A 115,343-nucleotide genomic window follows, 5' to 3' on the forward strand; every position below is an offset into this window, starting at 1 on the left:
CGCAGCTTGTAGCAAGGGCAATTTATTTGGTGCATCCATGGAACCCGAGGCATCGATAAGGAAAACCAGGTTACTCGGCGGCAGACTGTCCATCGCGATGGCGGTAGCTCTGATCACGATTTGGAGGAGGCGATGCATAGGTTCCCAGGGGCAGGTGGTATATTGCCCCATCAGTCCTATTGTTTTACCAGCGCCGGGTAACGGGTAAGTATATTGGAAATAATTCACCATTTCCTCAATCCTTACGGCATCTGTGGGCACTTTCTCTTTAAGGCGGAGGAATCTCCTGATATTACTATAAGAAGCTCTGTCCACATCCACGGCGAAGTTGGAAGCAGGAACCAAACGGGCATGCTGGAATTTATTTTCGAAGGTAGCGCCGTAGGTTTCATTGTAAAAAGTATGGATTCCCATCCCGGAATTGCTGTAGTTAGGGTTGCTATTACGGGAAAGTTTAGCCCTGGCTTTCGCCATGGCAACAGGGTCCATAGCTTTTCGTACAGGCAGCAACGCTATGAGCACACGGTCATCTTGTTTTACAAATATTGTTTTAGGGAGATATCCGGGGAGTTCGAAACGGAGTTGTACAAGAGATTTTGGGAGCTGGATACGAAATAATCCAAAGTTGTTCGTTACCACGCAGGTGGTATCGTTCATAACGCAGACGGATACACCAGCAATGGGTTTGTGGGTAAGACTATCTTCCACAGCGCCGCTGGTCCAGTTAGTTTGGGCGTTAGCAGAACTACAGTACAATATCAGCAGCAAAAGCAACTTTCGCATGAAACAAATTAATCATTTAAACTGATATATCCATGCTTGTTAGGTCTTTGAGCCATTGATAATTTCAAAAATCAAGCAAAAAAGCCTGATTTCATGCAATTCGTCTGCATAAAATCAGGCTTTTCAATTATATACTGTGATTATTCTTGTCCTACCAGCTGATAAATTTCCGGCAGGTTACGTCCAAGACCATCATAGTCCAGGCCGTAGCCGAGGAGAAATTTATTAGGAACGGAGAATCCGAGGTAGTCGATTTTAATCGGGTGTACCATGGCATCAGGTTTGGTGAGCAGTGAGGCTACCAGTAACTTTTTAGGTTGCTGATGTTCCAGCTGCGGAAGGAACTGGCTGAGCGTTTTGCCGGTATCCACAATATCTTCCAGGATAACGACGGTACGGTCGAAGAGGTCTTCATCCAGACCAATTGCCTGTATTACGTTTCCTGTTGATTTGGTTCCTTTATAGGAAGCCAATTTAATAAAAGAGATCTCTGCGTCGATGTTGATATATTTAAACATATCAGCAGCGAACATAAAAGAACCATTGAGGATAGCAATAAACAAAGGGCGTTCGCCTTTAAGATCTTCATTGATTTTAGCAGCCATTTCCCTTATACGTTGTTGCAGTTCATCTGCACCAATATAGGGTTGAAACTGTTTGTCATGCACTGTGATTACCGACATAAATACTACTTCATTTCCAGTTTTAACAATTAAAAGCTCAAAAAGATGTGAGCTTTATTTTCCCACAAGCAGGCGCTGGCCGATTTTTATATCGAAGCCCTGCAAATTATTCCATTCCTGTAACTGGGTTACAGATTTGTTGTACATCTTAGCGATACCATACAGCGTTTCTTTGGGCTGTACATCGTGGTATTGAGTGCTGCCAGTGGTTTTCACCGGTGCTGGCGCAGGCGTTGTTACCACAGGCGCGGGAGCCGGTTTTGATGGCGCAGGCGCAGGCATTGTTGCCTTGGCTGGTGGTGGCGGTGTTGCTGCTGGTGTATTAGCAGGCGTAGAGGTATTGCCGTTAGAAACGGTTACATCGCCGTTCTTTTTCAGATCTTCTATCATGGCAACAGGTATACCACCTGTTTGTGAATTATTTTGTTGTGTAGCTGGTGTTTTTGCTGGAGGAGCTGTCGTTTTTGCCGGAGGCAGATAGGCGACTTCCTCTTCATCCTCTTCCTCTTCTTCGCGGCTGTTTCTGGCCAGGGAAGGCGTATTGGAGGAGAAGCCTGTCAGGGCCAGTCGCTGACCGGTAGCAGGTTGGTCGCCTTCATGCAGTTTATTACGACGGCGCAGCCATTTAAGCTGGATACCTTCTGCCTGTGCTACGTCCAGTAATGATTCTCCTTTAGCAACAGTATGGAATTCGGTACCACCTTTTTTAGCTTTCTTTTGTAAGAAGATGACCATATCTTTTTTCAATGGAGCATCATTGGGAAGATCATTGAAGCGTACCAGTTTACTGAGGCGGATATCGCGTTGATCAGCGAGTGCAATCAGGCTGGTACCAGCTTTTGCGAAGATGGCCCGGCGACCATTGATTTCGAAAACACCTTTAGGATAGTTACCAGCAACCGGTTTGCTGGAGTGACTTGGTTTGCTGGAATTACCACCAGTAACAGGTTTAGGCTTAGGATTCACCACGCTGCCGTTATTAGCCATTGACTCGCCAATAGAGTTAGCTTCGGTGGCTTCCGGCGACATTTTACCTAATGCGATCAAAGAAAAACGTTGAAGGTTGTTGTCTTCAATAACTTTAATCAGCTGTTGTGGATAAGTTTTATTGGTAGCATATCCGGCTTGTTTAAGGCCGAAAGCCCAGGATTTATAGTCTTCCCCATCGAATTGAAAGAGGAAGGCATATCGAGGGTTGCTTCGGAGGAAATCGGAGTGATCTTTATACGATTCCTTAGCGGTTTCGTATACACGAAAACATTCCTGGGCGGCGTCATCGTCGTATTTGACGGTTTTTCCGGTCCAGTTGTTTTTACATTTAATACCGAAGTGGTTATTGGATTGCTGGCAGAGTGCACCGTTGCCAGACTGTGTTTCCACTACACCCTGCGCGAGGGTGATGGCTGCGGGAACGCCTGTACGGCGTTGCTCTTCGATGGCCAGTTGTTTATAAGCTTCAATATACTGCTGCGTTGTGATCTTCTGTGCGTATAACTGCACAGTGGCGCCAATAAGAAAACTGACCACCAACAAGAATTTTCTTACTTGCATGTATTTAAAATTTAATGGGCGTTGTTCATGGAGATGGTTATTTCTTCCTGATCAGGAGAACACCATCGCGGATAGTTAGCAGTACTTGTTCAGCACGATCATCTGCCAGCACTTTCTCACAAAATCTCACCATGGCTTTAGCCTGGCTTCCACGTTCATTTTCCGGCAGCAGTACCTGACCATGATATAGCACATTATCGGCGAGGATAAAACCTCCTGGCCTTAATTTTTCCCATACCTGATCGTAGTAATGTTCGTAACCTGCTTTGTCTGCATCAATAAAGACAAGGTCGAAAACTTCATCCAGTGAATCGATCACGGAGGCGGCCTTGCCTATATGCATTTTAATTTTATCGGCAGTTCCGGTAGCTTCCCAATATTTCTGACAGAGGGTTTCCAGCTCTTCATTGATATCTACGGTATGTAACATACCGCCGGGTTGCAGGCCTTGTGCCAGGCAGATGGCGGAGTAGCCAGTATAAGTACCTAACTCCAATATCCGCAAAGGGCGTACCATATGGCTTACCATACTCAGAAACTGGCCTTGTACATGGCCACTGAGCATGTGTGGCAATTCTACTTTCAGATAGGTTTCCCGATGTAGTTTGTATAACTGCTCACCCTCTGGTGTAGTATACTTCTCTGAAAATTGCTCCACTGCTTCCGGTATCAGCTCCATATATAAAATTTCTGCAAAGCTAAAGAAAAGAGCTTATAAATAGTAAACGCCACAGGATCGGTTTTTATGCGTACCTGTGGCGTTGATGAAATATCGATGATATTAGAAATTCGGTCTGAGTTTGTTGGTAGTATAGAAAACCCTGAAATATTCCACCACTTCATCTGCTGTATCGAAGAGTTTTAGCAGGTCGAGGTCTGGCAGATTGATGTTATGTTCTTTATCGAGCATAACAGCCTTGATCCAGTCCAGCAGGCCGCTCCAGTATTCTTTCCCTACGAGTACCATGGGAGTTTCTTCCATTTTTTTCGTTTGGATAAGGGTAGCCACTTCAAAGAATTCATCCATGGTACCAAAGCCACCAGGCATCATTACAAAGCCTTGTGAGTATTTGGTAAACATCACCTTTCTTACAAAGAAGTAATCAAAGTTCAGGCGTTTATCATTATCGATATAAGGGTTAGGATACTGCTCATGTGGGAGTGTGATATTAGCGCCTACGGATTTACCACGAGCGCGCTGAGCACCTTTGTTGGCAGCTTCCATGATGCCTGGGCCACCACCAGTGATGATACCGAAGCCTTCTTCCGCCAGTCGTGCTGCTATTTCTTCAGCAAGGTCGTAATAACGATTACCCGGTTGGGTACGGGCAGATCCAAATATTGATATGCAGGGACCAATCTTAGCCAGGGATTCAAAACCATCCACAAATTCTGCCATGATTTTGAAGATTTGCCAACTTGAATGAGCTCTCGTTTCCGTCCAATCTCTTTCTTTTAAATTCTTTAAACTATCATTCATGTAATATGCATTTATGCTTTTGTCCAATTTAGGATTTTTTTGGTTTCTCGCAAAGTATCAGAGACTGGTGCTTGGTCAGTTTTTCAGGAAAAGGACTTACGCCTGTGGTGTTTATGTTTTTCTCGCAAAGCAGCATAAGCAGCAAAAGATTATGTTATGTTGTTTAAGACCATTAACTGATAATAAAACAAAATGCAGGCCTTTGCTGCTTTGCGAGAAAAAAAAAGCAGGTAACTCAAAAGAAACCTGCTTTCCATTTAACACGTTATGAACGTGCAGCACCGTATATTATACAATGCTGCAGAAACGTTAACTAAAGCTGGCTCTTGTGAATGACGAATTAAGCAGATATGCTATCGTTGCGTCAGGCGACTTTCATAACGGTTAATTGCCATTAAATTATTGCATATTTATGCAATAACCTAATTTATGTTTTTCGTATATACACTAAGTATAGTCTAAAGAAAAATGTCCTGTAATGCGCAGACAGCACGCACTACAAGACATTTTACATTAATGGCGGTAAATGTTTGTAAACAGATTATTTATAAGTTCCGCTTACAATTTCTTCTGCCAATCCAAAAGATAAAGTCATACCTGCACCACCTAAACCATTCACGATCATCACATCTTTTTCAGGAGATAAAACCAGGTCGGTATTACCATTCTTCAGTTTAGGATAGATTCCATGCCATTGCTCCTTGATAGTAACATCAGGGGCCTGCAGGAAAGTATGCATATATTTCAGGATGAGGTCATTGATAAATGCTTTATCGAACGGATCGAAGTCAGGACCATATTCATGAGAATCGCCTATGGTCAGCTCTCCATCACCGTTTTGAGAGATCAGCAGGTGCACGCCCCACTTCACATATTCCGGCATTTCCTTTTCCACTCTGCGTTTCAGGGCGTCCAATGTTTTACAACTATTGAATGATGCATAGTGTAATAATGTGAGACCTGCACAGAGTGCTGGTCCCAGCTGCCAGTTGCCTGGTTGTGGAACGGTACGCATCATCTGCAGTTTGCACTTAGTAAGATAAGTATCCGCAAATATAGCAGGGTACAATGTTTCGAAGTCAGCACCACTACAAACATATACCTGATCTACTTTCCATTTTTCATCTTTCGTTTCGATGAAAGGCATATTGATTGCATTCACAGCAGTACCAAAACGAGTGGTTACATTCATTTGTTCCTGGAGATATGCAGCGATGGTAGCACTTGCCTGGCGTGGGTTTACCGTCATTTCAGTTTTGCTGTACATGGCCCCGAGCAAGCCGTTGGTTTTTATTGCCTGCGTATATTTACCAATGTTAGCTGGTGAAATCAGTTCGCAGTCATAACCATTGTGAGCAGCAGCACCGGTAAATTCTTCCAGCACGGCCAGTTCATCTTGTTCGTATACCAGGTGCAGTGAGCCGGTTTCCTGGCATTGCAGCCCGGTGGCGGCGGCCAGTTCTTTCCATACACTTCTGCTGTGCATAGCTCTGTTATACATTTTTCCGGCAGTTTGCCCGATAGGCCATACCAGTCCGAAATTGCGTATAGAAGCGCTGATAGCCCTGCTATTACGTTCAAATAACACTACTTTTTTTCCCTGCTTTGCCAGTTTGTATGACATGGCAAGTCCTACGATGCCTGCGCCTATTACCGCTACATCCGCCTGTTGTTGTTGCATGGATTATATATAAGGAGGTCAGATAATTGAAAGAAATTCATCCAGAGATGCGATCAGGTGCGTATGTGGTCCTTTCTCCAGGTCAGCTTTGGAATAAGCGCCAGTGGTAATGCCGGCAACTATTTTACAACCTGCATTGGTACCTTCTTCGAGGTCGGAGATGGTATCACCTACTTTCGCTACATTGGCTACAGCGGCTATTTCCAGCTTCTCCATGATACGATAGATCATATATGGATAAGGACGACCGTGCGGTACGAGGTCGCTGGTCATGACAGCATCAATTAAACCATTGTTTAGCCAGCCTGTACGTTCCAGGATAACATCGGTGATATCTTTATCAAAACCTGTGTCCAGCGCCACTTTTATACCTTTTTTACGCAAGGCTTCAAATACTTTGGATACGCCGTCTTTTTCGCGTACACCTGGGCTGGTGGCATAATATTTTTTCATGCCAGTCACAAAATATTGATGGAGCTCATCTACCAATGCATCATCTTCTGCTTTAGGATGACCTTTCTGTTTTAGGAGATAGCGGATAGCAAAGGGTTTCGCATATCCCATCACTTCATTAATTTCATCTATCGTAACATCTACTCCGGCGGTTTTTACCGCTTCCTGTAATACCAGTGCTACATTAGATTCGTCGTGCAGGGTAGTTCCTGCAATATCGAAAACGGCTAACTGAATGCTCATCTGTTCACTAATTTATGGAACAAAGGTAATACTATAGGTAAAATAAAGTTTAGCCTTTATAAACATTTAACATGAGGATAATATGGGAGATGAACGTTTAGTTTTTAATTTTTAGCCAGAAGAAGGTGTATTTGCTCTTTCACCTTCTTTTCTTCCATGTGCAAGGCATGGGAGAAAAGAAGGTATGGGTGCGGGTCTCCATAGAATACAATCCAGAAAAAAGCCCGTCTCTACTGAGTAGAAACGGGCATCATTAATATTATTATAGCAGGATGATTAGAATCCAAGACCCACGCCAGCTCTGTAGATCAGGTTATTCTGATAAGGAGAGCGACCATCTTGAAGCACATCATACATAATGGCGAAACTCACGCCTACCCTGCCGCCAACAGCCTGTGTATAACCGGCGCCCAGCAATAAACTTGGCACCGCATAGTTGGTCGTATATGTAGTGGTTTTAGGATTCCCGTTTCCATCATAGTAATAAGTCGTTTTTTGAGAAACGGAATTATACTCTGGCTGCACATGCACAAACAGCATGGGAATAGGGTATACACGGCCCCAAACACCACCACCAAAAATAGTATACTGATCACGGGAGGTAGTGTTACCATAGAAATCACGATACTTGATATTACCATACTGTGCGTTGATATTCACACCTGCCGCGATATAGTTATTAAAACGATAACCCACCAACGGCGACACATCTACGTTCGTATAATCACCAAACACCAATCCAAGCGAACCTCCAATAACCAGCTTTGATGGATCAAAGCTCTTAGGTTGTTGCGGAGGCCTCGTAGTAGTATCGGTTTTATAATACTGCGCATGGGCCATCTGAAATCCGGTAAAGAGGAGTATACAAAGCAACAGCTTTTTCATATATCGATTTTTAACAGTCAAATATTTTACCTCTGTTGAGGATATTGTTAGGATCAAATATCTGTTTTATTTGCTTCATAATTTGCATGGAAGTAGCATCAAAGATGATATCCATATAACTTTTCTGCACCAGGCCAATACCATGTTCGCCGGAGATAGTACCCTTCAGACTTTTCACCAGCTGGAAAATTTCCCGGATACCAGCTGTGAGTGTGCCATTCCACTGCTCTTCAGTCAGGTTACCACGGATGATATTTACGTGTAAATTACCATCACCGGCATGCCCATAACAAACAGAATGGAACCCATATTTTGTACCAATTTCTTTCACACCTTTCAACAACACGGGCAGCTCAGCTCTTGGCACTACGGTATCTTCTTCTTTATAAATAGAATTTGCTTTCACTGCCTCGGCTACACGGCGGCGCAGCTTCCAGAGTTCATCCTTCTGGGTAGAATCTTCTGCAAACAGGATCTCTCCGATATCAAAACCTTCCACTACGCCGGCGATTCCTTCCATTTCCTGCATTAATACTTCTGGATAGTTACCATCTACTTCTATCAGCAGATGTGCCTGGATATCGTCTTCGATTTTCACTGTGGAACTTTGTACGTATTGAGATACCCAATCCAGTGCATCTCTTTCCATAAACTCCATCGCACTTGGCGTAAAACCTGCGCGGAATATAGCACTCACAGCTTCGCAGGCACTTTCCGCAGAACGGAACGGCACTAACATCAACAGATCATGCTTAGGTAATGGAATTAATCTTAATACAATTTTAGTAACAATTCCCAGTGTTCCTTCACTGCCAACCACTAGCTGTGTAAGGTTATAACCAGTTGCATTCTTCAGTACATTGGCACCTGTCCAGATAACTTCCCCGGAAGGCAGCACCATTTCAAGGTTCAGCACATAATCCTTTACCACACCATATTTCACGGCTTTAGGGCCACCAGAGTTTTCAGCGATATTTCCGCCAATGAAACAGGTACCGCGACTACTTGGATCAGGCGGATAAAAGAGGCCTTTTTCCTTTACTGTATTTTGCAATATTTCTGTGATAACACCTGGCTCGGTGGTTACCTGTAAATTTCTTTCATCGATCTCGAGGATCCTGTTGAAGCGTTCCATAGAGATGAGCACACCTCCAAATTGTGGGAGAGCCCCACCACTAAGACCAGTACCGCCGCCACGTGGTGTTACCGGCAGTAATTCACGCTGACAAAGCTGCATGATCTGGCTAACCTGTTCCGTACTATCCGGCTTTACAACAACTTCCGGCAGAAAATGTAAATCTTCCGTTTCATCCTGTGCATAACGGTCCAAGCTTTCCTCGTCTACCAACACATATTTATCTCCCGTTATTTCTCGTAAGGCCGCAATATGAGCGGCAGTTACCTTGTTCAATGTGGTCATGTAACAAAAGTAATCAATAAGCAGGTTTCTGTATAATACCGTTGTAAAGATTTAAAAAGAGGGACAGAAGGTAGATCTGATCGCGTCTGAAAATGCCCTGTTTTTATATAAACCGGTATAGATGATACCTATCTCGTAAGCCCCTCTGCTACTATTAGCAGCTGATAAGGAAGAAGTAGTTGCATCATAGCTAAACATCAGTTTCACACTACTCAGCTGGTAACCTACCATAAACATAGCAGCATCATTAGTACGATAATAAATACCGCCGTATGCCTGCTGATTGCCATCACCGGAAAGGTTATAAGCTGCATTCATGCCAAACATCGTTTGACTGGTATGTGCCTGCCTCGTATAATAAGCACCTGGGTTCAAGATTACTTTATCACTCATTTTCAAACTCGCATTCAAAAAACCAATATATCTACGAGGCACCCGATTATCCCCGTCATAGAAGGTTTCCCGGGGCATATTCACGTGCTGCACAGATGCACCGGCATTGATATAAATATCATCTGTAGGAAAATAGGCATAGTTCATACCTACCTGTAAGTCGAAATAATTAGCACTGCTGGAAGCCATTGGCTCGGCAGTAGGCACCTGAGCATCAAAGAATTTTCCGTTCCACTGATCACCGAATACCAGTTTGGTAACATCCACCCTTTTATTTGCGGAACCTGCGTTAAAGCCTAAAGACAACAAGCTGCTATTCCCCATTAGCTGGTGATAAGCGATAGATGCATATCCCTTAGTAGAGGTCAGATTACCTGCGCCGGCCACATCACGGAGGATCACGGCTCCAATGCCCACCCAACCATAGGTCAACTGGTCTCTGAAAAGCTGTGCATCACCAAATGCGGACATTGTCTTATAAGGCACCGGGATAGATGACCACTGGTCCCGGTAATTGACACCCAACCGATAGTTACCATCAGGAATAAACCCTGTATTTGCAGGGTTGGTAGTCAACGGAGAATTGAAGAACTGCGAGAAGTGCAGATCCTGGGAAAATCCGTTGATACTGGCGGTTAGCAACAGGATAATACCTGTCGTAAATTTAACAAGCTGCTTCATGGGTCATCATCTTAACAAGGTTACACTTCCTGAACGGCTACCTTTAGTTCCATCCGTAAATTCTAAACTAAGCACATATGCATACGCATCCATCGGCATTGCGGCCCCATTAAATCTACCATCCCATCCTTTGCGGTAATCTGTTGATTCAAACAACAGCTTGCCCCAGCGGCTGTAAATTTTCAAATTAAATTTACTCACACCAAATGCTTTAACGAGGAATACATCATTGATACCGTCATTGTTTGGTGAAAATGCATTTGGCACATCAAATAACGGCACCACAATAGAACTTACATCTTTACAGGTTGTATTCGTACACCCTTCAGGGTTAAATGCTGTCAAACATACAGTGAATGTTCCAGTATTGTTGTACTGATGCACTGGGTTTGCAATAGAGGTAGTATCTCCATCACCAAAATTCCATAGGTAAGAAGTCGCGCCGGTACTACTGTTCACAAATCCTACCGGCGTATTTTCGATTGGTTTCACCGGAGAAAAATCAAACTGCGCTACTGGCATCGGCGCCACCAATACCTGTTTCACAATACTATCCTTTACATTACAAGTATTAGGATCTATCGCCACCAGTTTGATATCAAATACGCCTACTGAATTAAATTGATGCATTGGATTTACATCAGTACTGGTTGAATGATCATCACCGAATGTCCACAGGAAATCGGTACCACCCAGAGAAGTATTGTTAAACGTTACATCTGTACCAACACATATCGTATCCGGCATTGTAAAGTTGGCTGTAACGTTTACGGCTATACGTAATGGAATCACTTCTGTCTGTGGCGCATTACAATAATTGGTATCTACCAACGTAAGTTTCACATTATATAATCCTGGCGCCGCATACTCGTGTGCATACGGGAAGCTCGGCGGATTATTGATCTTCATATACATCGCTGGCGTATTATCTCCCAACTCAAAAACAAATGAGCTATCACGGAAGCCGCCAAGTGGTTGAGAATTATTTCTGAATTCATATTTCAGTGATGTACATGGTGGTACTCTCACTGCTTCCAGGTCAAGCGTAGCCTTGTTGGTACCAGCTTTGATCTGGATATATGCAGTATCCGCACCATTACAGGTGCTATTATCTGTTTTGATCAATCTTACGGTATAAGTACCCACTGCAGTGAATGGGTGTACAACAGTATCCAATCCCTGACCTGTTACCTCAGGTGTGCCATCTCCAAAATCCCAGCGGTAGGTAGAGCTCTGCACATAAATCTGGGTTGTATCAATAAACGTAACCGGATCAGGAATGCAGTAATTATTTTTTCTTTCGAGTGTTTTAATACCTGCTTTTACACCATCCAGGTTGAAGGCTATCTTCAACGCACCGAAGTTACAGGAACGTGGAGGCGTACTGGAATAAGCGCCTGGCGTTGTTGGATATTTAGGTTTGGAAGCACCACCAGTATTGCACCATGCACAGATACCCTGGTATATAATACCATTTTTATCGAATCGACTGGTACCACCATCAACGTGTTCATATAAACCTGCACCTCCGAAATAGCTACCAAACAGGATGTCGGTTGCATCTTTCTTCAATACGAAAAAGTAAAAATCCATACCATCGGTAATACTTTGCAAAGGATTTTTCAATGCGAGTCCACCCGTACCGGAGTTAGGATACCCCTCAGCGGGATTGATACCACCGCCCCATCCGGACACGTAGACGTTTTCACATCTGTCTACCAGGAACGCTACCGGCGAAATAGCCGGCAATGTGGATAACGCACGGTTTTTACCGAAGGTGGTTGAATATACTACATCAGAAAGATTAGGTTGCAGTTTCATGATAAACTGCTGAGAATTCTGATTATAAAAAGTGCCGGTGCCTGGCGCCTGTTTTGTTGGCCAGGTACCTTCCGTGGTTCCCATCACATATACGTAACCGTTACCATCCAGCTGTACACCATATACCTGATCAGCGGCGCCATCAGTGGAGCCAACATAAGTGCTTTGCATAATGGAGCTACCATCACTGGCAATATGTGCGATGAAACCATCGCAGGAGCCTCCTGTATAGGTGCCGCCATATACAGGCGCACCTTTTATCGGGAAGTCTGCGCTGGCTGTTCCACCAGCTACATATAAGGATTGCAGATCGTTTAACGCAATTACAAATGCTGCATCTTCACTGGTACCTCCAAGATAACTTGCCCACACTACATCCTGACAAAGTGGATTAATTTTCATTACCACACCGTCTTGCGAGCCTGCTAGCTGAGGCTGGAAAACACCTGCAGTGGCAGGGAAGTTTTGTGACCTGGTACAGCTGGCAACATAAATATATCCGGCATTATCAACTACCACTTCACTACGTGCATCGTCACCATAGTTGCGCAGGGTAGTGTTAGCACCGCCGGCACGCTGATCGCGAATATTCACGCCATCATCTGCACTACCCCCAATAATGAGAGAGCCAACGATATTATCGCCGGCAGCTGTCAGCATGGTAACGGCAATATCCCAGCCACCGCCACTGCCCAGGCGTTTGCCTGGATAGTTAGATGATTTTGTTCTGCCTGAAATAACCAGTTGATTATTCTTATTTACAAATAGACTGTGTGGCTGTTCTATATCTGCACCACCAACGAAAGTGGCGTATACCAATTGTGTACCATCAGGAGTAAATTTCTGGATACCGATATCTATTTGTCCACCACCAAAAGAAGTCTGGTAGGCGCCATTTGTAACAGGAAACTCTTGGCCGAATACGATACCACCACCATAGAAATACCCTGATGCATCATAGGTAGCTGTAAAGCCCCAATTATCAGCACGGGAGCCCGACACAGTACTAAATACATAGGTAGGGTCAATGATCAATGGATAAGCTGTATTATAAGTGCTGGCTATTTTAAAGCCCACTTTATTATTACTGAGTTTATAACTAACCTTAACGGGTACACGCTCGTCGTTGATATACTGGTAAGCATAAGGTAATTGTTCTACCACATCGCCTACAGAAGTATGAATAATGAGTTGTCCTTTTTTCAATTCCATGGAATTAACACCATCATACTGCAGCTGTATTTCATCGGGGTTGCCACCAGGATTTACGATCATATCATATTTCAGCCTGGAAGCTTCAGAATATACATGGGCATCAATATTTTTATATATGCTTTTATAGTTTACCCCAAGATAAGATTGAACGTGGGTCGCCCATTTGCTTTGGTCATTACCAATGAAATAGTTACTGTAGAAATCCTGTTTCTTTTCAGGTTCCAGCACTACATCAGGATTAGCATTGATGAAGTTTACCTGGTAAGCATGATTTCTTACAGCAGGCATCTGTGTTGGCGGAGGATCTGCTTTGCCGGGATTATTTACTTGTACACCATTGATATAGGCACGGTTTTGTACCCATAGGGTATCATTGTGATGTACATGTCCGTGAATGTATTGGTTTACTTTATCAAGATCTTCAGGGCTTTGCAGATTGAAAGTAAAACCATTTTTGCGGAGGAAAACAGCAGCGGCGTCAAGATCAGTTTTGTAGATAACAGCAGGATTCCATTGACCTTTATTCTCCGCAAAGTTGAGCGGTGTGTAATTAGCTGTTTGCTGCGCCCGCAGCGAAGCGGTACACATCATAAGGATAATCATTCCAACAAATCCGATCGGGAGGGTAAATTTCAACGGGATAAGATTTTTTTATTATCTGAAAAAACTAATATACTATAATTAAACGCACAAGCTCGCACAATTGTTACGGTTTCAAAAACAACAACTTAGACGTTTGTTCCTGTCATACGGTGAAGACTATACTGAATTCTTTGACTCGGATAAATAATAAACGTTAAAAGTGGTCAGGAAATTTTACTCCAGACCGTTTTACTTCGTTGTGAGGCCAGAAATTCTCTCAAACCCTGGTTCTCAGGCAACTGCAGATCCATGTCTTGCTGCAGGAGTTTTTCAGCACTATTGCGGGCAGCGTCTAAAATGGGTTTATCAGCAAGGATATCTGCCAATTTAAAATCAAGTATTCCTGATTGTCGGGTTCCTTCAATATCTCCGGGGCCACGAAGTTCCATATCTTTTTCTGAAATAATGAATCCATTATTCGTTTGTACCATCACGTTAATACGTTCTTTGGAGTCTTTACTTACCTTATTGCCTGTCATGAGTACGCAGAAAGATTGCTCAGCGCCGCGTCCAACACGGCCTCGCAGCTGGTGCAACTGAGAGAGTCCAAATCGTTCGGTACTTTCTATCACCATCACAGATGCATTGGGAACGTTTACGCCAACTTCAATAACAGTTGTAGCAACCATAATGTTGGTATCTCCGGAAACAAAACGTTGCATATTAGTTTCGCGCATCTCTGCCGGCTGACGGCCATGCACCATACTGATATAATACTGCGGTTCAGGGAAAAACGCCTTCACTTCTTCGTAACCTTTCATAAGGTTTTCGTAATCCATTTTTTCCGAGTCTTCAATCAACGGATACACGATATAGGCTTGTCTTCCTTTCTTTACTTCTTCTTTGATAAAGTCCATCACCTGCGGGCGCTGGAACTCTGTTTTGTGTACGGTGGTAATGGGTTTGCGGCCTGGCGGCATTTCATCGATCACGGATACGTCAAGGTCGCCATAGATGGTCATGGCCAGCGTCCTTGGAATAGGCGTTGCCGTCATTACCAGCACATGTGGCGGGATAGTGTTTTTTTCCCACAGCCGTGCGCGTTGAGCCACCCCGAATCTATGCTGTTCATCGATGATGGCCATTCCCAGATTTTTAAAATCGACTTCTTTTTCCAGTAAGGCATGTGTACCTACCAGTAGGTGGATATTACCTTCTTTCACATCGGCCAGAATTTGTTTCCTGGCTTTTCCTTTGATGCTGCCTGTTAGCAGGGCAACTTTTACCGGCATATTTTCCAGCAGTTCAGAAAGTCCTTTGAAGTGTTGCTGGGAAAGGATTTCCGTAGGTGCCATCAAACAGGCCTGGAAGCCGTTATCTATGGCTAATAGTGCTGTAAGTAAGGCTACCATTGTTTTTCCGCTTCCTACATCTCCTTGGAGGAGGCGGTTCATTTGTCTGCCATGCATGGTGTCCTGGCGGATTTCCTTCAATACTCTTTTTTGTGCGCCTGTTAAGGAGAAAGGCAGATGATTATTGTAGAAGTCATTGAAATGTTCTCCTACAGCGCCAAAAACATATCCATGGGAAAGTTTCTGTCTTTTTATTTTTAATCGGCAGATGCGTATCTGCGCGATAAATAATTCTTCGAATTTGAGGCGGCGCTGGGCTTGTTTTGCCTCCTCTTCACCTCCTGGCATATGTATCTTGAAATAGGCCAGCGATCGGGGCATCAGGCGATACTGATTCAGAATTTCCAATGGAATATTTTCCCTGATTTCCTGTGGAGATAATTGCTCCAGCAAGTTCTTCGTTAATTTTCCTATAGCCTTTGCCGTTAGACCTCTTGCTTTTAATTTTTCCGTCGTATAATAGACAGGCTCCAGGAACTGTTTGCCAGTGGCTATTTCCTCTGTAAGCAAATCCATTTCCGGATGCGCGATCTGAACAGCGCCATTAAAAGCGGATACACGACCGTATACCAGGTAAGCAACATTTTCTCTCAATGATTTCTGCATCCACTGCCATCCCTGGAACCATACCAGTTCGATGACGCCTGTTTCATCTTTGAAGGTGGCGACAAGTCGCTTACCCCTGTTTTCACCCATTACTTCCATCCTGATAATACGTCCTCTTATCTGCACAAAATCTTCATATCCGCTGATATCACTGATTCTATCGATGCGTGTCTTATCTACATACCTGAAAGGAAAATATTCCAACAGATCTTTAAAGGTATGTATGTTGATTTCCTTGCGCAGTAATTCACCCCGTTGAGGGCCCACGCCCTTCAGGTATTCTATCGGATTGGATAATATGGTCGTAATAGTGGAAATAGCTTACTCCTTTTTTTATAACGCAAAAATAAAAAAGGCAAGTGGTAAAAATACCACCTGCCCTCTTTCTATAAAAAACAATTATTACACTTACTTATTCGGCAGATGCATCCACTTTACCATCTACGAAAAGTTTCATCCACTCTGTAGTTACGGATTTAGGTCTTTCGATAGACAGACCCAGTGCGCGATCCCAGCAGAGAGACGCCAGCACGCCCAGTGCGCGGGAAACACCAAACAGTACAGTGTAGAATTCATATTCCACCATGCCGTAGTGAACCAGCAATGCACCAGAATGCGCATCTACGTTAGGCCAAGGGTTTTTCACTTTACCCAGGTCCTGCAAAATTGGAGGTACAGTTTCATACACCATCCAAACGATTCTTACGAGTTCGTCGTTAGGCAGGTGAGTTTTTGCAAACTCCATCTGCGCAGTGAAGCGAGGGTCAGTTTTACGCAGTACGGCGTGGCCATAACCTGGTACAACTTTACCATCTGCCAATGTTTTGCGAACATAAGCTGCGATTTCTTCTTTGGTAGGCATACCACCACCCAGTTCTTCGCGCATGTTCAGGATCCATTTGATTACTTCCTGATTAGCCAGACCGTGTAATGGACCTGCCAGACCGTTCATACCTGCTGCGAAAGACAGATAAGCATCGCTCAGTGCGGAACCTACGAGGTGAGTAGTATGTGCACTCACGTTACCACCTTCGTGGTCTGCGTGGATCACCATGTACAAGCGCATCAGCTCACGGAAACCTTCGTCTGAATAACCCAGCATATGTGCGAAGTTACCAGCCCAATCCAGCATACCATTAGGCTGAATATGGTCGCCACCCTTGTATTTGCGACGGTAGATATATGCAGCGATACGTGGTAAACGAGCTATCAGGTTCAGCGTATCTTCAAATGTATAATCCCAGTAATCTTTTTTATTGATACCTTCTCCGTATGCTTTTGCAAAAGAAGATTCAGTTTGCAGTGCCATGATACCAACGGTAAACATGGTCATTGGGTGCGCAGAAATAGGTAAAGATTCGATAGCATCAAACACGTGGTTTGGCACATGTGAACGACGGCCCCAAATGGCTGACAAATCCTGTACATCCGCTTCAGTAGGCAGTTCACCTATCAACATCAGGTAAAATAAACCTTCTGGCAATGGCTCCTGGCCACCTTTCACTTTTGGTAATTTCTCTCTTAATTCAGGGATGGAATATCCGCGGAAACGAATACCCTCATTTGCGTCGAGCAGTGAAGTTTCAGTAACCAGGCCGGTAATACCACGCATACCCTGGTAAACCTGCGCCACTGTAACATCGCCCACTTTTGTGTTGCCATGGTTCTTCAACAGGTCTTTTACTTCAGCGTTCAGTTCATCCGCTTTAATCTTAAACTTTTCTTTTATGTTCCCCATTTTACTGCTATTGTTTATATAATGAGACAAAATCGATCAATTGTCAAAAGTAATGATTTGTTAACGAAGTTAGTACCCTTTTGCCTTTTTTAATGGCAAATTAACAACAAAAAAATGCGCAAACCGGCCATTCCTTCGCTCCCAAAAATTACATACAAATAATTATAATTCAAAGTATTATATCAGTGAAATAAAACACTTACGTCTAATTTTAAAGAATTGTAAATTTTTTCAGAATGAATTGAAAATATTGAAAGAATAGCAGTGATTTTTTGCGTTTTTAACACCTTATTTATCTTGTGCAAAACATATCAAACGCATGTCGCATCTTCGTTGACGATCATCTTCATTATCCAGATAAATAACCGCAATTATTGCGTTTTATTATATAAAGATTTTTGAGGAGAGATTTCACCTGCAATTATCCAGTACTGATGCTGGTCATTGGCTATATCAGCCATTTGTTGTAGTTCCGCCCTGGTGGGCGAGATGGTAGGAAGATCATCATCAAGATAGCAAATAAAGGAAGACCATATTGTCAACATCTCCCTAAAAAAAACACTACTGGATAACCCCCAAAAACAAGATGGGCCTCTATTTCGTAGAGACCCACCTGCAAAAGAAAAATACGACGTAATAATTTATGAAATCACTTAGGCGCTCTGCGATAAAGATAAAACGCTAACCCACCGAAGATAACATTTGGTATCCACACCGCTACAAGCGGGTCCAGGTCTGCTTTTACAGAAAATACTGTTGCAAACTGCAAAGCAATAATATAGCTCGCACTGATCACAATACCCAGCGCCAGGTGTAATCCACTACCTCCACGTACCTTTTTGGCTGCAATAATACCACCGATCAGCGTCAGCACCACCACGGCAGCGGCTGCAGCTGTACGACGATAGTATTCCACCCAATACGTATTCAAACCCTCTGCACCACGAATCGCTTCCCGTTTAATATAACGGCGCAAATCTGGTGTAGTCATAGCTTCCTGCATGTTTTTCTCTTCTATCAGGTCTTTCGGCACCAACGGAATCTGTATCATGGTATCCTGTAAACTTCTCCAGGTTTCGTGCAATCCATCCATGGTACGAATCGTAACATAATCCAGTCTCCACTTTTTAGCAGTAGAATCATAGCTTACCCTGTCTGCACGCAGTCGGTAGTTAATTACCTGACCATGAATTTTCTGTAAGATGAAAGTGGAACCATTATAATAATTCGGGTCATAAGTACCGAAAGTAACATAGGTAAAGCTATCTATACGGGTACTTCGATCGAACTGAGAGTTCTGGTTGTCCCTACTATGCAGGTATTTATTTTCGAAAGATGTTCGGATACGATTGGCATTAGGTACTACCCAGAAGTTAGCCAGCCAGAGTATACCACCAAAAAGAAATGCTCCTACCCAGTAAGGGCGCAGGAACCTGCGGAAACTCACGCCAGCGCTCAATATGGCAATGATCTCCGAACGATAGGCCATCTTAGAGGTAAAAAATATTACCGACAGGAAGATGAACAACGGAAACAACAAAGCCAGGATATGCGGAATAAAACCGAAGTAATAATCAACAACAATTTCCCGCAGCGACAGGTGATTCTTCATGAAATCATCCACCTTTTCCGTAATGTCGATCACCACGGAGATCAGTAGGAAGATCGCCAGTGAATAAATAAAGGTACCTATCAGCTTGCGTAATATATACCAGTCTATTTTAGTCAGGAATTTCGGCATGAACCCAAAGATATTAGTTTATTGGATTATTTGTTGATTTGCTGGTATTATAAACGAGTTTTCAACTGACTGATCATTTTAGGTTTCCAGGTGCTGAAAGTGCCTGCAAGGATTTGTTTGCGGGCTTCCTTCACCAGTTCCAGGTAAAATGCCAGGTTATGTATACTAGCCAGCGTCATGCCTAAAATTTCACCAGCCACAAAAAGGTGACGGATATACGCTCTGGAATAATCTCTGGTAGCAAAGCATTCGCTATTGGCGTCAATAGGACTGAAGTCATCTGCCCATTTCTTGTTCTTAATATTAATAACGCCATTCCAGGTAAATAACATACCGTTACGACCATTACGGGTAGGCATTACACAGTCGAACATATCCACACCCAGTGAAATATTTTCCAGGATATTCCATGGTGTACCTACGCCCATCAGATATCTTGGTTTTTCTACTGGCAGGATATCACATACCAGCTCGCACATTTCGTACATATCTTCTTCCGGCTCACCTACGCTGAGTCCACCGATAGCATTACCGGCAGCACCGCGGGAAGCAATATATTCTGCAGAAGCTTTACGAAGATCTTTATAAGTACTTCCCTGTACAATCGGGAACAACGTTTGTTCGTGACCGTAAGCAGGTATAGTATCAGCGAGGCGCTGGATACAGCGGTCCAGCCAGCGATGGGTGAGGTCCATGGACTTGCGTGCATAGCGGTATTCGGACGGATATGGCGGACATTCGTCGAAGGCCATAATAATATCCGCACCGATGGTACGCTGGATATCCATTACATTTTCAGGTGTGAATAAGTGACGGGAGCCATCTATATGTGACTGAAAAACAACACCTTCTTCTTTTATTTTACGGTTAGCGGCCAGGGAAAATACCTGGTAACCACCACTGTCTGTCAGGATGGGTCTGTCCCAACCATTGAATTTATGAAGTCCACCGGCTTTGGAAAGTACTTCCAATCCGGGGCGCAGATAAAGGTGATAAGTATTACCCAGGATGATCTGGGCTTGTACGGCATCGCGGAGCTGTTCTTGTGTAACAGCTTTTACGCTACCTACGGTACCTACCGGCATAAAAATAGGCGTTTCTATTTCTCCGTGGGCAGTAGTAATTTTGCCCGCTCTGGCCTTACTGCCAGTATCTGTAGTAATCAGTTCAAAATTCACGAGATTTCATTTCAGCGTGCAAAGATACCGATTTGAAATTCGAATTGCGAATTAAGGAAATCATAATAGTTGGGGATAACTTAATCTATTATCTTTTTACAGATATTAAAAAAAATATATTTTTGCTGCTATTATGCTTGACAACCTCGGTGAAATTGCCTTATACTTCTTCGCTACAGTAGCGGGAATTCAGATATGCTATTACCTGTTCATCTTTTCGAGGGTGGCATTCTATCGTCGTAAATTCGATACTGACCAGCCGCCAGCGGGGCAGTTTTCTGTAATTATCTGCGCAAAAGACGAAGAATTGAACCTCCAGCGGAACCTTCCAGGCGTATTGCAACAACGTTATCATGATCACCTGAAGCCTGAATATGAGGTAATTGTGGTAAATGATAACTCTGAAGATGACAGCCGCTATTATCTGCAATCTATCGAACCAGGTTATCCACATTACAGAACCATAGAGATCAAGCAGCCAGCGAAGTTCATCCCTGGCAAGAAATTTCCTTTATCTATGGGCCTTCGTGGCGCAGCATTTGAGAATATCCTGCTCACTGATGCCGACTGTAAACCAGGAAGCACCTATTGGCTATCGCTGATGAGCCAGGGCTTTACAGCGGATAAAGAGATCGTGTTGGGATATGGCGCCTATAATAAAAAACCAGGATTCTTAAATAAAGTGATTCGCTACGAAACCTTCTTTAGTGCCCTACAGCACCTTGGGTTTGCGATGAGCGGCATGCCTTATATGGGTGTAGGCCGTAATCTGGCTTATAAAAAAGAACTTTTCTACCGTCATAAAGGTTTTACCAGCCACCAGCACCTCGCAGGCGGCGATGATGACCTGTTTGTAAATACTGCCGCCAACAGGAAAAATGTAGGCGTAGTAATTGACAAAAAAGCATTTACCTATTCAGAAGCTAAAAACAGCTGGAGTAGCTGGTTCCGTCAGAAGACCAGACACATGACCACCGGCAAACATTATCGTTTTGGACATAAGTTTGTGCTGGGACTTTTTTCTCTGACTCATTTCCTTTTCTATCCGGCCTTTATACTGGCCTTATTCTTCCCGCCACCAATGCTGTGGTATACACTGGGTATATTTGGGTTTAAAATCCTGGTACAATCTGTTATCCAATTTGCAGCGATGCGCAAACTGGATGAGAGAGACCTCTTTAAATTCAGCCTGTTCCTGGATATCTTCATGTTATTCTATTACATCATCTTCACACCTGCCCTGTTGGTAAAATCGAAAAACCGCTGGTAGCTTATTCATTGCCGAATAAGTTTATTTTTGCAGCATGGAGATTATTTTAAAGTATTTCAGCGACTTCACGCCCAAACAAATGGAGCAGTTTGAAGCGCTTAAAGGATTGTATACCGAATGGAATGAGAAGATCAATGTCATTTCCAGGAAAGACATTGATTCCTTATACGAACGACACGTATTACATTCACTGAGCATTGCCGCCGTGGCTGATTTTGCACCTGGCACCCAGATCATCGATCTTGGCACCGGAGGCGGGTTTCCTGGCATACCGCTGGCTATATTCTTTCCTGAAGTACAATTTCATCTTGTAGACTCCATCGGTAAAAAAATTAAGGTGGTTGAAGGCGTAGCCGAAGAGCTGGGCCTAAAAAATGTGACCACCGCTCATTCCAGGGTAGAAGAAATCAAGAACCGCAAATTTGATATTGTTGTTTCCCGTGCAGTAGCCCCACTGGGTGATTTATGGAGATGGAGCAGAAACCTGATGAAGAAATCCACTGTTCCGGGCAAGCAGTTCGAGAAAGGACTGATATGCCTGAAGGGTGGTGACCTCGCGCAGGAAATCTCCGAAAGTGGATTAAGACCCAGATTGATAGACATTTATGACGTATTCCCCGAAGAAAGTTTCAAGGACAAATACATTGTGATGGTAAAGAGCTAGTGCTGATCACGAGGGGAGGACCTATTTTTCAGTAGTAATAAAATATCCGTAATACTGGTTCGTCTTCAATAGTAAGATGAAACAGTTGCTCCTATCAAACACAGTTATGGCCCAAGAGCAAAACGAGCGTATACAGGCTGCGGTGAAGCAGGAGAGCAAGCGCTTGCTCCACTTTATCCGTCAGCGTGTAAGCAATGTGTCTGATGCAGAGGATATTTTACAAGACGTACTTTACCAGTTTACAGAATATTTACGCCTGGGTAGCCAGGTAGATTCCATTACCGGGTGGCTGTTTTCCGTTGCCCGAAATAGAATTACAGACTGGTTCAGGAAGAAGAAAGAAACGCCTTTTGCTGAATACACGAAGGAGATAGAAGGAGAAGAAGTGCTCTTTTTACCGGAATTGCTGGCCGACACCTCTATGGAGGCTGATACGCCCATGATGAAGAAGATTATGTCTGAAGCCATTTCTGCCGCTATCGATGATCTACCGCGGGATCAGAAAGAAGTATTTATCGGCCATGAAATATTAGGTAAATCCTTTAAAGAGATGAGTGCGGAAACAGGCGTCAGCGTGAACACGCTGCTTTCCCGGAAACGCTATGCTGTGCTCTTTTTACGAGAGAGATTGAGAGAACTGTATCGGGAAATTTTAGACAATTAATAAAATTTATTGGAAGATATGGGAAGTTTCAGAAATAAATCTAAAGGGAAAATCGCACTGATGATTCTCTGTGGACTGGCCTTTGTAACAGTAGTGGTGTTCCTTACCATGACACTTTGGAACTGGTTGATTCCTGAGCTGTTTCACGGTCCGCATATTAACTTCTGGCAGGCATTTGGCTTATTGCTGCTCGGCAAGCTGCTCTTTGGCTGGCATAATAACGGTAAAGGTTTTGGCGGAGGACACTCGCAGAAAGACTGGAGAGAAAAGATCCGTAGTAAATGGGAACATATGAGTCCTGAAGAACAGGCCCAGCTTAAAGAAAAGCTACGTGACCGTTGTCGTGGCTCCGAAAGATTTGAGCGCTTCAGCCGCTTCTGGGATGATGAAAAACCTGCAGAGGAACCACCCGCACAGCAGCCTTAACCATTAACATTGTTAACGTTTTTTAAGCCCTTTCTAAGCGATTTCTAATTCGTAAAAGAAAGGGCTTTCCTGATTAATAACTAATATTGTATTGTAAAAAAAGTTCAGGAATATAATCGGAAATCTACCCAGCAATTACTTTTATTCTAAATAAGTAAGAAATTTTACATCCATTCTCCTCAAAACATAATTTTCCCTCAAAAAACATTACATATTTATATTTTAAATATGTTGGTTGGTTAAAAAAACTGGTGTAACTTCAGAGAGATTGCAAAGGCCCGGGTATATTCTCTAAAGGCGCCAGGTTTTGTGTATTTTTTCGCACCCTTTAAAACGAATTTCCTATGTACCTGAACCAGCATGAGATTCAGTCTCTCCTTAACAAAAGCTTCGACGGTTTCGTCGATTATGTTAGCACGCTGCCAGATCATCGTTTTACAGCATCACCGTATGGTAAATGGTCAGCAGGCCAACAACTGGACCACCTCACAAAGTCCGTGAGGCCTGTTTGTAATGCCCTGGGATTTCCCAGATTTGCGCTCCGTTATTTCGGTGTAGCCCAACAGCCATCCCGTTCTTACGACATGCTTGTTAACCACTATCAGCAAAGGTTAGCTGATGGTGCTACTACCACTATTCCTTACCAGCCAGGCGTTATCTATAATGGACAACGGCCAGCCCTTATCCAGAGCTTCCTCCATCAGAAAGTGAAGCTGGAAGATAAGTTGAAAGATTGGTCAGAGAATGATTTGGATAAATACCGCCTTCCCCATCCGATATTAGGCAAACTAACAATCCGGGAAATGCTGTATTTCACAGCTTACCATAACCAGCATCACCTCGAAAAATTACAACACCAGGAATTACATAGTCAGAATTGGGAAAACCAGTTACAGCAACTGATTTTCTAGTCTTTTATTTTGTCATCATCTGCTTTTTCCAGAATTCCGTATATCCATAAGCGTATGTTGTCACCCAGGCAATACGGTATCTGACACCCATAAACGAATGCCCCCTCCATATTGCTATCCTGTGCGTATTGTTATTGGGGGAAAATAGCAGCATCATGACCAAAAAAGCTTTGGTGATTAATGGCGGCGGCAGCAAAGGCGCATTCGCCGTAGGCGTACTAAAACAACTTTTCCATAGCCATCCCGAACTACAGTTCGACATTTTCTGTGGCACCAGCTCCGGCGCGCTCATCGCATCGCTGGCTGCTCTCGGGGAAATTGACTTACTGGAAAAAATGTTTACTGGCAACAAAACCCAGGATATCATTGCCACCGGTAATATCCTGGAGAGATTTGTGAATAATAATTCGCTTTATAATGCTACTCCCCTACAGCTGAAAATCGGCAGTATCCTAACGGATAGCCGCTTCAGCAAATTGATTTCCTCTGGCAAATCACTATTTATTGGTTGTAATAACCTGCAAACAGCCAGGATTACCTATTTTACCAATAGTAAACAATCATCAGGAAAGGAATACGACCTTTACCATATTGGTAACCCGCAAATATTCCGTGCTGCCGCCATGGCAGCTTATTGTCTGCCCATCTTTATGCCTCCCATTCAAATAGGCAACTGCCAGTATGCAGATGTCAGGATTCTTAATCATACGCCACTGCAGCTGACTATTGATCACGGCGCCACAGACATCTATGTCATATCTCATCTTCCCAACGAAATAACTACCAGCGATATCGAATACCGGAACGTACTCGATATCCTGGAACAAACTGCTGATTGGCTATCGATTGATACCATGCAGGCACATCTTCCTATATTCCATAATCAAGCACTGGAATATCTCCATAACGTAAAATCAAATATGATAAAAGCTGGGCTTACAACAGCAGATATTGATGCGTTTTTTGACACACCACATAATCCATTTACTAACATTCAACAAGTAAATATTCACCTGATAAAGCCTGATCAAATGCTGGATGGAGGCCCCGGTGGGCTTGATTATGTACCCGACGATATGCGCCGTATGATTGCTGCTGGTATTAAAAAAGCTGCCGAGATGTTTCCATAAAAAAACTGGCTAAAAATTCAGGTAATGATTACCCGAACTTTTAGCCAGCCTTTAGTACAGCAACGATTATTCTGCTACTGCTCTATTATTTGATCTGTCTACATCAGCCATACGCTGACTAGGATCGATTTCAATAGATTTCAGATTAGTGAAAGGCACATCGATTTCCAGGTCATAAGTTGGATTTGTCCAGTACCAGCCATCTTTCACCACACGTTTCACAGAAGGATCTTCATTTGGTTTTTCACCAAACATCAGTGTCAACGGGATATAATACATGGTTTTATTTCCGCTTTTATCGATCACCATAAAGTCGATAGGCATTGGCATTAATCCGATACGACGCAGGCGTACAGTGGTTTTGTTGCCTTTAGGAATAATGCTGTCGATACCGTAATCGATATGTTTAGTGGATTGAATAAAGTATTGTTTGTACCAATCCAGTTGAATACCACTTTGTTTTTCCATCACACGAACGAAGTCATTTGCATTCGGATGTTTGAAACGCCATTCGTTGTAATAGCTGATAAGGCCGCTGTCGCGCACTTTATCACCGATAACATAACCCAGCTGCTCCAGGAAGATAGCGCCTTTGCGGTAGGCGTTGTTGCTATAACCATAGTTGGTGTTATAATGATCAGAATGCGTCATTGCATTTTCTTCAAACGGGCTGGCAGCAAGGCGGAAGTAACCTTTGTAGGTATCTTCCATTGGCCATTTACCTTTTAAACTATCAGTGGTAGCATAGATAACATGCTCTTCTCCAAAGGTGGTAAAACCTTCGTCCATCCAAGGATAGAGGCTTTCGTTGGTAGCCAGCATGCCCTGGTACCAGCTGTGCATCCATTCATGCATAGCTACGCCGTAAAGACCTGTAGCAGTACCATTACCCATAATTAGGGTAGCCATTGGGTATTCCATACCGCCATCGCCGCCCTGGATAAAGGAATACTGCTTGTACGGATAAGCGCCGTAGTGAGCTTTAATATAGGCGTAAGCGTTAGGAATGCGTTTTGCCAATGCAGGCCAGGTGTTTTTGGTGGTATCGTTTGGTAAGAAGAAGAAATGAGCGGTAAAGCCATCTACTTCCTGTGTGATATGTTTGTAATCAGGATCAGCAGCCCATACGAAGTCGTGCACGTTAGGTGCAACGAAATGCCAGCTGAGATTTTTACCATCCGGGCGTTTCACCTTCATACCAGCTGTTTCGTATCCATGGCCGATTTGCTCAGGATTTTGCAGGTAACCGGTAGCAGCGATTACATATTTTTTATCCATGTTGATGGTTACATCATAGTCGCCCCAAACGCCGTAAAATTCACGAGCGATATAAGGAGTAGGATGCCAGCCTTCATAATCGTATTCACACATTTTAGGATACCACTGTGCCATGGAGAAGTCGACACCTTCGGAGTTATTACGGCCACTGCGGCGAATTTGTACAGGCACCTGTGCCTCAAACTCCATATCGAAAGTAGTGGTAGCATGTGGAGCGATAGGCTCATCCAGCACTACTTCCAGTATAGTTTCCACTACCTTGTATGACTGAGGCTTTCCATTGTGTTTGAGTGATAACACTTTCTGGTAGCCGATTTCATCAGGTTTCAATTTAGAGATGCGGTCACGTACACGGTTATCCCAGTCATATACATCTTTACCATCTTTAGTTTTACCGATAACGATTTTACCGAGTTCGCGGGAGCGTACGTCCATCATCGATCCTGGCTGAAATGCATTCCAGTACAGGTGATAGAATACTTTTTTAAGCGTATCCGGAGAGTTATTATAATATTCGAGATGTTGTTTACCAGTAAATTTATTCGCTGGCGCGTCTACATTCACGTCCATTTTGTACTTCACGCGTTGTTGCCAGCGGTCCGACTGTGCATTAGATTGTAACCAGCTGCCTGCCACCAATGCTAGGGCAATGCAACCTCCGAGAACCGGGTGCTTCATGCTGTTAGATTTTGTTCAGACCGCGAAAATAATCATTTAGGACAAAGGGAAGTAGACAAGTTTGTATAAGCGGTCAGATAATGGTAATGCGGTCCAGAGGTTGCTGTAAATAGGCCGCATATGCTTCGGCAGATACAGAGAAAGCTTGCTGCTGGGGCTTCTTCATAGTTTTAAAGGGCTGAAATATAAGCTCAACACCTTTTTTGCTGATATTTTTCTTCCAGACACCTGTAATCTGGCCTTCCTGAACCATTATTGGAAAAAAGATTCCGTTGGTTGTCAATACTTTACGCACATGCGCATCTTCCAGTACGTGGCTTCGATCTTTATAGGCAACATAATATTCATCAAAAGCTGGTAGTAATAAGGCTTCTGGGATTTTATGGCGACTGGCATCCAGTTTTTTATCATACCAGTAATGGGTATTGTTGATGACCAGGCTATCTAGCAAAGGTTTGGCTGCTTCCAGGCCTATCTGGGCTTCTTTTTGAGTAATACCTGCCCAGGTCATGAAGTCTGCTATAGTAGCGGGCCCGTGACTAAGGAAATATTTTTTTGCCAGCTCGCCAGGAATTTCTTCCGGGGAGATGATCGTTTTTGTGGGCACCCACTCATCGAGGAGGGTAAACGTATATTGCTTGCCTCTCATGGGGCCATGGCAGATAATACCTTCCAGAGAGGCTCTCAATAACAGGTAGCGAGAATAGACTTCGGGGATATTGTGAGATTCGAGCAGGGCGGCAATTTCAGTGCGCATCAGTTGTTTACCACCTTTCAATTCCTTTTGCAGTAAAGGATAGATAGTGCTGTGATACTTGCTTTCATCAATATCCAGTGGCCTTTCTATCGTTCTGAATTTACGAAAGATACGGTCTTTAACGAAGTTTGTCATCCAGCGTATATCCGTTGCCGTTACGATATGTAAAGTACCGCGAAACACCCATGTACGAATGATTTCTGCCTTATTGATGGCTTTTTCCACACTTTGGAGGTTAGCATCAGGCACACGTAATCCTACGGCATGTCTGCCTGCATGATAGTCCTGGGCCTGGATAGCGCCCATATGGGCCACCAGTGCCTGTGGTGATTTCAGACGATGTTGGGTAATTTGCTGAGCCAGCAGCCGTAGTTTTGCGATATCATTTTCAGGCATGAGATGAATTTAATGCAAAAAAACAACCAGCATGTGACAACCTTATGTCAGCAATAGAAAATAAAATTATTCAGCGCCTTGCACTACTACTACGATTTCTCCTTTCACGCCTTTTTCTTTGAAGTAGTCAGCAACTTCGCGGAGGGTTCCTCTTTTATTTTCTTCGAACATTTTGGTGAGTTCGCGGCTTACGCAGCATTGGCGATCCGTGCCAAAGTACTGTATCAGGTCTTCCAGGGTACGAACCAGTCGCATGGGAGACTCATAAAATACGATGGCTCTTTCTTCTGTTGCCAGCTGTGTAAAGAGTGTATGGCGGCCTTTTTTCAGGGGCAGGAACCCTTCAAAGACGAAACGGTTCATGGGAATACCGCTGTTTACCAGGGCAGGCACGAAGGCAGTAGCACCAGGGAGGCATTCCACAGGGACGCCTTGGCGGATGCATTCGCGTACCAACAGGAAGCCAGGATCAGAAACGCCAGGTGTACCTGCGTCTGTGAGTAAAGCCATGGATTTGCCGGCCTGCAGCTGTTCTACCAGGTGTTGGGCAATTTTATGTTCGTTATGCTGGTGATATGGGGTGATGGGCTTATTAATGTTGTAGTGCCTGAGCAGGACGCTGGAGGTACGGGTATCTTCTGCCAGTATCAGGTCTGCATCTTCCAGTGCTTTAATGGCTCGGTAGGTGATATCGGCAAGGTTTCCGATAGGAGAAGGAACTATGATCAGTTTCATGTAATAACGAATTACGATTACGAATTACGGATCTGCGGAAGATTTGCAGGGATGCCTATCACTGCAAATCCGTAATTCCTAATTCGTAATTCGAGATTATTTATTGAATGTGTACTTCAAAGTATTCCATTACCTGGTTAGCCAACAGCTTCTGGCAGGCATTTTCAGCGATTTGCTGCGCCTCTTCTTTGCTACCAGCCTCGATTTGGAGGGTAATGTGTTTGCCGATACGTACATCATGAACCTGGTTCATACCGAGGTTTTTAAGGCCACCCATTACCGCTTTTCCTTGCGGGTCCAATAATTCTTTCAGTGGCATCACATTGATATGTGCAGTAAAAGTCATTGTGCTTTAAATTTTGCCGCAAACCTACATCAAAATTTACGAATTATGAACTCGTAGTTACAGATTTGCAGAGAGTTATTCCATTCAATTCCTTTCCAGGCACCTATTTTAGGCTTGTTCTGGCTTTTTTTCTGTGGACATTGGTGGGAATAACAGTGATAAGATTACATAACAGATGAATATGAATGGCACTGTAGCAAAGCCCAATAATGGAATGCTTACTAAAGTCAGTACTATCAGCAACAGTCTTGTCCAATTGTCTTTCAGTGATTTGCTCTTAATTTTCAGGCTGAGCATTGGTATTTCGGCCACCATGAGGTAGCACAAAACGGCGATGATGGCGTAGAGTACCCAGATATTCTGGAACCAGTGTCCGAGATTATAGGGATTATACAATACGATCAGCGGGAAAGAGGCTACCAATAAGCCAACAGCTGGTGTAGGCACGCCGATAAAGTTTTCGGACTGTCGGGTGTCCAGGTTGAATTTAGCGAGGCGATAAGCCGCAAAACATGGTACCAGTAAGGCTGGGGCCAGGTTCACCACAGATACGTCAAATACATCAGGGAGCTGGAAATAGGCGCTGCGCAACAATCTGTAGAGCATCATACCAGGTACTACACCGAAGGTTACTACATCGGCAAGACTATCTAGTTCTTTTCCCATAGGGGATTGTACGCGAAGCAAACGAGCTACCATACCATCGAAGAAGTCGAAGATAGCGGCAAGTACCACGAGTGCGGAGGCCCAGTATACAGGTTCCGGCGTTACTATCGTATAGTCGGTACCGTTAAAGTCAGCCTTATATTCCGGTGCATGTAACACGCAGATAATGGCCAGGGCGCCGCAAAAGAGATTACATAGGGTAATAATATTGGGTATTTGTCGCATTTGATGGATTCGTTGAAAAAAGGCCCCTCACAAATCGTGAGGGGCTATAAATTTATTTCATTAAAGCTTCAATTTCATCAGCTGTGATAGGAATATTTTTCATCAGATCGATATTACCGTTGGAAGTGATCCAGTAGTTATTTTCGATACGGATACCCATTTTTTCCTGTTCGATGTAGATACCTGGTTCTACTGTGAGTACGGAACCTTCAGGGATTGGCTGTTGCATAGAAGGCGCCAGGTCATGAACATCTACACCAAGATGGTGAGAAATACCATGGTAGAGGTATTTGCGGTACGCAGGATTTTCCGGGTCCTGGTTTTTGATATCGTCTTCAGTGAGAATACCAAGTTTCACAAATGTTTTACCAGCTTCTTCACCCATCATTTCGTGGTATTTAGCCAGGGTGATACCTGGTTTCAGAATAGATACCGCATAATGGTGCAGATGCAGACAAGCATCGTATACCTCACGCTGGCGTGGTGTAAACTTACCATTTACTGGCACAGTACGGGTAAGGTCAGCGTTGTAGCCACCATATTCAGCACCGAAGTCCATGAGGATCAGTTCACCATCTTTACATTCCTGGTTATTGAACACATAGTGAAGAGTACGGGCACGGTCGCCGGAGGCGATGATAGAGCCGTATGCTTCACCAGCGGAGCGGTTACGGAGGAATTCGTGGAGGATTTCAGCCTGAATTTCATGTTCCCAGACACCAGGTTTGATAAATTTCAGGATACGACGGAAAGCCTTGTTAGTGATTTCCATAGCCACATCCAGTACTTTGATTTCCTCAGGCGTTTTAGCGGCACGCAGCTCTTTGAAGATGGTAGCAGCGCGGAGGAAGTTGTGTAAAGGATAACGTTCCTTCATTGCTGCTGCATAGCGGTAATCGCGTACAGGAACATAGTTGGATTTACGGTTATTTTCGTTGGTGTTCAGGTAAATATTAGCTGCTTCATGTACCCACTGCTGGAGTAAAGCATCCAGTGCATCCAACCACACGATGGTAGTCATGCCGGAAATAGCAGTTGCCTCATCTTTCCTCAGGCGGTGACCATCCCATTTTTCTTTCAGCTCATTAGGACGTACAAGAACAAGTACTTCACGGTATTTAGGATCAGGATTGTCTGGGTATAAAACAACCATGGTATCTTCCTGGTCTATACCTGTGAGCCAATACAGGTCTGAGTTCTGCTTGAACTTAAACAATGCGTCGCCGTTAGTGGGCAGTTCATCATTGGAGTTAATAATGGCGATAGACTGTGGCTTCATTTTAGCCACAAAGCGCTGGCGGTTCTTTATAAACAGCTGCGGATCCAAAGGCAGATTCTTCATATCTCTAAATTTCAAATGAGGATTCAAACCTATGAAAAAATATAAAACCACTTAAATAAAAATGTGTTTATAAGAATAGCAGAGATGTGTAAAGTATGACTGAGGCGGAGGTTACAACGGAAAAAAATGCGTTATCAGCAATAATACTTATGTGTTATTACTTAATGTTTTATTCACACAAAATGTCTTTGATAACCTATCAGGGTTTTTCTAACATTTTGAAGATATCGCAAAAAATCCTTTGATAGCGCTAGATTTTTCTAAATTTTAAAGGCACAACAGACAACAAATTTGATGAAATCAAAAAATGCCTAGTTTTGCTTTTACACCAAAACAATCTTGCTTTTATGCAAATGAGTAGCGTAAGGAATCCTGTTGCTGACTTACGGGAACTGGGCATAGAGAACGCGTCTAACGTATACTACCAGCTCTCTCCAGAGAAACTGGTACAGCAAACAGTAGAGAGGAACCAGGGTGTTTTATCCGATACTGGTGCTTTAGCTGTGAACACCGGAGAATTTACCGGTCGTTCTCCCAACGATAAATTCATTGTAAAGGATGACATCACTGCCAACACGGTAAACTGGAATAACTTTAACATTCCATTTACTACAGAGTGTTTCGACCGTTTGTACAAAAAAGTTACTGCCTATCTTGCCGGAAAAGACGTGTGGGTACGTGACTGCTTTGCCTGTGCTGATCCTGCGTATCGTATTGGCGTTAAGGTAATCACAGAATATCCTTGGTCAAATCTGTTTGCTTACAATATGTTCCTTCGTCCTTCAGAAGAAGAACTGGAACTGATGCAACATGACTGGACTGTTATCCAGGCGCCAGGTTTCATGGCAGATGCTTCTTGTGACGGCACACGTCAGCATAATTTTGCGGTAGTGAGCTTCACTAAGAAAGTGATCCTGATTGGCGGAACAGCCTATACAGGCGAAATCAAGAAAGGCATTTTCACCGTACTGAATTACATCTTACCACACGATAAGAAAGTGCTGAGCATGCACTGCTCTGCTAACCAGGGAAGCAATGGCGATACCGCTATTTTCTTTGGATTGAGTGGTACTGGTAAGACTACGCTGAGCGCAGATCCTAGCCGTAAACTCATCGGTGATGATGAACATGGCTGGACAGACAACAGTGTTTTCAACTTTGAAGGCGGCTGTTATGCAAAATGTATTGACCTGAGCGCAGAAAAAGAGCCAGAGATCTTCCAGGCGGTACGTCCGGGAGCATTACTGGAAAACATTACCTTCTTCCCAGGTACCAAGACTGTAAATTATGCTGATAAGACGATCACGGAGAACACACGTGTATCTTATCCGTTGACTTATATTGCCAATGCGCTGGAACCTTCTATTGGAGCGGTTCCTAAAAATATCTTCTTCCTAACGGCAGATGCATATGGCGTATTGCCTCCGATTTCTAAACTGACGCCAGGACAGGCTATGTACCAGTTTATTTCTGGTTACACTGCTAAAGTAGCGGGTACAGAAGCGGGAGTTACTGAGCCAAAGTCTACCTTCAGCGCCTGCTTTGGAGCGCCTTTCCTACCATTACATCCTGCACAGTACGCACAGATGCTGGGAGAAAAAATGCGTAAGAACGAAGTTAATGTCTGGTTAATCAACACCGGATGGACCGGAGGACCTTATGGTACTGGTAGCCGTATTAAACTGGCTTATACCCGTGCTATGATTACTGCCGCGATTGATGGGAAACTGGAGAGCGTAAAATATCGTGCTACCCCTGTTTTTGGTCTGGCGATTCCGGAGACCTGTCCGAATGTGCCAGCTGACATTCTCGATCCGCGTAATACCTGGGCTGATAAAGCTGCCTATGATGCTAAGGCTGCTAGCCTTGCTGAGCAGTTTATCAGTAATTTTGAGAAATATGCCGGTGCTGCTGATAAAGAAATTCTTGACGCAGCTCCAAAAATTTAGATATATTGTGATCAATAAAGTAGCAAAAACATCTCAGAGGATATATTTTCTGACCTTTTGCTAACTGATACCGTCTTTGTTTGCCTTATAATTTCCACTACAATCCAACGGTTCGCAAGGGGTAGTACCCTTGCAGGCAAAACAGATTACCGGGTTTCCGGGAATCTGTTTTGCAGGACCAGCAATAACTTTTTAGAGGGGCCTTTTGGCCCCTTTTTTCGTTTTATTCTCACAAAGTCTGCAAAGAAGCAAAGCATGCAAAGGAAGGTATATGCTACTTTTAAGCTGTCCGGCAGGAACTTAAATATAAACGCGAATTTCTCTGCGGGGCTTTGCTCCTTTTCGAACTTTGCGAGATAAAATGTACCTTTGCACATGCAAATTTTAGACGGTAAACTTGTTTCTGAGGCTATCAAAGCCCAATTAGCCGCTTCAGTGGCTGAATTAAAGGCCGCTGGCAAAAAGGTTCCTCACCTGGCAGCGATCCTGGTAGGTAATAATCCTGCGAGCGAAACCTACGTTGCTTCCAAAGTAAAGTCATGTGCAGAATGCGGATATAACTCCACTCTTCTTCGTTTCGATGAACAGATTTCTGAAAAGCATCTGCTGGACCAGATCATACTGCTCAACGAAAACCCGGATATCGATGGTATCCTGGTACAATTGCCTTTACCAAAGCATATCAGTGAGGAATTGGTTATTAACACGATAGATCCAAGCAAGGACGTAGATGGCTTCCATCCTATGAACGTAGGTAAAATGGTAAGTGGTTTGCCTGCTTTCATCCCGGCTACACCTTATGGTATTATGCTGATGCTGGAACACTACAATGTGCCTACAAAAGGTAAACATGCAGTAGTTATCGGCCGCAGCCATATCGTAGGTACTCCGATCAGCATTTTGCTGAGCCGTAATACCAATCCAGGAAACTGCACAGTAACCCTGACTCACTCTCAGACACAAAACCTCCCTGAAATCTGCCGTCAGGCCGATATTATCATTGCCGCTATTGGTAAGCCTAACTTTGTTACTGCTGATATGGTAAAAGAAGGCGCCGTTATCGTTGACGTGGGTATTAACCGTGTTGCTGATGCCAGCAAGAAAAGCGGTTTCCGCCTTATTGGTGACGTTAAATTTGATGAAGTAGCACCAAAAGCCAGCTACATCACACCAGTACCAGGAGGCGTAGGTCCGATGACCATCGCTGCACTGCTAAAAAATACCTATCACGCCTGCATAGGCCTTAGAGGTAGTATGAATTAAAAAAGGGGCCGGAATATTTTTCGGACCTTTGAGGGATAGAATCAAGATGTCAGTAATTACTTCAAATATTATTACCGGCACCTTGCCGGTAATGGAACGCTTTTACACGATTCAGGGTGAAGGCTTCCATCAGGGCAAGGCAGCTTACTTCATCCGCCTTGGCGGCTGTGATGTAGGATGCCATTGGTGCGACGTAAAAGACAGCTGGGATGCAGATAAACATCCGCAATTATCGATAGATAACGTGGTAAATGAAGCTGCACAATACCCTGGCCGCATCGCCGTAGTAACAGGTGGAGAACCTTTGCTCCACCAACTCGATGGGCTCACCAAAGCACTCCATAAACAAGGTTTTAATACACATATTGAAACTTCCGGCTCCTCTCCGCTTAGCGGCAGCTGGGACTGGATCACGCTTTCACCCAAAAAATTTAAGGCGCCACTACCGGAAGTCTGCAAAGTTGCCAGCGAACTGAAAGTGGTGATCTTTAATAAAAGTGATTTTGCCTGGGCAGAAAAGCATGCCGCCATGGTAGGTAAGAATTGTAAGCTATACCTGGCACCGGAATGGAGCAAGAGTGCTGAAATGACACCGCTGATCATTGATTACATCAAAGATAATCCTCAGTGGCAGCTGTCATTGCAGATACACAAGTATATCAATGTACCGTAACCGGTATTGCATAGCATTTTGAAAATGGCATCCGAGGATGCCATTTTTTGTTTGTACCCGGGTATCCAGGTAAATACGTTTCCTTACCTTTAAGCGTTGTATTATTACTATGAAAAGAACTATCCTCCCACTATTGGCGATATGTTTCACCCTGCAACTCCAGGCACAGGTGGTAACGTCCGAGAATGCGCCCAAAAAGGCCAAGGCAAGCTTTGATAAGGCGCAGGCCGCGATCAGCGTTTATCATACCGCTGATGCCATCCCTTTTTTAAAAGAGGCCATCAATACTGCTCCTAACTACTTAGATGCCTACGGACAGTTAGGCATGTGTTATATAGAACTCAAAGATTACAAAGAAGCTGTCAACGCTTTCAGTAAATTCAAACAGCTGGATAGCAGCAGCCTTAGACAGATCATGGTGCCTTATAGCCGGGCGCTTGCCGGCATGGGAGATTTCAACGGCGCCTTGCTACTCATCAATCAATATATTGCTGGTTCTAAAATGACCAGTAGAACGGTTGAAAAGCTGAAAGCGAACTATGAATTTGCAGTGAATGATAAAAATAAAAATCACCCTTTTCAGCCGCATAATCTTGGCACCAATATCAACAGCCAGGATCCTGAATACTTCCCTTCTCTTACAATAGATAGTAAAACGCTGATCTATACACGAAGAGTAAATTCGCGCAACGAAGATTTCTATATCAGTCAACGTCAAAACGATACCTGGGGCCCCTCTCAGGATATGGGCGCTCCTGTGAATACTAGCTTCAATGAAGGCGCGCAGAATATTTCACAGGATGGCACCATCTTGTTGTATACGGGTTGTGATTTTCCTGAAGGAAAAGGTAGTTGCGATATTTATATCTCCCGAAAAACAAAAGAAGGATGGACGATGCCACAGAACCTTGGTGCGCCTATCAATACGAGGGATTGGGAATCACAGCCTTCCTTATCTGCCGATAACCAAACGCTTTTCTTTGCACGTCAAACAGCTGGCAATGGCTCCGATATATTCGTCAGTCATCTGTTACCAAATGGAAAATGGAGCAACCCGGAAAATCTCGGACCTAACATCAATACTAAAGGAAGGGAAATGACGCCATTTATCCACGCCGATGGGCAAACGCTGTATTTCGCTTCTGACGGGCTTCCCGGCTACGGCGGACTAGACATATTCTATTCCAGAAAACAAGCCGATGGTACATGGGGGCCCGCAGTAAATCTCGGCTATCCTATTAACACGGTTGATGAAGAAGGATCACTCGTTGTTGATGCACCTGGAACTACCGCCTACTTTGCATCTGATAGAAATGATGGTAAAGGTTCGCTCGACATCTACAGCTTTGAGCTTTATCCGGAAGCAAGGCCATTACAGACTTTATACATAAAAGGTTTTGTGTATGATAGTATTTCACAACAAAGATTGCCAGCAAGTGTAGATGTGATCGATCTGCTGGGAGGTGCACAGGTAGCAAGATTTGAGACAGATGAAAATGGTAATTTCCTTGCACCTTTGCCTATTGGCAAAGACTATGCATTCCATGTGGGTAAAAAAGGTTATCTCTTCTATTCAGATAATTTCTCTCTGAAAGATCATAATCCCGGACAACCATTCGAGAAAAATATACCACTTCAACCACTTGCAGCAAATGCAAGTATCGTATTACACAACATCTTTTTTGATAGTAAACAGTATATCTTAAAACCTGCGTCTATGCTGGAATTAGATAGATTGGTGAGATTATTGAACGATAACCCTACACTTAAAATTGAGATTGATGGTCATACAGATAACGTGGGTACAGATAAAGACAACAAATTATTATCAGAGAATCGTGCGAAGGCCGTAGTACAATACATGGTATCAAAAGGTATTGCAGCTGAAAAACTGAGCAGTAAAGGATTTGGAGAGTCGCAGCCAGTAGCTTCCAACGATACAGAAGAAGGTAGAGCGGAGAACAGACGAACAGTATTTAAGATTATAAGTTTATAATTGTCATAATAACAATAAAAAAGTCTCTACCAAGGTAGAGACTTTTTATTTTAATGGTTGGTTGATGGGTATAGGATAGCGTAGGATAATTTTTTATTCTTTATAAGACACGCTTATAATTTTATCGAATCCAGTGTATGATTTATACAGGGATATATCAGCGTCCAGATTAGGAACGTTATAAAGATCCATTTTACCAGAACCCGCCGCAGCAGCAGAGTTATAAGAGCATACCATCAGTTTGGAACCATAGGTTTTATAACGTGTGTTGGACAGTCCGTATACAATTCTTTGGTACTTCAGCAGTGTAATAGTTTTGTCGCCGTAATCAGCTACCATCACATTAGTTTTTCTATCAGGTGTATACCTGTAAACTTTAGAACCAATGGTATAGAAGAGATAACCTTCAGCAGGATCCACAGCAAACTGGCTAGCGTTAGCAATTCCAGGGGCTATATCAGAGATTTTATCAAATGATAAAGGAACGAAAACGCCGTTACCGCATTTAATTCTGGCGAGGAAAACGCCGCCACTAGCATCTTTAAACACAGCATATACACGTCCATCGATAGCATTTGTATAGGTCATATACATCAGGTCCATGTTCATATGCGCAGGGTCGAACATTGGCGTACCATTTGGATCTGCATTACTGTTAGCAGCAATGGTGCTATAGCTGTTAGTGCTTTTGTGCTCCATGAAACGCTTATTATCTGTGTCGTACATCAGTTCATAGTTAGGCACCTGCTGGGTTTCAGTAACTATCCATTTGGAGATATTGAAAGATGTAGCATCAGATAGCTTGTTTATACGGTTACCAAAAGCAAGCGTATTGGTAGCGTTTTCCATTGTCAGATTTCCCAGGTTGTCGTACATAAACGCGATGTAATCGATTTTACCGGTAGTCTGAATGCTTTTTGCATAGTATGGAGGCGGATAATAGGCAGACATGGATTTAGACATTTCTGCATAATCCGAAAACTTATTGTTGGTTGTATTAAAAAGTGTGGTCTGCACATCAGTACTTACTGCTATGCTTTTCGTATAGGCGAGGGTAAATGGATTTCTTCTATACCAGAAAGTTACATTTACTGGCTTACCTTTCAACACTATGGATTGTTGAGAAGCCAGGATATCTTTATAGAAGTCGAAAGAATCAACTGCTGGTAAATAGTTCAGGTAATCTAATCTTGCGACACCATTCACATCATTGAGGATGGCCCAACCATCGGCGAGGTCGGTGGAAATCTTCAAGTTGGTATAAGTATTCCAGCTCTGGCCTGTACTTTTTTCGGTTACGGTAAAATACATTTTATAAGCTGCATCCTTTGCCGGTAAAGAAACTGTCCAGTCCAGGTTTAGCGTTTTAGCTACAGTAGTTCTGATGATAGGATTTGCATTTCCATCCAGTGTAAACCACTCGTAGGAATATTTTGCAGTATCCTTTTCCATCGTAAAATTCAGCACTGGCATTATTTTCAATTGACTACCTTGTCTGACATTATAGTTAGAATCGATACCACTGATCGCGCCACTGTTGATGGCGTGATAGCTATAGTTTCCCAGGTCTTTTCTACAACCAAATAATAAGGCGATACCTGTTATCGCGATGAAAGAAAATATTTTTATATGGCGATACATATGATCCGTGTAAGTGATGAATAAATTATTTAGCACTTGCGCCCATCTTCATTGGCGTGCCATCTGCTTCCAGTACTGGTGTACCTTGTGCCTGCATATAGGCAAAGTAGGCTTTTAGTCCACTTGCCCATGCCAGGATGCGATAGAGGTTTCCATCTACCTGAGGCCAGTTAGTTCTTGTCAAATCAGCAGGATCAGCGTTGTAATACGTGAGGATCAACTGAAATTTTTTAGTGCTAAATGTGCCGAAGTAGCCATTAACTAAAGAATAATAGGTACTACCCTGACGCCACCAATCTGGTGCACCGGCGATATCATCAATCATTACACGCATTTTGGTATAATATCGTTGTGGTTTGGTACTACCAGGTGTAAGGATATTACTTAAATACTTGTCTTGAAAAAATTCATTAGGCTGCAGTTCCAGGTTGATCATATAATTTTTTTTCTGTAATGCAGCAACACGATGCAATTGCAAGATCACAGTATCTGCTGTTTTACCTGCAGGAATAGCGAGTTTTGGATTTGCGATCGTGAACATATCACTGGTAGCAGTACTCGTGTCCATTATTTTCAGGTTATAAGGACGGTCGAAAGCTGTAGGAGCACCTAAAGTCCTGATAAGAATTCTAACGGAAGTATCTGTAATATTTGATTTTATATAACCAAAGGAAAAAGAGATATCACCGGTAGAATCTACTTCCTGTATAGGAAAATAAACGCTGGACGCAGATTCATCGTTATTATAAGATTTGATATTCTCTTTTTTACAGGCAAATAATCCTGTTAATATCAGTATAGATAAAATTACTTTTTTCATAATAGCAGTTTTTATCTGTAATTATCTTGGAGTGGTTTCTGATAATGGAATAGGGAATGTATAATTCGCACTAGTCATTGAAATAGATTTGTTGGTATTACCAGCTATGATAGAAGTAGCCTGTGTTCTTTTATAGAAGAAGAACAGCTGACCTTCGCCGATGAATTCTCTTCTGTATTCTTTCATAATGGCGGTAGTCAGGTCTACACTGGTAGCATTATCAGGTAAGGCGCCAAAGTTCCTGTTCACACGAATCTGGTTCAGGTAAGACTTAGCAGTGCTAAGGTCTGGCTCACATTCTGCTGCGATGAGATACATTTCACCCATACGGATTAGAGGCACCGTTCTGTTGGAGGCATAGCCTGAAGTTTGTGTATCTTGATATTTTACAAAAGTTGGATAAGGCTTTGCTACGATTTTCCAGCTGTATTGGAATCTGTAGTCAGCAGAAATGCCTTCAAATACTGTCTGTGTAATGAATGCGCCGGTACTTTCAGGTGTCAGTAATACTGTTTCATCCAATGTAGAAACGAAATTATTATTGAAGACATCTAATAGTTTAGTGTATTCAGCACCCATGATCATTTCAGTAGCAAATACTTTATTACAGAAGAAAGGACTTTTCAGATCTTCGGTGGTAGTCCATGGGAACTTTGTCTGCACTGCGATCATCTCTTTTGCAGCGGCCAAAGCAGCAGGTTTATTACCCATCCACATATAGGCGCGTGCTTTCAGTGCTTTTACTGCATAGTAGTTCATGCGGTAGTTACGGGAAGTACGAAGCATGGATGCAGTAGCTGCACTTACACGTGCCTGCTGTACAGCAGGATCGGATTCCAGCAAGCATTTTTCTGCTTTTGTCAGATCATCCAGAATAAACTGCATTACCTGGTTGGTAGGATAAAAAGGAGAAATATCGTTAGATGCCTTGGTGTAATAAGGCATCAGCTGTACTGTTGAATCTTGTGTATAGGAAGGGGTAAACATACGTACCAGGTCCAGGTAATAGAAGGCACGGAGACCGAGCGCCTCTCCTCTGTAAAGCTGACGGCTGGAGGAGTCCATCACGGCGCCGTATTTATCTACGGCAGCCAGGAAGTTATTAACGCCTGCGATGTTTGCAAATTGCTTAGTCCAGATTTGATCTATCAATGCTTTTGATGGATCATCACCATACTTGAAGGACTGCATAAAATAGTTCGCAGACTTACTGTTAAAACCAGCACTGTATAACTGGGCCATAATATCCATGGTATTCATGGTAAGTGCGCCGCCATAGAGTGTACCATCGGTGTTGCCCAGGTAAAAACCATTGATACTTGTTTCAAACCCTTGTCTGGAAGAATACAATTGCTCTTCCAGGAATTTGTCTTCCGGCTTAACATCCATCCATTTCTTACAGCCAGAAAACACAAGTGCTGCTAACGCCAGTGTATATACGTAAATTTTCATGCTAATAATTTTTTAGGAATTATTTAAATGTAGCCCTGAGACTGAATGATACAGACCTCGCAAACGGATAATCAATTCCTCTTTCTCTTTTAATAGTAGAGATATAGAACAGGTCATTGGTATAAGCACTGAGATTCAATGCAGCCAGGCTCGCTTTGCTCAGCCAAGGTTTATCTCTGAATTCATAACCGATGTTTAGAGAAGACAAGGAAATTGAGTTCTCATTCTGGATGAATCGGGAAGACATTGGTGTAGACTTGCTATCGGCAATACCTTTGAAAGGAACTATATCACCTGGTTGTTTCCAACGATCGTATAAAGCTCTCTTATCCTGGTTGTTGGATAATTGTGCGTAGGTGATGTTTTCTACTTTACTGTATAACGCACTATTGAATTGATCTTTACTATATATGTAGCTAAAGTAAACGCTGGCGCGGAATCCGTGGTAGTTTAAAGAAGAGTTGAATACGCCTTGTACTTTAGGATTGGTGGTACCCACTCTTACCTGGTCAGTAGGATCATATACGAAAGTTTGCTGCCCATCTTTACGCAGGAATACTTCTCTTCCGGTTGCAGGATCGATACCCTGTGAAACAACCGCCCACAGATCATAAGAGCTGTAACCATCTTTATATCTGGTTAAAGAATTACTGGATTGCAGTTCTTTGTTTAAGCCAGCCAGTTTACTATTGAAGTTTTCGTAGTGTTGTTTCAGCATAGCGCCGGAAACACCCAATGACCAAACCACATTAGGCTTGAATATAGGATAAACAGTAGCCTGGAATTCCCATCCTCTAACTACAGAGGTACCCGCATTAAATGGATAGTCGCTCAAGCCCGTAGAAGAAGGCAGTGTGATGGCTACTACCAGTGGGTCAGTCAGTTTCTGGTATCCATTTACCTGCAGTTTAATTCTGTTTTTGAGAAGATCCGCATCGATACCAAAGCTGGTTTGCAGGGTGCTTTGCCATTGCAGGTCTGGCGCTCCTAATGCGCTCAGGTAAACACCCTGTCCGAAGCCATTGATAGAAGAATAATATTTATAAATAGATTCACTTACGTTGCCGAAGTTTTGGTTACCGGTAAGACCAACGTTAGCGCGTAAACGCAGATTATCTATCCATCCTATGTTTTTGATAAATTGTTCTCTGTGCAGGTTCCAGCTACCACCCACAGAATAGTAAGGTTGGTAACGTTTATTAGAACCGAATGCTGTGGAGCCATCGAAGCTGGCGTTCAGATCTACGTTGTAGCGGCCGTCATAAGAATAGTTCACGGAACCGATGAAAGAGTTTCTCCTGGTGATTGAGTTAGCTGCATTAGGCACACCACTTTGCTGGTAGCCGTATGCGAAAGCTGGGTTACCGTTGCTGATGTTAGGGAAACCTATTGCAACATAACCATTGGCAGTATTTCTGTTTTCAGCAGCTTCTGCGCGGGCATAGGCGGTGAAGGAATGACGTTGCGCCAGCATTTGTGTATAGGTAGCACTTACGTTAGCATTGTAGGAGAATGGTGTTTGTCTGGCAAATGTATAAGAACCACGTAAGGTAGGATCTGCCTGCGTGAGATACTGTGTATTCAATGCAGATACGAATGCAGACGATTCATTCATTCCTTTTGAGATCTGACCATTACCCTGGATACGCAGATGTTTGTTTACATCAATGTTCACCTGTAAATTATCATTTAACGTATAGCCGTTACCTTTATCATAACTTCCTAAACCAGCGTTGTAGTAAGGGTTTACGATATCTCTGTTCATAGGTGAATAACCCGTTCTGATTTGTTCCAGGTAGGGTTGTGATTTATCTACTGGCACTTCATAATATGGATTTGCATTTGCCCAGTTGGAGAAGCTACCATAAGGAGAATTTGCCAGATTATTACCACTGATATATGCCATATTACCGATTCTAACGCGATCAGTATTATAGAATAAGTTCAGTGTAACACCCCAGTCGTTATGTTTAGAACCGATCATGGTAGCGGAGTTGCTACGATAGTTGAAGCCTACTTCATATTGCAGGGTGTTATCGCCACCAGAAGCATTTACCGCATGACGTTGCGTTAAACCTGTTTGTAAAGGTTTATTTAACCAATAAGTGTTTACGCCACGTAATACGTTTTTCAGGTGTGCATTATAGATAGTATCGAGGTATACCTGATATTGCGGGTTGCTGGAAGTTTCTTTGTAAGCGCCGGCCAGTTTCTCGAATTGCAGTTTCTCACTTGCATTCATCATGTTATAGGAGGAGAGGTCTGGCAGTTCGGCACGAAGGTCAGCGGTGTAGCTCACGCGCAGTTTTCCAGGAACTGGTTTTTTTGTTTCTACTACGATTACACCATTAGAAGCTCTGGAACCATAGATAGCAGTAGAGGCAGCATCTTTCAGGATGGTAACAGAAGCAATGAGGTTGATATCGAGATCTACGATGGTTTGTAAATTTGTTTCAAAACCATTCAGGATGAAAAGCGGCTGGTTAGGATCAGTAGAGAACTGGTCACGGAGTGCGCTGGACGTAATACTGGTTTGTCCACGCAGCTCAATGGTAGGCAATACGTTAGGGTTGGAACCAGCGAGGTTATTTTCGATCTGAACAAAAGAAGGGTCCAGGAGTTTGAGACTGGAAACGATATCCTGGTTGCTCACCATTTTCAGCTGTTCGCCGGTAAAGCTCGCAGTAGCGCCAGTGAAGCTTTCTTTTTTTCGTACCATCATACCCGTGATTACCACGTCTTTGATGTTCTTTTGATCATCTTGTAAAGAAATATTTATGGTAGCAGTTGTTTTGGCGGTTACTTCGTATACTTTATAACCGATATAGGAGAATACCAATACATCACCTTCAAAACATTTGAGGGAGTAATTACCTTTTACATCGGCTACGGCAAAGCGTTCTTTGTGTCCTTTTACGTATACTGTTGCACCAGGCAGTAAATTACCGGAAGCATCTGCAATTTTACCAGAGATGACAATAGGCATGCCTACTGTCCACACAGCTGGTACGTTATTTTCAGCAGTATTGGCTTTACGGATCAATACAATATTATTTCCATCAATTCTGTAGTTCAATGGTTGATCTGCAAACACTTCATCCAGGAAAGACCTTAATGGCGTATTATTGGCACGAACAGTGACCGTACCTGTATTTTCCAGCAATGCTTTATTGTAGAAAACTACATACCCGGTCTGTTTCTCTATTTCAGAGAATACAACCTTTAACCCTGCTCCTTTGGCAGAAAACGTCACTGATTGAGAATAAGAACTCGCATATACATGCATCAGCGAAAAGCACATTATTAAAGCGGTTAGCTTCATAACCAACAAGTAATGTTTTAAAGCGCCGTTCTGGCGTAGCCAGCGCAGTAATCCCGGCCACATAACCGTAGAACGGTTTGCAGATTTTTGCATAATTTTGGTTGGGTTTTGATTTTTAAATGTTGTTGTATACGACGATTTTCCAATCGGAACTTATGCCGGAAGCGAGGGTCGAAGTTCTCTTCCGGCTTTTTGTTCCAAGTTGGTTGGTTCAAGGGCAAAGGCAAGACATTCCCATACCGGACAAATCCGGTGGCATTGCTCAACGTTTACCAGTTATGTTAATACTTAGTTAGATGTTACTTTCTGTTTTACTGTCTCTTTGATTTAAATTTCAGTTATACAATCTCATAAGTTCCTAGCAATAAACTTGTCATTGGCTATGGCAAAATAGTTAGTTGGCGTCCGTCGATTTTAAAATGGACTTCTGCGTCTTTCAACGCATGTAGTACTCCGTCAAGACTCATATCCATGCTTAATTTGCCACCGAAGTCTATATTAGGAGGTGTTCCTTCATATACTACTTCGATATCATACCATCTGGACAGTTGCTTCATTACATCTTTAATATTGGCACCTTCGAAATTGAATAGTCGGTTTTTCCAGGCCATTACTTTGGAAAGGTCTGGACTTGTATTAATTGATACCTGGTTGCCATTTTCGTTGACCAGGGCCTGTTGCCCGGGTTTCAGTGTTATCTTATCGCCTGCCGCTGCTACATTTATGGAGCCTGTCAACAGGGTGGCTGTTATATTTTTATCGTCGTTGTAAGCACTAATGTTAAAGCTGGTACCTAATACCGCTACAGTTGTTTGGTTGGGAAGCGAAACAAAGAATGGACGATTGGCTTGTTGTGCTACTTCCAGGTATACTTCGCCGCTTACCTCTATACGTCTTTCATTGCCAACAAAGCTCACCGGAAATCTCACAGAGCTGGCTGCGTTCATCCATAGTACAGAGCCGTCAGGCAATACCAGGGTAAACTGCCTGGACCTTGGTGTTGTAATGGTGTTCCAGGCTATACTACTGTTTTCATTTTTCAGTACATCATATTTCAGTTTGCCGGAGTCCATAAGCAGGTTAGTTCCTTGCTGGGCGGTGATGACACCGTTGCCAAGACTATCGAGCAAAACCTGTTGACCATTTGCCAGCGTAAGCATGGCGCCCTGGCGGCCAGGTTGGATTTTTGCCGCTGCCTGGAAGTTGTCGATAACCACTGTAGGTTTCGGACTATTGTACCACCATGTTGCACCGGCTACCAATATCACTGCTGCAGCTGCAGCCCAACGCCAACGGCTAATCGGCATCACAGGCACTTCTTCTCTTCGTTCAGCAGCATCTAACAGCGCTTCTATCGCCGCCTGCCTATGATCAAGTAATTGTCCTTTTGCAAAGGTGCGTTCAGGGAAAGCCTCATGCAGCATTTCATTAAATGCTTCAAGAGAGGTGTCGTTACACCATTTTTCCCAGGAAAGGCGCTCCTGCTCAGTGATGGTGCCAGCATCATATTTCCTGAGCAGTACAATTACTTCTTGCTTATTCATAAGTTATCAATCAATAGACGTAACTGAAAAAGATAGTGGACACCTTTTTCAAAAAAATATTTTAGGAGATGGAATTCCAACAATAGAGCAATATCAATGAGAACCACTCACCGTTCTTTACCAGTGCGGTTTTCATTTGTTCCAGTGCAGTATACAGGTGTTTTTTTACGGCAGATCTGCTGATGCCTTCCCGTTGGGCAATTTCCTGGAGTGTGAGTCCTTCTTGCGTGCGAAGCAGGAATATAGATTTTTTCTTTCCGTGGAGCTGTTGTACTGCAGCCCAGGCAGTTTCATAGTATTGTTTATATAGGTAGATATCATCCGAAAGCGGTTCAGATTCCGGCCGGTGTTCCTGATAGGTAAGTTCTGCAGTTGCCCGGGTATTCCGGCTCCTTAGTTTATCAATACGGAGATTTTTGGCAACCGTGAAGATATAGTCACCAAAAGACCGGACCAGCATCAGTGTTTCACGACTGATCCAAGCCTTCACAAAAGCATCCTGAATTAATTCTTCTGCCTCGGTTTCTGATTTTACCAGAAAAGAAAGGGAATGATATAGGGAATCGTAATAACGGGCATATAAGCTACCATATGCCTCCCTGTTTCCTTCAGCAGCCTGATGCAATAACTCTTTTTCCTCTATTCTGGTTGACAATACGATTGTTCATTTATCCTGTACAAACACTAAATAAAAAGCCAAGATAAGACAGTGTTTTTTAAAATTCTACTAAAAAATTAGAAAAATACTGCAATAACCAACATTTTGCAGCACTTTGTCCACCCAAAAGTTCACTGTCCTGCCTAAAGACGTTTTTCCCGCTCACTATGGACACCCTTTAATCCAAAAAAATTATGAAAAAATATCGATGTATGCTTAATCATCTACCTAAAAACATATAACCTTCGTATTATCAAACACATAAGCATACACGAAGCAAAAAAGTGTCCCAAAAATATTGCTGGAGGTAAGTAGCCAGCAATATTTTGGGGACACTTCAATATAATTCGAATCGATCTTAATAATTCTTCAACACGGATTGCATGATAGAATCTTTCTGGTGATCTGTGAGTTTGTATTGGAAATTATAGATAGCGCCTTCCCAGTCGCCATACATTGGATTTGGTAATACGATGAATCTGGAACCATATTCAGGAGCTGATTTCAGCGCAGCTGCATTTCTTTCCTGATAAGGTTTTTTATCGAAGATGTTAGAAAAATCGCTCAGATTATCTCCAAACAGCATTACGATATCAAACTGTTGTAATACTTGCTGGCGACGGCCTTCCTTACCAGAAGTCGTTGTTTTCAGCATCAGGTGCTGATCATCAGCAAAAGGAAAATTATAACGTTGGAGATTTTTCAGCGTGGCAGCGCGTTCCGACTCACTACGGTTGGTAATATAAAACACCTGTACGCCTTTGGAGGCTGCATATTTGAAGAAGTTAGGGGCTCCAGGCACGGTATCAGCAGCAGCTTTAGCTGTCCATTCGCTCCAGCTTTTCTCGTCATATCCACGGTCGTTCAACGCCTGATGAACAGAATACGGGCTGTTGTCCAGTACTGTTTCATCAATATCCGTTACTACGGCCAGGGGCTTAGCGCCTTTCTGTGCCAGGTACTGGTCTAATCTTAAAGCGGCCAGCTGATATGCCTGCAGACATAAAGCCTTATACTCCCCTGATTGTTGCTGCCAAAGTGCTGCCCATCCTGCGCCATGAGGAATCAGTTTAGTACTTTGCGCTACAGGGGTTGCGGCAGGCTGAACAGACTTACACGCTGCCATACCGGCCAACAGCAATACACCCCAGATCCTTGTCATCTTCATAATATATATCTGTTTAATGCTGCAAAAATAAATCACCTGGAGAAGAAATAATTACCATTGATAAATTGTAATTTAATAAGACAAATTGTTTGTTATGCCCGATGAATTAATGTACAGGATTGCATTAACCCAGGTGCCTATGCTCGGCGATGTAAGTATCCGCAAGCTCCTGGAGTATTTCGACAGTGCGGCCGCTATCTTTCAGGCACGCTCTTTCCAATTAGAAAAAGCCGCGCATATAGGCAGCATAAAAGCTAATGCTATCAAGCAATTCAGGGATTTTGCAGGTATTGAAAAAGAGATCAGCTTTATGCAAGATTATGGCATAGATCCGCTATGGATAATGGATAACGCCTATCCTTCCCGATTGAAACACTGTTATGATGCCCCGGTACTATTATATTATAAAGGCAATGCAGATTTAAATGCTTCCCGGATGGTGAATGTGATAGGCACCAGGCAGCCATCTCCTTATGGGATGCAGGTTTGCGGGCAGATAGTAAAAGACCTCTGTGCTGCCGGCGCTACTATTGTGAGTGGTCTGGCCTATGGTATAGATATTATTGCACATAGGACGGCACTCGCCTCAGAACAGGCTACCATAGGCGTTTTAGCTCATGGCCTGGATAGGTTGTACCCTGCCGTGCATCAGGAAACAGCCCGTGAAATGGTTCGTAGTGGCGGATTACTGACAGATTATCGTTGCGGTACCTTGCCAGATAAACAGAATTTCCCGCGTAGAAACCGCATAGTGGCAGGTTTATGTGATGCTACCGTTGTGATAGAAAGTGGTATCAAAGGAGGTTCGCTCATCACCGCGGACCTGGCCAATGGTTATAACCGTGATGTATTCAGTGTTCCAGGACGTATCAACGAATGGCATGCTGCCGGCTGTAACAACCTCATCCAGCAAAACAAGGCCATGTTGGCAACTTCAGCCGCCGACATACTGGAAACGATGGGCTGGAATAAACCAGTGAATAAAGGCATGCGTGTATTACAACCCTCATTATTCACGAATTTGTCAGCAGAAGAGCAAAAAATCATGGCCCTCTTTGAGGGCAAATCAAGGCTACATCTGGAAGAATTATATATTCACAGCCGACTTAGCGGCAGCCAGGTGGCGGCGGCCGTATTCAGCCTCGAAATGCAATGCCTTATTAAATGCCTCCCCGGGCAGCTATATGAACCTGTCAGCTGATAGTCATGATATAGTTTATTCACAGATGATTAACGTTGAAATTTTATTTATTGCGCAAATAGGCGTAGATTTGCGTGCAATTATTTTTTAACTGACAAATAGTTGCATCATGCCTGCGGGAAAATCTAAACCCAAATTTGTAGCTGACGGACTGACATTTGATGATGTACTCCTCGTTCCGGCTTACTCTGAAACTCATCCGAAAGATGTAAATATCTCTACGCAATTAACAAAAAACATACGGCTCAATTTACCGATGGTATCTGCCGCTATGGATACTGTTACTGAAGCCAATCTGGCTATAGCCCTGGCTAGAGAGGGTGGTATTGGTATTCTCCACAAAAACATGAGTATTGAAAGACAAGCCGAAATGGTGCGTCGTGTTAAGCGTAGCGAAAGCGGTCTGATTATGGACCCTGTTACCTTAAAAGCCGATGCTACCATTGGTGAAGCTTTAAGACTCATGAAAGAAAACGGCATCGGTGGTATTCCTATCGTAGACGACTCCAATAAACTGGTGGGTATCTTAACCAACAGAGACCTGCGTTTCGAGAAGAACAAAAAACGTCTGGTAAAAGAAGTAATGACCAGCGAAAAGCTGATCACCGCTCCTGAAGGAACAGATCTGAAGAAAGCTGAAAAAATCCTCCAACAATATAAGATTGAAAAACTGCCTGTAGTGAACAAGCAAGGCAGACTGGTTGGCCTGATCACTTACCGTGATATCCTCCAGCTAACGAGCTATCCTAATGCAGTAAAAGACGAATTTGGTCGTTTGCTGGTAGGCGCCGCACTGGGCATCACTCCTGATGTACTGGACCGCGCACAGGCACTGATCAATGTAGGTGTAGACGTAGTTTGTCTGGATAGCTCACATGGTCACTCCATTGCAGTTATCAACACCTTGAAGAAACTGAAAAAAGCATTCCCTAAATTACAGGTAATCGCTGGTAACGTAGCCACTGCAGAAGGCGCACTCGCACTCGCTGCTGCTGGCGCAGATGCGGTGAAAGTAGGTGTAGGCCCAGGTTCTATCTGTACTACACGTATCGTAACTGGTGCTGGTTTTCCTCAGCTCTCTGCTGTAATGGACGCTGCTGAAGCACTGAAAAAACAAGGTATTCCTGTAATCGCTGATGGTGGTATCCGTTATACTGGTGATATGGTGAAAGCTATTGCTGCAGGTGCTTCCTGTATCATGGCTGGTTCCATCTTCGCAGGTGTGGAAGAAAGTCCTGGAGAAACCATCATCTACGAAGGACGTAAATTCAAATCTTACCGTGGTATGGGTTCTATTGAAGCCATGCAGGAAGGTAGTAAAGATCGTTACTTCCAGGATGAAGATGATATCAAAAAACTGGTACCAGAAGGTATCGTAGGTCGTGTACCATATAAAGGTTACCTCTCTGAAGTAATCCAACAATTCGTTGGTGGCTTACGCGCAGGTATGGGCCTTACTGGTTCTAAAGACGTAAAAACCTTACAGAACGCACAGTTTGTGAAAATCACCGCTGCTACTGTCAAGGAAAACCACCCGCACGATGTGGTAATCACTAAAGAAGCACCTAACTATAGCAGATAATATTTACCGCTATCAGTTAAAAAGATAAAGCATGATGAAGCCCGTCTCTACTTAGTAAAGACGGGCTTTTTAATTATGCCTTCGGCCATCGGAAAGCCGTGATAATAATAGTAATCGTCAGCAGGATTTCCACCACACCTAATATGGTGTAGAAAACCCACCATGGGGCCAAAGACGAAAGCACCGTCAATATCATAATACCTGTATAAAGAGCCCCTACCACGATATTCAGCCATTTATTAACAGATGCTTTCAACAATAACGATAATAGTACCATCAATGCCGGAATCAGCACTACCGTTGTAAACATCACCAATTTGCCAGGCGTGGTGGCCCCTACCCCTGATTCTCCAGCCAGCAGGCCTTTAAGACGGGAAGGCACAAACAAAGAGAAAATATCGCCATAGATATAACAGAACATGACAACTATCCACATGCCGGCGAGTTTTATTTTTATATTGACTTTTACGTCCTGAAGGGTGCTAATAGTAGTAAGAGATGTTTCCATAAGGTTTTTTATTTTTCTGTTATGATTCCAAGACGCCCGGATACAGAAAAAGTTACAGTTAAATAGATTGAGTATAGAAGGCTGGCGGGAGATGATTTTTGCGTATCCTGTCTTTTTGTTTTACGGCAATACGCACTTATCTTCGTTGCCGTCTATTTTAATAAACAATGAAGCTTCGCAGCATATTACTAAGCATAATCACTGGAATAATACTTTGGCTTTCATGGCCTACCATGCCATTTACGCCATTGATATTCGTAGCCCTGACTCCTTTATTTTATATAACAGAGAAGATCAGGCACAGAGGCGCTTACTTCGGTCTGATTTTCCTGGCATTCCTGGTATGGAATGTAGGCAGTACTTGGTGGGTGGGCAATACACCCGTTCCTGCGAGCGGCGTATTTGCAAACAGCTTCAATGCGTTTTTAATGACCATTCCATGGATGCTGTATAAGAGTAGCCGTCGCAGGCTGCCGGAAATTGCTTCCTGGTTTGCACTGATCGTATACTGGTTAACGTTCGAATACATACACCAAACCTGGGAACTCAGCTGGCCATGGCTGGTATTGGGCAATGCTTTTGCTACGCACCCAGGATGGATACAGTGGTATGAGTTTACAGGTGCCAGCGGCGGTACACTATGGGTACTGATCAGTAATATTCTCGTATACAATGCATGGAAACGTGCACGCATATACGATTATTCCTGGAAGGAAATCCTAACCAGGCTTAGCTGGAAACCACTGTTGATGATCATCTTCCCGATAATCATCTCCCAATTTATAAAACCAATACCTGATAATCCTGCCGAAAAAATAGGAGTGGTAGTAGTGCAGCCCAACATCGACCCCTATGATGAAAAGTTTGAGGAAGGAAGCAGCATGGAGCAGGTAGAGAAATTTATCCGGCTAAGTGCAGAAAAAACGGATAGCAATACCCGTTATATCGTTTGGCCGGAAACCGCATTATTCCCACAGGGAGCGGATGAAAGAGAATTAAACTATCGCCCGGAAATACTGGCTATCAAAGACTTCCTTCGTAAATTCCCTAAAGCGAAGGTGATTAGTGGTGCTGTAACAACCAAGCAATACAATGCCAATGAAGAAGCACCGGAAAGTGCCAGAACAAGCAGCGATGGTAGTCGCTGGGATGCTTTCAACAGTGCTTTACAAATAGATACATCAACTGCAATTCAGGTATATCATAAATATGAGCTGGTACCTGGTGTGGAGCTGATCCCTTATGTGAGATATGTAGGCTTCTTGCAGCATCTGGCGCTGGATATGGGCGGTATAACCGGAAGTTATGGGCGTACACCAGGCGTGGAAATGCTGACCAACCCTACAGCGAATATTAATGTATTCCCTACGATCTGCTATGAATCTGTTTTTAGCAATTATGTGGCACGTCACTGCAGAGACAATGCAAACCTATTGGTTATCATTACCAATGATGGCTGGTGGGGCAATACAGAAGGCCATCGCCAACACCTGCAATATGCAAGGATACGCGCTATAGAAACCAGGAAATGGATCGCACGCAGTGCCAATACAGGCACTTCAGCTATCATTGATCCTTCGGGGAATATCTATCAACCGCAACCCTATTGGAAAGAAGCAGTTATAAACGGAGATGTAACATCCAGACATGATATTACGTTCTATGTAAAAAATGGAGATCTGATTTCGCGGGGAGCAATAATATTTTGTATCTTGTTGCTGGTACATGCTATCTTTTCAAGATTCATCCCAGGAACAAATGTGGAAAACAACCAATAGTAGTAATGGAGCCTACCAGGATGTAGGACAAGGCCCGGCGATAGTTTTAATACATGGTTTCTTGGAAAACAGCAGCGTTTGGGATAATCAAAGGGACGCACTCAGCACTAATTTTCGCCTCATCATACCCGATTTACCAGGAACAGGTAAATCAAAACTGACAGAGGGGCTTACCATTTCTGCCATGGCAGATTACGTATATTCGATACTGTTAGCAGAAAATATAAAAGAAGCGGTAATTATCGGTCACTCCATGGGAGGTTATGTTGCAATGGCATTGCTGAATAACCATCCTGAAGTGATTAAAGGACTTGGACTTTTTCATTCTACAGCTGCGGCAGACACAGAAGAAAAGAAAGAGACGCGTAGGAAGTCTGTTGCATTTGTTGAGCAACATGGCGTTGAGCTTTTTACCAGGCAAACTATCCCTAATCTGTTTAGCCCGGTTACAAGAAATAGTCAACCAAAATTAATAGAAGCAGGCGTTAACATGTGCGCCAAATGTCCAGCCGAATCCATGATCGCATACACCAATGCAATGATCAACAGACCCGATCTTACCGGATTATTGTCTTCAATGACTGCACCCATGTTATTTGTGATGGGGAAAGATGATATGCTGGTACCTCCTGCTACCGTTTTACAGCAGGTGTTACTCCCTAAAACCACCAGTGTATACATCTTCGAAGAAGTAGGCCATATAGGCATGTGGGAAAAAATTGAGGCCAGTAATTTTTTACTGAACCAATTTGTTTCATTCTGCCAGCTTTAACCCACTTTAAAGCCGGACAAATTTTTTCTTGTTGTGAAAAAACTCCTGTTCATCCTCATATGCGTGATGTGCAGCACGCTCGCCGTGCATGCAAAGCATATAATAGGAGGACAAGTCTACTACAAATTCGTACGAAGAGAAGCCAATGGAGATTATACTTATCATGTAACCATGCGATTATATCGTATATGCGACCATGGTAGTAATATCGCTGAGATGCCCACCACCGTTTACCTCACGGCTTATAACAAAGACGATAATCAGCAATATGGCAAATACACGGTTACCCGTAGCGACTTCCAGGAGAAGAATCTTGGACAAGTAGACCCGTGCATCGTAAATCCTCCTCCAGTATGCTTCCAGGTAGCCTCTTTTGAAACGGATATAACCGTTCCCATTAATACGAAAGGATATGTGGTAGCCTTCCAGAGCTGTTGCCGCGATAACTTCATGGTAAACATCGTATCCGATCCTATTCCAGGGCAGGCTAATAACTACGGCACCGGCGCCACCTATTTCACAGAGTTACCAGGCACCAACAACGGTATCCCCGGCAACTCCAGTCCTGTCTTCAATAAAGAAGAAGCCACACTGGTATGTGCCAATAAACCTTTTACTTACGATTTCTCTGCTTCCGATCCTGATGGCGATGAACTCCATTACCAGTTCTGCGATGCCTACAAAGGTGGTTCTACCACCGACGGACGCACCGGCATTCCTGATCCTGCCGTGGCTCCTCCATATGACTTCGTACAATATGTATCGCCATATACCGGCGCAGCACCTTTAGGGCCAGATGTGAAAATTGATCCCAACACAGGTATTATCTCCGGTACTGCACCCAATCCGGGCAAATATGTAGTAACTGTATGTGTAAACGAATATCGGAACGGTGTACTGATAGGTACACTGAGAAAGGATTTCCACGTCAATGTAACTACCTGTGTGAAACAAGTGGTAGCATCTATGCCTGATAAATATGCAGATTGCAGAAGTTATACTGTCACTTTCCTGAATTCAAGTACGCTCGGGAAGCCTTATACCTGGGACTTCGGTGATGGTACGCCTTTGTTTACCACCACAGATCAAAGTCCGCTGCCACATACTTATGCAGCTCCAGGCTTATACACCGCCAAGTTATGGGTAGATAAAGCCAGCAATTGTGGCGACAGTGCTATTGCCAAAGTATACGTTTATCCGAGGTTCAATGCAGCCTTCTCCACAGATGGCAGCTGTATTCAACGGCCCGTGAAATTCAATGACAGAAGTACGCTGGATATGGGCACGGTGGCTTATTACAAATGGAATTTCGGAACAGGCGTGGCGGCAGATACAGCTAACGGTGCCAACCCAACGTTTCAATATAAAACACCCGGCAACTATCAGGTCATCTTATTTGCACGTACTTCCAACGGATGTGAGCAATTTGATACGGTGAATGTTTCAGTATACGACAAGCCACCAATATTTGCTACTTCCGATACTTTGCTATGTGCGAAAGACTCGCTGAAACTATGGGCTACCAGTACTTCTCAGGGCACGTATTCCTGGATGCCTAGCAATTATAAAATTCTATTTCCCAATACAGCGAATCCTATAGTCTTTCCGCAGAAAGACACCACCTATACGGTCACCTTTACTGACATGCAACAGTGTACCAATACCAAAGCTGTTTTTATCGACAGAATAGATACACTGATGGTGAAAACGATGAAGGACAGTAGCCTATGTACTGGTGATCAAATAACGCTATATGGCACGTCTGATGGGCCTTATGATTTCACCTGGCGTGATTTGAATAATAATACGGTGGTAGGAAAAAATTTAGCTATAACTATCACTCCGCCCCCACCAGCACGCAAATATGAGCTGCTGGCCGAATTAGGTAAGTGCTACACTAAAGATACTGTTTCCTTTAAGATCGTAGATCCACCACAGGTAAGCGCTGCGCCCGACACCAGTATTTGCAGCGGTTCCAAAGTATTGCTGAGAGCCAGTGGTGGTGCTTATTACAGATGGTCGCCAAGTTTTTATGTAGATAGCCCCAGAGCGGCTATAACCTGGGCAAAGCCGGTAGATACAACGCTTTTCACAGTAACGGTAACAGATACACTAGGATGTCCTAAGCCGGTTACGGCTACGGCAAATGTGGCGGTAGTGCCGCCAGTAAGGGCTTTCGCAGGTAATGATACCATCATCATGCTGGGGCATCCATTCCAGCTGCATGCCACCGGAGGGGTAAGATATACCTGGGCACCTCCTACCGGATTAAATAATATTCGTATCTCAGACCCCACTACTACCAATAATAAGGATATCCGGTATATCGTCACCGCCTATACGCAGGAAGGTTGCAGTGGTACCGATGATATTTTAGTAAGATTCATCGCAGGACCAGATATTTATATACCTAATGCTTTCTCACCCAACGGCGATGGACTAAATGACATTTTCCGACCGCTGCCCGTTGGCATCGTGAAGATGAATTATTTCCGTGTATACGATCGATGGGGTAAGCTAATGTATTCATCTACAGAATATATGAAGGGCTGGGATGGTACCGTCAATGGTAACCCTGCAGGCATCGGCACCTATGTCTGGATCGTAGAAGGAGTAGATATTAATCAAAATACTATCAGCCAAAAAGGAACGGTAACGCTAGTACGATAATGACATTCAAATGAACCGGAACTGCCTATTAAGTGTTAAATTAATAGAGCAGTACCCCCCATATGAAGAGAGTCATTTATTTGGTACTTGGCTGCTGTTTGTTATACCTCGATGCAGCTGCTTACCACATCATTGGTGGCGAAATATATTATAAGACGATAGGCATGAGTGCAGATAACCTCCGCTACCGTTATCAGATTACACTCAAACTATACCGCGACGCAGATTTCACGTGTGGCGATAGACAAGGTTGTATTGACCAGTTCGAAAATCCTTCCGTGGCGAATGTATATTCTGCCAATGGCACACGTATACTCAACTCCGTATATCTATACATCACCTCCGTCAAGCCACTGATTGACACCTTAAAGAATCCTTGTCTGGCGCCACAGGCGCAGCACCTGGAAGTAGCTTTCTACGAAGCAACCATCGAATTACCTCCTGCTGTTGGTGGATATTATGTTTCTTCCCAACGCTGCTGCCGTGGAGAAAAGCTCGCCAATATTTACGATTCAGAACATGAAGGTTCTACCTACTATACTGTTATTCCTGGCTCAGAAACCAGGCCTAACAACAACAGCGCTTATTTCAATAAAGATACTGCCATCGTAATCTGTAATGCCATGCCGTTTAAAGTGAGTTATGCTGCTTTTGATCCTGATGGCGATAGTCTTACCTATAGCCTGTGCAGCGCCCTCACAGATGGTTCTGGCACCAGTGAACGTAACGAAAACACACCACCGCCCTACAATACCACCGTTCATTATATTCCTCCCTATTCAGGCAGCAACCCTATGGGAGGCAATCCTGCAATATCCATCGATAATCAGGGGATGATTACCTGTACACCAGACAGGCCCGGAAAATATGTAGTAACGGTATGTGTAAACGAATATGACAGAGTAACGAAAAAATTTCTGGGCACTCACAGTAAGGATATCCTGATGACTATCTTTGATTGTACCACCAGAATCACCGCCAGTATACCTTCTTTACTGAGGAATTGTTCTGAAGATGCAAGTTTCACTATTCCAATGTCTAACAGCAGTAATGCAGGTTTTACATCTACCTATTACTGGAATTTTGGAGATGGTACCGATACACTTACTACCAGCAAAACAGTATTTGATCATACATTTCCAGATACGGGTGTTTTTAAAGTGAAGATGATCGTTAACCCAAGTCTGGCCTGCACGGACAGCGTCACAGCAGAAGTACGGAATTATCCGGGGCTTAAAGTGGATTTCAGCAATACAGGTTTCTGCAAGGGAGATCAGGTAAAATTTGAGGATCTCTCCAGTTATCATTATGGTGATATCACCAGTCGTAAATGGACGATAGACACCATTAAATTCCCCGCGCAAACATTAGGGGTAATGACGTATACTTTTCCTATGGCATCGGTGTACTCCGTAACTCTTGACCTTAGCACTTCCACACAGTGCGAAGGCTCCATTACCAAAAACATACAGATATATGCCGTAAATCCATTTGCTGGCAATGATACCATTTTGATGAAAGGCAAACCTTTTACCATGCAGGGTAGCGGTGGGGAATTCTATAAATGGACACCTGCCTATGGCCTCAGCGACCCTAACATCGCTAATCCAATGCTGAACTCCAATACTGATACTACTTACCACTTACAGGTATCTAATGCACAGGGCTGCATTGGTTACGATTCCGTGAGTGTAAAGTTCTATACCGGCCCTGATATTTATGTCCCTAATGCCTTCTCTCCTAATGGTGATGGGGTCAATGACAGATTCCGGTTTATTCCGGTGGGAATGATCTCCTATAAATACTTCAGAATCTATAATCGCTGGGGACAGGAACTATATGCCAGCACAGATTTCAAAACGGGCTGGGATGGCACTATTGGCGGACAACCGGCGCCCATGGACACCTACATCTGGATACTTGATGCCACCGATGTAAACGGAAAAAATATACAACAGAAAGGAACCGTCACTCTCATCCGGTGATGCTGTATATTTTGCATTACTTTTGTATCCTCTTATCTTAAAATTTATTCCTCATGGGTATTGTACTTGTTACAGGCGCCACAGCCGGGTTTGGTAAGGCCTGCGCTATCACGTTCGCATCAAAAGGTTATGATGTTATTATCACTGGTCGCAGAAAAGAAAGACTGGAAGAATTACAAACGCAGCTTGCACAGGAATACGGCACCAATGTATTGCCACTCCAGTTCGATGTAAGAGATGAAAAACAAGTGTTTGAAGCGCTGGGGAATATCCCGGAAGAATGGAAAGCAGTAGATATCCTGGTCAATAATGCGGGGCTGGCCGCCGGTTTAAGCACTATCGATGAAGGTAGTGTGGAAGACTGGAACAACATGATAGACACCAATATCAAAGGCTTGCTGTATGTTTCCAGGGTAGTAATGCCATGGATGCGTTCCCGCACCAAAGGCCATATTATCAATATCGGCTCTACTGCTGCTAAGCATGTATATGCCAAAGGCAATGTGTACTGTGCAACCAAAGCCGCTGTAGACGCTATTTCACAGGGTATGCGCATTGATTTGTTACCTTATCGTATCAAGGTGACAGCTATACATCCTGGCGCCGCTGAAACGGAATTCTCCCTTGTTCGCTTCAAAGGTGATGAAGACAAAGCCAAAGCCGTATATAATGGCTTCATTCCTTTAAGCGCCCAGGATGTGGCAGATGTAGTGTTCTATTGTTCTACACTTCCTGCACATGTCTGTATCAATGACCTGGTGTTAACACCACTTCAACAGGCAAATGCTTATTACATAGATAAAAATTAACACATAAGTGTCATATAACGATTTAGTATGAAATTCTATATTTGAAATATCTTATAATTTCTGCCGTGTTATTTGTTGTAGAAACTGTAAGAACCCGTGCCTAAACTTGACTATCCTTTATTTATTGTGAAAACCATATCCCTATGCTTACATTTCTAACTATGTACTTGCTGCGCCTGTACTATCCAAGATGGAAAGATCAATGGCGCTTCTATTTTGGTAATTCCCAGAAAGGCAATTACGGCCGATGGGTAACCAGAAAGGACTGGGCTGGACAAAAAGGTTTTTCTTTTGGCTACAGCTGAGTTATCGTTGTACGACAAACTATTAAGAAGGGCTGTCTCTACTCAGTAGCGACAGCCCTTTTTGTTTACAGCAACTTATACATGACAGCCCCATGATTGCCCTGCCTTTGCTTATAAGCCACCAGCACATCATTATTAAGGGTTCCTAACACTGGAAAGTTAGCATAGCTACTATCAGCCGTTAGCTTGGTATCAGCAATAGTTTTTCCTTCGGGAGATTTCCTCACCATGCCTATCCTACTGTTATAATCATCTCCCACTTTGACAGGTTCGTCCCAGGCTATGTATATATCACCATTATCTGTGCAAATCAACTGAGGATGCTTAGCCATAGCCACATCACTCAGCGATTCCTTCTGCGTATAGGTATTCCCGTTATCTGAGGAGTTGCAATAGAATACACCTTTTCCATGCCCCATGGTAAACCAGGCGAAATGTAAGCCTTTGGCGTTGGCAGCCAATGTCGGTCCGGTATGTGGACATCCATTCACGACCCAGTTGTCGGCACTGATACGAACCGGTGCAGAGAATGTTTTCCCCCCATCCTCAGAAACCTGGTGCACCATATCACGGATAGAATCATTGATTATATCCCGATATACAATATGTACCTTGTTGGAAGATTTATCTACATATAACTTCGTCCGGCAACATTGACAAACAGTTTCTACGACAGGCTTTGCGCCCTGAAAACCACTCTTTCCTTCTGTTGTAGCGAAATACAACGTAGATCCTTCTGCGTTAGTATTTTTTCTGTTATCAAGCCATATGGCCGCCGCTTCTCCATTAGGCATCAAAGCTAAATCAAAATAGCGCTGATCATAACCAGCAGTATCTGTCACCAGGGCCACCGCTGGTTGCCAGGATTTACCGCCATCCAATGACTGCGTATACATTACCTTGCCGGCATACTTGTTCCTGGCATCATGCTGCTCCACACCAAACAATGCGATCACTGTTCCATCCTGTTTGAAAAGCAGCTTAGGCAAGTTTTCATCATGCGGGAAAACACCGGCCGTGGTTGGAATAGCTACCGGTTCAGAAAACGTATATTCATTATCGTTAGATACCGAAAAAAACATCTTGCCACCATCTCCTAAACTATCTTTCTCCACCCAGCTAATTACTGTATGTCCTTTTTGATCACTTGTAATATAAGGACAGGAAGCATCCGCACCAGCATGAGATAACTGTTGACTTTCTTTTTTATGCTGATTTTCACAAGCCATCAACAGCAATATCATACCTGATAAATACCATTTTATCATCCCTTTATTTTTTACCGGTAAACGTATAGGCAATTCCGAAATTGAATGTCTGGCGAGGACCCACCCTATAGGTAACTCCATAGGCAGATTTCTCAGCGGTGGTGGCATACAGCCTATCTCCTACATTCATACAATTAATCCAGCATTCAAATCCTTTGTAGCCATAACCTGCACGAAGATTAAATAAATCATAACCGCTATAAGTAGCAGTGTTGGCGGGATCCATATAATAACTACCTATGTGCTGCCATTCGCCACCCAACCTAAAACCACGTAGGATAGCAGGCTTCCAGGTTATTTCACTATTGGTAATCCATTTAGGCGCACCATTCATGCGATTATCGTCATATGTTTTACCATTCTCCGTATATGCGTCGAAGTTATGCAGCGCATAGGTACCACTGGTCCGGATGTAGATACTTTTCAGCGGTGTATACTTAACGTTCCATTCCACCCCACGATGCGTGGTAGCGCCAGTGTTCCTATTTTCATAACTGCCGTCTGCTTGCCGCACGCTCACAATTTCATTGGTACCTTTCATCTGGTAAACGCTGAGATCCACATAACCTTTATCATGGCTAAACCCAAACCAGCCGCCTGCTTCATAGTTGTTATAAGTAGCCTGTTGCAATACAGGGACCTTCACACCCTGGTAGAGATCAGAAATGTTAGGTGGTGCAAATCCTCTGCTATAGTTAGCATACAAACCTCTGTTATGGCCCAGGTTATAGGTCAGTCCCAGCTTTGGCGTGAAGGCATTAAAATTATTTTTTTCACTGGGTGCGCCTGTGTAAGCAGATGGAGTGAGATGATTGACAAAATCATAATCCATACGATCATATCTTACGGCAGCCACCAATCGCATGTTTTCAATCGGCGACATTTCAAACTGTGCATAAGCCGCTGTATTTAGGAGTCCTACTTTATAATCCGTCAATACAGAATCTGTTGTTTGATAATTCGTATAATAACCGGCAGCATTTTTATCGATTTTAATAAAGCCTGCATTGTAGGTAGCTGGACTATAATCAGCACTCAAACCTCCTATCAGCGCGGCGTTCTTCCAATCAAATTTCTTTTTATGCTGGATGATAACACCGAAACTATGGAATGCGTCACTATTAATTTGCCCTGTTGCTTTTAATGGATCTGAAGTAGATTTAATCGCGTAAAATGGGTTTTGACCAATGGTACTATGTCTGAAAAATGCCGTAAACGAAGTACTGTTCATCGCATTCCAATCTTTATCCAGCGTACTTCTTATGCGCAAAGCTTTTACATCACGATAGGTGAATGTCTGAAAATTACTGTAATCCTTACTGTAGAAATGCGCGCTATCGAGGCCGCCTACCTGGTCAGTATTATAATTAATTATGGTGGCAGCGTTTGTCCATCGGGTAGTCGTGTTTGGTTGATACACTGTTTTAAAACTCAATCCCAGCTTATGAAAATCGCTATGATCCATGTATCCGTTGGATTGATTGGCATAATAACCGGAAACTACGGCGCCCCATTTACCACTGGTACCGCTGGCACTGAAATCGGTGCGTTTATAGCCCCAGTTGCTCATCTCCGCCTGTACTTTTGCGGTGGGCGCCAGCGTAGGCGATTGAGTAATAAAATTCACTGCACCGCCAACAGCTTCGCTTCCGTATAGTGATGATGCAGGGCCACGGATAACTTCAATATTTCTCAGCGCCGCCATATTGATTTCTATCAGGGCGTTATGATTGAAATCACCTACTGTTCTGATAGGAATGCCATCTTCCAGATAGAGGAAAAGGCTCTTATAGCCAATAGGCTGGCGGATAGCCATGGTATGTTGTTCATTACCTAAATCGACCATGTATACGCCACTTACTTTATTTAATACCTTATCCAAAGTAGTAGCTTTAGTTTCGGCTAACTCCTGCGGGGTAATGGTACTAATAGCAATGGGAGCATCTGTACGCAATTGCTTATCTCTTGACGAGGATACAATCACTTCATTAAGATTAGCTGCGAGCGGCTCCAGGTAAATGATTCCGGCGCTCTGTATAGTAGCAACAGGAAGTTGTTTGGTGACATATCCCATACAGGAAACCTGTACAGAATCCGCGGCAGCGATATCTAATTCAAAGCGGCCCTGCTCATTAGCAGTACAGCCTTTAGTTTTATGCAGGACACTAACAACAGCCCCGGGCAGTGCTTCATGCGTTTGCTTATCAGCAATACGCCCATGCCACTGCTGTGCATGGCACGTCAGTGCAGCCATGCAGGCAATGATGAGTAAACATTGTCTCATATGGTACAATAAAATAGTTGATTGCACAAGCAGGCAATCACGATTGGTTAATCAGGAAATATATAAGGAATGTCAATTAGCAGCTATACCACTGAGGCGGGTGAAATATAGCAAATACAGGGGTTGGGAGATATGGGTCTTTATAGAATATGGTATGTTTGATAGTAGCGGCAACAGGTGGTGTTTGCATGAATGTCTGCAATTCATTTACAAACATTACTTCGTAGCTTTCTTTACCACTGTTATTTTTTTCTTGCTGGGTATCTTTCTCTAATTCTTTTCTCAGATGGCATTTACCATTACAATGCATCTCGGGTCTGTTCTTGTTTTCACATAGGTTTTGTGCAATGAATGCCTGGTTAGACCAGTATTGCATTACGATCAGGCTCTTACTGCAATTCTCCAGTATGATTCCTGCAAACACCAATATGACAACGAAATATTTCAAACCGCAGCAAAGATATATCGTAATCTGCATAAATAAAAAAAACAAAAGCATGTATCGGAAGGAAATTTTATTCGGTTTCCCGATATCCCATTTCCGATACAAACTTTTGTTTTTATATATATTATTACGATAAACTATTCCGTCTCCGCCGTTGTTGCCACAGTCCAGTCATCTGTTCTGAACGGAGCTACTGGTAAGCCTTCCTTACTAAATATATTTGGCGTAGCCATATTACTAAAACCAAATCTTACTGCAACAGGAACCTTCACCTGTTTACTACTAACAATGATTTTATCTTTCTCTAGTTTAACATCTGCAGGATAAAAATCTTTATCTTCTCCTGCTATCATAAAATCACTGGCTTTAGTTCCATTGTGAATAACGAATCCTTCAGCCGCATTATTGAAATATAATACTGCTTTATCTTTATTGACCTCCATTTTCTTGTACATCGGGCTCCATACTTCTCCTACCTGTTGATGATAAGTTTCAGAAAGTGCCATATTCGCTAATCTTGCGGCCACATCTTTCTTATTCTTAGGATGAATGTCTTTCACATTATCTACCAGATCAGTGATCACCACCATACCTGTATTTTTGATTTGCAGGGCATTATTTTGCTGTTCTCTCAGCAGGGCGCCTATATTTTTCTGTTCATAGTGATAAGGCGCTATTTGCACCAGATAAAACGGAAAATCCTTATTCCATTTATTTCTCCAGGAACTAATCATAGTATCCAGCAACTGTGTGTAGGTAGCCGCGGTTTTAGTATTGCTCTCGCCCTGGTACCAGATGGCGCCTGCGATATTATAATTCGTCAGCGGATAGATCATAGCGTTATAAGCCGCGCCTGGCGTAACGGTCCACCACATACTAGGCTCCAGCTTTTGCGCCGCGGCTTTCAGATCAGCGTTGGAGGCTACTGCTGGCGCGGGTGTCCAGACTTCAGCAGGCGTACCACCCCAGGCAGCGCTGATGACGCCTACTGGCACATGCAGTTGTTGCTGTAATTTTTTTGCAAAGAAATAACCCACTGCGCTGAAACCTTTCAGCGACTCAGGCCCACATACCTTCCAGTTTGCAGGCACATCATCCTGCGGTGTAGTCGATGTTATTCTATCTACTCTAAACAAACGAATATTATCATTGGCACTATTGGGCAATTCTTCCATCATCTGCGGAAGGTTCTGGTAACTGCTCCATTCCATGTTCGACTGACCACTACATACCCACACTTCACCAATTAATATATTGTCCAGTTTAATAGTGTTTGCTCCGTGAAATGTAATGTTATACGGACCACCAGCAGCAGGTGTTTTTACTTTCAGCTTCCAAACAGCTTCACTTGTGGCCTGCACGGAATCGGTGTGATTATCCCAGGAGGTAGTAACAAATACTTTTTCGCCGGGCGAAGCCCAGCCCCACAAAGTCACCTCCGACTTTTGCTGTAGCACCATATCATTGGCCAGCAAAGAAGGTAAACGAACATCACTAAAAGCTTTACTAATAGAAAATAGAAGGGCAAAGGTCACTAGCAATTTCTTCATAACGGGAATTTTGCGGTAAGATATAGTTTTTTAAGTGCAATAAAAGTACGCAATACGCATAAAAAAAACCGGTCTCTACTAAGTAGAGACCGGTCATATATTTCAGAGAATTTATTGCTATTGACTCAACACAAACCTGAAGGTAATACCTCCTCTCGTGTTGGTGATAGGATATGCAGATGATATCGCTGGTATCGTTTGCCTTCGGTCATAGAAGAAGCGCAAATTCAGACGATTATTAACTACATAATCGATAGATGGCGCGATACCTATTACCTTCTGACCACTTGTCGGGATCACCAGGTCCGCATCCAGTCGGTTATTCACTGTTTTATCATCACGGAAACTTAAGTCGAGCCTAATGTTCAGATCATTCTGCAGTTTTTTGTTACCGTTTTTATTGATAGCAAATGGCAAGGTTACACCACGTATACGGTAGCCTCCACCAATCACAATTTCTGTAGAACGGAGCTCTGTCAGCTGATAGTCGATCAAACTGAGACTCAAACTACGTGATTTCCTGAATTCGAATCGGGCATTCAGTGTATTCGTGAAGGTCATATCTATACCAATCAGTGGCACGAAGGCCTCGGTCATGGTAAGGTTTGGCACCAGGAAATACGGATAATAGTTTCCGGAGATAGTATCTCTGAATGCTGGATAACCTGCCAAACGAGGATCTTCATAATACATCGATGTATTGAAAGAACTCATGCTCAGTGTTCCGGTATATTTATGTGTCAGCGTGAAGTTTGTCAGGAAGTGCTTGAACGGTTCCAATCTACTCAAACCTGTATAAGTAACCGACCAGTTGGGTTTCGGTACATAATTGCTGAATGGATTGCTGCGCACATTATCATTGCCTTGTTTCAACAATCCTATACTCTCCGGACTCTTACCAGTATAGGCCGCCATAAACGCCGGAATCAATACATCCTGTGCATATCTCGTATAGCCGTAACGGTAAGTTGGATCCTTAGGATCATAATAAGGAATACCTGACTGGTTGTTGTATGGATTTTCTGCACCTAACCTATTGGAAATAATATTACGATAAGCCTCGAAGTTGCGGAAGGTTTCCGAAATACCGTCAGCAGTATTGATGTGTCCAAACATCGTTTTCACTGCGATATAGGTAATCTCAAATCCACCGGCATCGTAAGGACTCAGGTGCTGGAATCCGGACGTATCATCTACCACTTTAAACAGTTCTGTGTGGTTTTTGGTAAATGATTTCGTCATGTTAAGGTCTATACGCAGGTCCTGGAATGGTTCCAGTTGCGCCTGTAACTGCCAGCGTTGCGTGTATTGCTGCTGGAACTGGATATTCAATTGCTGGTCAGGGGTAATGAGCCCTTTCTTTGCAAACCTGTCCATCCATGCTCTATCAGGTTGCGCACCAAACACGAAGCCTAAGCCCGGCGCCATAGAAGCCCAGTTCATACCCAACACCTTGGTGCTATCCAGGTAACCTGGAAGCATAGTACCAGCGTTTTCGTTGAAACTGAAGTTCACACGTTTCAGCATGGTCAAGGTTTTGAACGCTCCTTTTACAAATGGAGATATTTCATCTGTGTTGTTCTGGGTATTATTATTTCCGGCTTTAGGATCTTTTGGATCTTTACTGCCAGGCTTCTGGTTATTGTTATTATTATTTCTTGGTCTGCTATTAATAGCTCGCAGGAATTTAGATTTATTATATAAATCAGCGAAGTTGAATTCTGCGTTAATTGTTTTATTGTAGGAGTTCTCAATAGCATTACCTAGGTACAATGCCAGCATGGAAGCGCCGTTCCAGTGGTATTCAGTACCATAGTTGAGCGCCACTTTCGTCCAGTTGAGGGCTGGGAACTTAGATGTAGGTAAAGTATATGTAATGTTGGCATTATGCATATACGTTGTGGTACGTCCACCTTTCCAGAAGTTATTCCACATGGTATCTTTCTTTTCAGCGGTGTTGATACGGCCGTCCGGTTCATCGATACGAGCACGGTTAACCGCGTTGAATTCCACATTGATACTTCTTGTCAGGTCCCATTTCAGGGTATAGTAACGATCAAAAGTAAAGTACTTGTTATACGTTTCTGGCAGCTGATATTTCACATCTCCACCTACGTTACGCACTCGGGTAGCTCCAAACTGCCTGGAGATATCCACACGGAAACTCAGGATGCTAGGCATATAGTTGAAGTTGAAATCCTTGATCAAATCCAGCCAATGCGATTTAGTTTTAAACAGTCGCTTAAACGGCTCTACATAATGCGGATCTCCGGTAAAATTATAACCAAGGCCACCACGATGCTTAGTAAGCACATTACTCTGGATAAGCGGGTTATGGTTGTTGATCTGAGAGAAGGAATAGCTTACATCGAAGTTTTCCACATCCCACAGATGATGCTTCCCTTTCTTGGTATTCAGCTTACGTACGTTCGTAAAGTTCAGACTTGTGATAGAGGTAAAGTCCTGTGCATTTTTACGGATGGAATCCCGCTCTCGTTTGTTACGTGCCAGGTCGAGTTTATCTTTCAGCTTAATATCCAGATCATAAGGATCATATTCAGGATTACTTGCCGACTGTGAATAACCTGCATACACTGGTATGGACATGGCTGCCCGTTTCGGTAGCAGCTTGCCAAGATCGAGGTTAGCAGCAGCATCATATTGTAAGAAGTTATCTCTGAATCGTTCATTGACTCGCTGGTCAATATTTCCGAATCCGGCAGTGTGCATATTTCCGGAAACCGAGATCGTACCCAGATCCGCGAGTTGAATATCCATGCGGCCTAACGCAGCATAACCACCCTTCTCGTCGAAGTCGGCCAGGCGTAATTCATCCAGCCATACTTCCGCACACTTGGTCATACCATCATTTTTAGGATTGAGTACACCGATCATCATAGTACGCGCATCACCCAAACTAGGGTTACCCACAACAGTCAGATAATTACCTTGTGCATCAGGCGTAGGGTTCAGTGGGAACGGTAACAGCGGACTACAAGAGTCACACATATTACGTTGTTGTTTCAACTTAGTCCATTCGCTCATCAGGAGGTCCAGATTATTTGCATCCGGCCAGATTAGTTTTGGATCGGTACGACCACCCGTCGCATTTGGATCTGTAACGGTCAAGGGTATACGATACTCGTAGTAGTTGCTTACAAAGTCGCTACCTACACGGATTACAGCCTGTATGTCTCCATTTTTCAATTGCGTATTTCCAGCAGCCTCCGCGTGGATGTACATCTGCAAACGCTTATACTGACGTAAGTCCATATTCAGCGTTTTGTATACAGCCCTGGTATCACCATCTTTCAGGTTACAAACCTGCAACGACAATGACTGCTCATTCAATTGCAGCGTGGTATTATTGGTGGATATAGTATTCTGACGAACCACTCCTTCCGGTAACACGTAGTTAATCGGTTGGCGGCTGGAGTTCTCTTCAATATTTACGGCAGACTGGTTAAAGGCGGTGCTATTGTCTAAAGGAACAGGATCACCAGGTTTCAGTTCATAGTCATATTTACGCCACTGGCTACGTACCAGCGCCAGTTTACCGAAACGCAGTACCACAGAATCAGCCCAACCAGTCAGGAACATACGCATAAAGCGGATAGACTTAAAGTCAGGGATAGAACCTACTTTGCTGGTAAACTGATTGATAGGTACTTTAAACTGATACCAGTTTTCGGTAATTTGATTACCATTCTGCAGTTTTACCTGTGCAGCAACCTTGTCTACCAGAAAGTTCTGACCAATCACCATGCTATTGGGTTTCAGGTCGATACGGTACTGGAAGTACTCTTCTGTTTCGTTGAGTGTATTATCTCTATTCAAATCTTCCGACTCAGGGATGTTGGTAGCGGCAGAAGAATAAGTAGAATTTCCAGAAGAAGCAGGTGAGTTGCCTTCAGGATTGCTATAGTTTTTATAACGACCAAGGATACCCGTATTACTATAATCACGGTAGTGTTTATAGTTATCATTAGATGGATCGGCATGTGCTGCTAAACCCAGTGGAGAACTCGCACCGAAGTTCATATCGATGGAGTCCAGGTATTTTTTAAAGAACAGCTGTTCATCTGCAGATTGTAAACCATCATACCCAACATCCTGGAATGCACGGATAGCAGGATCGTTATCGAATGCCTGTGTAATCTGTTGCTGGAACTTAGGAATACGGCCCCAGTTAGATGAATCCAGTTTCGCAGTTTCTGCAGGATTAGGCAAACCGTTTTCGAAGAACTTCTTACCATCTTTCAGGATATCCTCAGAAACGTTACCCAGGTTTAAGTACAGCTGACCACCGGCAGGGTTGGTAGATGTAGCAAATGGGTCCTGAATCCAGAACTCAATATATTCGATGTTGGAAGTTTCAAAATCACTGTTATCAATGGCGCGCATGATACCAGCCCATCTACTCTGTGGATTATTTAGTTTACCGTTTCTGTCGATGGATAACGGACTACTGGTAAAGTTATACGGACCGCGATCTTTCGGATAATAGGCCAGATCAAGGGTACTTAACTGGGCCTGACCAAAGTCTGTAGACTTATTCGGAAACACCTCATTTTGATAAACCAGACGTACACGCGAGTCAGATTGTTCGTTCTTATCTATACCTGCAGGCAGGTTGGGAGAATTTGGAATCTGTAATGTTGGTTCGATGATATACCAGGACAGTTTAGACCTGTTTTTACCATAATCGAGGACATTATTTAATTCTGCTTCCGGGAACATTACCTGACCGCTTGCATTGGTAGCACCTTTTGGTGTAGATGCAAGCGCCCAGTTGGTGGCAGGGAATTTCAGATCATAGTCGCTTTTCACCCCTTCAAAATCATCGATATAGGCAGTACCTTGTTTGCTGCCTGCTGCGTTGATCAATTTATTATGGCCAGGGAACAATCTCGCTACCTCACCTGTGAAAAGGATGCTGGAAGGTGCCGTACTATTGAAGTTCGGCAGTTTGTTCAAGAATTTGGTCAGCCCTTTCCATTGAGAATTATAATTTACGTCAAAGCCTACCATGGTATTTTTAATAGGGTCGTCGCCGTAGTTTACTTTCTGATAGTAAGGTCTTTCACTCATACGCACGAGTGTACCACCGAAGCTCAGTTTATCATTCACCAGGTAATCGAGTCGTGTACCGAAGTAGTTACGCACCTGTTGTCCAAACAGTGAGTTATTTTCATACTGCACGTTGATAGGAACACCAGAACTGAGTACGCCGCTGTTGATGATTTTCAGTCGGCCCAGGTTATAATCGATAATATAGTCAACGTTTTCACGGAGCATTTGTCCGCCAGCGGTTACTGTTACGGATCCTGGCGGGATGTTAGGTGCGAGGCTTATCTCCGATGAACTTGCTGATTTATAGGAACCTCTGATCACGTAACGATTAAGTTGCGGGAACTGTTGTGCCACTACTTTGATGGAGTCGTAAAGTACGCCAAAGAGGTATTGTTTTTCCAGTGTTGCATCGCCACCAAAGGCTGGTTTCAGGCCACCATTGAAGGGTTCCAGCATAGGGAACATGATGCGCCCATTCATGGAATTGATCGTATATCCTTCTACGTAGTCGAACACACCATCCGGCTGAGGGTCTAGCTGGTTGTTGAGTCGGTCGAGGTTAAGGATGGTAATGATTGGTGCGCCGGCGTACGATCCTTTTGCGTCAGGGATATATCTTTTATCACTAGGCGGGCGACCTTCAGCACCAGGATCTTTATAATAAACATCCATTTTGAAGTCTTCCTTGTTCAGCGCATAACCACCGGTGTTATAGATGTTTTTCATCATCAGCCTCCAGATAGGTAGCGTTGGACGTGCAGAAGTAGCTTTCAGGAGTTTCAGGAAGAGTACAGGCTGATTGGCGCTGTTATTCTGATCCGGTGGAACATCCTGGGAAAATTCCCCTACTTTATAAGTTTTACCGTTGTAAGAATATTGGAAAGCTACTGCAAGGACTTCGTCTGGTTGTAATTGTTGGTTTAGGGAGATAAAACCGAGTTGTTTATTATAGGTATATTCGGTAGAATCGAGTTTTCGGGCAAATGTTTTTTCGTATTCCGAGACGGGCTGTATGCCTAGCGATAGCAACTGCCCGACGACCGTTCCCGTGGCCCTGTTGGCAGAATTGCTGATCAACCGCGGGTAGAGGTCATTGACACCATTATCCGGTAGGTGCGAGGCCGTTAGTACCGAGATAGTGTTATTGTATGGCTTATACTCCGCAAGGTCCATCAAACCGACGATATCACGTGTCTGTGTGGTGGCCCCGGTTTTATTGGTTACCCAAACTTCCAGGCGGGTGATATTCACGAGCGACTGAATGATAGGCAGTTTTTGCATGGCATAATTAAAAGTATCCTTAAAAAACTGCGACAACAGGAAGTGCCTGTTGTCTTCATATTCGTCTGCCCGGAGGTTATAGTCCTGGACCATGGTACCTCCTTTCAACTGGAGGTTTTGTTTTTGAGATTTTTGGTTAGATAAAACACTGGTTACAGTCAGACGTCCGAATTGTAGTTGTGTTTTTACCCCGAAGAGCGACTGCACCCCTGAGATGAGTGAGCTGCGAAGGGGGAAGCTTACGTTACCTGCTTCTATCTTTTTGATAATTTCATCAGCATACCCTGTGTATTCGAGTTTGATCTGATTTTCATAATCAAATGCCGATTGGGTATTATAGTTAGTGATGATTTTGAGTTTGTCTCCGATTTTACCGGTAACGTTCATATTGATACCCATATCGAAGTTAAATCCTCCGTTTTTGCGGGCTTGTTCAACGAGAACCGGGTTTTTGATATTCTGGCCTTGATAGCCGAATGTCAGGTCAAGGCTTCCTTGAGGTTTGATATCAACTTTACTGCCGCCAAATATCCTGTCGAAGAGGTTATTTCCCTGGATCATGGTTGGTCCTGAACCTTTCTGGTTGAGGGAACCGAGGGTACTTGCGCGTTTTTGCCAGTAATCTTTTTCACTTTGAGCCGACTGCATTTTCCAGAATTCGTCGTAGCTCATATAGGTAGGGTTACGATAGTATTGGTTACCGATTTTTTCGGTAACAGTATACTGTTTCGTAACAGGGTCATAGTCAACTGTTTTGTTGATATTCGCAGGATCTTTAAGGTCCATAGCATTACGGGACGATGGATCAGTCATACTGGGACCACGTCTGTCCTGCAAGGGATATTTCAAGGTATCTTTCTTATTGGTTGTATCCGGGGCTGCTTGGGCAGGAGAGGAATCCGCTGCCGGCACCTGGTGTTCGTTTACATCTGCGGACAAATACATTCTCCCTGAACGGTCCCTGGCGGCAGTGTCAACAATGATAAAAGATACAATTCCTATTACTGCAAATACACCAAAGTACTTCTTATTTGCCAAGAAAAATAGGTTTTTATAGAGGTAACGTAAATTATAAACTCTTCAGAGCCTTCTTTATCAACTCTTCGAGATTTTGCAATAGTGGTTCATTTTTCATAACTCTCGTGATTGCCGATTCCGCCATGTTTTTGGCAATTCCTAAAGTTACCAGTGCATTTAACGCATCTTCTTGAATAGTATTGTCTGCAGGCTGAGATAAATGTATAGGATTGTCTTTCCCTTTTTTCACTTTATCCTTGAGTTCCAGGATAACCCGTTTGGCTGTTTTGGCTCCTATACCCTTTACGCTTTCGAGCATTTTGTCATTTTCCATCATAATTGCTCGGGTAATATCCTCCGGTTGAAGAGAAGATAACATCATCCTGGCGGTGCTCGCGCCAATACCCGACACACTAATTAACAATAAAAACAGGCTTCGCTCCGATTCTTCAAAGAAGCCATACAGGGTATGGGCATCTTCCTTAATATGCAGATAAGTTAATAATTTGCAGGACTCCAGTCCCTGAATACGGGAATATGTATTCAAACTTATCTGGACTTCATAACCAACTCCATTCACATCAAGGTGCACAAGCGCAGGAGATTTATAAGCCAGTTTTCCATTCAAATAAGCGATCATACAAGGTAAAGGTTCAGTAAGTTAATGAAACTTAGGGAAAAAATAATATTTCTGATTTCCCCTAATACCGGCAAAGATGCTAACTTTTAACGTATTGTCAAATGCTTTGGAAGGCCTCATATGCGACTTTTTTAGGAAATATTCGTTTATGTCGTATTTTTACGCCTCGATTTAAACACATATTTAGTTCATATGAATAAAATTACGGCCGCAATTACAGCGGTGGGTGGCTATGTTCCCGACTATGTTCTTTCGAATAAGGAGCTAGAGAAATTAGTCGATACAACTGATGAGTGGATATTAACACGTACCGGTATCTCCGAAAGAAGGATTCTGAAAGGAGAAGGTAAAGGTACTTCAGACTTGTGCGTGCCTGTAGCACTCGAAATCTGCAAAAAGAGAGGCATCACTCCTGCCGATATCGATTTGCTGATTGTGGCCACAGTTACTCCGGACATGACCTTCCCGGCTACTGCCAACGTTGTGACGGATAAAATTGGTGCCGTAAACGCTTTTGGCTTCGACATCAGCGCCGCATGTTCTGGATTCCTCTATGCACTCGATACTGGCGCACGCTTCATCGAAAGTGGTCGTTACCAAAAAGTAATGGTCATCGGCGCAGATAAAATGAGCTCTATCATTGACTATACCGACAGAACTACCTGCATCATCTTCGGTGATGGCGCTGGTGGCGTACTGCTGGAACCAAATACAGAAGGTTATGGCCTGATCGATAGCATCCTGAAAAGTGATGGTCATGGCCGTGAATACCTCCACATGAAGGCTGGTGGCTCTGTAAAACCCGCTTCCATCGAAACCGTTACCAACCGCGAACACTATGTGTACCAGGAAGGTAAAATGGTATTCAAATATGCCGTGTCCAATATGGCCGAAGCAGCTGGCGATGTTATGAAACGTAACAACCTCACTGCCGACAATATCGCATGGCTCGTTCCTCACCAGGCTAATATGCGTATCATCAATGCTACTTCTACGTACATCAACTTACCAGAAGAAAAAGTAATGATGAACATCCAACGCTACGGAAATACTACCGCAGGTACTATTCCGCTCTGCCTCTGGGACTACGAAAAACAACTGAAAAAAGGTGATAACCTCATCCTGGCAGCATTTGGTGGTGGCTTCACCTGGGGCTCCTCCTATATCAAATGGGCTTACGACGGGGATAAAATTTAATTCGGTTTTACCGGAAAATGTTTGATCTCAGGATATAAGGGGTACAATTGTACCCCTTCCCTGTTTTAATATCAGCGAAATGGTGAGATATCTGTCAGCACTTACTTCTACCACAATATCTCCACCCATTCTTATAGCAAAATCGCGACTTACTGCCATCCCAAGGGCATAGGTATCTCTTTGCCATGCAAAAATACCTTCTGATACATCTACTGCATTTGCACCTGCATCTATCGCCAGTGATGTACGCACCTGTTCCTCGTCTGGCCATGCATCCAGTATCAGTAAACTATCCGGCACCGAATGACGCACCGCTGCCAGTAACATATGCCGCAGGATAAATTGCAAAATCTCCATATCTGCCTCTATCACCATTTCGTCGGGAATACGGTCCACCACCGATAAATGATGCTCGCTCACACTCGCTTCCAGTCCTATCATGGCCGCCTGCACCTGCTCTTGCAACCAGCAACTCACCGGTGAATATTCATAACCTGACAACTGCAGCTTAATCCATCTCAATACGTTATCAAATACCTCCAGGGTCTTTTGCGACGAAGCTCCTATCTGACGCATGGATGCCAGCATTTCGTCCTTACTCATCTCCCCACTCCGCAACTCCGCAGCCACAGTAGTAATATGCAATAAGGGTTCCCTAAAATCATTGGCGATAATAGATATCAGCTTATTCTTAAACTCGTCTGTAGCCTTTAACTCCGCATTTTTTTCTGAAATAGCCGCATAACCTTTTGCCAGCTCCTTTTCCTGACGACGGGCCAGCCGGAAATTATAATAACGGCTTAATAACAATGCCAATAGCAACACCGCTACGATTATCAATCCTGCAGTCAGCAACTGCGTATTCTTTTTCTCCTGAACTTTCTCCTGTATCTTTTCCTGCTGCAATTTGTTTTTCATCGCCAAGGCCTGTCCTGCTCTGGCTTTCAACAAAAATTCCAGATAATCGATGCTGTCCAGTTTAGAATTATCATGCTTTGCCAAGGCATATATTGCCTGCCTGACAGCAGCAGCATCCTGCTCATCTCCGGCATAATTGTAATGTTGCAACCGACGATATAAAGAATCAGCAGGCGTATCATAGGCATATGTCTCCAGGCTGCTGCTTAAACAACAACTTGTCATCAACAATATGATATATACGATTCGCCTTATCATGCTTCTCTTTTAGCCGCTGGTAAACTATAACAAAAAGTAGCTCCTTTAACCGGGTTATTTTCAGCCCATATTTCACCATTCATTTTTTCAATAAAATCCTTGCAGATGATCAACGCGATTCCAGCCCCTTTACCTTTACGTCCTTTCGCAGTCATCGTTTGAGCCGCAGAAAATAATCCTGGCAGTACCGCAGGATCTATTCCCGCACCTTCATCCGAAAATGCTACTGTTACCATCGTATCATTACGTGTAACCGTCACTGTTATTGATTGATTCTTCTCGGAAAATTTAGTCGCATTGTGCAACAGGTTTCTGTTTACAAACTGCAACATTTCATAATCTGCCAGCACTGCAGTTGTAGCTTCTGGCGAGATGATCACCTGCAGATTTTTCTCTGCCAGGATTGGCTGCAACGTCTCCACAGTGGTTGCTATCAAATCCTTCACCACAAAAGGTTCTGGCTGATAGGTAAAACCCGAAAGTTGTGTATGCATCCAACGAAGTATCCCATCAAAAACCTGTAAAGTATTTTTTGCTCTGGCATCTACCTTCACAATCATACCCGTGGCATCTTCCAGTGAGATAGTATCTTCTTCCACAAAACTGCTGATACTGATAATATTATTTAGTGGACTTCTGAAATCATGTGCTATCAAGGATATCAGCTTATTTTTAAAATCATCGTTAATTTTCAGTTGCTCTGTTCTTGCATTCAGCTCTTTTTGCAGGAAAGCTAGTCTCCTCGCATTATTACGACTCATGCGATAAGCCTGGAAGAGATGTAAGAGCAAGGATGACAACAGTAACAAAACTACTAGCAGAAAGATAGAAAGATAGCGCCAGTAAATGGTTTCAGTACTCTTCTTTTCGAGCAGGCTACGTTGATACATGTGCTGAAGTTTCATGGAATCCAACAAACGATCATTGGCAGCAATGTCCAGGAATATACTGGTCCCGGAGGTTTTCACTTCTTCTTCCTGGTTTAAAATATGTACCAGTAATCCGGTATAGTAGTTGGCTGCAGCGTGATCCCCGGCTTTTTCACTGTGGTCATACAACTTCATCACGGTTGCTTTCATCAGTCCCAGGTAACCGCCCTTTATAGCATAATCCAGTCCTTTACGGAAATAAATCATACTGTCGGGTTGCTGTAGTGCAGACTTATACTCCGCCAACTGGATGGCGCCGTATAAACCCAGATAATTCAGTTCATGATCACCGGCATTTTCAACTACGTCTTGCAGCATCGCCATGCTTTCCTTCAATTTCCCCTGTTGGATCAATTCATTTGCTTCCAATAGCCTGGTATAAAAAATTTCTCGCTGGCTATTGTATCGCATGGCTGTAACAGCGGCCTGATGTAGCGCTTCGGAGGATGCTTTTTTTATGGCAGCACTGGTATCTGCAGCATGAAGCACGTAGTAATTTGCCAGCAGCAGCCCATAAAGAGAGTCGTTTTTCAGCGTCCGGCATTTAGCCATGGCAGTATCCAGCATAGCCATGCCAGCAGCTTTGTAGCCGAGGTAATTCTGGTAAATAGCAATGTTCATCAGGTTGAGGACTACGCTGGCCGAGTCACCTGATTCCCTTGCGGAAAGTAAACTTTCGTTGTAAAAAAGATAGGAAAGATAACGGTTAGGTTTAAACGCATAGTAACTGCCCATGTTACGTAATGCCACTGTAAGCCCGGCTGTGTAATGCTGCCTGGAGGCCACTTTCACAGCTTCGTCCGCATACACACCACAACTGTCCAGCTGGCCCGCCTGATATATTGAAGTCAGCCTGTTTAAAATATCAACGTAAGCTATACTGTCCTTGGCGGTTTTTAATTCTGTTTTTAGGTCTGATATTATTTGCTGCTGCGCACAAAGCCTGTTCAGCAAGAATAACAAAATAAACAGTAACGAAAAACGCCTGAGATATGGATAAAATCGAATCATGCACATGTAATTGCATAACTGAAAATAGTCAAAATACCGCTAAAAATGATGCAACATTACTGTTCGTAGAAAATGAACAGGGAGAAAGAAAAATGAACAGAATGAACAACGCATCAAATCTCAAACACCAATCCTTTACGCTTCAATTGCTCATATTTATCAGGATCAAACCTGTAAAGATGCGCACCTTTTTTGGAAGAAGTCTTGTCTTTCTCTTCCAGTTTTTCCATGACATCCAATGATAATATCTTCTTACGGAAATTGCGTTTATCTAAAGTGCGACCGTAAATTTCTTCGTATAAACTTCTTAATTGTGAGAGGGTGAACTTCTCTGGCAGCAGCTCAAAACCTATCGGGTGAAACTGTGCATTGTCTCTCAATTTCACCAGTGCATCTTCAATCATCTTCTTGTGATCAAATATCAGGTCTGGCATATGCTCTAGCTCCAGCCAATGTGCTCCATGCTCCTGTGCTAGTGGCTTATCATGATCCTTAATCCTTATCAGCGCATAATATGCCACAGATATAACCCTTGCACCGGTATCACGGGATACATCGCCATAGCACTGCAGTTGGTCCATATAAATGTCATCCAATCCGGTGGTCATCTTCAGCACCCTGCCTGCTGCATCATCTGTACTCTCGTCTTCCTGTACAAACCCACCTACCAACGACCACTCTCCAGCCATAGGCGCCACTTTACGCTTGATCACCAATAGTTTCAGTTTCCCTTCATCAAATCCGAAGATGATGCAATCTACTGCTACTAAATGCCTTGGTGCCTGCGAATAAAAAGAAGCCGCGTTCATAAAGTGGTTGTTTGTCTGATCAAGAATATGTAAAAATAATACAATGAATATTAAAATCCGGCTATTTCCTGGTACTAAATATACTGAAGTCCAGACTTGGGATCTTTGTAACGCCCAGCTGCCTCAGCATATTTACCATCTGGCCCCGATGAAAGCTGCTGTGGTTACAGGCATGCATCAGTATATCCTCTACCTGCATCTTATAATGATCGTTCTTTTGACGGGTAAATGCCACCACATGCCCAAGTCTTGCCAGGGATGCAGCTTTTACCCATTCTTCCAGCTTAACGGAAGTCTTTACCCAGTGCACGCAGATATCAGCAAAGCTACCATCAAAGGTCTCTCCCGGCTTCACCGGCTTTTCTACCAGCTGCAAACGCTGTAGCCACACCGATTCCGCATCCCATACATGTGCCACAGTTGCCCGCATATTGCCAAAACTACCCCCCAGCTCTTGTTTGGCCTGTTCGTCTGTCAGTTTCTGCAATACGGTGCTAATGTGGTTATTAGCCCAATGGTTATAAGTGGTGTACTTCTGGAGTATCTCTTTCATGTTAACCTTTTTGTTATCTTCCGAAAATCCCAACAAAATAAATTATTGTTTAGCAATTTCGTACTACGAAATTTACTAAATATTAATGGGGGCCGTTACTGTACGCCTCCATACCTACTATAAGCATTGCTGGTGGGGATATCAGGCAGATACCACAAATTTTGATTATTTTGCAGTAGGAGCAAAAGGCCTGTTAAAATACATCTCCTCCAACGAAGTAATGCAATCACAGTGCAGTTTGAAAATATGGGAGGCCAACACTCCACATACAATTTGCTGATTTATTATAACGGAAATACACATGGAAAATATTACGGTAAGGGTTGCACGAAAAGAAGATTGTCCACGACTACTGGAGTTAATAAAGGAACTAGCGGCATACGAAAACGCATCGCAAGAAGTCACCGTAACGCTTTCTCATTTTGAAGAAACTGGTTTTGGCAGCAACCCTGTATGGAAAGCATTTGTTGCAACAGTAATAGAAGATGGTAACGAATTTATTACTGGATTTGCACTATACTATGTCCGATATTCGACCTGGAAAGGTTCACGCCTCTACCTGGAAGATATCATCGTAACTGAAAAGTGGAGAGGACGTAAAATCGGGCAACTGCTGTTTGAACAATTAATCCTGGAAGCAAAGGCAAAACAATTCTCTGGCATCACTTTCCAGGTACTGGAATGGAATGAGCCAGCGATTAATTTCTATAAAAAATTCCAGGCTAAATTTGATCCGGAATGGATTAATGTGAGCATAGAAATGAAATAATTTTTCCGCTCATAAAATTCTGGTGCTGTATGTGGATATTGATTACTAATATTGACCATATCTATTATTCATCATGACATTGCTCCAAGACTTCCACGATCTTCGTAAGGAATCAACGGAAAAAATCGCTGATACATTTAACCTAGCTTTCAGCGATTATATTGTGCCTATGCATCTCACGCCTAGTATGCTCGAGGAAAAAATGACTGCGGAAAATCTGCAGCGTAATTTTTCTATCGGTGCATTCAATGGCCCCGAATTGTGTGCGATCATTCTGCACGGCGTAGATAACCTCGAAAACCCCGCCATACTCTATAATGGAGGCACTGGCGTTATACCTGCCTACAGAGGCCAGCATCTGGTAAAACAGATGTATGAAACGTTTATCCCTATCTATCGGCAGCAAGGTATTATGCAGATTATCCTGGAGGTAATCAGCACCAATATACCTGCTATAAAGGCTTATGAAGGTAGTGGGTTTAGGAAAAACCGTTTAATACATTGTTATAAAGGAGATGTAAATATTACCCGGAGTTTACCTGCAATAAACATTGAGCGTAATCCTTCCCCAGATTGGTTGTTGCTGGCTGGTTTCATGGATATGGAACCTTCCTGGAGTAATCGCCCGCAATGTATTAAGCGGGAAAGCAGTACCATCACCTGGGAAGCTAGGAAAGATGAGAAAACGGTAGGATATATCAGCATCAATAAGCATAGCAGGCGTATACGAAACATAGCTGTTGATCCGGCTTACAGACGGCAGGGAATAGGCAGCGCGTTGTTACAGCATGTGGTAGATGCGTTGAAAAGCAATACCATCACTGTACTTAATATTGATGATGAATCCCCGGAAATCAGCCGTTTCTTTGAAAAGTCAGGTATGATCAATTATTTATCACAATACGAAATGGTCGCCGATATATAGGCTACTTATAAAACGAAACACTACCGTCATCTGAGGTAGAACAAAAAAAAACGGTAGCATTGCTACCGTTTTTTTTTGTTTTGATGCCTTCTACTGCGTTCCCGCAGATCTGCATTATTTATTTTCAATACCGTTTACAACCGCCTCTTTATAAATCTTCTGTACCAGTCCTTGTAATACCTTACCAGGGCCTACTTCGGTGAATTCGCCTGCACCATCAGCCACCATCGCCTGAACGGATTGTGTCCATCTTACGGCACCTGTCAGCTGATCGATCAGGTTTTGCTTGATCTGTGCTGGTTCTGTAACAGCAGCAGCTACTACGTTCTGGTAAACAGGGCAGATAGGTGTGTTGAAAGTAGTTGTTTCAATAGCAGCTTTCAGCTCTTCTTTGGCAGGAGCCATCAGCGGAGAGTGGAATGCACCACCTACAGGCAGTACCAGCGCTCTTTTTGCACCAGCAGCTTTCATACGCTCGCAGGCAACTTCAACAGCTTTAACCGTACCGGAAATTACCAACTGACCAGGGCAGTTATAGTTAGCAGCTACAACTACTTCACCTGTTTCAGCAGTTACTTCAGCACAGATCTCTTCCACTTTAGCGTCGTCCAGAGCCAGTACCGCGGCCATAGTAGAAGGCTGCAATTCGCAGGCTTTCTGCATAGCGTTGGCACGGATAGCCACCAGTTTCAGCGCCTCTTCGAAAGAAAGGGCACCGTTAGCTACCAATGCAGAGAATTCGCCCAGAGAGTGACCCGCAACCATGTCCGGCTGGCCATGCTCAGTGCAAAGGAATGCAATTACAGCATGCAGAAATACTGCCGGCTGGGTTACTTTCGTTTGTTTCAGGTCTGCTTCAGTTCCGGAAAACATGATATCAGAAATGCGGAAACCTAAGATTTCATTCGCTTTCTCGAACAGTTCTTTCGCTTTGGCATTGGTGTCGTACAGGTTTTTGCCCATACCCGGAAACTGAGAACCTTGTCCGGGGAATATGTAAGCATGCTTCATTTTGGTTATATTATTTTATTAATATCAAATAAAAAATATTTCAAATATACAATCTATTAATTTTTAATACAACTAATAGAATTCTCTATCTATTTCCTTTCAAACAGATTGCAAATAAAGGGAAAAACAGGTTGTCATAAAAATTAAATGAACGCCGGGATGGCGTTCATTTAATAATTCAGGTGCTAAAGACAGACTATTGGTCTATCTGCCAATAAGTTTGAGGAATTCGGCACGGGTAGTACCATCAGCAAACTGACCGCTGAATGCGGAGGTAGTCGTGATGGAATTCTGTTTTTGTACACCGCGCATCATCATACACATATGCTGTGCTTCGATTACAACGGCTACACCTTGTGGTTCCAACGTTTCCTGGATAGCGTCCAGAATCTGGTGGGTAAGGCGCTCCTGCACCTGCAGCCTGCGCGCAAATACATCTACCACACGGGCCAGCTTACTTAACCCGGTAATATAACCGTTAGGGATATATGCCACATGCGCTTTCCCGAAAAATGGCAGCATATGATGCTCACACATAGAGTACAACTCTATATCTTTCACAATAACCATTTCACTGTAAGCCTCTGTAAACTTAGCACCGTTCAGGATAGCCTTTGCGTCCAGCTGATAGCCCTGAGTAAGGAATTGCATAGCCTTAGCCATACGTTCCGGCGTTTTTACCAAGCCTTCTCTCTCCGAGTCCTCTCCCAATAATTCCAGGCATTGTTTGTAATTCGCCATAAGATCTGCGGTGATCTTCTCGTCGTAACTTTCAATCTTATTATACGCCATCCTTATTTATTTTAATTCGAAAATAACCAGCCTAAGCCTTGGGGTATGCGATTATCAGGTATTTCGTATTATTTTCCACCGTAATACTCCACATATATACGTGGCGTTTCATACAGCTTAATACAATGGAGTTGTACTTCTGATGGAAGATGCTGTGCCAGCTGGTCCCAGATAGCAATAGCCAGGTTCTCGGCAGAAGTAAATTTACCAGCCATAAAATCCACGTCCATGTTCAGATTTCGGTGATCTATCTTCTCAATGATAGCATCCCTGATAATTACACCTAATGTTTTGGCATTAAATACAAATCCTGTCTCAGGATCAGGATTACCTTTTATAGTAACATGCAGTTCATAGTTATGCCCATGCCAGTTTGCATTAGCGCATTTTCCAAAAACCTCTTCGTTTTTTTCTGCACTCCAGTTCGGGTTAGACAACTTATGCGCTGCATTAAAGTTCTCTACTCGCGTTAAATAGATCATTATTGCAAATAAATTTTGCGCAAATTTACCACTATTCTCCGAGTGTATCCAATTTCCCGTTTTTCTTGCTATTGTTTTACACTTCCGACATCCATTTTTGATGTACTTTTATCCTATGAAAATATTGGTTACAGCGGCTACCAGTCTGGAAATACAACCCTTTATCCACTTCCTGGAACATAATAGCCAACAAGTTTCAAATCATAAATACCGATTATCTGATATTGAAATTGATGTGCTCATCGCCGGAATCGGGATGATGCATACAGCTTATAGCCTCGGAAAATACCTCGCCGTACATACCCCGCACATCGCAATACAAGCCGGGATTGGAGGCACTTTCCGCCACGACTGGCCCCTGGGCACCGTTGTAGCCATAGAAAAAGAACACCTCGCTGACCTCGGCGCGGAAGACAATGATCAGTTTAAAGATTTATTTGATATACAACTCTGGCAAGCATCTCAGCACCCATTTACTGGCATCAGCCTCGTAAATAACTTCAGATCATGGCCACTGCAACAACAACTTCCCCTCGCCAACGGCATCTCCGTCAATCTGGTCAGCGGTAGCGCCCCTACCATCGCCCGACTCGAAGCCAAATACCAGCCAGAAGTCGAAAGCATGGAAGGCGCCGCATTTCACTATGCCTGCCTGAAGGAAAATATCCCTTTCATTCAACTCAGAAGCATATCTAACTATGTGGAAATCAGGGATAAAAGTAAATGGCAGATACCTCAGGCCGTAAAAAATCTGAACGATGAGCTTACCCGCACCGTGCAACAGCTCTCACAGCATTATTCTTTAGCAACAAAAAACTTTTAATATGCATTTAACGCTTGGATTTTCACCCTGCCCGAATGATACCTTCATCTTCGATGCCATGGTGAATAATAAAATCGATACGAACGGATTTACTTTCGACACCAACCTGGAAGATGTAGAAACCCTTAACAACTGGGCTATTCAAGGCAAACTGGATGTAACTAAACTCAGCTTCGCCGTTTACCTCAAAGTACGCGACCAATACGAGCTGCTCAACAGTGGTTCTGCTTTGGGTCGTGGCTGCGGACCACTGCTCATCTCTCGTGAAGAAATACCACTGGAAGATATTAAAAACAAAACGATCGCTATCCCTGGCGAAAATACCACCGCCAATCTCCTCTTCTCTATCGCTTTCCCTGAAGCCAAAAACAAAAAGATTATGGTCTTCTCCGAAATCGAAAACGCTGTGCTGAATGGCGACGTAGACGCAGGTGTAATCATACACGAAAATCGTTTCACCTACCAGCTGAAAGGCCTGAAAAAACTCATGGATATGGGCGAATACTGGGAACAAACTACCGGTAACCCTATTCCTCTCGGTGGCATCTTCATAAAAAAAGATATCCCAGCCGAAAAACGCGCTGAGTTAGATAAACTCATCCACAGTAGCTTACAACACTCGTTCAGCGTATACCCTGAGCTGTCTTCCTATATTACTTCCCATGCCCAGGAAATGGACGAAAAAGTAATGCGCCAGCACATAGATCTCTATGTAAATGATTTTAGTCTGGACCTCGGCCAGGAAGGCCACGCTGCCGTAAATGCACTGATGACAGCAGCAGAAAAAACAAAACGTTAATCATCTTACTATAAAATAAAAGAGGCCTGATGGCATACCATCAGGCCTCTTTTATTTTTTCAATGCTTTACCGTAAACCTCCAAAGCCCGCTTCCGCGCCACTTCATGGGATACCATCGGATGTACATATTGTAAGCTATCAAATTCAGGCACCCATTTCCGAATATATTGCAGGTCTTTATCGAATTTCTGTGTTTGCAGTGTAGGATTAAACACCCTGAAATATGGCGCTGCATCACAACCACTGCCTGCAGCCCATTGCCAGCCACCATTGTTGGCTGCAAGATCATAATCCAGCAACTGCTGCCCAAAATATGCCTCGCCCCAGCGCCAATCGATCAATAGATGTTTGGTCAAAAAGCTCGCGGTAATCATCCGCACACGGTTATGCATATACCCGGTTGTATTCAACTCACGCATACCTGCGTCTACAATAGGATAACCCGTTTGCCCCTCACACCAGCGTTTAAACTCTGCTTCATTATTACGCCATACAATCTGATCATATTGTGGTTTAAAACTACTATGTACAACATGTGGATAATGCCAGATGATCATCTGGTAAAATTCTCTCCACACCAGTTCATTCACATAGATTTGATTAAGTTCCATCGCGGTACGCATCAGCTTTCGGATACTGATCGTACCAAAACGCAGATGTACACCCAATCTTGACGTACCATTGAGAGCGGGAAAATCACGTGTTTTATCATAATGAGAAATGATAGCTTCATCAGGCGTACTGGATGGAAAATCCTGATCAGCAGCGGGTTTAAACCCAATCGATGCAAGGCTGGGAATATCTTTTGCTGCGGCCTTAAACAGGTGATGCATGTATTGCTGCACAGGATATGATTTCAGCTGAAAAGGTGTAATTATACTTTGCCATTTTCTGCTGTAAGGCGTAAACACCGTATAGGGCTCACCGTTATCTTTCAAAACTTCATTCTTCTCTAATATCACCTGATCTTTGAATTGAAAAAATCCTATTCCCTGCACCGCCAGTTGTTTAGCGATTGCGGCATCACGCTGCCTGGCATAAGGCTCATAATCATGCGTCGTATATACGGCGCCAACACTGTACTTTTTTGTCCAGTGCGCGAAAGCCGCAGCTGGCGTACCATGAAAGACTTCAATATTAGCACCGTAGTTACGCAACTGATGCTGCATATCTTTTAAGACGTTATGAATAAAGGTGATCCTGCGGTCTGCTTTATCAAACAGATCATCCAGAATATCTGTATCAAATACAAATACTGGCAGTACCGGCTTTCCCGATTTCAAGGCATGATATAATGCCGCCTGGTCTTCCAAACGCAAATCCCGTCTGAACCAGCATATATTAACGATTTCAGCAGACATAAATAGAAAAGGTAAAACAGATTTTCTCCCTAAAAATCTGCAAATATTACTTACGCAATAGCAATAGAAGAAGTTTACATTCCGAATAAATTTTCATGTATCGCCTCATGAAGGATGGCAGCTGTAGCATTGCCATAATTGCTGTCTTTGAAAGTACCAACCCACCTGATACCATAGATTGCGTTCGTCAGAAATATTTCGTCCGCATTTTCGAGGTCTTCTATTTCCAGTACTTTTTCTTTGATCTTAAAAGGCAGCTCAGCCTGCAAAAGATATTTACGCATAACACCACACACTGGCCCTTCCGTGAGTGGAGGTGTGAAAATTTCGTTATCCTGTACCACAAAAACGTTGGCAATAGTACTATCAGCAATACGGCCATAAGGATTGAGCAGAATAGCCTCGTTCAGCCGATGTTGACGGGCAAACATAGCTGCCATTACATATGGCAGACAGTTATTGGATTTTATAGAAGAGAGTTTATCACAATTCTTTCTAACATCAGGGAAGATGTCGGTGATCAAGCCATTTTCATTCAACTCTAACACCGTTTTGCTAAGGTCCCAGGCTTGTATTACATAATTAGGGAGATTATTCACCGGATCATACAAACCGCCATCAGAGCGGAATACAGCAAAACGTACCCTTGCAAGGCCTGATAGTGAATTTTTAGCACACAGGCCTCTTATGGAAGTAATGAAAAATTCTTTTGTAAAGTTTGTCGGGATATCAAAGTGAAGCAAATTCAGACTAGCAATAAGTCTTTCATAATGTAAGTCTGCCAGGATAACATTATTCTGGTATACTTTCAGCGTTTCAAAACAACCATCTCCATAACGGAATGAACGGTTGTCGGCTGTAAAAATGGGCTCTCCGGCATGTATATATTTGCCGTTGTAACAAAGGTATCCAACTTGCACTTCAAACACTTTTAGCAAGTTCTAAGTTACCCAATTATTTCCTATTTAATGGCTTTAAGCTGCATCATTTTTGTTAAATAAAAAGGTTTCATTTTTGTAACAAAATGACGAATTCCCAACAAATGAAACTTTGTCTAGAATATAATCCAGTAGCGGCTTTCAACGGATGAGTATCCATCACAAACCATCTTAGTTAATAAACAGGATCATTTCACTAAAACAAACTGCGGAACATAGCTTTAAAACACAAAAGTTTTGCTATGTTCCGCAGTTATTTTTTATACAGATGATCAACAGGATTTACCCTGTTGATGACATTAGATTTTCATTTCAGGTATTTCTCCTTCAACGATCAGCTTACCGGCAGTTTTTGATTGTATTTCTTCTACAGTCACGCCAGGTGCACGTTCCAGCAGCTTGAAACCATTAGGAGTAACATCCAATACCGCCAGTTCCGTCACCACCTTACGTACACAATTAACACCAGTTAAAGGCAGTGTACAAGCAGGCAACAGTTTACTTTCTCCTTTAGGATTGGTATGCATCATGGCTACGATAATGTTTCTGGCAGAGGCTACCAGGTCCATTGCGCCACCCATACCTTTTACCATTTTACCAGGAATTTTCCAGTTGGCGATATCACCTTTATCGGAAACTTCCATAGCGCCTAATACGGTCAGATCTACCTTACCGGCGCGAATCATACCAAAGCTTTCAGCAGAATCAAAGAAGCTACCACCAGGTATAACAGTAACGGTTTCTTTACCAGCATTGATCAGGTCTGGATCAATATCTTCTTCGACTGGATAGGGGCCCATACCTAACATGCCATTTTCAGATTGCAGCATAATAGAAATACCTGCAGGCACATAATTGGATACAAGCGTAGGAATACCAATGCCAAGGTTGACATACATTCCATCCTTGAGTTCCTGGGCTATTCTTTTGGCGATGCCAAATTTATCAAGCGCCATAGTAATATTTTTGAGATAAGCAGATGGGGACAGTTTACACGTGGAGTACGGTTATTAGATCTTCACCGTTTTGCGTTCTATCCGTTTTTCATAATTACTTCCCTGGAAAATACGATGCACATAAATTCCTGGAACGTGGATCTGGTCTGGGTCCAGCTCTCCTGGTTGTACCAGCTGTTCTACTTCTGCGATGGTTATTTTTCCGGCTTTAGCCATGGAGGTACTGAAGTTGCGCGTAGTTTTCTGGAAAACAAGGTTGCCCATGGTGTCACCTTTCCATGCTTTCACAATGGCGAAATCTGCTGGCAGCGCCATTTCCATGAGATAGTGCTTACCATCGAATTCTCTTACTTCTTTGCCTTCGGCGATTTCGGTGCCATAACCTGCGGGTGTAAAAAATGCAGGAATACCCATGCCAGCCATCTGGATACGAGTGGCCAGTGTTCCCTGTGGAATCAGGTCTACTTCCAGTTCTCCTGCCAGTAATTGTCTTTCAAATTCTGCATTTTCTCCTACATAGGAAGACATCATTTTGCGGATCTGTCTTGTTTTTAACAAGAGGCCCAGCCCGAAGTCGTCAACGCCTGCGTTATTGGAAATACAGGTCAGATCTTTTACGCCCTTTCTCACCAGTGCAGCGATACAGTTTTCCGGAATCCCACACAAACCAAACCCTCCCAGCATCAGCGTTGCTCCATCGGCTATATCTCGTATAGCCTCATCTGCATTTGCGATTACTTTGTTCATGTTTTGGTGTTTTATATTTATTTCGACTGATGTCTTATAAATGGCTTGGTAGTATCCGTTCCATCGGATACCAACAGATGTTTTTCTGCATATGGGAAGATGATACGCAGCCTGAATTTAAGAGGCGCACTCTGTTCACCCATTTCAGGAGCTTTGTTTTTCCTTTTTGTAATTTCTTCCTGAACAGTAAGCATTACTGCTTTCATACGATCAGGATGATCTTCATACCAAGTATAGCTCGTATAAAATTCCTTCACACTTATATGGTGCAGGTCTAATACCTGTTTGGAATATATTTTTATTTTTTCTTGTCTTAACGAATCAAACGTAGCTGCATTGGAATAGGACATATTATTGCCATAGGCCTCTGCTATGTTCAGATCCACCAGTACGTCCTTCATATCATCTGGGCTCATGATACCTTTCGGCGTGCGGTCTGCATCGCCACAGGCAAAGAGCGAGAGCGTAATAATGGCGGCTGTACTGAGTTTCTTCAAATAATTCATGTTACGGATGGATGGTAGCTGTTAACCAAAGCGTAAAGCTATCAACATTTGCTGATAAAATAATAAGACAGCAGGCATTACTTCATCTGCTGATATTTCCCTGCATTCGGGATATCCATTTTTGCCAGCATTTCTGCAGCCCTGGCTTTTTCAGGAGGCATGGCCTTGGAGAATATCTTCATAATTTCATCTGCTTTAGCAGAATAAAATGTTTGCATCAGCATGGAATTAGGGATATCCTGGTAGATGGCATACAACAAGTTAATACAGTTGAGTACTACACTACGGCCGTTGTTTACATCATCATACATTACGTCCAGCCCCATTCGATGATATTGATACATCACATCATGGAAGTTGCTGAACTTCACGTTGAGTAGGTTATCTGTAAGCCAGTAGCGGTTTCGCTGTCCTTCGAAGGCCTTCCATCCGGAAACATCCTTTCCGTCAGGGGCGTTGTTCACGATGTTAAGTGCCTTTTTAAAGAAGGCATCCCCGCCTCTTGGAGAAAAGGAGTCCGCATCTAGGCCCAATATTACATAAGTATAATAAGCCATGATCGCAGTGAGGTTGGAGGCCAGCGGATCATTGGACACCACGCGGGTATCACTGAACTCTAAAGGCTGAAACTCCGTATACCTGAAAACGATGTTATTATCTTGCAGATTCAGGATACTGGTAACATAGCTGCTATTGTATACCGGACGTGTAGCCTGCACCGTTAGGGTACCTCTGTATACGCCGGGACTTACCTCTCCGGTGAGGTTGAGCATAAAGTTGCACTCTAGACGTTCTGCCGGCGTGTAGGCATCGTCTGCCCAGCGCCGGTTATTCACAAACTCCTTCAGTGCTGCCTGCAGGGTGGTAAAGACTTTTTTGTCTACTCCCGTGATCTGGTTGGCAACAACGGTGATGTTGGCGCGCATTTCCTGCGCTTGCGCCTTTATGAGTGGAAGGCTGAGCAGAAAAACCTGCAATAGCAGGGCAGATAAGCGTTTAAGCATTTTGTAATTCAATTATGGCAGAAACAATATCGCGGGCTACCTCTTGTTTGGATTTCAGCGGGAAGCTGCGCTCACGGCCTTTTCTATCAAACAGGGTTACCTTATTCGTATCATAGTTAAAGCCTGCACCTGTATCAGCCAAAGAATTCATGACGATAAGGTCCAGGTGTTTTTCTCTCAGTTTCTTGAGGGCATATTCTTTTTCATTATTCGTTTCCAGGGAGAAACCAACCAGCATTTGCTGCGGGCCTTTATTATTACCCAGGGTACGAAGAATATCATGTGTTTTTTCCAGGGAGATGTTGAGCTGCTCTTCTCCTTTCTTTATTTTTTTATCTGCCGCATGCACTGGTCGGTAATCTGCCACGGCAGCAGCGGCTACTACGATATCAGAGAGTGGGTAAGCAGCGATGACAGCGCGGAACATATCTTCAGCGGATTGAATTCTGATAACTTCAATTCCAGGATGATTGGTGCTAAGGTAGGTAGGGCCGAGTACCAGTTTTACCTGTGCGCCTGCATCAGCCAGGGCTTCTGCCACGGCAATACCCATTTTACCACTGGAGTGATTGCTGATATAACGAACAGGGTCAATATGTTCGATGGTAGGTCCGGCGGTTACTACAGCCAGTTTACCATGGAGCGGTTTAGGAGCGCCTTTGGTGCTGAAGTGGTGGCGTATGAAGGCGGTGATGTCCTCCGGTTCGGCCATACGGCCTTCTCCAAAGAGTCCACTGGCAAGTTCACCAACGGCTACTGGTATCTGGATATTCCCGTAGGAAATGAGTTTTTCCACATTGTTGCGGGTAGCGGGATGGCGCCACATGTCTTCATCCATTGCAGGAGCGAAGAGTACGGGGCAGGCTGCGGATAGATAGACGGCTTGTACTATATTATCACAGAGGCCATTAGCCATTTTAGCGATGGTATTAGCGGAGGCTGGTGCTACGAGCATGATATCGGCCCATCTGCCAAGATCTACGTGGTTATTCCAGCTATTATGGTCGCTGATATTTGTTGGGACTTCATGCTTGGACAGGGTAGCGAGGGTAAGGGGTGTGATGAATTCCGCGGCGGCGGGGGTCATCACAACTTTAACGATAGCACCTTCCTTAACAAGTAAACGCACGATGGTAGCGGCTTTATAAGCAGCGATGCTGCCAGTAACGCCGAGCAGGATTTTCTTTCCCTGGAGTATTTTGGTATTGTCCATTGACATATAAGCAAAAAAAGGCGGCAGAAAAATATCTGCCGCCATGAAATTAATATTTTATTTTTCGCAAAAGCCTGAGTTCACAAAATAAAGTGAGCCTTGGCTTAGGAGAACAGATCGTCGTCGTTCTTGCGGAAATAAATTTTATTATCCAGGAATTCTTGGGTAGCCTGGATAGCTGGATTTGCCATTCTTTCGTAGAAACGGGAAATCTCGATTTGTTCTTTGTTTTCGTGTACTTCTTCGAGGTTGTCGGTATGACTTGCAAACTCTTCCAGTTTGGAATGGAGCTCCTCTTTCACGGAAATATTGATCTGATTGGCGCGTTTGGCTATCACGGCAATAGACTCATATAAATTCCCAGTTCTGTTCTTAATATCGGTAGTATTTTTAGTTTCTACCCAAGGATTAAGGCTGCTGGTTAGACTTCGCTTTATTTTGCTCATTTTCCAGAGTTTTTATGTTTGATTGCGCTAAGGTATAAAATTTTTCGGCTTCAGGCTTCAGTTTACTATTTGGATAGTGGTCAGCGAAGTCGAGATATTCGCTGAGAACTGTCTCGTAGCGTTCTTTTTGCCTGTCTGGGACACTGTTTTTAGCATACTGATAATAAGCTCTGATCGCCATTATTTTGTAGCCATCACTTTTATCGGAGTCGGGGTAATTACGCATTAAGCCTTTGAATGCGATACCGGCTGCCTTAAAGTAACCCAGGTTAAAGTATAATTCGGCGGCATTAAACTCTTTTGTTTCGAGTTTGCGGCGGCAGAGTTCAATAACCAGGTTAGCTTCAGCCACTTTAGGGGAAGTTGGGTAGTTATTGATGAATGTCTGCATGGCAGCGATCGCCTTCATGGTGTTTGTCTGATCCAGAGAAACCTTAGGAGACTGTTTATAATAGCAGTAAGCCTGCATATAGTCTACTTCTACGGCTCTAGGGCTATTAGGGAAGAGGTCGAGGTAGTTTTTAAAGTTAAAAGCAGCCTGAACATAGTCCTTCACATAATAGGAGCAGTAAGCCATATTGTAGTAGAGTCCTTCGAATTTATCAGTGCCTTTATAGACCTGCATAAGGTCAGCATATAGGGTAGCCGCTGTGTTGTACTTCTTTTTCGAGTACATTTTATCGGCGTATGCCAGCTTCTTTTCAAAGTTATTGCTTTTTTCTATCCTACGTAACTCGTTGTTACAGGAGGAGAAGGATACGACAGCAATTGTAAGGACACTAATGTACAATAAAAATTTCTGCATAAAAAGAGTGGCAAAATTAAGAATTAAATGTAAATGTAAGGCAGAGAGATTTTCGATGCTGTTAAAATTTTGCAAAAGAGACGATTATATCGACGGATTGGGCGAAAGTAGGGGTTGGAAATAATAATTTGATAATAAAAGAAAATAAATATTTCAAATATTTTTTTTGAATGATAAAAAGGGATGGTTGAAAAATCACAAATTAAAAAATTAAAGTACATATAAATTTGGACGGAGGTAAAAAATCCCACTTGGCTGAAAACGAGAAAGCATAAGACCCTGGCGCTATTCACCTCTTGCGAACACTCATCCTAATAATATTAACACATTATCCACATATATGCACAAGTAATACACATTCCATACAACAAAACCCGTTTCAAATGCGGATTCTATGTGATTTTTTCCCTGTGGATAAAATTTCGCCTGTATTTTTTCGTTAAAAAGTGGGAAAAAGTGTTATTTTGTGTTAGAAAATGGATTTCAAGGACTTTACCCCATGGTATGACTGGTTTTCTCGGTGAATACGAAGCAACGCTGGACGCAAAAGGACGCTTTCTATTACCTGCCGGATTCAAAAAGCAGCTACAAGAAAGCGCCGGGGGACAGTTTGTGATTAACCGAGGGTTTGAGAAATGTTTGTCCCTGTATCCGATGAATGAATGGCAGCCCATTTTTGAGCGAATCAGTAAGCTGAATGATTTTGATCCGAAAGTAAGAGAATTCAGACGCTATTTTCTAAACGGGGCCACCATATTGGAGCTGGATAGTGCTGGAAGGCTGTTGATTCCGAAAACATTGCTTTCTTACGCATATCTGGATAAAGATATCATTCTGGCTGCGGCCACCAATAAAATCGAGATCTGGGATAGTGGTAAATACCAGGAGTTCTTTGAAAATTTCTCACCAGGAGCCTTCAGTGATTTGGCACAACAGGTTATGGGAGGGGGAGACAACAACATCACAATTTAAATCTGTAGCACTATGGGCGAACAGCAATATCATTTACCCGTTCTGCTGCAGGAAACAACGGAACTGCTGAACATAAATCCTTCAGGAACATATGTGGACGCGACGTTTGGAGGCGGAGGACATTCAAGAGCCATACTGGAAAAACTGGACGAAAACGGAAGACTGATAGTATTTGATCAGGATGAAGATGCCTATCGTAACAGAATTATAGACGACCGCGTAACTTTTGTACAACAGAACTTCAGGCATATGCAACGATTCCTGAGGTTACATAAAGCAGAACTGGTTGACGGTGTTTTAGCCGATCTCGGCGTGTCATCACACCAGTTCGATACCGCTGAAAGAGGTTTCAGTATCAGATTCGATGGTGATCTGGATATGCGGATGGACACCAGAACAGATTTTACAGCAGCACAACTGCTCGCAACCTGGTCCGAAGCCAAACTGCATCTCATGTTCCAGAACTATGGAGAAGTAACAAACTCCAAAACACTGGCACAAACCATCGTGAAGAACAGAAAAACACACCCCATGCGCACTATTGCAGAATTCAAATCTGTAATACAGCCCATCGTAAAAGGTAATCCGCAGAAATATCTAGCCCAGGTTTTCCAGGCACTGCGCATCGCCGTAAATGATGAACTGGGCGCACTGAAAGATTTAATGGCACAAGCAGCCGAAGTACTCAAACCTGGTGGACGACTCGCCATCATTACCTTCCACTCGCTGGAAGACAGACTGGTTAAAAACTTTATGAAATCTGGCAGTTTCGAGGAAGCACAGGATGATCCGTTTGGCATGGAAACACCCCCTAAATTGTTCAAATTAATTACAAAAAAACCGGTTACAGCCAGCGACGCAGAACTGAAAGTCAATAGCAGATCAAGAAGCGCAAAACTGCGCGTAGCCGAAAAGAACCTGTAGCTCGGCCCTTTCTCCGGCTCAGATCCTATCATTCCTATTCACTGTGATTTGCTTGCTGATTATTGATGGCATATTGTCTGTCTGATTTCGTAATTCATTAAAAAGCATAGCGTGGCAGAGGAAGAAATTATCGATAAAATTCAGGAAGAACCGATAACAGATGAAAATCCAATATCGGAACCTAAAAAAGAATGGCGGCTCCGTATCAACTACACCATGTTGGTACAGAACATGCCCCGTATCCTGTTCCTCGCTGCCCTGGCATTAGTCTATATCGCCAACAGCCACCTCGCAGAAAAACGAATCAGACGCATCAACCAGCTCAGTAAAGAAATTAAAGAGCTCAAGTGGGAATATATCAACGTGAAGAGTGAGCTCATGTTCAGAAGCAAAATGAGTGAAGTCAGTAAATCGGTAGAACAGCTGGGACTAAAACAACTTAGTTCCCCGCCTCGAAAAATTGTACTGAAAAATAATAACGAAAAATGATCAACACCTTGATACCTGATACTGCCCGCCCGCTAACTGCTGCAGACGGGGATGCTGGTAAAACAATTATGGCAAGCATCTCAATAAAACCGCCAGTCTCAGGTATCATACCTTATATCTCTCCCCCACCTAAATGAGGGAGAACAACAAAAAAAAAGTGGATGTAAAAAAAGACATATTGTGGCGTGTGTATCTATGCCTGATAGGCATGGCGCTATTCAGCGTCGCTATCCTGGCTAAGATCTTTTACATCCAAAACGTCCAGGGAAACTATTGGCGCAGCATCGCAGACAGCCTGCAAACCCGCTACGTTTCCCTCGACGCCGACAGAGGTACCATCTATTCTGAAGAAGGTAGAATGCTTTCTACCTCCATCCCCTATTTTGATATCAGAATAGATTTTGCCGCCGACGGACTCCGAGACAAACAAGGAAAGGTATTCCGCGAAAACCTGGACTCCCTCTCCCTTTGCCTCTCACAAATGTTTAATGACCGCTCCGACGCAGAATATAAATCCCTGCTCAAGGAAGGATATAAATCAAAAGATCGCTACTTCCTCCTCAAAAGAGATGTACCGTTCAACCAATACCAGGCCATGCGCCAATTCCCCATGTTCAGATTAGGGAAAAATAAAGGTGGTATGATCGCTGAAACAAAAAGCAAACGTATCAACCCCTTTAAATTACTCGCTAACAGAACCATCGGACTGGCACGTGCCAACTCACAAAGCGTAGGCCTCGAAAGAACCTACGATGAATACCTCAAAGGTGTCACCGGTAAACGTCTCATGAGACGCATCGCCGGCGGTACCTATGTTCCTGTTGATGGATACGATATAGAACCGGAAAATGGCCGAGATGTCGTTACCACCATCGATGTGAATATGCAGGATATCGTGGAAACCGCCCTCATGAACATGATGACTCAAAATGAAGCGGAACACGGTACCTGTATCCTCATGGAAGTAAAAACAGGAAAAATAAAAGCCATCGCCAACCTCGGAAAGGCCACCGATGGCAGCTATTGGGAAGATATGAACTATGCACTGCAGGTAGGTGAACCAGGATCCGTATTTAAACTGGCCACCGTCATCTCCGTGCTGGAAGATAAATTCGCCACCATGAATACCATGGTAAACATGGATGGCGGAAAATGGAAAGTAGGCCGTAGAACAGTTTTCGACTCCGAACCTCACCCAGGTCCGCAGAACGTAACCGTAAAACATGCATTTGAACTCAGTTCCAATGTAGGCATGGCCAAACTTGCTGTTCAATTTTATAGTAAACAACCGAATAATTTCGTCAGCCACCTGAAAAAACTCAAGCTCGACCAAATTACAGGTATTGACCTTATAGGTGAAGGACACCCGGTGATCAAAAACACTAACTCCAGAACCTGGTCCAATACCACCCTCCCATGGATGGCATTCGGTTATGAAGTACTTGTCAGCCCGTTGCAAACTTGCATGCTTTATAACGCTGTAGCCAACAACGGGAAAATGATGAAACCCTACCTCGTCAACTCCATCATGGAATACGGACAGGTAGTAAAACAATTTGAGCCAACAGTAGTACTTGATAGTATATGCTCCAAAAGCACACTCGCTCAAGTCCGACAAATGCTCGCCGGTGTAGTCACCAACGGCACTGCCAAAAAACTACAGAGCCAATACTACACTTTCTCAGGAAAAACAGGTACAGCCCTCGTTGCCAACGGCAGCCGGGGCTATGCTGATAAAATATACCAGGCATCATTTGCAGGGTACTTCCCCGCAAATGACCCACAGTATACCTGTGTAGTCGTAATTAAAAACAAACCGCATGCACTACGCTTCTATGGAGCCAGTGTTGCGGGTCCTGTGTTCAGAGAAGTGGCAGACCGCCTCTTCGCCATGGCCATCGAAAAACAATCCCCAATGCAGGCAACACTGCAACTGGATTCTACCATCGCCATGAAAAACGGAAGAGGTGCCGACTGGAATACCATCCTGTCTGCACTGCAACTCCCTGCTAACACCACCCCTGCCAAAAACAGCTGGGTAAGCGCCAATGTAGATAACAGTAAGGTCAACTTTCAAACTGTTGCCCAACCCAAAGGCGCCGTACCCGATGTTACCGGAATGGGACTCAAAGATGCACTCTACCTGCTCGAAAATGCAGGCCTGCGTGTTGTCATCAAAGGCGCCGGAAAAGTGAAAACACAATCACTCCCCGGCGGAACTAAAATTGGAACAGAACAAACTATTGTAATAGAACTGAGCTAGATGAAGACGCTGCGCGACATATTATACAACGTAAGCATTCAGGCCGTTCACGGAAATACTGATATTTCTGTGAACGCGCTCGCTATTGATTCAAGAGCCATCACAAAAAATGATGCCTTCATCGCCGTTAAAGGCGTCCACGTAGACGGACACCAATACATCGATAAAGCCATCAGCCAAGGTGCTATCGCTGTAATCTGTGAAGATCTGCCTGCAACACTGGCAGAAAATATCACCTACGTACAAGTGAAAGACAGCGCCAGCGCAAGTGGTATCATAGCAGGTCACTTCTATGATAATCCTTCCCAACACCTGAAGCTCGTAGGCGTAACCGGCACCAATGGTAAAACAACCATCGCTACCCTATTATTCAGACTCTTTACCAAACTGGGATACCACTGTGGGTTATTATCCACCGTTCAAAATCAAATAGGCGATACCGTTATACCTTCCACACATACCACCCCTGATCCTATCAGTCTGAACGCACTGCTAGCTCAAATGGTAAACGAAGGTTGTGCATACGCTTTCATTGAGGTGAGCTCACACGCTATCCATCAGCAACGTATCGCCGGATTACAATTCGCCGGAGGACTGTTCAGCAATATCACACATGATCACCTGGACTATCACAAAACATTCGATGAATACATCCGCGTAAAGAAATCTTTCTTTGATAACCTGCCCGCTACTGCATTCGCACTCACTAACCTCGATGATAAAAGAGGAAATGTGATGCTACAGAATACTAAAGCACGCAAGGCTACCTACAGCCTGCATACCCTGGCAGACTTCAAAGGGAAGATCCTCGAAAACAACCTGACAGGATTGATCATGATGATCGATGATACGGAAGTTCATTTCCGACTTATTGGTGAGTTCAACGCCTACAACCTGCTAGCCGTTTATGGCACCGCAGTGCTGCTGGGCCAGGATAAAGCCGATGTACTTCAGGCCCTCAGCGATATCCGCGGAGCAGAAGGCAGATTCGATTATTTTATTTCCGACAAAGACCAGATCATCGCAATTGTCGATTACGCACATACGCCAGATGCTTTGAAAAATGTATTGGCAACCATCAATAACCTTCGTAAAGGCAACGAACAACTGATTACAGTTGTAGGCTGCGGAGGAGATAGAGACACTGCAAAACGCCCCATCATGGCGGATGTAGCAGTAGAAAGTTCAGATAAGGTTATCCTCACATCAGATAACCCACGCTCTGAAGATCCTAATGCGATCATCGAACAAATGCAAGCAGGTATACCTGTTCATCTACGTAAGAAAGCATTATCTATCGTAGATAGAAAAGAAGCGATCAAAACAGCGATCGCCCTTGCTGGTAAAGAAGATATTATCCTCGTTGCCGGTAAAGGACACGAAAAATACCAGGAAATACACGGTGTGAAACACCCGTTCGATGATAAACAAGTATTGCATGAAATGATGCAACAGCTGGAGAAATAAAGAATGGACGACGTGCAGTTGAAGGAATTTTAATAACTCAATGACTTAATACCACCCGTTGTGCGGTCAATAGCAGCGCATAGCAGGAACGACTAAAACTATATATGTTATATTATTTTCTTAATTACCTGAAATCACAATTCAACATCAGCATCATTGGTGGTGGTATGTTTCAATATATCACCTTCCGTGTAACGATGGCGCTATTGCTGTCACTGGTGATATCCCTGGTTTTTGGTAAACGTATTATCAGACTCCTGCAACGCAAACAGATCGGCGAAACTATCCGCGAACTGGGCCTGCAGGGAGAAAATTCTAAGAAAGGTACTCCTACCATGGGAGGCCTCATCATTCTTTCTGCCATTGTCATTCCAACGCTCTTATTTGCACAGGTAGGCAACGTGTACATCTGGGTAATGCTGCTTAGCACCGTTTGGCTTGGATTAATCGGTTTTCTCGATGACTACATTAAGGTATTTAAAAAGAATAAAGAAGGGCTGGCCGGCAGATTTAAAATCCTCGGACAAATAGGTCTGGGCCTCATCGTTGGTTGTACACTGTATTTTAATAATGATGTGGTAGTGAGTCGTGAAGTAGTAGGCGCCAACAAAATTTCGCCTTACGAAAGACCAGTTAAAAACCATCCTGAACGTGTAACCCGCGACGGTCACCGTTTTGCAGATGTTAAAACGCCAATTACCACTATTCCATTTGTAAAAAATCATGAGTTCAATTACGCGAAACTGATTTCCTGGATCCCTGGTGCTGAAAAATATACCTGGGTGATCTATATACTCATTGTAATCTTCGTTATCACGGCCGTATCCAATGGGGCCAATATAACGGACGGATTGGATGGATTAGCAACGGGAGTCTCGGCCATAATAGGCGTAGGCCTTGGCATCTTCGCCTACGTTTCTGGTAATATCCAGTTTGCAGAATACCTGAATGTCATGTATATCCCTAACCTCGGAGAGCTGTCCATATTTATTGCAGCATTCGTAGGAGCTTGTGTAGGATTTCTTTGGTATAATGCCTTCCCTGCACAGGTATTTATGGGAGATACAGGAAGTCTGGCTATCGGTGGTATCATCGCTTCGCTGGCATTCATCGTTCGTAAAGAACTGCTGATACCAATCTTCTGTGGTGTATTCCTCGTAGAACTGGTGTCTGTGATGGTGCAGGTATCTTACTTTAAATACACTAAGAAGAAATATGGTGAAGGAAGACGTTTACTGAAAATGTCGCCACTGCACCACCACTATCAAAAATTAGGTTATCACGAAAGTAAAATATCAGTGCGTTTCTGGATCATTACCATCATGTGTGTGGTATCTGCCATAGCAACACTGAAAATGAGATAATAGTAACAGTAAACAATTAAAAATAACGTAGAAGACTAAACGAAATGGCACATAAACTGATCATATTAGGAGCTGGAGAAAGTGGAATCGGAGCTGCCTTGCTGGCAAAACAGCAGGGATATGAAGTTTTTGTGTCAGACGGGAGCAAGATCAAAGACATTTATAAGCAGGAACTGGCGGTTAACCACATTCCATTTGAAGAGGAACATCATTCCTGGGATATCATCCTTGGCGCAGACGAAATCGTTAAAAGCCCAGGCATCCCTGAAAAAACGGATCTGATGAAAAAGGTACGCGCACAAGGCATACCGGTAATCTCTGAGATTGAATTGGCCTACCGTTTTTCGAAGGGTAAAAAGATTATTGCCATCACTGGCAGCAACGGCAAAAGCACCACTACGGCCCTCACCTATCACATCTTTAAAACCGCAGGTTATGATGTGGCTATGGTAGGAAATATCGGAGTGAGCTATGCCCGCCAGGTGGCCACCGCACCAGCGGAGTATTATGTGATTGAAGTTAGCAGCTTTCAGCTGGATGATATCAAGGAATTCAAACCTGATGTAGCCATCCTCCTGAACATTACGCCTGATCACCTGGATCGCTACGAGTACAAAATGGAAAACTATGTAGCCTCCAAATTCAGAATCGCCATGAACCAAACAATTGATGACAAATTCATCTATTGCATGGACGATCCTGAGATCACGCAACACTTGGCTCAGCAACCCATTTATTCAACATCAATACCTTTTACCATTATGAAACGACTGAAGAACGGCGGCTATGTCGACAACGACCAGTTGCATATAAAGGTAGACGAAGATCCGGTTATAGTTTCTATTTACGACCTCGCGCTGAAAGGAAAACATAACCTCTATAACTCCATGGCTGCAGGAATTGCAGGCAAAACAATGGATATCCGCAAGGAAAAAATCCGTGAAAGCCTCACCTCCTTTAAAAGCCTGGAACATAGAATGGAATATGTAACCACAGTGAAAGGCGTAGACTTCATCAATGATAGTAAAGCCACCAATGTAAACTCTGTATGGTTTGCACTGGAAAGTATCGAAAAGCCAATAGTGCTGATCATGGGTGGTGTAGATAAAGGCAATGATTATGGCGCTATCCGCAGCCTGGTACAGGATAAAGTGAAAGCCATCGTTTGCCTCGGCGTAGATAACAAACCCATTGAAGAAGCATTGTCCAAAGACACCCCTGTTATGGTAAGCACCATCAGCATGAAAGAAGCAGTACAAACTGCACTTAAACTGGCAAATAAAGGAGATGTGGTACTTCTCTCGCCAGCATGCGCCAGCTTCGATCTCTTCAAAAATTATGAAGACCGGGGCCGACAGTTTAAAGATGCTGTCCGCGAACTATAATGGGTAAAAGGTATTGTAACTGTCACGAATAAACGTAATAAACAGCTAAGCTGTAAATAATATGACGAATCTGCTATATAAAACAAAAGGTGATAAAGTCATCTGGACGATAGTGATCTTCCTATCGCTGGTGAGCCTTTTGGCGGTATATAGCGCCACAGGATCACTGGCCTATCGTGAAAGAGGCGGGCATACGGAGTATTATCTCCTCAAACAGCTCTCTGTATTGGTAATGGGCTTGTTGATTATCTACTTTGCTCACCGGGTAAATTATACCATTTACTCCCGCGTAGCACAGATAGGCTTCCTGATATCCATCCCGCTGCTGGTATATACGCTGGCCTTTGGATCACATATCAACGACGCCAGCAGATGGATACGCTTACCCATCATCAACCTGACCTTCCAGACATCAGATGTGGCCAAACTTGCCCTCTTCATGTATGTAAGTCGTCAGTTATCAAGATTGCAAAATGTGATACACGATTTCCGTAAAGGATTTCTGCCTATCATCATCCCGGTAGGTGTGATCTGTATACTGATCATGCCTGCAAATATGAGTACCGCGCTGCTCTTGGGCGCCAGCTGTATGATCCTGTTCTTTATAGGCAGGGTACCCATCAGATTCCTGGCAGCCATGATCGCAGCAGGAGTGGTAATGATTATGCTGATGTTCCTCATCGCAAAATTACCAGGCATGGAAATGCGTGCTAAAACATGGTCTAAACGTATAGACAGTTTTATGAACGATGACCATACGGAAGTTCCTTATCAGGTACAGCAAGCCAACATCGCCATCGCTGGTGGCGGCGTGCTGGGAAAAGGTCCTGGAAATAGTACACAACGTAACTTCCTGCCACATGCCTATTCTGATTATATCTATGCAACCATCATAGAAGAATATGGCCTGTTTGGCGCCTTCCTGATACTGGCCTCCTATATGGTGCTGCTATTACGAAGTATACGTATCTACCGGAAATGCCCCTACGCTTTTGGTGCATTCCTCGCTGTAGGCCTCAGTGTTACACTGGTTATTCAGGCACTGACAAATATGGCGGTAAACGTACACCTCTTCCCAGTAACAGGGGTAACGTTGCCACTGGTTAGTATGGGTGGCTCCTCTGTAATATTCACCAGTCTGGCCATCGGTATCATCCTGAGTGTTGCTAGAAATGTGGAAGAAATGGAAGGTAAACAGGCAGAAAAAGACCGGTTAGAAAAAGTAATCGCTGCACAGAATGAAGCTGCAGCTTAACAATATTATTTAAACATCAATATAAAAACAGTAGATGCAACGCAATATTATCATAGCAGGTGGTGGTACAGGAGGACATATCTTCCCGGCTATTGCTATTGCCAATGCGTTGAAAAAAATTCAACCGGATACCAACATCCTTTTCGTAGGCGCCAAAGGCAAGATGGAAATGGAGAAAGTGCCACAGGCAGGCTACCCTATCGAAGGACTGGAAATAGCCGGATTTAACAGAAGTAATATTTTCAAAAATATTCTGCTGCCATTCAAAATCTGGAAAAGCTTAAGGCATGCGAAAGCCATCATTAAACAATTCCGGCCGGATGCAGTGGTAGGTGTTGGCGGTTATGCCAGCTTTCCTATACTGAGAGCAGCACAGAGAATGGGCATTCCTTCGCTGATACAGGAACAAAACTCCTTTGCAGGAAAATCCAATAAGATCCTGGGAAAGAAAGCAAAAAAGATCTGTGTCGCCTACGACGGAATGAACAAATTCTTCCCGGCAGATAAATTAATACTAACAGGCAACCCTGTACGAAATAACATTACACAGTCGGCCGTTACAAAGGAAGACGCAGTAAAATATTTCGGACTGTCGCCGGATAAACAAACAATATTCGCTGTAGGCGGTAGTTTGGGAGCAAAATCTATCAACGAGGCATTACAGCCACTACTGGCCACATTGGTAGAAAAAGATATTCAGCTGATATGGCAAACAGGAAAACCATTTCATCAAACAGCAGTAGCGGCAGCTGCACCATATGCTTCGCATGTTAAAGTGCATGAGTTCATCAACGTTATGGACTTCGCCTATAAAGCTGCTGACGTGGTACTGTCAAGAGCCGGCGCACTCGCCATCGCTGAATTATGTGTAGTGAAGAAGCCTGTCATCTTTGTTCCTTATCCATTTGCGGCCGAGGACCATCAGACCTCCAACGCCATGAACCTGGTGAATAAAAAGGCAGGACTGATCATAAAAGATGATGCTGTCAGAACAGAATTACCAAGTGTACTCTTCAGTCTTTTGCAAAACAAAGCACTGATGCAACAAATGGAACAAAACATTGCCACACTAGCGCATCCTAATGCAGATATGGATATCGCCAATCAGGTACTGGCAATTATTTAATCATCTGCATGAGATTTTTTTTCTCATCTGTAAAAAGTAAAATAGATATATCACGTATATATCAGGAGTTATAGAGCATTATGGATTTGAATAACATACATAGCGTGTATTTCATCGGAATCGGTGGTATTGGCATGAGTGCCATTGCCCGCTATTTCAATGAAAAGGGCATCAAAGTGAGCGGCTACGATAAAACAGCAACAGCGTTGACAAAACAGCTGGAAGAAGAAGGTATGAAAATCCATTATACAGATGATATTAATCTGCTGGACAAAGATGCTAACCTTGTCGTATATACGCCGGCCATACCAGCAACTCACACAGAGCTGAACTGGTATCGCGACAATAACTACGAAGTAGTAAAACGCAGCGATGTATTACAGGAGATCACCCGTTCCCTGTTTGCTATCACAGTTGCAGGCACCCACGGTAAAACGACCATCTCTACGATGATCGCGCATATCCTGAAAGACAGCGGTTATGGTTGTAACGCATTCCTCGGCGGAATTAGTGTCAACTACAATAAAAATTTCTGGAGCAGTGATAAGCAGGTAGCAGTAATTGAAGCAGATGAATATGATCGCAGTTTCCTGAAATTAAGTCCTGATATCGCTGTGCTGACTGCCATGGATGCAGATCACCTGGATATTTATGGCACTCCGGAGGCGATGGAAGAAGCTTTTATTCAATATACACACAATATTAAGCCAAATGGCACGCTGATTGCTCATTTCGGCCTTCATCGTGATAATGAACTATATGCCAAACATAAATTGCTCTATAGTTTACAGAATAATGCAGCCAATGCATACGCTGCAAATATTCAGATGAAGAACGGCGGTTACATCTTCGATGTGATAGAGCAAGATTGGATGATAGAGAACCTGGAACTGCATATCGGCGGTATGCACAATGTGGAAAACGCAGTGGCAGCAGTAACGGTAGCGCACCTACTGGGAATTGAAGGAGATAAGATCCGCGCTGCTGTAGCGGCTTTCAAAGGAATTAAACGCAGGTTCGAGTATGTGGTAAAAAATGATCATCAGGTGTATGTAGATGATTATGCACACCATCCGGAAGAACTGAAAGCTCTGATCACCAGCGCCAAAGCACTCTTCCCGGGAAGGAAAACCACCGTGATTTTCCAACCACATCTGTTTAGCCGTACCCGTGATCTGGTGGATGGCTTTGCAGACAGCCTATCACTGGCAGATGAAGTAATTCTGTTACCGATTTATCCGGCACGTGAGTTACCAATCCCAGGTGTTACGAGCGAACTGATAGCAGAGAAGATGACAGCACCGGTTACCATCATGCAAAAAGAAGAAGTGCTTCAATGGTTGAAAGAAAATAAATCGCCATTACTGATTACAGCAGGAGCAGGAGATATCGATCAGCTGAGAGAACCGATTAAACAAATTGTACAATAAAACGCTTTAAGTAAATAAACTGAATGTCTAAAACTACTGTCATACTAAAAAAACTCCTTACCATTTCCCTGTGGGTAGTGGCACTGGGAGGCTTTATAGTACTGATGGTAGCCGCTAACAACATAAAAGACGAAAGCAGGTGTAAGAAGATAATAGTGAAGTTTCAGGGAGAAGATGATAAGTTTTTTATTGAAGCGAAAGATATCAAATCACTGATCACGAAAGATAAATCTATCAATCCAGTTGGTAAAGCGATTGGAGAAATAGACATCAGGCAGTTGGAAAAGCTGATAGATACTGATCCTTGGGTTAAAAACTCAGAACTGTATTTTGATAACCAACATAACCTGAATATCAAAATCACCCAACGTGATCCTGTTGCCAGAGTATTTACATTTTCAGGCAATAGCTTCTACCTGGATGGTTCCGGTGAAAAGATTCCGGTATCTACCAGATATGCCGCCAAAGTGCCAGTATTCACAGGCTTCCCTACGGATGCAGAGAAGGTGCAGAAGACTGATAGTCTGCTCACCGCTCAGATCGTAGCCATGGGTACTTACATTGTCAATGATCCATTTTGGATGGCACAGGTAGAGCAGCTATTAATTACACCAGATCGAAAATTTGAGTTCATCCCTCAGCTGGGCGATCAGGTAATAGCTTTCGGTGAAGGAACAGACATTGAGAAAAAATTTACCAAGCTCCTGGCTTTTTATAAAGAAGGGTTGAATAAAGTTGGCTGGGATAAATATTCCCGCATCAACATTGCCTTTGAAGACCAGGTAGTATGCACCCGGAAGAATGGCGTACCGCCATTACAACCAGTGATTGCTACTGATAGTGTGAAGGTAGAAAGTGCGGATGAAGTACCAGCATATGAAGAGGACGACTCCTCAACACATGCTGCAAGCAAGCCTGCAGAAACTGTAGCGATAGCAAAACCCGCTTCAAAGCCTGCAACAAAAACAAATGCTAAAGCAGAAAACCACAAGGAAGCAGCGAAGAAGAAAGATCCCGTGAAAACGAAAGAGAAAGAGAAACCTCGTGCATCTCAGCCTAAGCAACAACAACCTAAAGCAGTGTATAAACCAGGGAATAAATCTGTTAACACATCAAAAAAACAAAACACGCCATGAATCAGGAAGCTCCTATCATTGTAGGTCTCGACATAGGCACTACGAAGATTGCTGCCATAGCAGGACGGAAGAATGAATTCGGGAAACTGGAAATCCTGGGATTCGGTAAAGCCACATCGTTTGGTGTGCAGCACGGTATGGTGCTGAACATCGACCAAACGATAAAAGCAATCAGGCAAGCCCTGGAAAATTGTTATGCATCCAACCCCAACCTGGAGATTAACGAAGTATATGTAGGCATTGCCGGACATCATATTAAAAGTTTGCAAACCCGCGGCGATATCGTTCGTAATGATACCGATGCGGAAATATCCCAAAAAGATATTGATCAACTAATAAATGATCAGTATAAAACAGTTATCCCTGCTAGTGATCAGATCATCGATGTGATCCCTCAGCAATACATTGTGGACAGTCTGCAGAATATCACCTACCCCATTGGTATGTCGGGGGTGAAGGTGGGTGCAAATTTCCACATTATCACCGGCGACAAAAACGCCATTCGTAATATTAACCGTAGTGTGGAAAAGTCTGGCCTGAAAATACGCGACCTCGTATTACAGCCACTCGCTTCTGCCGCCGCCGTTATGTGCGATATGGATTTTGAAGCTGGAGTTGCCATCGTAGATATTGGTGGTGGTACCACCGACCTGGCTGTGTTCTACGAAGGTATACTCAAACACACTGCAGTTATTCCTTACGGTGGTGAAAACATCACCAACGATATTAAAAATGGTCTGGGTGTTCTTAAAACCCAGGCTGAACAGATGAAAGTACAGTTTGGCTACGCACTCGCTGACGAAGCCAAATCAAATGCTTATATCACGATCCCTGGGTTACGTGGACAGAGCCCCAAAGAAATCTCCGTTAAAAACCTGGCACATATCATCCAGGCACGTATGAGTGAAATACTCGACTTCGTAGTATATCACCTGAAACAGATCGGAATGGATAACAAAATGTTGAATGGCGGCATTATCCTTACTGGTGGAGGTTCTCAGCTGAAACATCTGATACAGCTGACAGAATACACTACCGGTGTAAGCGCCCGCATTGGTTTCCCTAACGAACATCTGGCCAGCGGACATATCGATGAGTTGACAAAACCAATGTATGCTACTTGCGTTGGTCTTATCCTCAAAGGCTACAACGATTATGAAAATGATCGTAAAGCATTGGAAGAAAACTATGTGAAAATTAATACGAGCTATCTCGCTAAAGAACAGGCAGCTCAAACAATGGCCGCGCAGGAAGAAACCTGGACAGAAGAACAACAACCGTCTTCTCAGGAAATCCAGGATAGAAAGGCTAAAGAAAGAAATGCATCTTTGAAAAATTTCCTCGATAAGATGAAAACAAAGATCATAGATATGTTCACGGAAGAAGAAGACGCTAAACTATAAACGTAGCTGGCGTAATTGTTGATATAATAAGAACCTTTAACAAAAACGCCAGGTAAATACGAATTAATAAGAATTAAGAACGATTAATTATAATGAAGAACAAATGAACCATAGTAACAACATAGTAAAAATAAAAACAGGCTTAATTCTTAGCAATTCATTCTTAATTAATCGTACTAACCCATAAATGAGACAGAGTCATGATACATTTTGATCTTCCTAAGGAAAAATCTTCTATCATCAAGGTCATCGGTATTGGTGGTGGCGGAAGCAATGCGGTGAATCATATGTACAGCCAGCGCATTGATGGCGTAAATTTTATCATTTGCAATACCGATGCACAGTCGATTGCAAACAGTCCTGTCCCCAACAAAATCCAGCTGGGCCCCCATCTCACGCAAGGATTAGGTGCCGGCGCTAACCCCGAAATCGGCAAACAGGCAACAGAAGAATCCTTTGAAGAAATCAAAAAAATACTGGAGGTGAATACCAAAATGGCTTTCATTACTGCAGGTATGGGCGGTGGCACCGGAACTGGTGGCGCTCCTATCATCGCGCGGATATGTAAAGAACTTGGTATCCTCACCGTTGGTATTGTTACCACCCCATTTTCTTACGAAGGAAAAAAACGTATGGGTCAGGCAGATGAAGGTATCGCACGTTTGAAAGAATATGTAGATACACTGCTGATCATTTCCAATGATAAGCTTCGCCAAAAATTTGGTGACCTGAAATTCAAGGCCGCCTTTGAAAAAGCAGATAACGTTCTCGCTACCGCTGCTAAATGTATCACCGACGTTATCAACTCTACGGGTCAGATCAACGTGGATTTTGCCGACGTTTGTACCGTTATGCGTAACGGTGGCGTAGCTATCCTCGGTTCTGCCCTCGCAGAAGGCGAAAACCGTGCACAAAGAGCAATCGAAGATGCACTCACTTCCCCACTGCTGAATGATAACGATATCCGTGGTGCTAAATGGATCCTTATCAATATCTCCTCTTCTGAAGGTGAATTCGAACACACCCTCGATGAAATGGATATCATCCAGGCTTATGTTCAAAGCCAGGCAGGTGAGGATTGCGACGTTATCCTCGGTGTAGGCTACGATCAGGCGCTCGACAGAAATCTTGGTGTTACCATCATCGCTACGGGGTTCGAACAAAAACCCATTCAGCAGGTGAAAATGACGCCTAGCAACCCTGAAAGAGTAGAACCTAAAATCGTAATGCAATTGGGAAAAGATGGTGATGAGAAAAAAATGAATATGGCACAAAGCCAGGGCACACTGTTCCAGGAACCACAAGACCTCATGGCGCCACGCCTGATGGACCCTAATGGTAACATGAACGAACCTATCATGCCTTATGGTCAGCCTTCAGCACAACCTGCCGGTCAACAAGCGCCCATCGCGCCTTCCCGTCAGAACTATGTACTGAATATTCAGCAAACACCTATTAACCCTGTTCAGGAACCAATTCAACAACCAGTTCAAACGGCTCAACCAATTCAAACGGTGCAGCCAATGCAACAGGTACAGCAGTTCCCTGGTACTCAGCAGAATAATGTCAACATTATTCAGCCCACTGGAAATATCGCTAACAGTTACCTGAACAGACCAGCACATATATACGTAGAACCAGGAACCACTCCTTCACAGGAAATGAAAATGGTCTACAAAGAAGAAGATAACCACCATACGCCAATGCCTCCAGAAGTTCCTATGCATAACACATACGAAGATCTGGAAGAACAAAAACGCAAACAGGCAGAACGTGTGGCCAAACTTCGCAGCATCAGCTTCAACGTAAAAAACATGGACAATAACGCGGAAATTGAAAACGTTCCTGCTTATATGCGCCGTAATGTTTCCCTGGATAATGGTGCTGGTTCTGCTGAACAGTTCTACTCTAACTACACCGTTGGTGGAGAACCAGGTCAGAACAATCCAACTGAAATAAATACTATAAATACTTTTTTAGATGGGAAAAAACCCGATTGACGAAATAAAAACGTCTTTTTCGGAAATATTTGATTGTTTTTTAGTTGTGTTAAGAAAATCCTCCGGTTCCCCGGAGGATTTTTTTATTTCGTATGCCCTTCCACGTTATAAATAAAACAAAAAAGGCTGCCCCTATCACGTAGAGACAGCCCTTTCATTATCTAATTTCTTATTATAAAGCGTTCAACTTCGTTTTTGCTGCGTTCACAATGTCAGCAGCAGGCGTCGTTTTCAGCGCACTGATTTCGAAAGATTTCAGTATATCTTCCAGCTGGTTCAGCTTAGCAGTATCATGATTTTTTTCAAATTCTGCTCTTAAAGTCCTGATTTTCTCAAAATCCTGCACACCTTCTACCAATTTTTCAAATCGTATGGATGTCCTTGGACCAGGATAAATGAAATATGTATCACCGGCAGCCCAACTACGGAAACGGCTATCCGTTAATGGGTTTTTCACCCAGCTATTGAAAGCCCAGCGCAAATACCCCGTATATCCTTTAGCAGCTGCATACCAACCCATAAAGGTAGCTTCTGCCGGAGGAGAGAAAGTAAATGTATTAGGGAATCCTTCTGTACAACAAGTATAGAAAGTAGTAGGCCACCCTTTTTTGAGGCGCTCTTTCATAACGTCAGCAGGGAATTGCTCTCCGGAAGCAATACAGTAATCCCAGATTTCATAAGCCAACGGTGCATGATAGCTACCTGCCAACGACAATTTAAAATCTTTGTCGGCAGCACGAATTACCTTCAGCGCTTCCTGCATATCCTTACTAGGACGCTCGTCCATTGCAATTGTTGTAATGTTGTACCAGCCTTTTGCTTTGAGATGTTTTACGAAGTCTTTCAGCATTGGCAGCCAATGTGCAGTATATTCAGGCGTGCCTGGTTTCGCAACAATAAAAGTATCTTTCGCTGCTGCCTCATCATAATAATGGAATTTCAGGTTCCATGGAATCATGCTATAGCAGTTGATTTCATCCTTGATACCCAATCCCATCATATAGGAAACCCACTGATCAAAAACACTGTAGTCATAGGTCCAGCTACCATTCTTCTTCTTGGTCCATTTGATCATGGTGCTGTAAATATCTTCTGTTTGTGCATTCCATGGATCATAGATCAGCGTAGCTGTAATAACTTTCTGTCCCGCATCTGCCAACATTTTCATATATGGGCGCATAGCTTCAAAATGCGCTTTGCTCCAAGGTTTCACCTGGTATATACGTGCTATCGCATCCGGACTTTGCCAGAGATCCAGGTGGAACTTCCATTTATCTGGTGTGGATAAAGTACGGTTGTTTACTTTCAGCTGAAAGGTATGTTTAGTGCTGGTTTTATTAGCTGTTACTTCTACTACACCGGTATAATTGCCCGCTGGCGTGTTTTCCGGTACCTGAACAGTTATCCACACTGGCTGCGTTGTCTTAGCTGTCAGCGCACCCGCTGCAATAACATCGATACCATCTGCAACGAGGGAAGAATCGAAGTTTTCTGGCTTTCTATAGCCGCAACCACTACCATCTTTATTCAGTTCGTCTGTAATTACATAACGAACAAAGCCCGCTTTTGTAGCGTTGGCAGGAAAACTATACGTTTGATTTTTTAAACTAAGGATCTTAACAGAGAGATCTTTTACTGGTTCATTGGACCAGATCAGCAGTTGGGTCTGAACCCTTTCTCCTTTCCATGCGGTACCTGTCCAAGTGGGAGTTACTTCAGCTGCAGCAGGGGCATTTCTCTTTTCATAACGCGTATCGGTATTACCAAAGCCTATATGTAGGGAGTTGCCATATGGTTGCCAGGACCCTTCATTTACTGGACGGGGATCCGGTAATTCCTTGTAATTAGGAGCAAAGCGGTTTTGCGCCCATGCGTTTTGTTGCAGTGCCAGCAAGAGCAGCACGCCAAAAAATTTGTTCACCATTACTAATAATTAGAGATTTCCATTGTCACGTTATGGTATAATTCAATCGGAAATGACCATAAACAGTTTGCCCAATATCTTAAAAAAACTGCTGTTTTTCCAGGATATTGGGCAAAATATAGAAAAAAATATGACAGGCGGAAATGCTAGATCTTAGGCACTATACGCTTTAATTGCAGATTAGTAACCGGAGCTACTACCAGTGGGTATTTCTCAATGGTAACATAGCTAGAGTCCAGACCGAAGCCTCTTTCTTCCGAAAGGCTGATTTTCTTCAGGAAGAAATACATTTTCATGATCATGCGCTCATATAATGGCAGGTCATTGTCATGAGAGAGGAATTTCTCCATTACAATAAACTGGAAGTCACCTACCACGTTGTTTTTGCTCAATGATTCATAGCGACTGGTGATATTCACCTCTTTGTTACGAACCATATCCTCTACTACCATTCTGAACATCAGGTTGATACGTTGTTCCACTTTAAAACCAAGGCGGAATTCAACGCGTATCACCTCATTCGGGATAATAGTCTGTACGCTGTATTCACTCATATAAGGCTCATCAACCACATCTACGTGCACAAACCAGTAGATATCGGCTCTTTTCGGCTTTTTATTGAGTATGGAATAGATGATTTTATGCTCGATTTCTTTTGGATTATCGGCACTACTCATATAAACCAGGTGGGTAGCGTATTTTGGAATGGTGGAATCATTGCTGAGCTCCTGAATAATAGGCAGATAGTCTTCCAGTCGTACAAATTCCACGTATCTGTTTTTGATTTTGCGGGATTTGAACCATACCATCATTACTATAAAGAGTGCTCCAGCTACAATAACGGTTACATAACCGCCATGCGCGAATTTCACGAGGTTGGCGAATAGGAAGGAGAACTCTATGGTAAAGTAGACGACCAGGTAAAGCAGTATCCACCCGACCCATACCCTTCGGGTATATAGGTAGAAGGCGAACAGACAGGAGGTCATTAACATACATATGGTAATAGAAAGCCCGTAGGCAGCCTCCATATGAGATGATTCCTGGAATATCAATACGATGGCTGTACAGCCCAGGAACAGCATTACGTTGATGCCTGGAATGTATAGCTGGCCTCTCATTTCGGTAGGATAATTCACGCGCATTTTAGGCCACAAATTGAGGCGCATGGCCTCGGCGATAAGGGTGAATGAACCGGAAATAAGTGCCTGGCTCGCGATGATAGATGCCATGGTGGCTATTATAACCCCAAAGATAATGAACCATTCAGGCATGATGGTAAAGAATGGGTTCTGATCTTTAGGGATGATCTGGCCTTTTTGTGTGAGCAACCATGCACCTTGTCCCAGGTAGTTGAGGATAAGGCAGGTTTTCACGAAGATCCATGATACACGGATGTTACCACGGCCACAGTGACCGAGGTCGGAATAGAGTGCTTCTGCCCCGGTAGTACAAAGAAATACTGCACCCAGGATAAGGAATCCTTTAGGGTAGGTGGTCAGTAATTCGATGGCATAGTGAGGACTGAAAGCCTTGAAGATACTCAGGTCATCAGCAATATGCGATATCCCAAGGATACCCAGCATAGAGAACCATAAAACCATGATAGGACCGAACATACGGCCAATGGATACAGTTCCGAACTGTTGCATGACGAATAGTCCGGTAATGATGGTGAGTACGATTTTTACGATTGTAAGTTGGCTAAGGTCTTTGAACAGTTCTAATGTTCGGAGACCTTCGATCGCGGAGGTAACGGTAATCGGTGGAGTGATGATACCATCTGCGAGGAGGGCAGCACCGCCAATCATGCCAAAGATCACGGTCCATTTGGCATGCCGTCTGACGAGGGCATATAAAGAGAAGATACCACCTTCACCTTTATTATCTGCCCTGAGGGTCAGGATTACGTACTTGATCGTTGTTTGCAGTGTAAGTGTCCAGATGATACAGGAGATACCACCTATGACAAGTAGGTCGCTGATGGGATTACCGCCGACTATGGCCTTGAATACATAGAGCGGTGAGGTTCCGATATCGCCGTAAATAATACCGAGCGCTACTACTAAACCAGCCAGGGAAACCCTGTTAATGTTTATTCCCACTTGGAAAGAAATTTGTTAAAAAAGCCCCCAAAATTATGTGATTTTGGAATACGGAGCAAGGAAAGGAAAAATATGGACTTAATGTGTAAGAAGTGCGTGTGGAGTTATACAGCGGAGTTAAAGCTAAAAAGTCCTCCGCTTTCGGCAGGAGGACTTTTCAGTATTATCTTCTCAAGGGAAGGCACATATTAGTTAGCTGGAGCTAAATCAACAGTGCTAGATTCGCCTGGAGTGTTTTGTTTGATGAAGCGGCCGCGATCGATACCTTGTTTATCAGCCAGGTAGTCGATAACTGCGTCAACGCGACGGCTGCTCAGATCAACACCACCTTTTTTACCTTTAGCACCAGCGTGGCCAGTAACCAGGATGTTGCAAGATGGGTTAGATTTCAGAGTAGCAGCTACTGAAGACAGGATAGCTTCTTGATCATTACCAACTTTGGTAGCGTTACCTTTGAAGGATACAGAAGGCAGAACGATGCTAGAGCAATCTGTGTTTTTCACATTTTTGCAGCATTCTGGATCTGGGCATTTACCAACACCGTCAGCGTCAACTGGCTGGCAGTAAGTAGGAGTGATCAGCTGTTTGTCTTTGTAGTCAGGAACACCATCACCATCGGTATCTTTTGCAACACCGTGAGAATCAACTGGTGCACCAGCAGGAGTGTTAGGCTCGCGATCGAACTGATCGGTTACACCATCACCATCAGCATCAGGTAATACTGGTACTGGCAGTTTCATGTGACGTGGGTTAGACAGCTCGCTGTAAGCATATTCCAGTGGGTTGATCCACCATAATGGCTGTACGCGTTTGCTAGAGTTACCCAGGTTGAAGTTGAAACGTACGTTAGTGTAAGAATAGAAATCTTTAGAAGAACCACCAGGGCCAGCATAACCATCGAGGTATGCATCAAATGGCATGGTAACTTTCTCTTCAATACCGATGTTGAAACGTTTAGAAACTTTGAACGCTACACCAGTACCGAGGTCCAGAGCGTGACGCAGCAGTTGGTTGTCATCATGACGACCGATTGCGATACGGTTACCCTGAGCAGGAGCATTAGATTCGTACTTTTTATCCTGGATGCTCTTAACTTGATCTCTGATATCTTTACGTTTTGCACCGAAGTTAACACCAGAGTAGTTGTAACCATTACCAT

Annotated in this window: 91 protein-coding genes (2 of these 91 running past the window's edge); 36 read left to right on the forward strand and 55 right to left on the reverse strand. The window is 43.5% G+C overall.

Translation table 11 applies throughout. The features are described from left to right. The 16 genes from ACE38W_RS07470 to tgt all read right to left on the reverse strand — a co-directional run. On the reverse strand, window positions 1–783 hold the beginning of the coding sequence (locus tag ACE38W_RS07470; protein WP_375829776.1) for a von Willebrand factor type A domain-containing protein. The gene continues 963 nt to the left of window position 1, outside the view; only the first 783 of its 1,746 coding nucleotides appear in the window; it begins with the start codon at window positions 781–783; the stop codon falls past the left edge of the window. A gap of 140 nt (window positions 784–923) precedes the next feature. Beyond that, window positions 924–1,466, reverse strand: coding sequence for a hypoxanthine phosphoribosyltransferase (gene hpt, locus ACE38W_RS07475; protein WP_375829777.1), 543 nt, complete (start codon window positions 1,464–1,466; stop codon window positions 924–926). A 54-nt stretch (window positions 1,467–1,520) separates the two neighbouring features. Beyond that, window positions 1,521–3,017 carry a glucosaminidase domain-containing protein gene (locus ACE38W_RS07480; protein WP_375829778.1) on the reverse strand — a complete coding sequence of 499 codons (1,497 nt, stop codon included), beginning with the start codon at window positions 3,015–3,017 and terminating at the stop codon, window positions 1,521–1,523. Window positions 3,018–3,054: 37 nt separating this feature from the next. Beyond that, entirely contained in the window at window positions 3,055–3,696 is a 642-nt protein-coding gene (locus ACE38W_RS07485) for an O-methyltransferase (protein ID WP_375829779.1), read from the reverse strand. 102 nt (window positions 3,697–3,798) lie between these two features. Next, on the reverse strand, window positions 3,799–4,416 hold the full coding sequence (locus tag ACE38W_RS07490) for a TIGR00730 family Rossman fold protein (protein ID WP_375829780.1): 618 nt from the start codon (window positions 4,414–4,416) through the stop codon (window positions 3,799–3,801). Window positions 4,417–5,038: 622 nt separating this feature from the next. After that, a complete protein-coding gene (locus ACE38W_RS07495; RefSeq protein WP_375829781.1) occupies window positions 5,039–6,178 on the reverse strand; it encodes a TIGR03364 family FAD-dependent oxidoreductase in 1,140 nt (379 codons plus the stop codon). Between the two features lie 18 nt (window positions 6,179–6,196). Next, window positions 6,197–6,874, reverse strand: coding sequence for an HAD hydrolase-like protein (locus ACE38W_RS07500; RefSeq protein ID WP_375829782.1), 678 nt, complete (start codon window positions 6,872–6,874; stop codon window positions 6,197–6,199). 276 nt (window positions 6,875–7,150) lie between these two features. Then, the gene (locus tag ACE38W_RS07505) at window positions 7,151–7,759 is read right to left on the reverse strand and encodes a hypothetical protein (protein WP_375829783.1); all 609 of its coding nucleotides are present in this window, start codon (window positions 7,757–7,759) and stop codon (window positions 7,151–7,153) included. 10 nt (window positions 7,760–7,769) lie between these two features. After that, on the reverse strand, window positions 7,770–9,179 hold the full coding sequence (locus ACE38W_RS07510) for an FAD-binding oxidoreductase (RefSeq protein ID WP_375829785.1): 1,410 nt from the start codon (window positions 9,177–9,179) through the stop codon (window positions 7,770–7,772). A gap of 51 nt (window positions 9,180–9,230) precedes the next feature. Then, window positions 9,231–10,253, reverse strand: coding sequence for a PorP/SprF family type IX secretion system membrane protein (locus ACE38W_RS07515; RefSeq protein ID WP_375829787.1), 1,023 nt, complete (start codon window positions 10,251–10,253; stop codon window positions 9,231–9,233). A 6-nt stretch (window positions 10,254–10,259) separates the two neighbouring features. Beyond that, window positions 10,260–13,925, reverse strand: coding sequence for a PKD domain-containing protein (locus ACE38W_RS07520; RefSeq protein ID WP_375829789.1), 3,666 nt, complete (start codon window positions 13,923–13,925; stop codon window positions 10,260–10,262). A 170-nt stretch (window positions 13,926–14,095) separates the two neighbouring features. Next, window positions 14,096–16,207: an ATP-dependent DNA helicase RecG gene (recG, locus tag ACE38W_RS07525; protein ID WP_375830413.1), complete on the reverse strand. Its 2,112-nt coding sequence runs from the start codon at window positions 16,205–16,207 to the stop codon at window positions 14,096–14,098. 94 nt (window positions 16,208–16,301) lie between these two features. After that, window positions 16,302–17,627: a citrate (Si)-synthase, eukaryotic gene (locus ACE38W_RS07530; protein WP_375829791.1), complete on the reverse strand. Its 1,326-nt coding sequence runs from the start codon at window positions 17,625–17,627 to the stop codon at window positions 16,302–16,304. A 371-nt stretch (window positions 17,628–17,998) separates the two neighbouring features. Beyond that, window positions 17,999–18,172, reverse strand: coding sequence for a hypothetical protein (locus ACE38W_RS07535; protein WP_375829793.1), 174 nt, complete (start codon window positions 18,170–18,172; stop codon window positions 17,999–18,001). Window positions 18,173–18,276: 104 nt separating this feature from the next. Next, a complete protein-coding gene (locus tag ACE38W_RS07540) occupies window positions 18,277–19,368 on the reverse strand; it encodes an LptF/LptG family permease (protein ID WP_375829794.1) in 1,092 nt (363 codons plus the stop codon). Between the two features lie 47 nt (window positions 19,369–19,415). Continuing rightward, window positions 19,416–20,546 carry a tRNA guanosine(34) transglycosylase Tgt gene (gene tgt / locus ACE38W_RS07545; protein WP_375829796.1) on the reverse strand — a complete coding sequence of 377 codons (1,131 nt, stop codon included), beginning with the start codon at window positions 20,544–20,546 and terminating at the stop codon, window positions 19,416–19,418. A gap of 133 nt (window positions 20,547–20,679) precedes the next feature. On the opposite strand from tgt, the gene ACE38W_RS07550 reads away from it, so the two are divergent. The 6 genes from ACE38W_RS07550 (at window position 20,680) to ACE38W_RS07575 (ending at window position 25,611) form a co-directional block, all read left to right on the forward strand. After that, on the forward strand, window positions 20,680–21,816 hold the full coding sequence (locus tag ACE38W_RS07550) for a glycosyltransferase (RefSeq protein WP_375829798.1): 1,137 nt from the start codon (window positions 20,680–20,682) through the stop codon (window positions 21,814–21,816). Window positions 21,817–21,850: 34 nt separating this feature from the next. Beyond that, complete coding sequence (gene rsmG / locus ACE38W_RS07555; protein WP_375829800.1) at window positions 21,851–22,480, forward strand: 16S rRNA (guanine(527)-N(7))-methyltransferase RsmG; 630 nt, start codon at window positions 21,851–21,853, stop codon at window positions 22,478–22,480. Between the two features lie 106 nt (window positions 22,481–22,586). Then, the gene (locus ACE38W_RS07560; protein ID WP_375829801.1) at window positions 22,587–23,144 is read left to right on the forward strand and encodes an RNA polymerase sigma factor; all 558 of its coding nucleotides are present in this window, start codon (window positions 22,587–22,589) and stop codon (window positions 23,142–23,144) included. An 18-nt stretch (window positions 23,145–23,162) separates the two neighbouring features. After that, complete coding sequence (locus ACE38W_RS07565) at window positions 23,163–23,570, forward strand: hypothetical protein (protein ID WP_375829802.1); 408 nt, start codon at window positions 23,163–23,165, stop codon at window positions 23,568–23,570. Between the two features lie 344 nt (window positions 23,571–23,914). Beyond that, on the forward strand, window positions 23,915–24,481 hold the full coding sequence (locus tag ACE38W_RS07570; protein ID WP_375829803.1) for a DinB family protein: 567 nt from the start codon (window positions 23,915–23,917) through the stop codon (window positions 24,479–24,481). Between the two features lie 155 nt (window positions 24,482–24,636). Then, window positions 24,637–25,611: a patatin-like phospholipase family protein gene (locus ACE38W_RS07575; RefSeq protein WP_375829804.1), complete on the forward strand. Its 975-nt coding sequence runs from the start codon at window positions 24,637–24,639 to the stop codon at window positions 25,609–25,611. A gap of 66 nt (window positions 25,612–25,677) precedes the next feature. On the opposite strand, the gene ACE38W_RS07580 is transcribed toward ACE38W_RS07575, so the two are convergent. From ACE38W_RS07580 to ACE38W_RS07605, 6 genes are all read right to left on the reverse strand, one after another. Continuing rightward, on the reverse strand, window positions 25,678–27,567 hold the full coding sequence (locus ACE38W_RS07580; RefSeq protein WP_375829806.1) for a M1 family metallopeptidase: 1,890 nt from the start codon (window positions 27,565–27,567) through the stop codon (window positions 25,678–25,680). 73 nt (window positions 27,568–27,640) lie between these two features. Then, window positions 27,641–28,720 carry a winged helix DNA-binding domain-containing protein gene (locus ACE38W_RS07585; protein ID WP_375829807.1) on the reverse strand — a complete coding sequence of 360 codons (1,080 nt, stop codon included), beginning with the start codon at window positions 28,718–28,720 and terminating at the stop codon, window positions 27,641–27,643. Between the two features lie 66 nt (window positions 28,721–28,786). Continuing rightward, window positions 28,787–29,455, reverse strand: a complete 669-nt coding sequence (gene rsmI, locus ACE38W_RS07590) for a 16S rRNA (cytidine(1402)-2'-O)-methyltransferase (RefSeq protein ID WP_375829808.1) — start codon at window positions 29,453–29,455, stop codon at window positions 28,787–28,789. Between the two features lie 100 nt (window positions 29,456–29,555). Then, a complete protein-coding gene (gene purS / locus ACE38W_RS07595) occupies window positions 29,556–29,801 on the reverse strand; it encodes a phosphoribosylformylglycinamidine synthase subunit PurS (RefSeq protein WP_167015686.1) in 246 nt (81 codons plus the stop codon). Window positions 29,802–29,909: 108 nt separating this feature from the next. Continuing rightward, the gene (gene pssA / locus ACE38W_RS07600; RefSeq protein WP_375829810.1) at window positions 29,910–30,692 is read right to left on the reverse strand and encodes a CDP-diacylglycerol--serine O-phosphatidyltransferase; all 783 of its coding nucleotides are present in this window, start codon (window positions 30,690–30,692) and stop codon (window positions 29,910–29,912) included. Between the two features lie 52 nt (window positions 30,693–30,744). Beyond that, window positions 30,745–32,034 carry an aminopeptidase P N-terminal domain-containing protein gene (locus ACE38W_RS07605; protein WP_375829811.1) on the reverse strand — a complete coding sequence of 430 codons (1,290 nt, stop codon included), beginning with the start codon at window positions 32,032–32,034 and terminating at the stop codon, window positions 30,745–30,747. A gap of 353 nt (window positions 32,035–32,387) precedes the next feature. Between ACE38W_RS07605 and pckA the strand changes: the two genes are divergently transcribed. The 4 genes from pckA (at window position 32,388) to ACE38W_RS07625 (ending at window position 37,915) form a co-directional block, all read left to right on the forward strand. After that, the gene (gene pckA, locus ACE38W_RS07610) at window positions 32,388–33,983 is read left to right on the forward strand and encodes a phosphoenolpyruvate carboxykinase (ATP) (protein WP_375829812.1); all 1,596 of its coding nucleotides are present in this window, start codon (window positions 32,388–32,390) and stop codon (window positions 33,981–33,983) included. A gap of 375 nt (window positions 33,984–34,358) precedes the next feature. Then, window positions 34,359–35,246 (forward strand): bifunctional methylenetetrahydrofolate dehydrogenase/methenyltetrahydrofolate cyclohydrolase FolD, encoded by an 888-nt coding sequence (gene folD, locus ACE38W_RS07615; RefSeq protein WP_375829814.1) that lies wholly within the window; start codon window positions 34,359–34,361, stop codon window positions 35,244–35,246. 46 nt (window positions 35,247–35,292) lie between these two features. Continuing rightward, window positions 35,293–35,919, forward strand: a complete 627-nt coding sequence (locus tag ACE38W_RS07620; RefSeq protein WP_375829815.1) for a 7-carboxy-7-deazaguanine synthase QueE — start codon at window positions 35,293–35,295, stop codon at window positions 35,917–35,919. Window positions 35,920–36,028: 109 nt separating this feature from the next. Further along, window positions 36,029–37,915, forward strand: coding sequence for an OmpA family protein (locus ACE38W_RS07625; protein WP_375829816.1), 1,887 nt, complete (start codon window positions 36,029–36,031; stop codon window positions 37,913–37,915). 93 nt (window positions 37,916–38,008) lie between these two features. On the opposite strand, the gene ACE38W_RS07630 is transcribed toward ACE38W_RS07625, so the two are convergent. The 7 genes from ACE38W_RS07630 to ACE38W_RS07660 form a co-directional block, all read right to left on the reverse strand. Beyond that, entirely contained in the window at window positions 38,009–39,556 is a 1,548-nt protein-coding gene (locus ACE38W_RS07630) for a PKD-like family lipoprotein (protein WP_375829817.1), read from the reverse strand. A 25-nt stretch (window positions 39,557–39,581) separates the two neighbouring features. Beyond that, entirely contained in the window at window positions 39,582–40,376 is a 795-nt protein-coding gene (locus ACE38W_RS07635) for a DUF4843 domain-containing protein (protein ID WP_375829818.1), read from the reverse strand. Between the two features lie 21 nt (window positions 40,377–40,397). Further along, window positions 40,398–41,828, reverse strand: a complete 1,431-nt coding sequence (locus ACE38W_RS07640; RefSeq protein WP_375829820.1) for a RagB/SusD family nutrient uptake outer membrane protein — start codon at window positions 41,826–41,828, stop codon at window positions 40,398–40,400. Window positions 41,829–41,847: 19 nt separating this feature from the next. Then, on the reverse strand, window positions 41,848–45,243 hold the full coding sequence (locus ACE38W_RS07645; RefSeq protein WP_375829822.1) for a SusC/RagA family TonB-linked outer membrane protein: 3,396 nt from the start codon (window positions 45,241–45,243) through the stop codon (window positions 41,848–41,850). A 287-nt stretch (window positions 45,244–45,530) separates the two neighbouring features. Then, the gene (locus ACE38W_RS07650) at window positions 45,531–46,694 is read right to left on the reverse strand and encodes a FecR family protein (RefSeq protein ID WP_375829823.1); all 1,164 of its coding nucleotides are present in this window, start codon (window positions 46,692–46,694) and stop codon (window positions 45,531–45,533) included. Window positions 46,695–46,755: 61 nt separating this feature from the next. Further along, window positions 46,756–47,349 (reverse strand): RNA polymerase sigma factor, encoded by a 594-nt coding sequence (locus ACE38W_RS07655; protein WP_375829825.1) that lies wholly within the window; start codon window positions 47,347–47,349, stop codon window positions 46,756–46,758. A gap of 361 nt (window positions 47,350–47,710) precedes the next feature. Next, entirely contained in the window at window positions 47,711–48,520 is an 810-nt protein-coding gene (locus tag ACE38W_RS07660) for a 5'-nucleotidase, lipoprotein e(P4) family (protein WP_375829826.1), read from the reverse strand. Window positions 48,521–48,614: 94 nt separating this feature from the next. Here ACE38W_RS07660 and dprA point away from each other — a divergent pair, with 94 nt between their 5' ends. Beyond that, complete coding sequence (dprA, locus tag ACE38W_RS07665) at window positions 48,615–49,721, forward strand: DNA-processing protein DprA (RefSeq protein ID WP_375829827.1); 1,107 nt, start codon at window positions 48,615–48,617, stop codon at window positions 49,719–49,721. Window positions 49,722–49,830: 109 nt separating this feature from the next. Beyond that, on the forward strand, window positions 49,831–51,303 hold the full coding sequence (gene guaB, locus ACE38W_RS07670) for an IMP dehydrogenase (protein WP_375829828.1): 1,473 nt from the start codon (window positions 49,831–49,833) through the stop codon (window positions 51,301–51,303). Between the two features lie 73 nt (window positions 51,304–51,376). On the opposite strand, the gene ACE38W_RS07675 is transcribed toward guaB, so the two are convergent. Beyond that, a complete protein-coding gene (locus ACE38W_RS07675; RefSeq protein WP_375829830.1) occupies window positions 51,377–51,811 on the reverse strand; it encodes a DUF6326 family protein in 435 nt (144 codons plus the stop codon). A gap of 167 nt (window positions 51,812–51,978) precedes the next feature. On the opposite strand from ACE38W_RS07675, the gene lnt reads away from it, so the two are divergent. The 6 genes from lnt (at window position 51,979) to ACE38W_RS07705 (ending at window position 60,130) form a co-directional block, all read left to right on the forward strand. Next, window positions 51,979–53,589: an apolipoprotein N-acyltransferase gene (gene lnt / locus ACE38W_RS07680; protein ID WP_375829831.1), complete on the forward strand. Its 1,611-nt coding sequence runs from the start codon at window positions 51,979–51,981 to the stop codon at window positions 53,587–53,589. Beyond that, on the forward strand, window positions 53,570–54,361 hold the full coding sequence (locus tag ACE38W_RS07685; RefSeq protein WP_375829833.1) for an alpha/beta fold hydrolase: 792 nt from the start codon (window positions 53,570–53,572) through the stop codon (window positions 54,359–54,361). Before lnt ends, ACE38W_RS07685 begins: the two co-directional genes overlap by 20 nt. Window positions 54,362–54,394: 33 nt before the next feature. Next, a complete protein-coding gene (locus ACE38W_RS07690) occupies window positions 54,395–57,031 on the forward strand; it encodes a PKD domain-containing protein (RefSeq protein ID WP_375829835.1) in 2,637 nt (878 codons plus the stop codon). A 62-nt stretch (window positions 57,032–57,093) separates the two neighbouring features. After that, window positions 57,094–59,016, forward strand: a complete 1,923-nt coding sequence (locus ACE38W_RS07695; RefSeq protein ID WP_375829837.1) for a gliding motility-associated C-terminal domain-containing protein — start codon at window positions 57,094–57,096, stop codon at window positions 59,014–59,016. Window positions 59,017–59,069: 53 nt separating this feature from the next. Beyond that, window positions 59,070–59,825 (forward strand): SDR family NAD(P)-dependent oxidoreductase, encoded by a 756-nt coding sequence (locus ACE38W_RS07700; protein ID WP_375829839.1) that lies wholly within the window; start codon window positions 59,070–59,072, stop codon window positions 59,823–59,825. A 143-nt stretch (window positions 59,826–59,968) separates the two neighbouring features. Continuing rightward, window positions 59,969–60,130 (forward strand): hypothetical protein, encoded by a 162-nt coding sequence (locus tag ACE38W_RS07705; RefSeq protein ID WP_167015652.1) that lies wholly within the window; start codon window positions 59,969–59,971, stop codon window positions 60,128–60,130. Window positions 60,131–60,195: 65 nt separating this feature from the next. Here ACE38W_RS07705 and ACE38W_RS07710 read toward each other — a convergent pair whose 3' ends face one another. The 6 genes from ACE38W_RS07710 to ruvA all read right to left on the reverse strand — a co-directional run bounded on the left by ACE38W_RS07710 (window position 60,196) and on the right by ruvA (window position 73,688). Further along, window positions 60,196–61,398 (reverse strand): sialidase family protein, encoded by a 1,203-nt coding sequence (locus ACE38W_RS07710; protein WP_375829840.1) that lies wholly within the window; start codon window positions 61,396–61,398, stop codon window positions 60,196–60,198. Between the two features lie 4 nt (window positions 61,399–61,402). After that, complete coding sequence (locus ACE38W_RS07715) at window positions 61,403–63,682, reverse strand: TonB-dependent receptor (protein ID WP_375829841.1); 2,280 nt, start codon at window positions 63,680–63,682, stop codon at window positions 61,403–61,405. A gap of 76 nt (window positions 63,683–63,758) precedes the next feature. Then, window positions 63,759–64,160 (reverse strand): hypothetical protein, encoded by a 402-nt coding sequence (locus tag ACE38W_RS07720; RefSeq protein WP_375829843.1) that lies wholly within the window; start codon window positions 64,158–64,160, stop codon window positions 63,759–63,761. Window positions 64,161–64,264: 104 nt separating this feature from the next. Next, a complete protein-coding gene (locus ACE38W_RS07725) occupies window positions 64,265–65,677 on the reverse strand; it encodes a sialate O-acetylesterase (protein ID WP_375829844.1) in 1,413 nt (470 codons plus the stop codon). A 117-nt stretch (window positions 65,678–65,794) separates the two neighbouring features. Next, window positions 65,795–73,069: a cell surface protein SprA gene (gene sprA / locus ACE38W_RS07730; protein ID WP_375829846.1), complete on the reverse strand. Its 7,275-nt coding sequence runs from the start codon at window positions 73,067–73,069 to the stop codon at window positions 65,795–65,797. A 31-nt stretch (window positions 73,070–73,100) separates the two neighbouring features. Continuing rightward, window positions 73,101–73,688 (reverse strand): Holliday junction branch migration protein RuvA, encoded by a 588-nt coding sequence (ruvA, locus tag ACE38W_RS07735; protein WP_375829848.1) that lies wholly within the window; start codon window positions 73,686–73,688, stop codon window positions 73,101–73,103. Window positions 73,689–73,880: 192 nt separating this feature from the next. Here ruvA and ACE38W_RS07740 point away from each other — a divergent pair, with 192 nt between their 5' ends. Next, entirely contained in the window at window positions 73,881–74,885 is a 1,005-nt protein-coding gene (locus ACE38W_RS07740; RefSeq protein ID WP_375829850.1) for a beta-ketoacyl-ACP synthase III, read from the forward strand. A 27-nt stretch (window positions 74,886–74,912) separates the two neighbouring features. On the opposite strand, the gene ACE38W_RS07745 is transcribed toward ACE38W_RS07740, so the two are convergent. From ACE38W_RS07745 to ACE38W_RS07760, 4 genes are all read right to left on the reverse strand, one after another. Then, window positions 74,913–76,028 carry a sensor histidine kinase gene (locus tag ACE38W_RS07745; protein WP_375829852.1) on the reverse strand — a complete coding sequence of 372 codons (1,116 nt, stop codon included), beginning with the start codon at window positions 76,026–76,028 and terminating at the stop codon, window positions 74,913–74,915. 29 nt (window positions 76,029–76,057) lie between these two features. Beyond that, window positions 76,058–78,001: a sensor histidine kinase gene (locus ACE38W_RS07750; protein WP_375829853.1), complete on the reverse strand. Its 1,944-nt coding sequence runs from the start codon at window positions 77,999–78,001 to the stop codon at window positions 76,058–76,060. Window positions 78,002–78,114: 113 nt separating this feature from the next. Then, complete coding sequence (locus ACE38W_RS07755) at window positions 78,115–78,810, reverse strand: NUDIX domain-containing protein (RefSeq protein WP_375829854.1); 696 nt, start codon at window positions 78,808–78,810, stop codon at window positions 78,115–78,117. 61 nt (window positions 78,811–78,871) lie between these two features. After that, window positions 78,872–79,363 (reverse strand): DinB family protein, encoded by a 492-nt coding sequence (locus tag ACE38W_RS07760; protein ID WP_375829856.1) that lies wholly within the window; start codon window positions 79,361–79,363, stop codon window positions 78,872–78,874. A gap of 301 nt (window positions 79,364–79,664) precedes the next feature. On the opposite strand from ACE38W_RS07760, the gene ACE38W_RS07765 reads away from it, so the two are divergent. Continuing rightward, the gene (locus tag ACE38W_RS07765) at window positions 79,665–80,132 is read left to right on the forward strand and encodes a GNAT family N-acetyltransferase (RefSeq protein ID WP_375829857.1); all 468 of its coding nucleotides are present in this window, start codon (window positions 79,665–79,667) and stop codon (window positions 80,130–80,132) included. A 73-nt stretch (window positions 80,133–80,205) separates the two neighbouring features. Then, window positions 80,206–81,057: a GNAT family N-acetyltransferase gene (locus ACE38W_RS07770; RefSeq protein ID WP_375829858.1), complete on the forward strand. Its 852-nt coding sequence runs from the start codon at window positions 80,206–80,208 to the stop codon at window positions 81,055–81,057. 114 nt (window positions 81,058–81,171) lie between these two features. Here ACE38W_RS07770 and fabD read toward each other — a convergent pair whose 3' ends face one another. The 3 genes from fabD to ACE38W_RS07785 all read right to left on the reverse strand — a co-directional run bounded on the left by fabD (window position 81,172) and on the right by ACE38W_RS07785 (window position 83,342). Continuing rightward, on the reverse strand, window positions 81,172–82,068 hold the full coding sequence (gene fabD / locus ACE38W_RS07775; RefSeq protein WP_375829859.1) for an ACP S-malonyltransferase: 897 nt from the start codon (window positions 82,066–82,068) through the stop codon (window positions 81,172–81,174). A gap of 204 nt (window positions 82,069–82,272) precedes the next feature. Next, complete coding sequence (gene folE / locus ACE38W_RS07780; protein WP_375829861.1) at window positions 82,273–82,860, reverse strand: GTP cyclohydrolase I FolE; 588 nt, start codon at window positions 82,858–82,860, stop codon at window positions 82,273–82,275. 68 nt (window positions 82,861–82,928) lie between these two features. Further along, window positions 82,929–83,342 (reverse strand): 6-pyruvoyl tetrahydropterin synthase family protein, encoded by a 414-nt coding sequence (locus ACE38W_RS07785; protein WP_375829862.1) that lies wholly within the window; start codon window positions 83,340–83,342, stop codon window positions 82,929–82,931. Between the two features lie 115 nt (window positions 83,343–83,457). Between ACE38W_RS07785 and mqnB the strand changes: the two genes are divergently transcribed. Beyond that, on the forward strand, window positions 83,458–84,165 hold the full coding sequence (gene mqnB, locus ACE38W_RS07790) for a futalosine hydrolase (RefSeq protein ID WP_375829864.1): 708 nt from the start codon (window positions 83,458–83,460) through the stop codon (window positions 84,163–84,165). A 1-nt stretch (window position 84,166) separates the two neighbouring features. Then, window positions 84,167–84,964: a 1,4-dihydroxy-6-naphthoate synthase gene (locus tag ACE38W_RS07795; protein WP_375829866.1), complete on the forward strand. Its 798-nt coding sequence runs from the start codon at window positions 84,167–84,169 to the stop codon at window positions 84,962–84,964. A gap of 51 nt (window positions 84,965–85,015) precedes the next feature. On the opposite strand, the gene ACE38W_RS07800 is transcribed toward ACE38W_RS07795, so the two are convergent. The 9 genes from ACE38W_RS07800 to ACE38W_RS07840 form a co-directional block, all read right to left on the reverse strand. Then, window positions 85,016–86,326: a cryptochrome/photolyase family protein gene (locus ACE38W_RS07800; protein WP_375829867.1), complete on the reverse strand. Its 1,311-nt coding sequence runs from the start codon at window positions 86,324–86,326 to the stop codon at window positions 85,016–85,018. A gap of 74 nt (window positions 86,327–86,400) precedes the next feature. Further along, complete coding sequence (locus ACE38W_RS07805) at window positions 86,401–87,246, reverse strand: aminotransferase class IV (RefSeq protein ID WP_375829868.1); 846 nt, start codon at window positions 87,244–87,246, stop codon at window positions 86,401–86,403. A 317-nt stretch (window positions 87,247–87,563) separates the two neighbouring features. Continuing rightward, window positions 87,564–88,220 carry a 3-oxoacid CoA-transferase subunit B gene (locus ACE38W_RS07810; protein ID WP_375829869.1) on the reverse strand — a complete coding sequence of 219 codons (657 nt, stop codon included), beginning with the start codon at window positions 88,218–88,220 and terminating at the stop codon, window positions 87,564–87,566. 54 nt (window positions 88,221–88,274) lie between these two features. Beyond that, window positions 88,275–88,967 (reverse strand): CoA transferase subunit A, encoded by a 693-nt coding sequence (locus tag ACE38W_RS07815; RefSeq protein WP_375829871.1) that lies wholly within the window; start codon window positions 88,965–88,967, stop codon window positions 88,275–88,277. A gap of 17 nt (window positions 88,968–88,984) precedes the next feature. Further along, window positions 88,985–89,464, reverse strand: a complete 480-nt coding sequence (locus ACE38W_RS07820; protein WP_375829873.1) for a DUF4296 domain-containing protein — start codon at window positions 89,462–89,464, stop codon at window positions 88,985–88,987. An 86-nt stretch (window positions 89,465–89,550) separates the two neighbouring features. Further along, window positions 89,551–90,477 carry a DUF4835 family protein gene (locus ACE38W_RS07825; RefSeq protein WP_375829874.1) on the reverse strand — a complete coding sequence of 309 codons (927 nt, stop codon included), beginning with the start codon at window positions 90,475–90,477 and terminating at the stop codon, window positions 89,551–89,553. Beyond that, window positions 90,470–91,735 carry a bifunctional phosphopantothenoylcysteine decarboxylase/phosphopantothenate--cysteine ligase CoaBC gene (gene coaBC, locus ACE38W_RS07830; protein ID WP_375829876.1) on the reverse strand — a complete coding sequence of 422 codons (1,266 nt, stop codon included), beginning with the start codon at window positions 91,733–91,735 and terminating at the stop codon, window positions 90,470–90,472. Before coaBC ends, ACE38W_RS07825 begins: the two co-directional genes overlap by 8 nt. Before the next feature lie 59 nt (window positions 91,736–91,794). After that, a complete protein-coding gene (locus ACE38W_RS07835) occupies window positions 91,795–92,136 on the reverse strand; it encodes a DNA-directed RNA polymerase subunit omega (protein ID WP_111595172.1) in 342 nt (113 codons plus the stop codon). After that, window positions 92,099–92,941 carry an outer membrane protein assembly factor BamD gene (locus ACE38W_RS07840; protein ID WP_375829877.1) on the reverse strand — a complete coding sequence of 281 codons (843 nt, stop codon included), beginning with the start codon at window positions 92,939–92,941 and terminating at the stop codon, window positions 92,099–92,101. Before ACE38W_RS07840 ends, ACE38W_RS07835 begins: the two co-directional genes overlap by 38 nt. A gap of 504 nt (window positions 92,942–93,445) precedes the next feature. On the opposite strand from ACE38W_RS07840, the gene mraZ reads away from it, so the two are divergent. From mraZ to ftsZ, 13 genes are all read left to right on the forward strand, one after another. Continuing rightward, window positions 93,446–93,913 (forward strand): division/cell wall cluster transcriptional repressor MraZ, encoded by a 468-nt coding sequence (gene mraZ, locus ACE38W_RS07845; RefSeq protein WP_375829879.1) that lies wholly within the window; start codon window positions 93,446–93,448, stop codon window positions 93,911–93,913. Between the two features lie 12 nt (window positions 93,914–93,925). Beyond that, the gene (gene rsmH / locus ACE38W_RS07850) at window positions 93,926–94,837 is read left to right on the forward strand and encodes a 16S rRNA (cytosine(1402)-N(4))-methyltransferase RsmH (protein ID WP_375829881.1); all 912 of its coding nucleotides are present in this window, start codon (window positions 93,926–93,928) and stop codon (window positions 94,835–94,837) included. Between the two features lie 111 nt (window positions 94,838–94,948). Next, window positions 94,949–95,326, forward strand: coding sequence for an FtsL-like putative cell division protein (locus ACE38W_RS07855; protein WP_375829882.1), 378 nt, complete (start codon window positions 94,949–94,951; stop codon window positions 95,324–95,326). A gap of 133 nt (window positions 95,327–95,459) precedes the next feature. Next, window positions 95,460–97,589 carry a penicillin-binding protein gene (locus ACE38W_RS07860; RefSeq protein WP_375829884.1) on the forward strand — a complete coding sequence of 710 codons (2,130 nt, stop codon included), beginning with the start codon at window positions 95,460–95,462 and terminating at the stop codon, window positions 97,587–97,589. Further along, window positions 97,590–99,056 carry a UDP-N-acetylmuramoyl-L-alanyl-D-glutamate--2,6-diaminopimelate ligase gene (locus ACE38W_RS07865; protein ID WP_375829885.1) on the forward strand — a complete coding sequence of 489 codons (1,467 nt, stop codon included), beginning with the start codon at window positions 97,590–97,592 and terminating at the stop codon, window positions 99,054–99,056. It abuts the gene before it with no gap. 104 nt (window positions 99,057–99,160) lie between these two features. Then, a complete protein-coding gene (gene mraY, locus ACE38W_RS07870) occupies window positions 99,161–100,420 on the forward strand; it encodes a phospho-N-acetylmuramoyl-pentapeptide-transferase (protein WP_375829886.1) in 1,260 nt (419 codons plus the stop codon). Between the two features lie 44 nt (window positions 100,421–100,464). Next, window positions 100,465–101,805, forward strand: coding sequence for a UDP-N-acetylmuramoyl-L-alanine--D-glutamate ligase (gene murD / locus ACE38W_RS07875; protein ID WP_375829888.1), 1,341 nt, complete (start codon window positions 100,465–100,467; stop codon window positions 101,803–101,805). A 61-nt stretch (window positions 101,806–101,866) separates the two neighbouring features. Further along, a complete protein-coding gene (locus ACE38W_RS07880; protein WP_375829890.1) occupies window positions 101,867–103,060 on the forward strand; it encodes an FtsW/RodA/SpoVE family cell cycle protein in 1,194 nt (397 codons plus the stop codon). Window positions 103,061–103,094: 34 nt separating this feature from the next. Next, window positions 103,095–104,186, forward strand: coding sequence for an undecaprenyldiphospho-muramoylpentapeptide beta-N-acetylglucosaminyltransferase (gene murG / locus ACE38W_RS07885; RefSeq protein WP_375829891.1), 1,092 nt, complete (start codon window positions 103,095–103,097; stop codon window positions 104,184–104,186). Window positions 104,187–104,266: 80 nt separating this feature from the next. Next, window positions 104,267–105,616, forward strand: a complete 1,350-nt coding sequence (gene murC / locus ACE38W_RS07890) for a UDP-N-acetylmuramate--L-alanine ligase (RefSeq protein ID WP_375829893.1) — start codon at window positions 104,267–104,269, stop codon at window positions 105,614–105,616. Window positions 105,617–105,639: 23 nt separating this feature from the next. Further along, window positions 105,640–106,752 (forward strand): cell division protein FtsQ/DivIB, encoded by a 1,113-nt coding sequence (locus ACE38W_RS07895; RefSeq protein ID WP_375829894.1) that lies wholly within the window; start codon window positions 105,640–105,642, stop codon window positions 106,750–106,752. Continuing rightward, on the forward strand, window positions 106,749–108,155 hold the full coding sequence (gene ftsA / locus ACE38W_RS07900; protein WP_375829895.1) for a cell division protein FtsA: 1,407 nt from the start codon (window positions 106,749–106,751) through the stop codon (window positions 108,153–108,155). Before ACE38W_RS07895 ends, ftsA begins: the two co-directional genes overlap by 4 nt. A 200-nt stretch (window positions 108,156–108,355) precedes the next feature. Beyond that, window positions 108,356–110,155, forward strand: a complete 1,800-nt coding sequence (ftsZ, locus tag ACE38W_RS07905) for a cell division protein FtsZ (RefSeq protein ID WP_375829896.1) — start codon at window positions 108,356–108,358, stop codon at window positions 110,153–110,155. A 172-nt stretch (window positions 110,156–110,327) separates the two neighbouring features. On the opposite strand, the gene ACE38W_RS07910 is transcribed toward ftsZ, so the two are convergent. From ACE38W_RS07910 to ACE38W_RS07920, 3 genes are all read right to left on the reverse strand, one after another. Continuing rightward, on the reverse strand, window positions 110,328–112,079 hold the full coding sequence (locus ACE38W_RS07910; RefSeq protein WP_375829898.1) for a glycoside hydrolase domain-containing protein: 1,752 nt from the start codon (window positions 112,077–112,079) through the stop codon (window positions 110,328–110,330). Between the two features lie 146 nt (window positions 112,080–112,225). After that, window positions 112,226–114,184 carry a KUP/HAK/KT family potassium transporter gene (locus tag ACE38W_RS07915; protein ID WP_375829899.1) on the reverse strand — a complete coding sequence of 653 codons (1,959 nt, stop codon included), beginning with the start codon at window positions 114,182–114,184 and terminating at the stop codon, window positions 112,226–112,228. Between the two features lie 188 nt (window positions 114,185–114,372). Beyond that, on the reverse strand, window positions 114,373–115,343 hold the 3' portion of the coding sequence (locus ACE38W_RS07920; RefSeq protein WP_375829900.1) for an OmpA family protein. 583 nt of this gene lie beyond the right edge of the window; only the last 971 of its 1,554 coding nucleotides appear in the window; the start codon falls outside the window, past its right edge; its stop codon occupies window positions 114,373–114,375.

Source organism: Chitinophaga sp. Hz27 (assembly GCF_042263525.1).
GTDB lineage: Bacteria > Bacteroidota > Bacteroidia > Chitinophagales > Chitinophagaceae > Chitinophaga.

Excerpts from the sequence above, each read along its gene's own strand:
- hpt (WP_375829777.1), bottom strand. The coding sequence starts at position 1,466 with ATGTCGGTAATCACAGTGCATGACAAACAGTTTCAACCCTATATTGGT.
- ACE38W_RS07480 (WP_375829778.1), bottom strand. The coding sequence starts at position 3,017 with ATGCAAGTAAGAAAATTCTTGTTGGTGGTCAGTTTTCTTATTGGCGCC.
- ACE38W_RS07485 (WP_375829779.1), bottom strand. The coding sequence starts at position 3,696 with ATGGAGCTGATACCGGAAGCAGTGGAGCAATTTTCAGAGAAGTATACT.
- ACE38W_RS07490 (WP_375829780.1), bottom strand. The coding sequence starts at position 4,416 with ATGGCAGAATTTGTGGATGGTTTTGAATCCCTGGCTAAGATTGGTCCC.
- ACE38W_RS07495 (WP_375829781.1), bottom strand. The coding sequence starts at position 6,178 with ATGCAACAACAACAGGCGGATGTAGCGGTAATAGGCGCAGGCATCGTA.
- ACE38W_RS07500 (WP_375829782.1), bottom strand. The coding sequence starts at position 6,874 with ATGAGCATTCAGTTAGCCGTTTTCGATATTGCAGGAACTACCCTGCAC.
- ACE38W_RS07505 (WP_375829783.1), bottom strand. The coding sequence starts at position 7,759 with ATGAAAAAGCTGTTGCTTTGTATACTCCTCTTTACCGGATTTCAGATG.
- ACE38W_RS07510 (WP_375829785.1), bottom strand. The coding sequence starts at position 9,179 with ATGACCACATTGAACAAGGTAACTGCCGCTCATATTGCGGCCTTACGA.
- ACE38W_RS07515 (WP_375829787.1), bottom strand. The coding sequence starts at position 10,253 with ATGAAGCAGCTTGTTAAATTTACGACAGGTATTATCCTGTTGCTAACC.
- ACE38W_RS07530 (WP_375829791.1), bottom strand. The coding sequence starts at position 17,627 with ATGGGGAACATAAAAGAAAAGTTTAAGATTAAAGCGGATGAACTGAAC.
- ACE38W_RS07535 (WP_375829793.1), bottom strand. The coding sequence starts at position 18,172 with ATGTTGACAATATGGTCTTCCTTTATTTGCTATCTTGATGATGATCTT.
- ACE38W_RS07540 (WP_375829794.1), bottom strand. The coding sequence starts at position 19,368 with ATGCCGAAATTCCTGACTAAAATAGACTGGTATATATTACGCAAGCTG.
- ACE38W_RS07550 (WP_375829798.1), top strand. The coding sequence starts at position 20,680 with ATGCTTGACAACCTCGGTGAAATTGCCTTATACTTCTTCGCTACAGTA.
- rsmG (WP_375829800.1), top strand. The coding sequence starts at position 21,851 with ATGGAGATTATTTTAAAGTATTTCAGCGACTTCACGCCCAAACAAATG.
- ACE38W_RS07560 (WP_375829801.1), top strand. The coding sequence starts at position 22,587 with ATGGCCCAAGAGCAAAACGAGCGTATACAGGCTGCGGTGAAGCAGGAG.
- ACE38W_RS07565 (WP_375829802.1), top strand. The coding sequence starts at position 23,163 with ATGGGAAGTTTCAGAAATAAATCTAAAGGGAAAATCGCACTGATGATT.
- ACE38W_RS07570 (WP_375829803.1), top strand. The coding sequence starts at position 23,915 with ATGTACCTGAACCAGCATGAGATTCAGTCTCTCCTTAACAAAAGCTTC.
- ACE38W_RS07575 (WP_375829804.1), top strand. The coding sequence starts at position 24,637 with ATGACCAAAAAAGCTTTGGTGATTAATGGCGGCGGCAGCAAAGGCGCA.
- ACE38W_RS07580 (WP_375829806.1), bottom strand. The coding sequence starts at position 27,567 with ATGAAGCACCCGGTTCTCGGAGGTTGCATTGCCCTAGCATTGGTGGCA.
- ACE38W_RS07585 (WP_375829807.1), bottom strand. The coding sequence starts at position 28,720 with ATGCCTGAAAATGATATCGCAAAACTACGGCTGCTGGCTCAGCAAATT.
- rsmI (WP_375829808.1), bottom strand. The coding sequence starts at position 29,455 with ATGAAACTGATCATAGTTCCTTCTCCTATCGGAAACCTTGCCGATATC.
- purS (WP_167015686.1), bottom strand. The coding sequence starts at position 29,801 with ATGACTTTTACTGCACATATCAATGTGATGCCACTGAAAGAATTATTG.
- pssA (WP_375829810.1), bottom strand. The coding sequence starts at position 30,692 with ATGCGACAAATACCCAATATTATTACCCTATGTAATCTCTTTTGCGGC.
- ACE38W_RS07605 (WP_375829811.1), bottom strand. The coding sequence starts at position 32,034 with ATGAAGAATCTGCCTTTGGATCCGCAGCTGTTTATAAAGAACCGCCAG.
- pckA (WP_375829812.1), top strand. The coding sequence starts at position 32,388 with ATGAGTAGCGTAAGGAATCCTGTTGCTGACTTACGGGAACTGGGCATA.
- folD (WP_375829814.1), top strand. The coding sequence starts at position 34,359 with ATGCAAATTTTAGACGGTAAACTTGTTTCTGAGGCTATCAAAGCCCAA.
- ACE38W_RS07620 (WP_375829815.1), top strand. The coding sequence starts at position 35,293 with ATGTCAGTAATTACTTCAAATATTATTACCGGCACCTTGCCGGTAATG.
- ACE38W_RS07625 (WP_375829816.1), top strand. The coding sequence starts at position 36,029 with ATGAAAAGAACTATCCTCCCACTATTGGCGATATGTTTCACCCTGCAA.
- ACE38W_RS07630 (WP_375829817.1), bottom strand. The coding sequence starts at position 39,556 with ATGTATCGCCATATAAAAATATTTTCTTTCATCGCGATAACAGGTATC.
- ACE38W_RS07635 (WP_375829818.1), bottom strand. The coding sequence starts at position 40,376 with ATGAAAAAAGTAATTTTATCTATACTGATATTAACAGGATTATTTGCC.
- ACE38W_RS07640 (WP_375829820.1), bottom strand. The coding sequence starts at position 41,828 with ATGAAAATTTACGTATATACACTGGCGTTAGCAGCACTTGTGTTTTCT.
- ACE38W_RS07645 (WP_375829822.1), bottom strand. The coding sequence starts at position 45,243 with ATGCAAAAATCTGCAAACCGTTCTACGGTTATGTGGCCGGGATTACTG.
- ACE38W_RS07650 (WP_375829823.1), bottom strand. The coding sequence starts at position 46,694 with ATGAATAAGCAAGAAGTAATTGTACTGCTCAGGAAATATGATGCTGGC.
- ACE38W_RS07660 (WP_375829826.1), bottom strand. The coding sequence starts at position 48,520 with ATGAAGATGACAAGGATCTGGGGTGTATTGCTGTTGGCCGGTATGGCA.
- dprA (WP_375829827.1), top strand. The coding sequence starts at position 48,615 with ATGCCCGATGAATTAATGTACAGGATTGCATTAACCCAGGTGCCTATG.
- guaB (WP_375829828.1), top strand. The coding sequence starts at position 49,831 with ATGCCTGCGGGAAAATCTAAACCCAAATTTGTAGCTGACGGACTGACA.
- ACE38W_RS07675 (WP_375829830.1), bottom strand. The coding sequence starts at position 51,811 with ATGGAAACATCTCTTACTACTATTAGCACCCTTCAGGACGTAAAAGTC.
- lnt (WP_375829831.1), top strand. The coding sequence starts at position 51,979 with ATGAAGCTTCGCAGCATATTACTAAGCATAATCACTGGAATAATACTT.
- ACE38W_RS07685 (WP_375829833.1), top strand. The coding sequence starts at position 53,570 with ATGTGGAAAACAACCAATAGTAGTAATGGAGCCTACCAGGATGTAGGA.
- ACE38W_RS07695 (WP_375829837.1), top strand. The coding sequence starts at position 57,094 with ATGAAGAGAGTCATTTATTTGGTACTTGGCTGCTGTTTGTTATACCTC.
- ACE38W_RS07700 (WP_375829839.1), top strand. The coding sequence starts at position 59,070 with ATGGGTATTGTACTTGTTACAGGCGCCACAGCCGGGTTTGGTAAGGCC.
- ACE38W_RS07705 (WP_167015652.1), top strand. The coding sequence starts at position 59,969 with ATGCTTACATTTCTAACTATGTACTTGCTGCGCCTGTACTATCCAAGA.
- ACE38W_RS07710 (WP_375829840.1), bottom strand. The coding sequence starts at position 61,398 with ATGATAAAATGGTATTTATCAGGTATGATATTGCTGTTGATGGCTTGT.
- ACE38W_RS07715 (WP_375829841.1), bottom strand. The coding sequence starts at position 63,682 with ATGAGACAATGTTTACTCATCATTGCCTGCATGGCTGCACTGACGTGC.
- ACE38W_RS07720 (WP_375829843.1), bottom strand. The coding sequence starts at position 64,160 with ATGCAGATTACGATATATCTTTGCTGCGGTTTGAAATATTTCGTTGTC.
- ACE38W_RS07725 (WP_375829844.1), bottom strand. The coding sequence starts at position 65,677 with ATGAAGAAATTGCTAGTGACCTTTGCCCTTCTATTTTCTATTAGTAAA.
- ruvA (WP_375829848.1), bottom strand. The coding sequence starts at position 73,688 with ATGATCGCTTATTTGAATGGAAAACTGGCTTATAAATCTCCTGCGCTT.
- ACE38W_RS07740 (WP_375829850.1), top strand. The coding sequence starts at position 73,881 with ATGAATAAAATTACGGCCGCAATTACAGCGGTGGGTGGCTATGTTCCC.
- ACE38W_RS07745 (WP_375829852.1), bottom strand. The coding sequence starts at position 76,028 with ATGACAAGTTGTTGTTTAAGCAGCAGCCTGGAGACATATGCCTATGAT.
- ACE38W_RS07750 (WP_375829853.1), bottom strand. The coding sequence starts at position 78,001 with ATGATTCGATTTTATCCATATCTCAGGCGTTTTTCGTTACTGTTTATT.
- ACE38W_RS07755 (WP_375829854.1), bottom strand. The coding sequence starts at position 78,810 with ATGAACGCGGCTTCTTTTTATTCGCAGGCACCAAGGCATTTAGTAGCA.
- ACE38W_RS07760 (WP_375829856.1), bottom strand. The coding sequence starts at position 79,363 with ATGAAAGAGATACTCCAGAAGTACACCACTTATAACCATTGGGCTAAT.
- ACE38W_RS07765 (WP_375829857.1), top strand. The coding sequence starts at position 79,665 with ATGGAAAATATTACGGTAAGGGTTGCACGAAAAGAAGATTGTCCACGA.
- ACE38W_RS07770 (WP_375829858.1), top strand. The coding sequence starts at position 80,206 with ATGACATTGCTCCAAGACTTCCACGATCTTCGTAAGGAATCAACGGAA.
- fabD (WP_375829859.1), bottom strand. The coding sequence starts at position 82,068 with ATGAAGCATGCTTACATATTCCCCGGACAAGGTTCTCAGTTTCCGGGT.
- folE (WP_375829861.1), bottom strand. The coding sequence starts at position 82,860 with ATGGCGTATAATAAGATTGAAAGTTACGACGAGAAGATCACCGCAGAT.
- ACE38W_RS07785 (WP_375829862.1), bottom strand. The coding sequence starts at position 83,342 with ATGATCTATTTAACGCGAGTAGAGAACTTTAATGCAGCGCATAAGTTG.
- mqnB (WP_375829864.1), top strand. The coding sequence starts at position 83,458 with ATGAAAATATTGGTTACAGCGGCTACCAGTCTGGAAATACAACCCTTT.
- ACE38W_RS07795 (WP_375829866.1), top strand. The coding sequence starts at position 84,167 with ATGCATTTAACGCTTGGATTTTCACCCTGCCCGAATGATACCTTCATC.
- ACE38W_RS07800 (WP_375829867.1), bottom strand. The coding sequence starts at position 86,326 with ATGTCTGCTGAAATCGTTAATATATGCTGGTTCAGACGGGATTTGCGT.
- ACE38W_RS07810 (WP_375829869.1), bottom strand. The coding sequence starts at position 88,220 with ATGGCGCTTGATAAATTTGGCATCGCCAAAAGAATAGCCCAGGAACTC.
- ACE38W_RS07815 (WP_375829871.1), bottom strand. The coding sequence starts at position 88,967 with ATGAACAAAGTAATCGCAAATGCAGATGAGGCTATACGAGATATAGCC.
- ACE38W_RS07825 (WP_375829874.1), bottom strand. The coding sequence starts at position 90,477 with ATGCTTAAACGCTTATCTGCCCTGCTATTGCAGGTTTTTCTGCTCAGC.
- coaBC (WP_375829876.1), bottom strand. The coding sequence starts at position 91,735 with ATGGCGGCAGATATTTTTCTGCCGCCTTTTTTTGCTTATATGTCAATG.
- ACE38W_RS07835 (WP_111595172.1), bottom strand. The coding sequence starts at position 92,136 with ATGAGCAAAATAAAGCGAAGTCTAACCAGCAGCCTTAATCCTTGGGTA.
- ACE38W_RS07840 (WP_375829877.1), bottom strand. The coding sequence starts at position 92,941 with ATGCAGAAATTTTTATTGTACATTAGTGTCCTTACAATTGCTGTCGTA.
- mraZ (WP_375829879.1), top strand. The coding sequence starts at position 93,446 with ATGACTGGTTTTCTCGGTGAATACGAAGCAACGCTGGACGCAAAAGGA.
- rsmH (WP_375829881.1), top strand. The coding sequence starts at position 93,926 with ATGGGCGAACAGCAATATCATTTACCCGTTCTGCTGCAGGAAACAACG.
- ACE38W_RS07860 (WP_375829884.1), top strand. The coding sequence starts at position 95,460 with ATGAGGGAGAACAACAAAAAAAAAGTGGATGTAAAAAAAGACATATTG.
- ACE38W_RS07865 (WP_375829885.1), top strand. The coding sequence starts at position 97,590 with ATGAAGACGCTGCGCGACATATTATACAACGTAAGCATTCAGGCCGTT.
- mraY (WP_375829886.1), top strand. The coding sequence starts at position 99,161 with ATGTTATATTATTTTCTTAATTACCTGAAATCACAATTCAACATCAGC.
- murD (WP_375829888.1), top strand. The coding sequence starts at position 100,465 with ATGGCACATAAACTGATCATATTAGGAGCTGGAGAAAGTGGAATCGGA.
- ACE38W_RS07880 (WP_375829890.1), top strand. The coding sequence starts at position 101,867 with ATGACGAATCTGCTATATAAAACAAAAGGTGATAAAGTCATCTGGACG.
- murG (WP_375829891.1), top strand. The coding sequence starts at position 103,095 with ATGCAACGCAATATTATCATAGCAGGTGGTGGTACAGGAGGACATATC.
- murC (WP_375829893.1), top strand. The coding sequence starts at position 104,267 with ATGGATTTGAATAACATACATAGCGTGTATTTCATCGGAATCGGTGGT.
- ACE38W_RS07895 (WP_375829894.1), top strand. The coding sequence starts at position 105,640 with ATGTCTAAAACTACTGTCATACTAAAAAAACTCCTTACCATTTCCCTG.
- ftsA (WP_375829895.1), top strand. The coding sequence starts at position 106,749 with ATGAATCAGGAAGCTCCTATCATTGTAGGTCTCGACATAGGCACTACG.
- ftsZ (WP_375829896.1), top strand. The coding sequence starts at position 108,356 with ATGATACATTTTGATCTTCCTAAGGAAAAATCTTCTATCATCAAGGTC.
- ACE38W_RS07910 (WP_375829898.1), bottom strand. The coding sequence starts at position 112,079 with ATGGTGAACAAATTTTTTGGCGTGCTGCTCTTGCTGGCACTGCAACAA.